This is a genomic window from Elioraea rosea (assembly GCF_007644105.1).
In the GTDB taxonomy this organism is placed as follows: Bacteria; Pseudomonadota; Alphaproteobacteria; order Acetobacterales; family Acetobacteraceae; genus Elioraea_A; species Elioraea_A rosea.
Genome location: NZ_VFAC01000002.1, coordinates 1 through 113,465 on the forward strand (window position 1 = coordinate 1; position 113,465 = coordinate 113,465).

The following is a 113,465-nucleotide window of genomic DNA, read 5'->3' on the forward strand; positions in this document are numbered from 1 at the left end:
TGCCGGCGAAGCGGCCGACGCGGTCGGCGTGCTGCGCCCGCGCCGGGGCGCTCGCGCCTGCAGCGAGCGCGGCGCCGAACCCGGCGAGCAGGCCGCGTCGAACGGCGGACACGCCCTCGCCCGGCAGTGGGCGGCTGGGCTGGGCTGGAAGGGGGGCCTTCGTCGTCATCGTTCTCACTCCTGGCTCGCTGACGGCGTCATCGCTGCCGTTGCCGCTGATGTGCCTCAACCCAACCAATGCTTCCAATCTCGTATTTTTCCTGGTCCAGTACCTGAAAGATATCAATTGGATGGCCGCATGGAGCTCCGCCACCTGCGCTACTTCGTCGCCGCCGCGGAGGAGGAGAACTTCGGTCGCGCAGCTCAGCGGCTGAATCTCGCCCAACCGGCGCTCTCCCGGCAGATTCGCGACCTGGAACGGGAGCTCGGCGTGGCACTCTTCGACCGGATCGGCCGCGGCGTGCGGCTCTCGGCCGCTGGCGCCGCCTTCCTTGAGGATGCGCGGCGCGTGCTCGCCGCCACGCGCGGCGCGGCCGAGCATGCACGTGCGGTCGGGCTGGGCGAGGCTGGCACGCTGCGCCTCGGCCTCCTCGATAGCGCTGCCTGGGGCGGCGAGGTGCCGACCGCCCTCGCCCGCTTCCGGCGCGCGCATCCGGCGGTGCGGCTGGAGCTGACAGCGGCGAACTCCGTCTCGCAGACTGCGGCAATCGAGGCCGGGCAACTCGACGCCGGCTTCCTCTACCGGCAAGGCGCGCTGCCGGCGGGCCTGGTAAGGCGACCAGTACGCGAGGACCGGCTGCTTGCCGCCTTGCCGCGCGGGCATCGGCTTGCCGCAGGCCGCGCGACGCTTCGGGCATCCGATCTGGCGGATGAGCCGTTTGTCTGGTTCGCGCGCGCCGTCGCGCCGACCTATTTCGATCGCGCTATGGCGGCCTTCGCCACCGCTGGCCTCGTGCCGCGCGTGGTCCAGGAGGGCGAGAGCGACAGCGTCATGCTTTCGCTGGTATCGGCGGGTGTCGGCGTCAGCCTAGTCAATTCGGTCGCACGCTGGCGCCGTCCGCAAGGCGTCGTCCTGCGCGAAGTCGCAGACCTCGATTTGGCGCTTCGGCTGGACCTGGTCTGGCGCGCACCACCGGCGCCCGCGCTGCAACAGCTTCTGACGCTCCTTTGAGACCGACTCATAACCGCCCTCTTCGCACCGCTCCGAAAATCGCAACTCGATCGACTAACTGTAGAAAACGATAGTCCCACAGGCGCAGTGAAATTCATCGAAGATGCGCCCCCCGCGGCCTACAGACATTCCTTCCAGGCTTCCGACTTCTGCTCCAGATACCCCAACACAACGCGGTTTCCCCGACATATCGGGGCGACAAGGACCTCGGGTTCTTTGGCCTAAGCCAACCTTGCCGATGCGGCGGCCATGCGAACCGCGCCCAGGTTCAGCGCCTCGCGACAGACCCGCCCAGCAACAGCAGCGCCTCCGCCAGAAAGGCCAGCGCAGCGGTCGCCGCAGCGCCCTGGACGATCAGCACCGCGTTCTGATTCTGCAAACCGAGCACGATCGGCGTGCCAAGTGTCGACGCCCCGGCAAGCGCCCCCACGGCCGCCGTCGCCACCGACAACACCAGCGCGACGCGAAGGCCATCCTGCATCACCGGCCAGGCCAAAGGCAGCTCGACCTCGAGCAGGACATCGCGCGGCGGCAGCCCCATCGCTTCGGCCGCCGCGCGCGCGTCAGGCGACACGGCTTCCAGCGCGCCAGTCGTCGCGCGAAGCACGGGCATCATTCCATAGAGCAGCAAGGCCAGGGCCGTCGGCCATAGTCCGAACCCGAAAGCCGGCACGCTCAAGGCGACCACAACGACCGGCGGTACCGCCTGCGAGATGGCGGCGATCGCGTCCACCATCGGCCGCAGCCCGCGCCCCACCGGCCGAGTTACCGCGATACCGAGAACGATGCCCAGCATTGAGGCTGCACCAGCGCCCGCGAGCGCTAGGCCCGAATGGGCAAGCGCAAGCGACAGAAGCCGTTCGGCAGGAAATGGCGCTGCCGTTTCGCCGATCGCCTGGCCAAGCAGGACGGCACCCTGCGGCGACGCAACCAGTGTCAGCAGGAGAGCGAGAAGCAATTGCGGCAGGGCGCGCATCAGGCCTGCCGCAGCACGGCCTCTGCGTGCAGCGAACCGCCAGCGCAGGCGAGCACCGTCGCGCCACTTTCGGCCATCAGCGACAGGGCATCGGCGAGGCTGGCCTCCGCCGGCAGTTCCGGTGCGCCTTGCGGCGGCGCCTCGGGCACCACCGAAGCCGCAGCGGGCAGGAGCGCGAACCGCCGCAGCCCCGGCTGCGTGCCTCCCAGAAGCTGCCGTGCGAAGGCATCGGCGCCAGGCGCGATCAACGAAGCAGCCGGGCCGGCTGCGACGACCCGACCCCCGCGCAGGACCACGAGCTGCGTACCGAGCTCGAGCGCCTCGTCCGGATCATGCGTGACCAGAACGATCGTCTTCCCTGTCGCCTGATGGATGCGCCGCAGCTCCGTCCGCAGCTCGCGGCGGGTGATCGGGTCCACGGCCCCGAAGGGTTCGTCCATCAGCAGGATGTCGGGATCGGCGGCAAGCGCCCGGGCAAGGCCGACCCGCTGGGCCTGCCCGCCGGAGAGGGCGCGCGGCAGGCGGCCCGCGAGACTCCGGTCGAGATGCAGGAGTGCCATCAGCTCCGCCGTGCGGGCGGCGATACGAGGGGCGTTCCAGCCGCGCAGGCGCGGCACCGTCGCGATGTTCTCGGCGACGGTGCGATGCGGGAACAGACCGACCGACTGCATCGCGTAGCCGATCGACTGCCGCAGCTTCGCCGGATCGAGCCGCGCGACATCCTCGCCACGCACGAACACCCTCCCGCGGCTCGGCGCGACCAGGCGGTTGACCAGCCGCAGCAGCGTCGTCTTTCCCGACCCCGAGGGTCCGACGAGGGCGCAGAGTTCACCGGCCTCGATCATCATGGTGATGCCGGAGAGCGCCTCGGCCGTGCCAAACCGGACATGGACGTTCTCGAAGGCGATCATGCCCGCTGCTCGGCCGCGCCGATCGCGGTGTCGGCCGCCAATGCGAGCGCAACGATGGGCAGTGCGCCGAGCAGCATGAGGTCGGTCGCGAACTGGGCGAGGCCCTCGAAAACCAGGGCGCCGAGGCCACCGGCGCCGACAAGCCCGCCAAGCGTCATCAGCCCGATCGACTGAACCACCGCGACGCGCAGCCCGCCTGCGAAAACCGGCATGGCGAGGGGGACACGAATCTCGGCGGTCAGCCGCGCCTCGGTCATGCCGATAGCGCGCGCGGCGGCCACGGCGTCGGGATCGGCCGAGGCAAGCCCGCCCAGCAGGCTGCGGAAGAGAGGGAGTGCGAGGTAGGCGGCGGTCGCCATTACCGCCGGTGCCGGCCCGATCGCTGCCAGCCCCAGTTCTCGCAATGCGGGAAAGCTCGCCAACAACGCCGCAAGAAGGGGGATCAGCAGTGCGAACAGCGCAAGCGCCGGGACCACCTGCACCGTCGCGAACACTGCCCCGATCGGCGCTGCCAGACGTGGCTGGCGGAACGCCGCCCAAGCAAGCGGGACGGCAAGCAGCAGCGCCGCCATCAGCGCAGCGCCCGACAGCACGAGGTGCTGCAGGATCGCCGCCTGCACCGCCTCCGCTCGAACGCGGTACTCGACGAGAAGGGAAAGCGAATGCAGGGCGCCACTGGCAAGGAGCAGCGCGAATGACGCGGCAACGGTCAGCAAGAGGAGCAACCGGCCCAGCGCTCCAAGCGATGCGCCTCTTGCGGCACAGAGGCCAAGCGACCCAACGAGCGCTGCCCAGAAGCCGAAGCCGACCCCCGCGCGCGCCGCAGCGGCCAGCCCCTGGAGCGCCTGCGCTGCGGCCTGTCCCGTCAGCCCCGCCAGGAGCACCGCGGCGGCAAGGGCCGAACAGGCTGCCGCAGGCGCCGGAACGCGTCTCGGCAGCGCCGCCAGGGTGAGCAGTGCAACAACCGGCAGTAGCGCGCCAAGCGTAGCAAGTGCCGAGATCGACGTTCCTGGCAGCAGCCGGTTTGGTGCGACGACCAGCCAGGGCAGCGGAAGCAGCATGCCCGCGAACGCGACCGCCGCCGGCAGCAGGACCGTCGTGCTCACCCGCGGATCGTCGCCAAATGCTCCTGCGCTACCGCCCGTGCAGGCTGCCCCTCGACAACGATCTTGGCATTGAGCCGGCGGAGCACATCCATGTCGAGCGAGGCGAAGACCGGCGCCAAGGCGGAACGGATCGCGGGGAAGCGGTCCAGAACCGCCGCGCGCACGATCGGCGCAGGCTCATAGACGATCTGCGCGCCGCGATCGTCCTCCATCACGACGAGGTCGAGCGCGGCAATGCCGCCATCGGTACCGTACACCATCGCCGAATCAACACCGGAGATGCCTTGAGCCGCCGCACGCATGGTGACCGCCGTCTCGCCACCGGGAAGAACGATGATGCGGTCGCGCGGGAAGGTCGCGCCGTAGGTCTGTTCGAAGGCTGGAAGCGCAGCGGGGCTTTCCACGAACTCCGCCGAAGCAGCGAGGCGAAGCGCGCCGCGTGCGGCGGCGGCGAAGAAGTCTCCCATCGTCGCCAGCTTCTCGCGCGTGGCCACGTCGCGACGCACCGCGATCGCCCAGGTATTGTTGGCCTTCGCTCGGTCGAGCCAGATGATCCCCTGAGCGCGATCGAGTTCTGCCGCCAGGGCGAAGGCGCGCTCCCCGTCACGCCAGGCCGCATCGCCCTCCCGGCGGTGGAAGAACGACGCATTGCCCGTGTACTCGGGATAAAGGTCGATCTCGCCGGACAAGATGGCGGCGCGCACGATGCGCGTCGGGCCAAGCGCAAGACGCGCCTCGGTCGGCACGCCGGCGCGCTCAAGCGAGAGGAGGATCAGGTTGCCAAGGAGCTGCCCCTCGGTATCGAGCTTGGAGGCTACGACCACCCGCGCCTGCCTGCCCTGCCCGCGGGCAGGTCCCACGGCCATCACCACGGCCCCTGCCAACAGCGTGCGTCGTCCCATCATGCGCACCTCCCTCCCGGTCCGAGGACAGCCTAGCCCGCTGGGGGCGCAGAGCGCCAAGCCTTCGAACCGCAGACCTTCGTGATGGGAGCCCGGTTCCACGCCGTCCCGATCAGTGAACTCAATCCCCAGTTGACGTGAGCGCTCGGCCCGTACCCGCCATCCTGTCCGCGGCCACGCACCGGCGACACAAGTAGCGAGGCGGATTGGGAATTCTTTACACCAGCGGCGCGACTTCGTTAGGCTTTCGCGAAGGAGCGGTGAACACGCCGCCCTCTCGCTGCAACGGCGAGGCTAAGCAAAACTGGGGAGAATCGGATGAGAAGGTCTTTTCTTGCGGCAGCAGCCGCCATCGCGCTTGCCATGCCGGGGGCCGCGCTGGCGCAGGAGACGATCAAGATCGGCATCCTCGTTGCACTGGAGGGCGCGTTCAGCGAAGGCGGTCGTGACGGCGTGCGGGGGGTCGAGCTCGCGCTCCGGCAGGTGAACAACACCGCAGGCGGCCGCAGGATCGAGACCATCGTGGCGCCGACCGACACGCGCCCCGATACCGCCGTGCGCCAGGCCCGCAAGCTGATCGAGCAGGACGGCGTCGATTTCGTGATCGGCCCTCTCTCCGGCTCGGAAGGCATCGCGATCCGCGACTATGCCAAGACCGTTCCGGACAAGACCTTCATCAACGGCAGCTCCGGCGCGCTCGAGACCACATGGGTCGATCCGGCGCCCAACTTCTTCCGCTTCCACACCGACGGGGCCCAGTGGGGTGTCGGGCTCGGGCAGTACGTCGTCGAACAGAAGCGCTGGCGGCGCATCGCCACCGTGTCGGCCGACTATTCGTTCGGGTATACGAACTTCCTCGGCTTCGCAGTCGATTTCTGCCGCGCGGGCGGAGACATCGTGCGCCGCTTCTGGGTACCGCTTGGCGCCTCGGATTATGCAGGCGTGATCGCGCAGCTTCCGGACGACGTCGATGCCATCTATCTAGGCCTCGGCGGGACGGACGCGATCAACTTCCTGAACCAGTACGCGCAGGCGGGCGCGCAGATGAACTTCATCGGCGGCACCATCATGGCCGACCAGACGGTGCTGACCTCCCGGGGCCGCGCCAAGGACCTGCTGATCGGCACGCCGACCTCCGGCATGATCTCCGACGAGAACCCGGATGCCGCGTGGACGGCCTACGTGGCCGCCTATCGCGGCGCCTTCCCCGAAGGACAGCGCTTCCCCTCCCCGACCATCTTCGCCACCGGCTACCACATCGCGACGCTCGCGGCGATCAAGGCGCTGAACGATGTCAGCGGTGATCTCTCCGGCGGGCAGCGGCGCTTCCAGCAGGCGCTCGCGACGATGGAGCTCGACACCCCGCTCGGCAAGATCAAGCTCGACCAGAACCGTCAGGCCATCGGGCCGGTGTTCGTCAACGAAGTGACGGCACGGGCAGACGGCTCGCTGTTCAACCGCATGGTCAAGCGCGCCGACAACGTGACGCAGACATTGGGGCTGACGCCGGAGCAGTTCCGCGCGCTCGGCCTGCCCTCGCGCGACAATCCTGACTGCGCGCGCCTCAGGGCCGGGCGCTGACCCGGCGCAACTCCGGCGGCGAGCCCAGCGGTTGCACCGGGCTCGCCGCCGCATGCCGCTCCGCATGACGACAATGCCGAGGAATTTGTGCGGGGCCATGCGTCACGCAGAGAGCGCACCGCGCCCGTGTCACCCCTGGGAAGGGCGGTGATGGCTGCCCTGGCGCGCGCCAATCCCATCGTAGTGCTGCTGGCAGGGCTCCTGGTCGCAGCGCTGCTGTGGCTGATCATCGCGCCCTGGCCGCCAGGGGTCACGGGCGTGATGGGGCCGAAGCGCGTCTTCCTCGCCGCGATCCTGTCCGGCATCACGCTCGGCGCGCTCTACTTCCTGGTGGCAAGCGGGTTCACCCTCATCTTCGGCCTGATGCGCAACGTCAACCTCGCGCACGGCTCGCTCTATCTGCTCGGCGGATACATCGGCTTCGAGGTTGCCGACAGGACGGGCTCCTGGCTGCTCGCCTTCCCCGTCGTGTTCATCATCGTCGCCGCGCTTGGCGTCGTACTGCAGTACGTCGTCTTCCGCCGCATGGAGGGCGAGGAACTGCGGCAGACTCTGGTCACCATCGGGCTCTCGATCGTGATCGCAGACCTGCTGCTGTGGATTTGGGGAGGCAAGTCCTACCAGATCCTGACCCCCGATTTCCTGTCCGGCCCGATGGACCTGCCTCTGATCACTGCCGTAAGGTCGGACGGCGCGGCGGTGTATCTCCGCTATCCGCGCGTCAGGATCTGGATCCTGATCGCGGCGGTGGTGGTGGGTGTGGCGATGTGGCTCGTGATCAACCGCACCAGGATCGGCATGCTGATCCGTGCCGGGGTGGACGACCGCGAGATGCTCGCAGCCTCCGGCCTGCCGATCCAGCTCGTGTTCGTGCTCGTCTTCGCCTTCGGCGCAGGGCTTGCCGGAGTAGGGGGGATCGTCGGCGGAACATTCCAGTCGATCTCTCCAGGGGAGGACACGCGCTTCCTGCTTGCGAGCCTGGTTGTCGTCATCGTTGGCGGCATGGGGTCGATCCCTGGCGCGGCACTCGGGGCGCTGATCATCGGCCTCGCAGAGCAGATCGGCCTCGTCTACGCGCCGACCTATTCGGTCGTGTTCACCTTCCTCATCATGGCCGCAGTGCTTGCCTTCCGGCCGCAGGGTCTCTTGGGAGCGAGGCGCTAGATGGCCGTGGCAGGAGAAGCGCGGCTTCCCGCCGGGTCAGCGAGCGGGGGGTGGCTTGCGCGGGTGCCGCCGGCACTTTGGGTGCTGGCGCTGCTAGCCCTGCTGATGCCCGCCTTCGCCAACAACTTCATCCTGTTCCAGGTCTTCGGCTGGACCTTCATCCTCGGGATGATCGCGCTGTCACTGATGTTCCTTGCCGGCTACGGCGGCATGGTGAGCCTCATACAGATGACGGTCGCGGGGCTTGCCGGCTATCTCGTCGCCATTCTCGGCCCCTCGGGCACCGAACAGGTCAGCCTCGGGCTGCCGTGGTGGATCAACATCCCCGCGGCAGTCCTGATCGCGACCTTCTTCGGAACGCTTGTCGGCGCGCTCGCGGTGCGCACCGAAGGCATCTACACGATCATGATCACGCTCGCGATCGCGGCGGCGTTCTTCTACTTCACGCGGCAGAACTACACGATCTTCAACGGGTACTCCGGCTTCAGCCTGGTCGTGCCGCCGCAGCTTTTCGGCATCGATTGGCGCCAGCCGGTGGCGTTCTACTACCTCACTCTGGGCTGCGCGCTGCTCTCCTACGCGGCAGTCGTGTATGTCGCACGCTCGCCCTTCGGGCTTGCCCTGCAAGGCGTGCGCGACAATGCCCGCAGAATGGCTGCCCTTGGCTACAACGTCGTCTGGCACAGAATCCTCGCCTACGGCTTTGCCGCCGTGATCGCCTCCTTCGGCGGCATCCTCCTCGTCTGGCAGAACGCGCAGATCGCCCCGGGCACGGCCGGGCTGCCGGCCGTCATCGACATCCTCGTCATCGCTGTGGTCGGCGGGCTACGCCACCCGGTGGGGCCGTTCATCGGCGCCTTCATCTACGTGCTTCTGAGCTCCTTTGCCCCCGATATCCTGCAGGCGCTCGGCCTCGCACCGGACCGCTTCAAACTGATCGTCGGCATCGGGTTCCTCGCCGTCGTCTATTTCTCGCCCGATGGCGTGCTCGGCCTCTGGGAGCGCGCGATGGCGCGGCGTCGCAACCGCACCGACCCGCTGACGGGCTTGCCGCGATGATGGAGCAGCTGGGCGATGCTGCGACGCGCCTCGGCTCCGTCAGTTCGGGCAATGCCCTCGAACTGCGCGGCGTGACGCGCATGTTCGGTGCTCTCTCCGCCATCTCCGACGTGACGATGACCATCCGCCCCGGCGAGCGCCGCGCCGTGCTCGGCTCAAACGGGGCGGGCAAGACGACGCTGTTCAACTGCATCACCGGCGATGTGCCGCCGACCTCCGGCACGATCCGCCTCTTCGGCGAGGATGTCACCCGCTTTCCGGCCCATGAGCGTATCCGCCGCGGCCTGAGGCGCACGTATCAGATCTCGCTCCTCTTCAGCGGTCTTTCGGTGGCCGACAACGTCTATCTCGCGTGCCGCGGCGTTTCGCGCTGGCGGTTCTCGCTGCTTCGCCCGCGGAGCGGCGATCCGCTTCTGGGGCGTGCCGATGAGCTGATCGAGGCGGTGCACCTGACGCGGGCGCGCGACAGGCTTGTCTCCGAACTCTCCTACGGCCAGCAGCGCCAGCTCGAGATCGCGCTCGCCCTCGCCGGCGCGCCGCGCTTCATCCTCTTCGACGAGCCTGCCGCCGGCCTTTCGCCGACGGAACGGCGAGACCTCGTCGACATCCTGACAAACCTGCCGCGCCACATCGGCTTCATCATCATCGAGCACGACATGGATGTCGCGCTGCGCGTGGCCGAAAGCGTTTCGATGATGCACAACGGCCGTGTGTTCAAGGAGGGCACGCCGGCCGAGATCGAGAACGATGCCGAGGTGCAGGCCCTCTATCTCGGGGGCAGCCATGGCTAGGGGAACCGGCACGCTCGCGCTCGAGATCCGCGGCCTCAACGTCTTCTACGGCGCGAGCCACGCGCTGCAGGGCGTCGATCTCAGCCTCGAGGGCGGCATCCTCTCCGTCGTCGGCCGCAACGGCATGGGCAAGACGACGCTCTGCAAGGCCATCATGGGGCTCGTTCCCGTTGCGTCCGGGACGATCCGCTTCGCTGGCCAGTCGCTCGTCGGGCTCTCGACATCGGAGATTGCCCAGCTCGGCGTCGGGTACGTTCCCCAGGGCAGGCGGCTGTGGCGGTCCCTCACCGTCGACGAGCACCTCCGCATGGTGGCGCGCCCGGGCGGCGCATGGACCGTCGAGCGGATCTACACGACCTTCCCCCGTCTCGCGGAACGGCGCGGCAATGGCGGAGCCCAGCTCTCCGGCGGCGAGCAGCAGATGCTCGCGATCTCCCGCGCACTGCTCCAGAACCCGCGCCTCCTGGTGATGGACGAGCCGACAGAAGGTCTCGCGCCGGTCATCGTCGAACAGGTCGAGGCACTGATCTACCGCCTCGCCGATGAGGGGGACGTCGAGGTGCTGCTCATCGAGCAGAACATCGGCGTCGCCTGCGCCACGGCAGACCAGGTCGCGGTCATGGTGAACGGACGGGTGAACCGGATCGTCTCCGCGCGGGCGCTCGCGACGGATCTCGAACTGCAGCAGCGCCTTCTCGGTGTCGGTCGCCACGGCCACGAGGATGAGCTTGTGTCGCCCGTGGCCAGCGCCTCCGCCGCTCCTGCCAGCGCCGCAGCGGCGGTGGGCGTGACGAAGGTCTATCTCTCGAACCCCGTCAGACCGACGCGATGGTCCCAGCCCGCGCCCGTCGAACAGATCGAGCGTGCCGCGCGCGTGCTCACCACGGGGCTCCTGCCCGCATCCGCGTCCGCTGCCGCTCAGGCCGAGCTCCGCCCCCTCGCTGCGCCGGGTGAACGCGTCGTCCTCGTGGCCGGAACCTGCGACACGAAGGGCGAGGAGCTTCGGTTCCTTCGCGACATCATCCGCGAAGCTGGCTTGGCGGTACGCCTCGTCGATCTCTCGACGAGCGGCCGGCATTCCGGCGCCGAGATTCCCGCCCACCTCATCGCCGCCTTCCACCCGCGCGGCGCCTCGGCCGTGTTCACCGGGGACCGGGGCATTTCAGTCGCCGCGATGACGGAGGCGTTCTCGCGCTGGATCGCCCGGCAGGACGGCGTTGCCGGCATCATCTCGGCCGGCGGCTCGGGCGGCACGGCGATGGTGGCGCCCGCGATGCGCGCCCTGCCGATCGGCGTACCGAAGCTCATCGTCTCGACCGTCGCCTCGGGCGAGGTGAGCCGCTATGTCGGCCCCTCCGACATCATGATGATGCACTCGGTGGCCGACGTTCAGGGCCTGAACGCCATTACGCGCGAGGTCCTGTCAAATGCCGCTCACGCCATGGCGGGCATGGTGGCAGCGCGGCTTGCGGCGCCGCGCCAGGTGGACACGCGCCCCACAGTCGCCCTCTCGATGTTCGGTGTCACGACGCCCTGCGTGCAACAGACGGTGGCGTTGCTCGGCGAGGGCTATGACTGCCTCGTCTTCCACGCCACAGGCATCGGCGGCCAGTCTATGGAGAAGCTGATCGACAGCGGCAAGGTCAGCGCGGTGATCGACGTCACGACCACCGAGGTGGCCGACCTGCTGATGGGCGGCATCTTTCCCGCCACCGAGGATCGTTTCGGCGCCATCATACGCCGGCGCGTGCCCTATATCGGCTCCGTCGGCGCGCTCGACATGGTGAATTTCGGCCCGCCCGAGACGGTGCCGGAGAAGTATGCGGGCCGCCTCCTTTACCAGCACAACCCGCAGGTGACGCTGATGCGCACCACCGCCGAGGAGAACGCGCGGATGGGCCGCTGGATTGGCGAGCGGCTGAACGCGATGGAAGCGCCTGTGCGGTTCTTCCTGCCCGAGGGCGGCGTCTCGGCGCTCGATGCACCGGGGCAGCCCTTCGATGACCGCACGGCACGAGCGGCACTGTTCACCGCCGTCGAACAGACCGTGCGCCAGAGCCCCACGCGCCAGGTGATCCGCGTTCCACACCATATCAATGCGCCCGAGTTCGCCGCCGCCCTCGTTGCTGCCTTCCGCGCGCTGCATGGCGCAGACCCGGGCCCGCGCCGCGTGGCGCGCAAGGAGAGACCACGATGATGCCGCGCCAGCAGATCCTCGCGCGGCTCCGTGCCAAGCTCGCCCGCGGCGAGGCGATCGTCGGCGGCGGAGCCGGTACCGGGCTTTCTGCCAAGTGCGAGGAGGCGGGAGGCATCGACCTCATCGTCATCTACAACTCCGGGCGCTATCGCATGGCCGGGCGCGGATCCCTCGCAGGGATGCTGGCCTATGGCGACGCCAACGCCATCGTCGTCGAGATGGCGGCCGAGGTGCTTCCGGTCGTGCGGCACACGCCCGTGCTTGCCGGAGTGAACGGCACCGACCCGTTCCGCAGCATGGAGGTGTTCCTCGATGAGATCCGTCGCCTCGGCTTCTCTGGCGTGCAGAACTTTCCGACCGTCGGGCTGATCGACGGCGTGTTCCGCCAGAACCTCGAGGAGACCGGGATGTCCTATGGCCTCGAGGTGGACATGATCGCCAAGGCGCATGCGCGCGATCTGCTGACGACGCCTTATGTGTTCAACGCAAGCGAGGCGGAGGCGATGGCAAAGGCAGGTGCCGACATCATCGTCTGCCATCTTGGGTTGACGACGGGCGGCACGATCGGGGCCGAGACCGCACTGACGCTCGCGGAGTGCCCGGCGCTGGTCGACGCCTGGGGAGAAGCCGCGCTCAAGGTGAACCCGGAGATCCTCATCCTCGTCCATGGCGGGCCGGTGGCCGAGCCGGAGGATGCTGACTACGTGCTGGAGAGAAGCACGCTCTGCCACGGATTCTATGGAGCCTCCTCCATGGAACGGCTGCCGACCGAGCGCGCGCTGACGGAACAGACGCGCGCCTTCACGAGACTGCGCACCACGCCCGGCAAGGTCTGAACCGATGCGGGGAGACAGGAGAGAAGCGTCATGGTGACAGGAGCCTTCATCGGCCAGCTGATCCTATGGATCGTGGTCGCCGTCATCGTCATCGCCGTCGTCTACTGGGTGATGCAGTTTCTCTACCGTCGCTCGACGAAGGAGGTGGCGTTCGTACGCACCGGCTTCCTCGGCCAGAAGGTGGTGATCGACGGCGGTGCGTTCGTCTGGCCGATCATCCACGACATCACCCCCGTCAACATGAACACCCTGCCCTTGCGCGTGATGCGAACCCGGCAGGATGCGCTGATCAGCAAGGACCGGATGCGCATCGACATGGAGGCGGAGTTCTACGTGCGCGTGCGTCCCGAGCCCGAGGCGGTGGCGACCGCGGGGTCCACGCTTGGCCGCCGCACGCTCGAGCCCGAGCGCCTGCATGCCCTGCTCGCCGGCAAGTTCGAGAGCGCGCTCCGCGCCGTCGCGGCCGAGATGACGATGAGCGAGATGCACGAGCAACGCGCGCAGTACGTGGCGCGGGTGCGCGACGTCGCCCAGGAGGATCTAGCCAAGAACGGGCTCGAGCTCGAGAGCGTGGCGATCATGGACATCGACCAGACGCCGCTCGAGTACTTCAACCCGTCCAACCGGTTCGATGCGGAAGGCCTGACCGCGCTGATCCGCGACATCGAGGAGAGGCGGAAGCTCCGCAACGACATCGAGCAGACGGCGATGATCGCGATCCGCACCCGGAACCTCGAGGCCGAGCGCGAAGCGCTGGAGATCGAGCGGCAGAGCGAGGAGGCGAGGCTCTCGCAGGAGCGCGAGGTCGAGTTCCGCCGCGCCCAGCAGCGGGCCGAGCTCGCACGCGAACGGGCGGCGCGCGAGACCGACGCGGAGGAGGCGCAGATCAGCGCCCGCGAAGCCATCGAGAAAGCGCGGATCGCCAATGACCGGGCGGTCGCCGAGGCGCGCATCGCCTCCGAGCGCGAGGTGCGTGCGCGCGAGATCGAGCGGCAGAAGCTGATCGAGGCCGAGGAGATCGCCGCACGCGAAGCCATCGAGAAGGCGCGGATCGCCAACGAGCGCGCGGTCGCCGAGGCACGCATTGCATCCGAGCGCGAGGTGCGCGGCCGCGAGATCGAGCGGGAGAAGCAGCTCGAAGCCGAGGAAATAGCCGCACGCGAAGCGATCGAGCAGGCGAAGATCGCGCAGGAGCGCGCAATTGCCGAAGCCCGGATCGCCAAGGAGGAGGAGATCCGCCGGCGCGAGATCGCACAGCGCAGGGCGGTCGACGCCGAGGAGATCGCCGCACGCGAGGCGACGGAGAAGCTCCGCATCGCCGAAGCCGCCGTCGTCAGCGAGACACGCATCGCGGAGGATCAAAGGATCCGCTCTCTCGAGATCGAACGGACGCGCGCCGTCGAGGCGGCTGAGATCGCGGCGCAGCAGGCAACCGAAGCGGCACGGATCGCACGCGAGAAGGCACTTGCCGCCGCGCGAATCTCTGCCGACGCGATGACGCGGGAGCAGGAGATCGCCCGCGACAAGGCTCTCGACGAGGCTCGCGTGGCGGCGCAGGAGGCCGTGCGCTCGCGCGAGATCGCCCGCGAGCGCGAGCTCGAGGCCGCCGAGATCGCCAAGCGCAAGGCGGTTGAGGAGGCCGAGCAGGCACGCATCGTCGCGCTGGCCGCGGGGCGCGCCGAGGTCACCGCGGCCGAGGCTTCCGTTCGCCAGGCGCAGATCGTCGCCCAGCGCGACGTGGAAACGGCCGAGGTGGAGCGAGACCGAGCCCTCGAGGCGGCTCGCATCGAGCGCAAGCGGTCGCTCGAACAGCTCGAGATCGCGCGGATGCAGGCGCTGCGCGAGGCGGAGATCGAGAGCCGCGAGGACATCGAGCGCGCACGCATCGCTTCCGAACGCGGCCTCGACGAGATCCGCATCGGGCACGAGACCGAGAGGCGACGCCTCGAGGTCGAGCGCGAGCGCATCGTCGAGACGGTGCAGCTCGAGAAGGCGATCGCCCTCGCGCGGAAGTCTCTCGAGGAGAGCGCCGCACGCATCGAGGCGGATCAGGCCCGCGCGCGGGTAGCGGAGGCGGAGGAGAAGATACGCACCGTGCGCGAGACGGAGATGGCCTCGCGCCGGCAGAAGATCGACCTCCTGCTCGCGGAGAAGGCAGCGGCGGAGATCAAGGTCGCCGCTGAAGCGGAGAAGGTACGCCGGGAGGTCGAAGCAGAGGCGCAGCGGCTCCTGAACGAGGCCGAGAACGTCCTGACCGACCCTGCCCGTTCCTCGCTGTTCCGGCGCAAGCTTCTCGAACATGTCGAGGGGATCGTCGCAGCCTCCGTCAAGCCACTGGAGAAGATCCAGGAGATCAAGATCATGCAGCTCGATGGGCTCGGCGGCATGGGCGGCGAGGGCCGCGTCGGGAGCCCGACGGACGAGGTGATCACCTCCGCGCTGCGCTATCGCGTGCAGGCCCCCCTGATCGATGGGCTGCTCTCCGACATCGGTATCGAAGGCGGCAACCTCGCCAAGCAGGGCGGGCTGATGCGCGAGGCCTCGGATATGCAGCGCATCGCCACGGAGGCGCGCAAGAGCGCCGCGAAGCCCGAGGGTGGAGAGGGGAAGAAGTAGGCCATGCCGCGCGTCTACGTCTCCTCCGTCATCGAAGCACCGGCAGCCACCGTGTGGGAGCGGATCCGCGATTTCAACGCCCTGCCCCGCTGGCACCCGCGCATCCGCGACAGCCGGATCGAGAACGGCGAGCCTCCCGACCGCGTCGGCTGCGTACGCGACTTCCACCTGCAGAATGGCGACCGGATTCGCGAACGCCTCCTCGGCCTGTCCGATTTCGACATGTTCTGCACGTACTCGATCCTGGAATCGCCGATGCCGATCACCGACTATGTCGCGACGATCAGACTCACGCCGATCACCGATGGCGACCGCACCTTCGCGGAGTGGACGGCCGAGTTCGAGTGCGCCCCCGAAGCCGCGGCGGATCTCGTCACGGGGATCGGGCAGAACGTGTTCCAGGCCGGGTTCGATGCGCTCAAGCGCCAGATGTCGGGCTGAGCCATGCCGAAGGTGATCCGCAGCACCGTGATCGACTATCCGATCGACGCAGTGTGGGCCGTGCTGCGCGACTTCAACGGACATGACCGCTGGCACCCCGCGGTGGCAGACAGCATCATCGAGCGCGGCCAGACATCCGACCGCGTCGGTTGCGTCCGACGCTTCCATCTGAAGGATGGTTCGGAACTGCGCGAAATGCTTCTGACTCTGTCAGATGCGGATACGGCGTTCTCCTACTGCCTCCTGGAGACGCCGGTGCCGCTTCTCAACTACGTCGCCCATGTGCGGCTCGCACCGGTGACGGATGGAGACAGGACGTTCTGGCATTGGGAGAGCCGCTTCGATACGCCTTCCGGGCGCGAACGGGAGCTTGCCGACATGGTCGGGCGGGAGATCTATGAGGGCGGCTTCGCCGCGATCCGCGCCCACATGGCGGCGGGGGGCACGGCATGACGCCGGCGGTGGAAACCTATGCCACCCTCGCGGAGGCAGCCCGCGCCATGGCGTCGGGAGACGGCGTCTATCTCGCGGGCGGAACACTCCTAATGCGCGCCGTCAATGCCGGAGAGGTGCCACGGCGGATCATCCGAACGACGGACCGAACGTTGCGCGAGATCGCCCCCGTGGGGGATGCCGTACGCATCGGCGCCGGCGTGACGATGGTCGAACTGCTCCAGAACCGTGAGCTGGCCTTTCTCCACGCCGCGGCGCGCCAGGTTGGCGGGCCGCAGATCCGCGCGATGGGAACGGTGGGCGGGAACCTGTTCGCGCCGCACCCCTATGGCGACCTCGCCGTGGCTCTGCTCGCGCTCGGTGCAAGGGTGGTGATGGCGGGACAGGCGGGTGCCCGTCCGCTTGCCGACCTTCTGCGCGACAGGGCGAGGACTGGGCTGGTTGCGGCAATCGAATGCCCACGCCCGCGCGATGCGCGTAGCTTCGGCTTCCTCAAGGTCTCCCGCGTGCACCCGCGCGGCGCGTCGGTGGTGTCAATCGGCGCCCACTTGCCGCGCGAGGGCGGGCGCATTCGTGGCGCTCGCATCGCATTCGGGGCCATGGGTGCAGCACCGCTCCAGGCTTCCGCGGCCGAGCGGGCGCTCGAGGGCCAGGCGCTCGATGCTGCGGCAATCGCGCGCGCCGGCGCCGTAGCCGCACAGGGCATCGATCCGCCGAGCGACTCCCTGGCCTCGTCCTGGTACCGGCGGGAGGTGTCGGGCGTGCATCTCCGCCGGCTCCTCGAGAGCATGGAGCGCGGCTGATGGCAAAGAAGCCGGTCACCTTCACCCTCAATGGGACCGAACGCGCCGCCTTCGCCGATCCTGGCCAGAACCTGCTTGACCTGTTGCGGCGCGGCGTGGGTGACCTGACGCCCAAGTATGGCTGCGCGCAAGGCGGTTGCGGCGCCTGCACGGTGCTGATCGACGGCGCGCCACACCTCTCCTGCCTGGTCCTCGGCGAGACGGTGGAGGGGCGCGCGGTGGAGACGGCGGCCGGCCTTTCTGGCGCGGCCCTGCACCCGTTGCAGGAAGCGTTCATGGTGCATTTCGCGGCGCAGTGCGGCTACTGCACACCCGGAATGCTGATGGCGGCGAAAGCCCTGCTCGACCAGACGCCGAAGCCGACGCGCGAGGAGGTCGAGGAAGCGATCTCGGGCAATCTCTGCCGCTGCACCGGCTATGAGCCGATCATCGCGGCGATCCTTTCCGTCGCGAACGGGAGCGTGCGCGCATGAGCGATGGCATGATCGAGTTCCGCAAGGAGTTCTTCGCCGATGAGCGTGACGACACGCTGAACGAGATCGGCAAGCCCACGCGGCGGCAGGACATCCTCGGCCACGTCACCGGGCGATCGCCCTTCTATGACGATCACCTGTTCCAGGGGCTGCTGCACATGCGCTGCGCCCGGTCGCCGCACCATGCTGCGCGTATCCGCCGCATCGATACGTCCGAAGCCGAGCGGACCCCGGGCGTCGTCCGCGTGCTGATCGGGCGTGACGTACCGCTGAACCTCAACACGCTTCTGTCGCTTCTGGATTTCGGCATCGATGACGAGCCCGTGCTCGCGACCGACCGCGTGCGCTACCGCGGCGAACCCGTGGCGGCGGTGGTCGCAGACAGCGAGGCGACGGCCCGGGCCGCAGCGGCGAAAGTGCGCGTGGAGTGGGAGGTCCTGCCGCACGTGCTCGACGTCGAGGAGGCCATCCGCCCCGGCGCGCCTGTGGTGCTCGACATCTACCCCGGCAACCGCTTCATCTACCATGGGAAGTACGACCACCAGAAACTGCGCTACGGCGATGTCGAGGCGGCGTTGCGGGCGGCCGATCATGTCGTCGAAGGTCGCTACCAGATGTCGCCGATCGAGCAGGCGCCGATCGAGACCTGCGGCGCCATCGCCGCGCCGGAGACGAATGACCGCTTCGTCTGCTACTCCTCCACACAGGCGCTGTTCTTCTCGCTCGCCACCTCGTCGAAGCTCCTGCGCCTGCCCTCGAGCAGGCTGCATTTCATCGGCGGAACGGTAGGCGGAGGGTTCGGCGGCAAGGTCGATTCCATCCACGAGCCGCTCGCCATCCTCGGCGCGATGCTGACCGGACGCCCCTGCAAATACATGTGGGACCGCGAGGAGGAGATGCAGGTCGGCGCACCGCGGGGGGCGGAGCGCTGGTACATCAGCGACGGCGTGATGCGCGACGGCAGGATCGTTGCGCGGAAATTCGTCGGCTACTTCGATTCGGGCGCGTACACGCGGCTTTCGTCCTACGCGATCATCAAGGCGGTCGGCCACCTGCCCGGGCCCTATACGATCCCGAACGTTTCGGCCGACGTCTCCTGCGTCTACACCAACCGCACGCCGGCAACAGCGATGCGCGGCTTCGGCATCACGGGCGTGGATTTCGCGATTGAGGCGCACATGGACAAGGTTGCAGAGGTCGTCGGGATGAACCCGATCGACTTCCGCATCCTCAACGCGTATCGCGACGGCGACATGAAGGCGCATCGTCGGTCGGCGAAGAACTGCGCGCTCATCGAGTGCTGCCAGGTGGTTGCGGAGAAGGCGGGGGTTCAACTCTCCAACGCCGCCCGCACGGCCTCCTCGCGCCAGGGTGGCGGCGGCGACCGCGGCCGCCTGCCGGCACATACGGCACTGGACCAGTCAGGCCGCGTCGAGGGGTTCGACACGGGCAGCTACGCGCGCAAGGCGGGGCAACGGCCGGCGACGCAGCATCAGGTGCCGGCACCTGTCGCAGCGCGGGCGAGCCCCGCAACCCAGGCTGCGTCAGTCCAGTCGAGGCCGCGGGTCGAAGAGACCCGCGTGGCGCCGTCGGCATCGCAGACGACACAGCAGCCAGCGCCACCGCAGCAGCACCCCGCGCCGCCATCGGCCCCGCCCCGTTCTGGCCCGATCCGCTTCTCCTCCCTCTCCGGCTTCAGGAGGCGGTGATGACGCTGCACCGCGGCCGCGGCTTCGCTGCGATCAACTACCCCATCGGCATGAACCTCGGAGGCGATCCCTCGCAGGCGCTCGTTCACTCGAACCCCGATGGCAAGTTCACCGTCACCCTCTCCTCGATCGATCTAGGGCAGGGGATGAAGTCGGTCACCCGACAGATCGCTGCCGAAACGCTCGGCATCCCCGTCGAGGATGTCTACGTCGATACGGCCGACAGCGACACGGGCCCGCACTGCATGGGGAGCTTCGCCTCGCGCGGCACGCACCGCGTCGGCAATGCCGTGATCCAGGCAGCGCAGGAGGCGCGCGCCGTGATGCTCGATGCAGCCGCAGAGGAGCTCGAGGTCGATCCGGCGGATCTGGTGACGGACGGTCAGGGCAACATCCATGTGCGCGGCGCACCATCCCGGTCGATCACTACGATGGCCGCCTGCCAGGCCGCGCAGTTCCGCCAGGGCAAGACCGTCTCTGGACGGGGAATTTTCCTTATCCCCCTTTCGGAAGTCGACCCCGATACGGGCGAGATGACGCCGGTCTCCTGCTTCGCGCACGCAGCGATGATCGTGGAGGTCGAGGTCGATGACGAGACGGGGGAGGTTTCCGTCACCGACATGAAATCTGCCTACGAGGTGGGGCGCGCGCTGAACCCGAAGCTCGTGGAGCAGCAGCTTCGCGGCGGCGCGTGGATGGGGATGAGCCATGCCGCCTGGGAGACGACCGAGCCCTACTATCCGGATCGCGCGCACGGCCCGGTCGATTTCTCCGGCTACCTGATGCCTGGGCCGGGCGATCTCGCCCCGCACCATATCTCGATTCTCGAACGACCCGCACCCGATGGGCCCTTCGGCGGCAAGGGGCCGGGGGAGATGTGCGCCAACCCCGTGCTCCCGGCCGTGGTGAACGCGATCTACGATGCCGTCGGCGTGCGCATCGACGACCTTCCGGTCACCCCGGAGAAAGTGCTGCGCGGCCTGCGCGCCCAGGGCGGCGCCAAGCCGCGCCGGCGCCTTTGAGGCATGGCGATCAGGCGCAGCATCGCTGGCCTGGGCGACCCGGGCGCCGTGGCGCGCGCGATGCGGGATGCGCAGTACATCGCCGACGAAGGTCTTGCCACCACTGCCTACCTCGCACTCGCGCTCGGCAAGCCTTTGCTGCTCGAGGGCGCGCCGGGCGTGGGCAAGACCGAGGCCTCCAAGGCGCTCGCCTCGGTGCTCGGGCGGGAACTGATCCGCCTTCAGTGCTACGAGGGCATCGATGCCGCGCACGCGCTCTACGAGTGGAACTTCCCTCGCCAGATGCTCGCGATCCGCCAGGCGGGGGATGCCTATGTGAACCTCTATGCAGACGAATACCTGATCGCGCGGCCGCTTCTGCTGGCGCTGCAGGCGCCGCGCCAGCGGCTTCTGCTCATCGACGAGATCGACAGGGCCGACCATGAGTTCGAGGCCTTCCTGCTGGAGTTCCTCTCCGACTTCACGATCTCCATCCCAGAGCGCGGCACGATCCGTGCGGCGGAACCGCCGGTGGTCGTGCTGACGTCGAACCGCACGCGCGAGCTGCACGAGGCGCTTCGCCGGCGCTGCGTGTATCACTGGATCGGCTATCCCGAGCCTGCGCTCGAGACGGATATCGTGATGATGCGCGCCTCCACGGTGGCGCGCGACACGGCCGAGCGCGTCGTCGCCGCGGTGAACCGGCTGCGCGCGGAGCCGCTCGCCAAGCCGCCGGGTGTTGCGGAAACGGTGGAATGGGCCGAGGCAGCGACCCTGCTTGCCGCGCAGGGGGCGGCCTGGCCGCGCGCCTTCGCCCGCGCGATCGGGGTCGCGCTGAAGGACCAGGACGATATCGCGTTTCTCGGGCCACGCCTCGATGCACTGCTATCGGAGGTGGCGTCATGACGGCTCCCCGCGCGCTCGCCCCGTTCCTCGCGTTTCCGCGCGCGCTGCGCGAGGCCGGCTTTCCGGCTGCGCCTGAACAGACGCAGGACTTCATCGCGGCCGTCGGCCTCCTCGGGCCACGATCGCTCCGTGACGTGCGTCTTGCCGCACATGCTGTGTTCGGCCCGTCGCCTGATCGGCGCACGGCATTCGACGAGGTGTTCGACCGCGTGTTTCTTGGCCGCGACATCGCAGCACCCATGCCCGGCGAGGTGGAGGATCTCCCCGCTGCCTTCGACGAGGCCGGCTTCGAGATCCTTCCCGAGGCAGAGTACACGGAGGAGGCCGGAGCGGAGGCAACGCAGGCGGAACGTCTTTCCCGCCGCGACTTATCCGAGATCGAGGCTGACGAGGCCGCACGCCGACTGAGGCGCCGCGCCGCCGCCTCCCTGCCGCGCCGCCGCAGCCGCAGGCTGAGCGCGGGCTCCGGCCGTCTCGCCGATCCGCGCCGCGCGTTCCGCGAGATGCTCCGCCGCGACGGCGAACTCACCGTCCTGCCGACCCGTCAGCGGCGGATGCGCCAGCGCCGCGTGCTTCTGCTGATCGATGTCTCCGGATCGATGAAGGCGGCGACGGCCGGCACGCTTCGCCTCGCCCACGCGCTCGTCCAGGCTGGGGAACGTGTCGAGGCCTTCACGATCGGCACGAGGCTCACGCGCATCACGCGCGCGCTGGCCCATCGCGAACCCTCTGCCGCTCTCACCCGCGCCTCCGGCCTGGTGGCGGACTGGGATGGCGGCACCAGGCTCGGCGAGGCGCTCGCGGTGTTCCTCTCCGTGCCGCGTTTCGCTTCGTTCGCGCGCGGCGCACTGGTCATCATTGTCTCGGATGGGCTCGAGCGCGGCGGGCCGGAGGCGCTGTCCTCCGCCATGGCGCGGCTGCGCGGGCTGGCCTGGGGCCTTCTCTGGCTCTCGCCGCTCGCGGCGGATCCGGCCTACAGGCCCGAGACGGGCGCAATGCGCGCGATCCTGCCACTCCTCGACAGGCTGGGCGATGGAGGCAGCGGGGCTGCGATCGCGGAGGAGGTGCTCGGCTTCGGCAGGCGGGCGGGGAGCCGATGACTGTCGATTCCCATTTTCATATCTGGCGGCGCGACGATCTCCCCTGGCTCTCGGGACCGATGCAGCCGCGCATTTTCGGGCCCTACGAACCCATCCGGCGTGACTATCCGATCGAGGAGTACCTTCTCGATCTCGCCGGCCAGGGCGTCACGGCCGCCGTGTACATCCAGGCGAACTGGCCAACCCCGCGTGCCGAGGACGAGGTCGCCTGGGTTTCGGCCGAGGCCGACCGGACCGGCTGGCCGCAGGCCATCGTCGGCTACGCCGACCTGACACGTCGAGACGCGATGGCAGCGGTCGACCGGCTTCTCCGCTTCCCCCGCGTGCGCGGCATACGCCAGCAGCTGCACTGGCACGAGAACATGCTGTACCGGTTCGCTGCGCGCGACGATCTCTGCCTCGATCCGGTGCTCCAGCAGAACATCGCCTCGCTTGGCCGCCACAGCCTCGTGTTCGAGCTTCAGGTCTTTGCCGCGCAGATGGCCGGGGCAGCGATGCTGGCCGATGCGGCGCCTCAGACGACACTCGTTTTGCAGCATGCCGGCATGCTCGAGGACCCCAGCGATGACGGCGTTGCTCTCTGGCGCCGCGGCATGGCGGAGCTTGCGCGGCGGCCGAACGTGGTCGCGAAGCTCTCGGGTCTCGGCACGTTCCTGCGTCGGCTGGATGCGCCACATGTGGCGATGATCACGGCAGAGACGCTCAGGCTGTTCGGGCCGGAGCGCTGCCACTTCGGCTCGAACTTTCCCATCGAGAAGCTCTGGACTGACTACGCCGCCCTTCTCGCGGCGCATCGCGAGGCCGTCGCACCGTTCGGCGAGGCCGCCGCGCGGGCGGTCTTCAACGACACGGCACGCCGGGTCTACCGGCTCTGAGGGAGGAAGACGAATGCCGCTCGAGATCAAGGTCCTCGACTATGGCGACATCGAACTCGAATCCAGCTTCCTCGTGCTCGGGCGCGACTGCGGGCGGACGAGGCGCGTGTACACCTACGGGTTCCTGATCCTCGGCGGCCAATACCCGATCGTTGTCGACACCGGGTTTCGCGACAACGCGATCATGGGCTCGCTCGGCATGCGGGGGCTGCAGTCGCACGAGAACATGCTGGAGCGCCAGCTTGCGCGGCACGGGGTGAAGGTGGGCGATGTTCGCTTCGTCGTGCACACCCACCTGCACATCGACCATGCCGGCAAGGACGACCATTTCCCGATGAACACCACGGTGGTGGTGAACCGACGGGAAATGGAATGTTCGGTGTCGGGCCTGATGCATCCGCAGTATCCCAAGCCCGACGTGATGCACCTCGTCGAGCGCCTGCATACGCCGCAGGCGCTGAGGTTCGAGGATCTCGAACTGTCGGGGCCGATCGAGCTCATGCCAGGCGTGGTGCTCGAGGCGGCGAATGCGCACACCGAGGGCTCGCTCAACGTGCACGTCGAGACGGCGGAAGGTCGCGCGACGATCTGTGGCGACGTGATCTACGACATCCAGGATCAAATCGTCGAACCGTTCCGGCTGCATTTCGCCCAGGAAGTGCAGGTGACCGGCAACCACGCCGGCTCCAAGCGCGCGGAGAAAGCGGCGATCAAGAAGCTTCTCAATGGCTCCGCCTTCCTTCTTCCGGTGCACGACAAGCCGGCAAAGGTGGTTCAGGGGCAGATCGTGGGGCGCCTCGGAATGGAAGTGCCCGGACCCGTCACGCAGACCGTCTATCGACGCGACTGGTTTCCCGCCTGAGCCCTGGAAGGCGAACGATGGCCCATACCGCGCATGATCCGAGCTTCCTCCGCCTGATCGACGAGCACGCCCCGGTGCGGCAGATCGGCAGCGGCTTCACCTTCACCGAGGGCCCTGTGTGGCATCCGGTCGAGCAGGCGCTCTACTTTTCCGATATGCCCGGAGACGTGCGCCGCCGCTGGGACCGTACCGGCATCCGCGAGGTGATGCGGCCTTCGAACAAGGCAAACGGGCTCTCCTTCGATGCAGAGCTTAACCTTCTCGCCTGCGAGCATGCGACATCCTCGCTCGCGCGCTTTCGCCCGGATGGCCGGCGCGAGGTCCTCGCATCCCACTCAGAGGGGCGCGAGCTGAACAGCCCGAACGATGTCTGTGTTCACTCGAGCGGGGCGATCTATTTTTCCGACCCGTGGTACGGGCGGATGCCGCATTACGGCGTCGAGCGGCCACGCCAGCTCGGCTTCCAGGGCGTCTATCGGCTCGCTCCGAACCATGTCCCCGGCGGCGAGCCGCAGCTTATGGTCGAGCGCTACCTGTTCACCCAGCCGAACGGCCTCTGCTTCTCCCCCTGCGAGCGCCTGCTCTACGTCAACGACACGGAGCAGGCGAACATCCGCGTGTTCGACGTGGCCGAGGACGGTGCGCTGCGGAACGGACGGATCTTCGCCTCCAGCATCCGCGAGAACCTGAATCCCGGTGTTCCCGACGGGATGAAGTGCGATGCGGAGGGCAATGTCTGGGTCACCGGCCCGGGCGGGCTGTGGGTGTTCGCGCCCGATGGTCGGCACCTCGGCCGCGTGGCAATCCCCGAGCCCGCAGCCAACCTGGCCTGGGGCGGGGCGGAGTGGCGCACGCTGTTCGTCACGGCCGCCACCTCGGTCTATGCGATCGACGTCAAAGTCGGCCCACGCAACGAGCCGTTCATGCGTGCGGCGTCGCAGCGCGCACCCCGGGCAAGCGGCGAACCGCTCCGGCTCGATGCACGGCGTTGCGCGCTCATCATCCAGGACATGCAGAACGACGTGGTGATGGAGGGCGGCGCCTTTGCAGCGTCCGGGTCACCGCGGCATTGCCGCGAGCAGAACGCGGTTGCCAACATCGCACGGCTGGCCGATCGCTGCCGCGCGCTCGGCGTGCCCGTGATCCATGTCTGGTTCGTCGTTCCGCCGGGCGCGAAGGGGCTCACCCTGAACGCACCGCTCTTCGAGGGCGTGATCGACAACAACGCCATGGTACGAGGCACCTGGGGGGCCGCACCGGTGCCGGGGCTCGAGCCGCGGCAGGGAGATCATGTCGTCGAGAAGATGCGCATGTCGGCCTGGGAGGGAACGGCTCTCGAGACGATCCTGAAGGCGGAGGGACGCGACATCGTGATCGCAACGGGTGCCTGGACGAATATGTCGATCGAGCACACCGCGCGGACGGGTGCCGACAAGGGATACGTCATGGTCATCCCCGAGGATGGGTGCTCGACGATGAATGCGGATTGGCACCGCGCCTCGATCAACTACGCCATGCAGAACGTTGCGCTGGTAACGACGACCGATGCCGTCATGGCGGCGCTCGGCTAGCGAGCCTGCCTCAAGGCGCATCTGCAGGATGCCCGGGTCAGGACGCGCGATGGCGCGGCGGCAGTGGCACGCGCGTGCGCCGTCACCGATCGACCGATGGCCGGGTCTTGGCTCGATGTGCACCTGCCTCAGTCATGCGGGCAGCGCCTCGGCTCTCTCCATCCATTGTTGATTCGGAACGCTCGACGGTCGCGCTGCGATGCGCTCATGAGCGAGCGCGAGGGCGACATCGCGATAGCCCGCGCGGATCGCCGCCTCGATCGATGTCCACGCGACCACGTCCCGCTGCGCGTGGCTTCCACCCATGCGCCAAAGCTCGCGCTGCGCCCGAAGAAGGTGATCGACGGCGGGGCCATAGGCCTCGCTGCGGAACGCGGCGAAGCCCTCGACGGCGGGTAGGCCGACCCGGGCATACGCCTCGGAGACCTCGCTCCCGCGTCCAGCGGTCGTGCGCATCGCCTCGACGCGCCGTGCCACAGCAGAGTGGTCGCCAGTGGCGAGTTCCGCCATCGCCGCGTGGATGTCGGTGAAGACGAGGGATCGTCCGTCTGCGTGACCCTGCCACAGCGCTGCCAGCTCGGCCCAACGGTTCCCGACATCGCACCCAAGCGCATCGAGCCGCCAGAGCAAGGAGGGCGCGTTGGTCAGGTGCGTGCCGACCGGCCGCTGCGTTGCGCGCACCGGTCCGTCGTAGAGTTCGAGCGCGGCATCGTACTTGCCGAGCTCGATGTGGAAGAGCGCGCGATGCCACCAGATGTGAAGCTGGAACACATGGCCCGGAGAGGCCCAGAACGCTTCCCGCTCCGCCATCCAAGCAAGCCCGTCGCGCGGACGGGCGGTCTCCTCCATGACGTGCGAGACGGTATGGTGCGGCCAGAAGCTGCACGGCTCCAGTTCGGCGGCCTCGCGCGACGCATCCTCCGCCCGCCGGTATTCCCCCATCTCCTCCAGGCCGAAGCCACGATAGGCGAGAATGGTTCCATAGCCAGGCTGGTTCCTCGACCAGAACGGCATCGCCCGCGCTGGCCGGGCACTCATCAGGTCCGGTCGTCCCGCCCAGAGATCCAGTGCCATCGCGGCCTGGTGGGCGACGAGGTCAAGCGGCGCGCCCCTCAGATGACGATCAAGGATCGCAGCCGCGGACGTGCGAGCACCGCCGACAGCATGGCTCAGGGCGGCGAAATGCGCCTGCTCGCGCTCGTTGCGCTCGAGCGGCCGTGCGGCCTCGACGGTTGCCTTGGCGAGAGCGAGTGTCCCTGGGTCGTTCGCCAGGAGAAGCGCCCAGGCCTTGGCAAGATAGGCCATCGAGAACTGGGGCGAAGCAGCGATCGCCGCGTCGAAGCGGGCGAGCGCGTCGCCATACACAAGGACGAACGCCCTTGCGCCTTCCTCATAGGCGGACGCGGCCTCGCCCGTCGCACCGGACAATGGGTGGCCTTGGGCATCGCGCATCGTCGCCTCCTCCGCCCCTGCCGTCTGCGGGATGATTGGCTCTTCGTACCGATCGGTGTACGCTGCCGTGGGGCCGGGCCGGCAGGCGGCGACGGCCAGAACCAAGGCTTCCGTGCCATGCCCGATGCGATGGGCTTCCCGCGGCGGCCCTTGCGCGTCGCGATCCTCGTTCTGCCGGAGCTTTCCTCCGCCTCCGTGACGTACGGCATGTACGACGTGCTCTCCGGCGTCGGCCGACGCTACGAGATGCTGACGGGAGGCACTCCGCCGGCTGACGGGCCGCTTATCGATGCCCGCCTCGTCTCGCCGGACGGGGGTGATGTACCGGTATCGTTCGGCGTGGTCGTCGGCGGCACCCGTGCCCTATCCGACGATGCATCGGCCGGTGCCGATGCCGATCTCGTCTGTGTTCCATCCGTCTCCGCCCGGCCCGACCGCCCCCTCGAGCCACCGAAGGTGGCGCTCGACTGGCTTCGGGCGCGGCACGCCGCGGGCTCGGTGATCGCCACCGCCTGCTCGGGCGCGGTGGTCCTTGCCGAGGCAGGGCTGCTCGATGGCGGCGTTGCGACGACGCACTGGGCCTTCGCTGCGGGCCTTCGCCAGCGACACCCGTCGGTGCGCGTGTGCGCGGACCGCGTGCTCGTTCCCAGCGGGCCGGACGAGCGCATCATCACGTCGTCCGGGTACAGTTCCTGGCAGGACCTGATGCTCCACCTCGTCGGGCGCTTCTTCGGGCCAGAGCGTGTGCGCCAGATGGCAAAGGTGCACCTGTTCCAATGGCACGTCTCGGGCCAGCTCCCCTTCACGGCATTGGCCGGAACAGCGCAGCATGGCGACCGTGCGGTTCGCGAAGCCCAGGCATGGCTCGCTGAGAACTATCGCGCACCTCGCCCTGTCGTAGGCATGGCGGCGCGCGCCGGCCTGCCGGAACGCACCTTCAAGCGCCGCTTCCGCATCGCGACCGGCCTCGCCCCGCTCGACTACGTCCATGCGCTGCGGATGGAGGAAGCGAAGCAGATGCTCGAGATGAGCGACCTGCCCGTGGACGCGGTCGCCGAGGAGGTCGGCTAAGAGGACCCGGCCTTCTTTCGCCAGCTCTTCCGCCGCCACGTCGCGATGACGCCCGCAGCCTATCGCCGCGCTTTCGCCCGCCCCCCGAAAGCCATTGCTGCTCGGACGCAATCCGACACGCGATCAGGCTGAGTGCGAGGCTGGGCTTAGCGATCCGGTGTCGTCATATCGATACCGCAACTCGTGATGGAGCATGGCACGCAGCCGGGGTAATCCCCGTCTCGACCTGGCCTGGCTGAGTGCGGGCGAGTGCCGGGGACCTTCTCGCCGCGCCACTCGTGATCGGGCTAGTCGCACTGTTGGTATGGGCTGGCACGCAGACCACACTGCCGTCCCTGCTCGGCGAGGCGATCCCAATCTCACGCAAACCGGCCGTTTTGCCCGCGCGGTTCCCGGAAGTCGTTCAACTGCATGGCAGCGCTCGCCATGGCGCGGTACGTTCGGGGGTACGAGTCGCCCGGCAGTGAGCGCGATGACAAACGTCTTCCTCGGATTGGTCCTGATCGGCCTTGCCGTACCCGCTGCAGCGCAGGACGGACAGCCGGAGCGCGGGAGGGCGTTCGCGGAATCCAACTGCGCCTCCTGCCACGCGATCGGGCCTACCGGCGCAAGCCGGCTTGCCGCGGCGCCGCCGTTCCGTACGCTGCACCAGCGCTATCCGGTCGAGCAGCTTGCCGAGGCGCTCGCGGAAGGGATCACGACGGGGCACGACGCCATGCCGGAATTCCGGCTCGACCCGCCGCAGATCGACGATTTCCTCGCCTACCTTCGGACGTTGCAGCCCTGAACGGGTCGGTGCCGGCGTAGCGATCGGCCTCCGGCCAGGCACCCCGATCGCTCGGGGAGCGCCGCCGGGCTTCCCACGACACCCTCCGCCGCATACCAGGCACCGCAATGGTGCCAAGCAATCGGCTTGACGCAATCTTCCGATCCTCGCCATAAGACGCCCGCGGGAGAGATCGCCCAGGCCAGTGGTCGGGGCGGCGCCGAAGGAGCAACCGCCCCGGAAACTCTCAGGCTCACGTACCGCACCTGACTTGGAACTCTGGAAAGTGGAGCAGCCGCTCCCGCCGACGGTGTAAGTCTCCGCCCCGCGAGGGGGCGACGACGAAGCTCTCAGGCCAATGACAGAGGGGGCATTCGAACCTGCGCAGGGCGCGCGGGAGGAGAATGCGAATGTCCCGTACCGAGCGCGACACCGTCGCCGTCATTGGCGCCGGCATCACCGGCATCACCACCGCCTACAAGCTTGCCCGGAACGGCCACGCCGTCACGGTCTTCGAGCGGCATCCCTATGCGGCGATGGAGACCTCCTTCGCCAATGGCGGGCAGCTCTCTGCCTCGAACGCCGAAGTCTGGAACAGCTGGGCAACGGTGCTGAAGGGCCTGAAGTGGATGGTCTCCCCCGGCGCACCGCTGCTCGTGAGCCCGAGGCCCTCCTGGCACAAGCTGTCCTGGATGGCAGAGTTCCTCGCCGCCATTCCGCAGTACGAGGAGAACACGATCACGACGGCGCGCCTCGCTATCGAGGCGCGGCAGCATCTGCGCGAGATGGCCGAGGCGGAAGGCATCGACTTCGACGCCCAGGACCGTGGAATCCTGCACTTCTACAAGACGAAGGCGGAGTTCGATGCGGCAACGCGCGTGACGGAGCTGCTCGCCAAGGGCGGGGTTGAGCGGCGCGCCGTCACACGCTCCGAGATCCGCTCGATCGAGCCGGCGTTGCAGGGCGAGCTCTACGGTGGCTACTACACGCCCTCCGACTTCACCGGCGACATCCACAAATTCACCACCGGGCTCGCGCTTGCCTGCGAGCGGCTCGGCGTCGCCATGCGTTTCTCGACCGACGTGGTCTCGGCACAGGCGGACGAAGGCGGGGTGACGCTGGTCGGCCGCTGCACAGAGCCGACGCGCGACGGCACGGAGCATGCGGCGGAAACGTTCCGCTTTACCAAGGTGGTGGTCTGCGGCGGCGTCATGTCGCGCCGGCTCGGCACGTCGTTTGGCGACCGCATCAACGTCTATCCCGTCAAGGGGTACTCGATCACGGTCGACCTCGCCGATCCGGCTGACCAGCAGGCCGCTCCATGGGTGAGCCTGCTCGATGACAAGGCCAAGATCGTCACCAGCCGCCTCGGCAAGGACCGCTTCCGCGTCGCTGGCACCGCCGAGTTCAACGGCTACAATCGCGACATCCGTGCCGAGCGGATCGCGCCGCTGGTCGCCTGGTTCCGGGCGCATTTCCCCGGCATGAGCACCCGCCACGCCGTGCCGTGGACAGGGCTTCGCCCGATGATGCCCGATATGCTTCCGCGCGTGATGCGCGGCCGGAGCACACGGGTGTTCTACAACACCGGCCACGGGCATCTCGGCTGGACGCTTTCGGCGGCCACGGCCGATGCCGTCGCCGCCCTGGTGAGCGTGCGCCCCAACACGTAGGGCGGGCTGGCGGCGCGCCGCGCGAAACGTCACTCTGCGGCGCGGGACGCTCACGGCTCCTCGGTACTGTCGCGGGCGGTCGGCAACAGATAGTCGACCGCCTCGAGCACCGTGATGACGCGCTTCAGGATCGCCATGGGCGCCGCCAGGGCATCGGCCCGGGTTTCCGTGCGGTAGAGTGCCGCCACGCGGGGCGCGGCGAGCGGCGGCACCGAGGCGAGAACCGCCAGGCGTCCCGCGGCCACGTCGGCCGCGATCATTCGCCGCGGCAGGAGCCCGACGGCCACGCCGGCCGCCACCAGATGGGCAATGACCGACACGCTGCTGCAGACGCCGAGCTGCGCGGGCTCGATGCCTGCCGAGGCGAACCAATCGATGATCTGCCGATGCATGGGAGAGCCCGGCGGCGTCGCGATGATCGGCCGCGGCTGGAGGTCCTGCGGGCACACCTCCGCGGGGAGAGCGAGGGAGGGGGCGGCCGCCCATACCGCCTCCTGGAAGCCGAGCGGGACGATCGTGAGCCGCAGATCGGGCGTGGGGTTGGACACGAACGCGATGTCGATTGCGCCCGCGAGCAGCGCCGCCTGAAGATCCGCGCTCGTGTCGATGACGAGCTCCGGTCGGAGTGCCGGATAGGTCTCTGAGAGGTCACGCAACAGGGGTGGAAGGCAGACCATGGCGAAGGTCTCCTGCATCCCGATGCGGACGCGGCCGGCCACCTGCCCTTGTCCGCCGAGGCGCTCCTCGAGCAATGCGACCTCGCCGAGGATGCGCGTCGCATGTTCGAGAAGCGCCGCACCGTCCGGCCCCAGCCTCAGTCCCCGGCCTTCACGCTCGAACAACACCCGCCCGAGCGCGAGTTGAAGGTCACGCAGCCTCAGGCTCACCGTGGGCTGGGAGAGGTTGAGCTGGCGTGCGGCAGCCCGAACGGAACCGAGCCTGGCGGTCCAGAGGAACGCGGCGAGCTGGGCCAGGGTGACGCGCATTGATTGTAATTCTCTATCCTATTCCCCCAGAAAATCAAAATTGATTGCCAATCATCCTGTTCGTAGCGTGATCGCAGCGAGTGTCGTGCGAGGCACCGACCGCCCGCGCCAACGGAGGAGACCGACCGATGCGCCGTATCCTGACCGCTACGTGCCTCGCCGTGGCGCTTTCCAGTGCTCCGCCGATCGCCCAGCAGGCCACCGCCCAGCAGGCATCCACACAGGGCCTGCCACCGATCAACCTCAAGGTGTCAGGCGGCAACCGCACCCAGAACCTGTTCCGCTACGTCTACGGCCCCTTCTTCACGCAGGAACTGACGCAGCGCTCGAACGGCGCCATCACCACCACCTTCGGGTCGATCGAGGAACTCGGCATCCGCGGGCCTGAGGTGCTCCGCCTGCTCCGGCTGGGCATGTTCGACATCTCCGAGGGAACGCTCAGCTACATGGCGGGGGAGGACCCGCACTTCGATGCGCTCGACCTTCCGGGCGTCACGCTCGATATCGATGCGCAGCAGCGCGCAACGGATGCCTACCGCCCGGTGATCGCGCGGCAGATGGCGCAGAAATTCGGCGTGAAGCTGCTCAGCATGAGCCCGGTCGCGCTCCAGGTGTTCTACTGCAAGGGGCGCATCGAGGGCTTGGCATCGCTCTCAGGCAAGAAGGTGCGGACCTTCAACCGCGCGATGTCGGACCTGGTCGAAGCCGCGGGTGGATCGACCGTCAACCTACCCTTCGCCGAGGTGATCCCCGCGATGCAGCGCGGGGTGGCGGATTGCGCCGTCACCGGAACATCTGCCGGCAACACCGCACGGTGGTGGGAGGTGACCGACCACCTCTACCTGCTTCCCATGGGCTGGTCGATGACCTTCTTCGGCGCGAACCTGCGCGCCTGGGAAAGGCTCGATCCGCGGACGCGCGCCTTCCTCGAGGCGGAGTTCGCAGCGCTTGAAACACGGATGTGGGCGCAGGCCAAAGCCGATGTCGAGGATGGCATCGCCTGCAACACGGCGCGCGGCCAGTGCCGCGACGGCATCGTCGCTTCTCCGCCGATGACTCCCGTCGCCGTGTCGGAAGATGATCGCTCCCGGGCCCAGGCACTCCTGCGCGATCGGGTGCTGACCGATTGGGCACGGCGCTGCGGCGCGGCCTGCGTTCGCGAATGGAACAGCACGGTGGGCGCCGTGGTCGGAGTGGAGGCGCGGATGCCCTGAGCAGTCAGCCCCGGCGCGGCGCAATGATCGTTGGCGCATCGCGCCTGCTCGCGCGCCTGGGTGGCGCACTGCTGCTCGCCTCGGCCCTGCTGATCAGCGGCGAGATCATCGCGCGCAAGCTCCTGGGATCGTCCTGGAATGTCGCGACAGAACTGTCCGGCTATGCGCTCGCGATCGGATCGAGCTTCGCCTTCGCCGATGCCCTGCTCGCGCGCGCGCACATCCGCGTCGATGTGCTGTATCGAACGGTTCCACGCCCGGTGCGCGCGGCCCTCGATTTCCTGAGCATGGCGAGCCTGGCTCTGCTCGGCCTCGTTCTTGCCTGGCGCATCTTCGATGTGGTTGCTGAATCGTACCGGCTCGGTGCACGCGAGAACACGACGCTTGCGACGCAGCTCGTCATCCCGCAGGGGCTCTGGTTGCTTGGGGTCGCCTGGTTCGCGGTCGTCGCGATCTGGCTTTCGGTCCGAACGGCCGCCGCCTTGGTGCGGCGCGACGTTGCGAGCGCCCAGCGGATTGCCGGGCCCGCGGGCATCGAGGAGGAACTGGCCGAGGCAATGGCCGATGCAAGCGCGCGGTTGACGCGGTCGAGGCACGGGTGATCGGCACTGCCCTCGGGTTACTGCTGGCGCTGCTTGGCCTTTCCTTGCCGGTCGCGGCAGCGCTTGCCCTTCTCGGATTCTCGCTCGGTTCGCTGTTCACGCCGATCCCACTCCATCTGGCGCTCGGGGAGATCGCGTGGTCCGCGAGCACGAATGCGCTCCTCGTCAGCGTGCCACTGTTCATCCTGCTCGGAGAGATCCTCCTGCGCTCCGGCATCGCCGACAGGCTGTACGGCGCGATGGCCGCCTGGCTGTCGTGGCTGCCGGGCGGGCTGATGCACGCCAATATCGGGTCCTGCATGGCGTTCGCCGCCACATCGGGTTCTTCCGTCGCGACGGCGGCGACGATCGGCACTGTCGCGATGCCCCAGATACGCCGTTTCGGCTATGGCGAACCGCTGTTCCTGGGCTCGCTCGCGGCGGGCGGAACGCTGGGCATTCTCATTCCGCCATCGATCAATCTTATCATCTATGGCTGGCTGACGCAGACATCGGTCCCGCAGCTCTATCTGGCCGGATTCCTGCCCGGGATCGTGCTCGGCCTCGCCTTCATGACGACGATCCTGATCTGCTGCCTGGTCAGGCCGTCGCTCTCGGGCGCCGCTCCCGCATCCGACTGGGCCAGCAGGATCGCGAGCCTTCCCGGCTTGTTGCCGCCGCTGGCGATCTTTCTCGTTGTCCTCGGGAGCATCTACACGGGGTGGGCGACGGCCACGGAATCGGCCGCGCTCGGCGTTGTCGCGGCGCTCGTGCTGGCGGCCTGCTACCGCCAGTGCACGGTCTCGATGCTGCTGCAGGCGATCGACGGCACGATGCGTACCACCGGCATGATCATGCTGATCGTGGCCGCGGCCTGGTTCCTGAACTTCGTTCTGTCGGCCATCGGGCTGGTCAACGCCCTCAATGCCTTCATCACCGAACTGGGTCTCGCGCCTGGACAGATGCTCTTCGCAATCATCGCGTTCTACATCGTGCTCGGCTGCTTCATGGAGCCGCTTCCGATGATGATCGTGACCGTGCCCGTCATCACCCCGGTGATCGTGAGCGCTGGCTACGATCCCATCTGGTTCGGCATCATGGTCGTTCTCCTGTGCGAGACGGCGATGATCACCCCTCCTGTCGGCGTCAATCTCTTCGTCGTCCAGGGCGTGCGGGGACGCGGCTCGATCAACGACGTCATCATCGGTGTGTTGCCCTTCATCGGCAGCCTCCTGTTCATGATCGGCCTCATCGTTGCGTTTCCCGATATCGTCCTCTGGTTGCCGAGGACGTTGACGGCACGCTGAGTTCACATCACCCCGGAGGAAACACCATGCCTGCCGCGCGTATGGTCACGCTGAACAACAAGACGATCACCATCGATGACGGGATGCGTGCACGCATCCTCGACGAGATGCCCGAGATCCGCTGGATCGCAGATGCAGCGTTGCGCGACGGCGTGACGGATGCATGGGCCGCCGCGGTCGCGAGCTCGAGCCTGTCGCGCATCGGCGACATGAAGCCGTCCGGCAATTACGATTCCCGTCCCCTCCGAAGCGGATCGCAGGCGGACCACATCCGCAGCGTCACGCGCATGGCGGTGAAGATCGCCGAGGAGTTCGCGCAGCTCTTTCCCGGCTTCACGGTTGACCGCGACATCCTGATCGCAGGGTCGCTCTGCCACGACATCGGCAAGGTGTGGGAGTTCGATCCCGAGAACGTCCGCAGATGGAAGGCAGCGCCGCGCAAGGTTGGCGTGCCATCCCTGCGCCATCCCGGCTATGGCATCCACATCTGCCTGACGATGGGGCTGCCAGAGGCGGTGGCACACATGGCCGCCGCCCATTCAGGGGAGGGAGAGCTGCTCACGCGCAGCCTGGAGAACACGATCCTCCATTGGGCCGATTACACGTTCTGGCGCGTCGTCGAGGCTGGCGACCTGTTTGCCGACACGGATCGCTGGCTTGAGCAGCCCAACTGAGAGACAGCGCGGCCCAGCCTGTCACAGGCTTGGTGAAACCTACGGATAGTCGCAGCGCTCCGCGGTCACGTTCACGAAGCCGCGCAGGTCAGCCTCCGTCACCAGGAACCGGTGCTCGTTGGCACCGCGGACGACCGAGAAGGTCAGCGGCAGCTGACCGGCGGTCTCGGTCCGGCCGCCGCCCGGTTGAATCGCGACGATGGTCACGGGGAGGGCCGGGTCGTACCAGGCCTGCGGTGCACCGTCCGGCGCGCGGGCGGACTGGCCCTCCCCGGTCACGACGATGGCGCCAGCGAACGAGACCGAGGTCTGGCCGGTTCGCGCCAGCGGCGTAGCAAGCAGGAACCGACGTGTCTCCTGGGTCGCGTCGCATTTCGTGCCGTTCGTCGCGTTGCGAAGCACGAGCTTGAGCCTGTCCGGTGCCAGGCCCTCCGTCAGTCGTTCCTGCACCTGCAGGAAGAGCTCGCGCGCCGTTCCTGTGGGCACGTCTCGGCCATAGCGAGCCTCCCACTCGCGCACCCGAGCCTCGGCCTGCTGGCGCAGAGCCTCGGTCTGGCCGAGTTGCTGCTGGAGCGCCGCGATCGTCCGCCGCTGCTGGTCGAGATCGCGTCTCAGCGCATCGGTCTCGACCTGGGCAAGCCGGCTGCCGGATTCGTAGGCGAATGCGCCCAGCAGCACGAGGCCGCCGAGGATCGCGAAGAAGGTGACAATGCGCGCTCGTCTGCGCCTCCGCTCGGCGCGGCGAGCATCGCGCAACCCAAGACTCATCGGTTCCCGTCTTCCTCTCGTCTCTTCCGCCGGATGGGTTTCTAGCACCCGTCCGCGACGATGGGCACCGTGAGGCCGCTTCTGCAACGGCCGGGCGCCAGGAGCCTTCGGTTCGCTGCGATTCGAGCGGCCTGCCCGCTCTTCCGGCAGCAACTTCCGGCGCGGTCGTGTCGTTAGGGCTGGGGCGGGGCCGGAGGAGAGCGATGCTACGACGGCATCTGATGATTGGAGGAGCAGCGGCGGTTGGTGTGGCGCTCGCGCCGGGAGCAGGCATGGCCTCTTCGAACACGCTCGTCGCGCAGGAAGGTACGCCATTCAACCCCGAGGGTGTGCTGCGGGCAGCGCAGACCCTTGCCACCCAGCCCTTCTCGCGCGGCGACGCGAACCTTCCGAGCGCCTTGAACGACCTGTCCTACGATCAGTACAGGATGATCCGCTTCGACAGGGCGCAGGCGCTCTGGCGCGGCGGCGACCTGGGCTTCGAGCTCCAGCCGGCGCACAGGGGCTTTCTGTTCCGCGAGCGCGTGGCCTTGCATGAGGTGGGCGATGGCGTGGCCCGCCCCCTCACCTTCGGGCGCGAGCAATTCACCTATGGTGAGGCGCCCACGCCGCCTGAGGGCGAGGACATCGGCTTCGCTGGCGCGCGGCTCCTCGCGCCGCTCAACCGCCCCGGTCATTTCGACGAGGTGGTCAGCTTCCTGGGTGCGAGCTACTTCCGCGCCCTCGGCAGGGGGCACGTCTACGGCATCTCCGCGCGCGGCCTCGCCATCGCGACGGCCGATCCGAAGGGCGAGGAGTTCCCGGCCTTCCGAGCCTTCTGGTTCGAACGCCCCGCGCAAGGCGCCCGGCAGGCCACGGTACACGCGCTGCTCGACAGCGAGAGCCTTGCGGGCGCGTACACCTTCGTCGTTCGCCCCGGCGAAACCACAACGATGGATGTCGATGCACACATTTTCCCACGGCGCGATGTTCCGCTCGTCGGGATCGCTCCGTTGACGAGCATGTACCTGCACGGGCCGAACGATCGCGGCCGCATCGACGACTATCGCCCAGCCGTGCACGACTCCGATGGCCTGTTGATGCTGAAGGCCAATGGCGAGCGGGTGTGGCGGCCGCTCACCAATCCGCGCACGCTCCAGGTCAGCGCGTTTGCCGATGAGTCGCCGTCCGGCTTCGGCCTGATGCAACGGCGGCGCGAATACGCCGACTTCCATGATCTCGAGGCGCTCTACCATCGCAGGCCGAGCCTGTGGGTCGAGCCTCTGGATCGCTGGGGCCCAGGCAAGCTGCATCTCGTCGAGATCCCGACCGACGGCGAGATCCACGATAACATCGCCGCGTTCTGGCGGCCGGACGATGTTCCGAAGAAGGGCCAGCCGCTGCGCCTGCGCTACCGGTTGCACTGGTGCTCCCGCGCGCCCATCGACACCACGCTCGCCTCCTTCGACAGCACACGCGTCGGCCAGGGCAGTGGGACGGGCATGCGCCGCTTCGTGCTCGACGCGCTCGGCCCTGCCCTCGCCGAGCTCGCCTCCGACACCGACCTGAAGCTTGAGGTCAGGGCCTCGAGAGGCAGCCTTCATCATGGCGCGGTGCATCGCAATGCGGTGACCGGGGGGCTCCGTGTCGCCTTCGAACTCCGGCTCGAGGGTGCGAATCTGGTCGAACTCGGCGCGCGCGTGCTCTCGGGCGAGACCGCGATCACCGAAACCTGGCTGTATCGGTGGACCGCATGAGCACGCGTGGGCCTCTGGCAGGTTCGGCTGCATCGGGGCCAGGCACGCGCATCGGCGCCATGCCGCCTCCGTCGCCGATGCCGATGCCGATCCAGCTTCTCGACGCCGCGCCCGAGCCGCTGTGTCGCAAGCCCGACTCGGCGCCGCCCGGGTTGATGCTGCGCCGCGTGCTCGTGCTTGGCACCGCGGCCTGCCTGGCACTCTTCGGCACGCACGAGATGGCCGAGGTGTTGGATGGCCCCCTGCTGAACGTTCCGGCGATCGCGCTTCTCGTCCTGTTCGCGCTGCTTTTCGCCTGGATCGCGCTTGCGTTCGTGAGCGGCGTCGTCGGCTTCATCGTGCTCGTGCGCAGCGGCGGGGAACGCCTCCTGGCACGAGGCAGCGCTGAGGACCTCAAGAGTCGCACGGCCTTGCTGATGCCGATCCATAATGAACAACCTGCAGCCGTGTTTGGCGCGATCTCCGCGATGCGCGAATCGCTCAGGAAGGCGGGAGCGGCTGCCAGCTTCGACATCTTCGTGCTGAGCGACACGACCGACCCCGATGCCTGGGTCGCCGAGGAGGCGCATTACCTGGCGATAAGCCGGACCGGCCAGGGTGGGCCGGACCTGTTCTACCGGCGCAGGCGTGACAACGCCGGGCGCAAGGTTGGCAACATCGCCGAATGGGTGACGCGGCATGGCGGCGCCTACGAGAACTTCGTAGTGCTCGACGCAGACAGCATCATGACGGCCGAGGCGCTGATCACGCTCGCCGCGACCATGGACCGGCAGCCAGGCGTCGGCCTGATCCAGACGCTTCCCGTCAGCGTCGGGGGACGCACGGTCCTGGCACGGCTGCAGCAATTCGCTGGCCGCGTCCACGGCGCGCTCGTCGCCACGGGTGCCGATTGGTGGCAGGGCTCCGAAGGGAACTACTACGGCCACAACGCAATCATCCGGACGCGCGCCTTCGCCGAAGCCGCTGGATTGCCGCGGTTGCCCGGCCGCAAACCCTTCGGCGGCGACATCCTCAGCCACGATTTCATCGAGGCGGCCATGCTGCGCCGCGCCGACTGGGCCGTGCACATGGTGCCGGGCCTCGCGGGAAGCTACGAGGAGGGACCGCCGACCCTCATCGACAGCGCGATCCGCGATCGCCGCTGGTGTCAGGGCAATATCCAGCACACGGCCCTCCTCACGACGGCCGGGTTCCACCCGATCAGCCGGCTGCACCTTCTGACGGGGATCGGCGCCTACCTGACGGCGCCCCTCTGGCTCGCCTTCCTCGTTGGCGGCATCATCCTCGCCGTCCAGGCCCATCTCAGCACGCCGAGCTATTTTCCGAGTGGCCACGTGCTGTTTCCGGAATGGCCGGTCGTCGACCCCGTCCGCGCGAAGTGGATGTTCCTCGGCACGATGCTGATGCTGATCGTGCCGAAGCTCCTCGCGGCAATCGCGTTCCTGGTCAATGCGCATGATCGGCAGCGTTCCGGAGGTGGGGCCCGCGTGCTGCTTGGCGTGATGCTTGAGATCGTCATCACCGGCCTGCTTGCACCGGTGACGATGTTGACCCAGGCGCGTCAGGTGGTCAGCATCCTGCTCGGCCGCGACGCGGGATGGAGCGCGCAATCCCGCAGCAGTGACCGCGTGAGCTGGCGGGAGGCGGCCAGTCGCTACTGGGGGCATACGGTAATCGGGGTCGTTCTCGCGTCGGGCTTCCTGGTCGCGCCCGCGCTTGCCCTCTGGATGTCGCCGGTGATCCTCGGCCTCGTCCTGGCGATTCCGCTCGTGGTGCTCACGGGCAGCGCCGCGGCAGGGTACGCTCTCCGCAACGCTCGCCTGATGCTCATCCCCGAGGAAACCGCCCCGCCGCACGAGCTTTCACTCACCGATGCCGCGCGCGCGCGGCTCGCGGCGGAACAACTTGGGCCTGGTGAGGCCATTGCACAGCTCGCAGCAGACGAGGTGCTGCTCGAGCTTCACTGCCACATGTTGCCGAAGCGGCGCGCACGAGGGATTCAGGCGATCGATCTTCCCCTTGCGACAGGCCTTGCCAAGCTCGATGCCGTCGATGAGCTGCCGACCCTGCTCGCGCTGCTCGATCGACGCGAGAAGGCAGCCCTGCTCGCGGATGGACGCTCGGTGCTTCGCCTTGTCCGTCTCGCACGCGGCCGGAGGCCGGAGGCAGCCGACGCTGACGCGGGCCTCGCCTGCCTGGTCAAGGAGCTGCAGCCGGCCTGATGCGTGTATTCGGTTGCGACTTGCCTTGATCACACAGCGCGGATGAGGGCGTCGATATCGGGTGCACGGTCGAGTGCTTCGACGGCGCATGCGAGGGGCGAGAGGTCGGAGCGCGGTGTGCGCGCCGCCGCTAGACACGCCGCAGCCTTTGCCATTCGTGCCGCAACCGAGAGAGGATTGGCCGGACTGCCGATCGTGTCAGACACAGTCACGCGCAGTGTCGAGGTTTGCTCCACTTCGACGGTTTGCGGAACGATGGCATTCGGGTCGGAGTTGTCGTCCTGGATCAGCCGAACGCGACCAGCGAGCGCAAGCGTCTTGGGATCAGCAAGGCACGGGGCATTGAAGTCAGCGAGGGTCACGGTGCCGAAGCGCAGTGTCGTCGCCGCAACGTAGGGCAGGCAGAGCCGCGCGTAATTCGGCGTCAGGTCGTCGCGCAGAGGCCGCCCGACGAGGCGCATCGCAAGCGGCGGCAGGTGGAGTCGTACTTCGCGCACCGCCGTAGCGTCGATCGCCTCCTGCGCGAGGAGGCGCTGCAGACCATCGATCACCGGATGGGTGAGCCGACCTGACGGAAACGGCTTGTGGGACAGGGCCTCGACCTGCCAACGCTGCCCAAGCGCAGCAAGACCAGGAGCAAGATCGTGCTCCGGCTCGGTCATTGCCAGAAAACCGGAGCGGCCGGTGAGCCAGGCGGCAGGCCCGCGCGCGCCAGCCTCGGCAAGATCGGCGGCGCGGATGCCGGCAGCGGCAGCGAAGCCCATCTGGACCGCGAGCGCCATGCCCCCTTCGTGATGCGCCTGCATCGTTCCGGGGATCTGGCCAAGCAACAGCCCCGCACCGCCCGCGCCCGTGGCGAGATCGAAAGCGCGCAGCCGCGCCACCGCCCCGTAGGCGCCGAACATTCCCGCCGTCGCGGGCCGGAAGAACCGCATCTGGCCACGCGCGGCGGCACCGATGGTGCAGGCGAGGTCAAGCCCGAACACGACGGCGGAGAGGAGCCGTCCGCCGGTCACCCCGCCGAGCCGTTCCGCTTCGGCGAGCGCGGCGGCAAGCGTGGGCGTCACGGCGTGAGCCACCGCGGCCTCGTGGATCGCGTCGAACTCGAGCACATGCGCCTGGAAGGCATTGACGAACGCCGCCTGTGCAGCGGGCAGGCGCACCGCCTCGCCCCATACCTTCGCCGCATCACCATCGCCCCACCGGCGGACCGCGGAGAGCACGCCTGGCTGGTCCGCATGGGCGGTCCCAGCGATGCCGACGGCAAGCGTGTCGAGCACGAACACGCGGGCGGCTTCGCGCGCGGCTGCTGGAACTGCCGCCTCGGGCGCGTCGAGCACATGCCGCAGCAGCGCGGCTTCCGCATCAGGCATCATCGGCCGATGCTGCTGGCGCAGCGCAGCCTGGTCAATCCGCCCCCGTCTTGCGGCCAGCGGCCCGAGCGCCGACAATCGATGTGACACTGCACAAGAGGGCCGCGCACGCCATGACAGCAAGCCACGATCCGATCGCGTTCGAGCTGTTCAGGAACGCGATCTTCTCGATCGCCGACGAAATGGCGTTGACGGTGTTCCGCACGACCTATTCGGGCGTGCTGAAGGACAACATGGACTACTCCACCGCCTTCGCCGACGCGAACGGGCGTCTCGTCGCGCAGGGGCTGACGCTGCCAGGTCATCTCGGCTCGATCCCAACCGCGCTCGACAGCATCATGCGCCATTTCGGCGACGCGATGAACGAGGGCGACATCTACGTCCTCAACGACCCTTTCGATGGCGGCATGCACCTGCCGGACATCTTCGTCTTCAAGCCGCTCTATCATGAAGGCCGGCGGCTCGCCTTCGCGGCCACCGTCTGCCACCACACCGACGTCGGTGGGCGCGTGGCGGGCTCCAATGCCTCCGACTCGACCGAGATCTACGCCGAAGGCCTGCGCATCCCTCCGCTCAAGCTGTATGACCGCGGCGTCCGCAACGAGACGCTGATGTCGATCATCGAGCGCAACGTGCGCCTGCCTGTCCGGCTGTTCGGCGATCTGCGTGCCCAGCTCGCTGCCTGCCACATCGCCGAGGCACAGTTCCGGGAGCTGGTAAGCCGCTACGGCGCGGCCACCGTGTCGACCTACATGGAAGAGGTCATCGACTATGCCGAGCGGCTGACACGCGCAGCGCTCGCCGACCTGCCGGACGGGGAATGGTCCTTCGAGGACTGGATCGACGATGACGGCGTGGACGTCGGCAAACCGATCCGGCTCTTCGTCACGCTCAGGAAGCGCGGCGGGCACATGGTCGTGGATTGGACGGGCACGAACCCGCAGGTGAAGGGCGCGATCAACAACACGCTCTCGTTCACGAAGGCGGCGTCCTACACCGCCGTCCGCTCCGTGCTCCCCGCCGGCATCCCGAACAACGAGGGCGTGTTCCGGGCGATCGAGGTGATCTGCCCTCCCGGCACCGTCGGCAACGGCGTGCTGCCCGCCGCCTGCGCCGCGCGCGGGCTCACCGGGTTCCGCATGACCGACTGCATGTTCGGCGCGCTCGCCATGATGCTTCCGGACCGCGTGTTCGCGGCAGGCGACGGGGGCAACACGGGCATCTCGATCGGCGGCTGGGATGCAGCCCGCCAGCCCTTCATCTACGTCGACTTCACCTGTGGTGCCTGGGGCGCACGGCCCTGGGCGGACGGGTTGGATGGGAACAGCCACATGTTCGCCAACATGGCGTCCCATTCCGTCGAGGTGACGGAAGCTGAGCAGCCGATCCAGCTCCTAGCCTACGAGTTCGTTCCGGACAAGGCGGGGGCAGGCAAGTTCCGCGGCGGCGTGCCATTCCGCCGCGACTACCGCTTCCTCGAGGAGGAGGGCACGTTGCAGGTCCGCTCCGACAGGCGGGTGCACCGGCCCTTCGGCCTCTATGGCGGCAGCCCGGGCGCCCCCTCCGCGAATGTGCTGAACCCCGACACCGACAACCGGCCCCTTCCCTCGAAGGTCACCATGACCATCCGTCGCGGCGAGGTGTTCCGCCATGTGCTCGCCGGCGGCGGCGGCTGGGGTGACCCGCTCGAGCGTGACACGGCACTGGTTCTGCGCGACGTCCGCAACGAGCTGCTGTCGATCGCGAAGGCTGCTGCCGACTACGGCGTCGTCATCGCGGACGGGAGGATCGACGAGGCGGCCACCGCACGCCTGCGGGCCGAACGCCGAAAGCAGAGGGGCTGGCAGGAACCGCCCAAGGTGCTCCGCGACGATCCATTGCCCCAGGCCGCGGAGTGATGCGCATGGCGATGACCTGGCGCGTCGGTGTCGATATCGGCGGTACCTTCACGGATATCGTCATGCTCGGCTCCGACGGAACGGTGCACACGAAGAAGATCTCCTCGAGCGTGGACGACTATGCCCGCGCGATCGTCGAAGGCTTGACCCAGCTCTTCGCGGAAACGGGCATCGGCGCCGGAGATATCGAGGAGATCCGCCACGGCACCACCGTTGCCTCCAACGCGATCCTCGAGCACAAGGGTGCCCGGACGGGGCTGATCACCACCGCGGGCTTCCGTGATGTCCTGGAAATCCGCACGCTCCGGATGCCGCGGCTCTACGACATGGCCTGGGAGAAGCCGCCGCCGCTCGTGGAACGCCGCCTTCGCCGCGTGGTGGACGAGCGCATCGACGCACGCGGGCAGATCGAACGAGCGCTCGATCCTGCGCAGGCAGAGGCGGTCGTCCGCGCCCTCATCGAGGAAGGCGTCGAGGCCATCGCCGTCTGCCTGCTGCACTCCTATGCGAACCCGGCCCATGAGCAGGCGATTGCCGGGATCGTGCGCCGGCTCGCGCCGGATCTGCCGCTCTCCGTGTCCTCAGAGGTTCAACCGGAGATCAAGGAGTACGAGCGCACCTCGACGACGGTGATCAACGCCTACGTGATGCCGATCGTCGCGCGCTACCTGCGTGCGCTGCGCACGGGCCTCGACGGCGCGGGCGTCACGGCGCGGCTTCTGCTGATGCAGTCCAATGGCGGGTTGATGGCGTCGGAGGCGGCCGCTGCGAAGCCGATGCACATCATCGAATCCGGCCCAGCCGGCGGCGTGATCGGTGCGCAGGCACTTGCTCGTGCGAAGGACTTGGCCGATGTCATCACCTTCGACATGGGCGGCACCACCGCGAAGGCCGCGACCGTGGAAGCCGGGCATGTCGCGCGCGCGGCGGAATACTCGGTTGGCGCAGGCATCATGGTCGGCTCACGCCTGCTGACCGGGGCGGGATACCTGCTGAAGGTTCCCGCGATCGATCTCGCAGAGGTCGGCGCCGGTGGCGGCTCGCTGGTGCGGGTCAACGCAGCGGGCGGCGTCCAGGTCGGCCCGGAGAGCGCAGGCGCGGTGCCGGGGCCTGTCTGCTACGACCAGGGCGGCTCCGAACCGACGATCACGGATGCGAACGTCATCCTCGGCTACATCAATCCGCACCACCTCGTTGGCGGTGCGGTGACGCTGAATGCCGCCCGCGCGGCAGAGGTGTTCGAGCAGAAGGTCGCACAGCCGCTTGGGCTCGAGCTCGCGCGCGCGGCGCATGGCGCGCATCTGATCGCAGCGTCGAACATGATCCGCGCGATCCGTGCCGTCTCGACAGAACGCGGGCGTGATCCGCGCCGCTTTGCGCTGTTCGCCTTCGGCGGCAACGGCCCCTTGTTCGCCTGCGGCATGGCGGAGTCCCTCGGCATGCGACGTGTCGTGGTGCCGCCTTCGCCGGGGCTCTTCTCTTCCTTCGGCCTTCTCTACGCCGACACCGAGCACCATTACGCGCGCAGCTTCCGCCGGCTGACGCGCACGGTGGACCTCGCAGAGCTCAATGAAGCCTGGAACGCCCTCGCCGAACAGGCACTTGGGCAGCTTGCGGCGGAGGGGTTCTCCGGGTCCTCGGCTAAGGTGACGCGTGCGGCAGCGCTGCACTACCACGGCCAGAGCTTCGACCTGACCGTCCCCGTACCCGACGGGCCGCTCGACGCCGCGGCACTTCGCGCCGTCGACGAGGCGTTCGGCGTCGAACACGAGCGGACCTACGGCCACCGCGCCGGTACCGACGAGCCGGTCGAGCTGGTGTCGATACAGGTCGTCGGACGCGGGCTGAAAGCGAACGGCGCGCTGCCGGAGCACACGAGCCCGGCTCGCTCGGAGGCGACAATCCCTCCGCGGCGTGCCTATTTTGGCCCGACAGCGGGCTGGATCGAGACGCCCGTCCTGCGGCGGGCCGATCTCGCCACGCAGCGGGTTGGGCCGGTGATCATCGAGGAGTACGACGCAACCTGCCTCGTTCTACCGGGCTGGCATGCACGTCTCGATGACGGCGGGAACATCGTGATCGAACGCTGACGCTACCCGCGAGCGGTGCGCGGCAGCCACAGAGCGATGTCGGGCCAGACGACCAGAAGCGCGATCATGCCGATCAGCGTCAGCACAAATGGGGCAGTTCCGATGATCACGTCGTCGATCCGCCCACGCTTGCGCAGGCCTTGTACGACATAAAGGTTGATGCCGACCGGCGGCGTGATCATCGCCGTTTCCATCAGCAACACGATCAGCACGCCGAGCCAGACGGGATCGTACCCAGCGCGGATCAGCACCGGCACGATGATCGGCACGGTCGCCACCATCATCGACAGCGTCTCCATGAACATGCCGAGAACGAGATAGAACCCGATCACGACAAGCAGGAGCTCGAACGGCGCGAGGCCGAGGCCGGTGATGTAGCGGTTGACCATGCCGGTCAACCCGATCGAGGTGATCACGAAATTCAGGAAGTACGCTGCCACGAGGATCGCCATGATCATCGCCGTCGTGCGCATCGTGCCTTCGAGCGATTCGCGCAGCACATCCCATGTCAGCCGCCGCTTCCACGCGGCGACAACGAGCGCGGCGATCACGCCCAAGGCGGCGGATTCCGTTGCCGTGGCGAGCCCGGCATAGATCGACCCGACGACGGCAATGAAGATGAACAGCGGCGGCAAAAGGTCAGGCAGCGATCGCAAGCGGCCTTCCCAGTCCGTGGGAATGCGCTCGCCATCGAGCCCAGGCCGCACGAGGCAGACGATCATGACCGTCAGGCTGAACAGGCCAGCGAGGACGACGCCGGGAATGAGCCCTGCGAGATAGAGCGATGGGATCGAGGTTTCCGTCAGCACGCCATAGACGATCATGTTGATCGAGGGCGGGATGAGAATGCCGAGCGTGCCGCCCGCCGCGATCGTGCCGAGGAAGAGCCGCTCGCTGTAGCCGCGCCGCTCGACCTCGCCCATCGCAACCGTGCCGATCGTCGCCGCGGTGGCAACGCTCGAGCCGGATGTGGCGGCGAACAGCGCGCAGGCGGCGATGTTCGAATGCATCAGCCCCCCGGGCAGCCAGGGGAGCCACTGCACCAGCGCGGCGTACATCCTCTCCGCAGTGCCCGAGCGGAGCAGGATCTCGCCTAGCAGCACGAAGAACGGAACAGCGACGAGAAGGAACGAGTTCGAGGTCGACCACGCGAGCTCGCCCATCGCGAGATGAAGAGGGAAGCGCCCATAGATCTCGCCCAGGGTGAGGCCGAGCACGCCAAGAGCCGCGGCAACGGGTATCCCCGCGCCGAGAAGTCCGAGCAGGATCAGGATGGTGGTCTGGATCATCGACGACGCTCGGCGGCGCGGACCTCTTCGGCGACATCCTCGGCCGCCGAGCGCGTCCCAACCAGTTCCGCCACGCCTGCCCGATCTCCCCGCAGCAACCGCGCCAGCGCCGTAAGGAAGAGCACCGCGCCGACAAGGATGAACATCGCAAGCCCGAGAAGCCAGATGGCCTGCGGCACGATCAGCGGTGTCTCCAGCGCGGACTGGCTGCGCGAGTGAGACGTCCAGGACTGCTCGAAGACGCCGAGCCCGTGCCAGAACACGAGGCCGAAGAACCCGACAAGCAGCACGAGCCCGACCAAGTCGAGTAGGATCCGAATGGCGGATGGAAAGAGCATGTAGAGGGAGTCGATTCGGATATGCGCTCGGTCGAGCAGTGTCGCCGCCAGGGCCCAGGCCGTGCCGATCGCGAGCGCATAGCCGGCGAGCTCGTCCCCTCCGCCGATCGACACGACGAACACCTTCCGCAGGAATACGTCGATGCCGATCAGGATTGCGGCGAGAAGGATCAGCACTCCACCGAACCAGAGGCCCGACCGAGCCAGCTTCGCCAGCGCGCCCATCACTCCTCCCACGAGTCGGGGACGTTTCGGCGGGAGAGCAGCCCGGTCCGGCGCAGCTGGGCCGGACCGGACTCGGCGACGATCAAGGAACCGGCGCGGTCAGGCCAAGTGCCTTGCCGACCGTGTCGTTCCACTCGCGCGTGCACTCTGCGCCGCAGCGGCGGGCCCAGTTCGCGAGCACCGCGCCCTCGACCAGGCGCTTGTGCGTCTCGGTCTCCTCCGGCTTCACCGGTACCAGCGTCATGTTCGCCGTCCGACCCATCGTGCACTGGCCACGGCCAAAATTGCAGTTGTCGGCCTGCGCGTCGGCCTCCTTCAACGTCTTCCACATCTTGTCCTCGTAGGTCTTCACCTGGTCGAGGAAGAACTGCTGCACGCGTGCGTCGAGGCGGTTCCACGTGTTCAGGTTCACCGCGAGCACATTGATGCTCCAGCCGAGAGACATCGGATAGAGCGACTTCGTCACCTCCGGCCAGCGTGCTGTGTTGCCCGAGAGGCTGCCGGTGACAGCGCAGTCGACAACGCCACTGTTCAACGCCGGAACCACCTCCGCGAAGGCCATGCTGACGGCGGTTGCGCCGATGCCCTGGAGGAAGTCGCGCATGGTGTTGTTGAAGACGCGAACTTTCTTGCCGCGAAGGCCGTCAAGTCCGCTGATCACGTCACGGCACCAGAAAACCTGAGGCGGGTTGCCGCCGAAGGCGAGCAGCTTCGCGTTCCAGTTGCGCTGCATCTGGCGATCGATGATTGGACGCCACGCATCGCAGGCTGCCCGCGCCTTGTCAGCGTCGAGCGTGAGGCCTGCAAGGTCGCAGCCCTCGAACCGCGCATCGTCACCGGCCATCTTGGAGATGTCCATGCCGGCGAAGTCCATCACGCCGAGGCGCAGAAGGCGCATCATCGTGCGGTCGTCGATGCCCATCTGGTCGAGCGGCGTGATGTCGACGGTTATGCGGCCGTTCGACGCGCGCGGAATGGTCTCGCGCCAGAACGGCACCTCGTCGACGATTGAGGCGACGGTCGGGCTGTTCAGCCCGATCGCCTTGAACTGGAGCTGCGGCAGCTCCTGCCCGCGCACAGCGCCGAAGGGTTGGAGACAGAGCACGGCCAAGGCCGCGCCCAACACGTTGCGCATCTTCATGCCAGCCTCCCGTTCCAGACCATCGGTCGCGACGCCCGCCTGACCGAGCGCACTCGGCAGAAACCCTGTTGCGGTGATCGTTGCACTGCTCGGGCGCTTTCGGCAAGGCGTCCAATCGAAGAGCGCGGGTTTTCAATCCCGCTCTCCCGTCGCAGACTGAAGCCCCACCGTCATCGTGGACAACGCCCTTGTCATCGTTCGATCCCGCCTTCCGTCCGATCCGCGTTGCGGTTGATATCGGCGGCACGTTCACCGACCTGCAGATCTTCGACGCGCGAAGCACCCAGGTTCACGCGTGGAAGACGCCGACCACGCCGGCCGATCCCTCCATCGGCCTGATGAAGGGGCTTGGCGAGGCGGCCCAGCGGTTCGGGTTCACGCTTGCCGATATCGGCCTGCTCCTTCACGGCACCACCATCGCCACCAATGCGGTGCTGGAACGGCGCCTTGCCCGTGGTGTGCTCGTCACCACCGCCGGGTTCGAGGATGTGCTGGAGATCAACCGCCACGTTCGGCGCGACATCTACGGTCTTGCACCCGACCCGCTGCCGACGCTGATCCCGCGCGACCGTCGCCTCGGCGTCCTTGAGCGGATGCGCGCCGACGGGTCCGTTGAGACACCGCTCGACCAAGTCGCGCTGCAGGGGCTTGTCGAGCGGATCGCGGCGCTCGATGGCGAGGCCGTTGCGGTCACGCTGCTCAACAGCCACGCCAATCCGGCACACGAGCGGCTGCTCGCAGCGCACATCGGCGACGCGCTGCCTGGCCTGCCGGTATCGATCTCCGCAGATGTGTCGCCGGAGATCCGCGAGTACGAGCGCAGCTCGACGACCGTGCTCAACGCCCTGCTCGTGCCGGTGGTACGCGCGTATCTCGACCGGCTGGAACGGCGCATCGGCGAGGACGGATTCAGCCCCTCGATCTTCCTGGTGCAGTCGAACGGCGGCGTGTGCAGCCTCCGCGTGGCTGCCGAGCAGCCGGCTCGCCTGCTGCTCTCGGGGCCGTCGGGGGGCGTGCTTGCCGCCGCCCGGATCGCCAGAATGCTCGGGCGGGGCGATCTCGTCGCCGTCGACATGGGCGGGACGAGTTTCGACGTCTCCGTGATCCGTGACGGCCGCGGATCGATCATCACCCAGGGCGAGATCGACAGGCTGCCGGTGCGCCTGCCCATGGTCGAGATGCGCACGATCGGCGCGGGCGGCGGCTCCATCGCCTCCGTCGACGCGAGCGGGCGGCTGACCGTCGGCCCACGCAGCGCGGGCGCTACGCCAGGTCCGGTTGCGTATGGTCGCGGCGGCAAAGAGCCCACGGTGACCGACACCAATCTCGCACTCGGCCGGATCGATCCCGACTACTTCCTGGGCGGCACGATGCAGCTCGACATGCCCGCAGCGCGCGCCGCGATCGCCGACCGCGTGGGCGCGCACCTGGGGCTCGGCCTCGAGCAGGCAGCAGAGGGCATCCTCGCCGTCACGAATGCCGGGCTCGGTGCCGCCATCCGATTGTCGCTGTTCGAGAAGGGGCTCGATCCGCGTGATTTCGCGCTCCTTTCCTTCGGCGGTGCCGGCGGACTGCATGCGACGGACGTGGCGGCAGAGCTCGGCATCAGAGAGGTCGTGTTTCCGCGCGACCCCGGCACCCTCTCGGCCTACGGCATCCTGTTCGCCGATCTCGCACAGGATCTCGCCCGCTCGCGGCTTCTGCGCGTCGAATCCGGGCAGCTTGCCGCGATCGCCGAGGCGGTCGCTGCCCTGCGAGAGGAGGCCGATGCCCGGCTCGCGCGCGACGGCGTCGCTCCGTCCGACAGGAGGATCGAGATCGCGGCCGACATGCGCTATCACGGCCAGGCGTTCGAGCTTCTGATCCCCTGGGGCGAGATCGCTGCTCCGGATGAGGCGGCGCTTGCGCGCCTCGCTGCAGACTTCCACGCGACGCATCGCCAGCGCTTCAGCTACGCCAACCCAGACGAACCGGTGGAGATCGTCACGTTGCGGGCAACGGCGATAGGCCGACTGCAGAAACCAGAGCCGGGCGTCGCCTCTCCGGCACCTCGCCCCGCGCGCAAGGGCACACGCCGCGCCTACGAGGGCGGTGCCTGGCGGGAGCTTCCGGTGTGGGACCGCGACGCGCTGACGGCTGGGAGCACCATCGAAGGCCCCGCGATCGTCGAGGAAGCCTTCGCCACACACTGGATCGGACGCGGCTGGAGCGCGCGGCTCGGCGAGGCTGGCGCCCTGATCGCCACGCGTGACAGCAACGGAGAAGCGCCGTGAAGACCCTCGGGCCCATCGAGATCGAGGTCATCCGCAACGCGCTGACCGCTGCGGCAGCCGAGATGGACGTGACCATCTGGCGCACGAGCCGCAGCACGATCGTGCGCGAGCTGCTCGACTATTCGACCGCCGTGTTCGACGCGGACGGCAACAACGTCGCGCAGTCCGCGCGCATTCCCCAGCACCTGAACTCCATGGGCGCGGCGCTGCGCACGCTTCTGGACGAGTTCGTCGACCCGGAAACCTGGGGGCCGGACGATGTGATCGCGACGAACGATCCCTACTGCGGCGCGCAGCACCTCAACGACGTCCTGGTGTTCAAGCCAGTTTTCCATGAAGGAAGGCGCGTCGGGTATGTCGGCGCGCTCTGCCATCACATCGACATGGGCGGCCTCGCGCCCGGAAGCTACGCGGCGACGGCCACGGAGATCTTCCAGGAAGGGCTGCGCATTCCCCCGATCAAGCTGATCGAGGGCGGCACGCTGAACCGTGCGGTCTGGGCGATGATCGGTCAGAACGTACGCAAGCCGGCGCTGATGCTCGGAGACCTGCAGAGCGAGCTCGCCAGCCTCGAGGTAGGTGCAGCGGCGATCCATCGCCTCGCCGCGCGCTATGGTGCCGACACGCTCATCGAGGCCTGCCGGCGCATCCTCGACATGAGCGAGGCGGCGATGCGCGCGGCCATCCGCGCCATGCCCGACGGAACCTATGCCTTCGAGGACTTCCTCGACGATGACGGCATCAGCGGCGAACCGGTTCGCCTGCACGCGGCGGTGACCATCGCGGGGGACGAGATCACCGTCGATCTCTCGGGCTGCGCTGACCAGCAGTCGGGTCCGGTGAACTGCACGCCCGCGATGTCGCACTGCGCCGTCTACTATGCCGTGATCGCAGCGACCGATGGCTCGGTGATGGCCAATGCCGGCTGCTACCGGCCGGTGCGGATCGTCTCGCGACCCGGCAGCGTGGTGAACTGCCGTGCGCCCGCCTCCGTCGCGCATCGCGTCGCCACCACGCACCGCCTCGCCAACGTGCTGTTCGGTGCCCTGCATCAGGCCCTGGCCGATCGCATCCCTGCGGCGTATTACGGCGGATCCTATGTGGCGACCTTCCAGACGGTCGCCGAGGACGAAAGTCGCGAGGTTCTGGTCGAGATCGAGATCGGCGGCACCGGCGCGCATCCGCGGAAGGATGGAGTCAACGCCTGGTCGTTTGGAATGCACAACAACTCCAACATCCCGATCGAGATGATCGAAGCGACGATGCCGCTCTCGATCACGCGCTATGGCCTCTTGCCGGATTCGGGCGGCGCCGGGCAGTTCCGCGGCGGGCTTGGCCTGGTGCGCGAGTGGCGCGTCGAGAGCCGCGCCTGCGTGTTCACCGCGAACATGGATCGCTTCCGGTTCCCGCCCTACGGGCTCGCGGGCGGCAAGCCCGGCAGCCTCGGCCGGCTGACGCGCGTTCGTGACGGCGTCGAGACGCCGATCGCGCCCAAAAGCGATAGCGTCGCGCTACGGAGGGGCGACATCGTCCGGCTCGAGACGTCAGGCGGCGGCGGCTTCGGCCATCCCGCCGGCCGCGACCCGAAAGCTGCCGAGCGCGATCGGACGCTCGGCTATGTCACAGGCTGACGATCAGGCGATCTCCCGCTCCTCGCGCAGCGCGCGTATGGCGCCCCGGAACGCATCGACGGTGCGGCTGAGATCGTCCTCCGTGTGCGCGGCCGAAGCTGGTCCCCCGGGCCAGGGCGCGAAATCCACGCCGCGGGTGCGCATGGCGAGAAGCAGCTTCGTTACGGTCTGGTTGCCGCGCGGAATCTTCAATTCGGCATAGTTCATCGACAGCGGGTCGAAGCTGCCTGGGCTGACCTCGAGACCCTTCGGGTTGACGAACACGTGGATGCCCGTGTGCGCGCCATAAGCCGCCCAGTTCAGCCCTTCCTCAACCAGCACGTCGTTCAGCGCGGCACGCAGCCTCGCGGCATAGTCATGGGTGCGCGCAACCGCGTCGGTGTCGCGGATGATCTGGAGCGTGGCGATCCCTGCTGCCGCCGAAAGCGGGTTTGCGTTGTACGTGCCCTGATGCGGAACCTTCTCCACGCCCCGCGCGGCCGCCCGCTCGGGGTCGAGCAACTCGAGCAGGTCGCGCCTGCCGACGACCGCGCCGCCTGGCAGTCCGCCCGCGAGGATCTTCGCAAGCGTCGTGAGGTCGGGGCGGATGCCGAGCGCCTCCTGCGCCCCGCCCCGCGAGACCCGGAAGCCCGTGACGACCTCGTCAAATACCAGAACGATGCCGCGCCGTTCGGTTTCCTCACGAAGCAGTCGCACGAAGGCTGGGCGAAGGGGCATCTGGCCGTAGGTCGCCCCCGTCGGCTCGAGGATCGCCGCCGCGATGTCGCTTCCCTCCGCATCGAGCAGCCCGAGCAGCCCCGCGTCGTCATTCGGGTCGACGAACACGACGTTCTCGGCGAGCGCACCGAGCACGCCGGGCGTAGGCGTACCGTCAAAGTGATTGGTGACGCCGAACGCCATATGGTCATGCCAGCCATGGAAATGGCCGCGCAGCCGAAGCAGCTTGGCCCGCCCCGTCGCCGCACGGGCGAGGCGCAAGGCCATCAGCGTCGCCTCCGTGCCTGAGCTGGTGAAGCGCACCATCTCAGCACTCGGCATCAGTTCCTGGATCAGTTCGGCCCAGCGGTTCTCGAGGGCATGGTTGGCACCATAATGCGTGCCGCGCGCCAACTGCTCGGAGACGCGTGCCATCACGGCGGGATGTGCGTGGCCGAGGATCAGTGCACCATGGCCGCCTGCGTAGTCAACATACTCGTTGCCGTCGACGTCCCGTTTGCGTGCGCCCTCGGCTCGGACGATCGCGAGCGGATGCGGCCGCACGTAGCGCGAATCATGCGTCACCCCGCCGGGAAACAGGCGCTGCGCTGTCGCGTAGTTCTCGGCGCTGCCTGGCGTCCGCGCAATGAAGGCTGAGACGATCGGCGAGTTGGTCGGCGGCATGGCGTTCATGGCGGCACTCCGAAGGTGTTTGGCCAGCGTGGCGCGACGCCGTTCGCTTGTCCACCGGCGGTGCCGACCGCCGACGCATCAAGGTCGTGCCGGCCGATGTTTCTGCCGCTCACTCCCGCCGGATCACGACCTCGCCGCGCAACACCTCGCGCAGCAGCGGATTGGGAAATCGGCGCGCGATCGTCACGGCATGGAAGGGCTGGACGAGCCCCGGCAGGCGCTCGGCCTCCTCGAGCTCGCCCGAGGCAAGCTCATCGCGCACGACGATGGGCGGCAGCACGGCGAGGCCGATGCCCTCGCGCGCGAGCAGGCGCATCATCGCCATGTCGTCCACCTCCGCAGCGATCTGCAGCGTGACGCCGAGCCGCTCGCGCAAGGCCTCGAACCCGGCACGCAGGCCGCTCTCCGGCGTCGGAAGGATCAGTGGAGCGGCTGCAAGCCGTGTCGCCAAGGTTGCGTGACCGGCAAGCAGCGCCGGGCGGCCAATCAGGCTGACCGGTTCTTCCGCGAGGCGATGGGCGACGAAGGGACCTCCGGCGGCGGAGCCCGGCGGCTCGCTGGTCAGCACGACGTCGAGGCTGAGCGCTTCCAGCGCGCGTAGCAGCTCCGCCATGCCCCCAGAGCGGAGGATCACCTCGACATCGAGTTGGCCCAGCACCGGGCGCAGGAAGGCCAGCTGGAAGTTGCGCGACAGAGTGGCGAGCGCACCGACGCGCAGGATGCGCTGCGTCCGTCGCTTCTCCCGCAACGTGGCGAGCAGTTCTTCTCCCGCTGCGGCAATGTCATCCGCATGCGCGAGCGCGATGCGTCCGGCTTCGGTGAGCAGAAGGCGCCGCCCGCTCCGTTCGAACAGAGCATGGCCGAGCCGATCCTCGAGCGCGCGGATCTGCGCAGAGAGCGCAGAGGGCGCGAGATTCAGCGCGTCAGCGGCGCGGGTGAGGTTCCCCTCATGCGCGACGGCCCGGAAGTAGCGCAGGTGGTGGTAGTTAAGGTCAGCCACGTTGTTCTGTTTATCTTAACGATTTAGTCTAAACAATATCATTTATTGCAATCAACGTGGTTGGTATGCGGCTGTCCGTCCCAACGCGACGGAGCGCCCGACGCCGATGCCAACCCATTTCCTGCCTCTTCTCGCCCCGCTTGCCCTTGCTGCCGCTGCGTTCGTCGCCTTCCGCGGACGCGGCCTGCGCCCGACCGCCAGCCTGCGAGCAGCCGGGCTCGCCGCACTTGCGGCGGTCGCCGTCGCGGCGGCAAGCCTCTTGGTCCTGCTGCTCGCAGGGCCAGGCGGCGCGCCATTGGCGTTGGTTCGGCTCGATGCCGTGTCGGTCGCGATGCTTCTGCTTGTATCGTTCGTCGGATGCGTCGTGGTGCGGTTCTCGGCGACCTATCTCGACGGCGAGGCGCGGCAGGGCGAGTTCACCGGCTGGCTCTGCCTGACGCTCGCGGCCGCGCTGCTTCTGGTGCAGGCGGGCAGTCTCGTCGTCCTCGTCCTCGCGTGGGTCGCTGCCGGGTTTGGGCTGCAACGGCTGCTGCTCTTCTACGCGCACCGGACAGCGGCGCGGCGCGCGGCGCGCAAGAAGGCCATCTTCGCGCGGACCGGCGACGTGATGCTTGCAGCCGCAGCGTTGCTGCTCGGCTTCGCTTTCGGCACGGCCGACATCGGCACGATCCTGGAAACCGCCCGCGCGGGCGAGGCGCAGGTTGCTGCCGTCGGCGCGGCCGCACTGCTTGCCTTTGCTGCGCTGCTCAAATCGGCACAGTTCCCCGTGCATGGGTGGCTGACGGAGGTGATGGAGACGCCAACGCCGGTCTCCGCCCTGCTTCATGCCGGGCTGATAAACGCCGGCGGCTTCCTGCTGATCCGCTTCGCCGACGTGCTTCTGGCTGCCCCCGGGGTGCTCGCGGCGCTGGCGATGATCGGCGGCTTCACCGCGCTGTTCGCCGGCCTCGTGATGCTGACGCAGCCGGCGGTTAAGACAGCGCTCGCCTGGTCCACCATCGCGCAGATGGGCTTCATGATCCTGCAATGCGGTCTGGCGCTGTTCCCGCTCGCGCTGCTGCACATCATCGCCCACTCGCTCTACAAGGCACACGCCTTCCTCGCTGCTGGCAGGGCGGTAGCGACGGTCGCGGCGATCCCGCGCCCCGGCCCCGTCGCGGTGCCGAGCGTGCGGGCAGTCGGGCGGGCCTTCCTCGCTGCGCTCGCCCTGTATGGGCTGATCGGCGCCGCATTCAGTTTCGACGGCAAGTCGCCAGCCGCGATCGCGCTCGGCGCCATCCTTGTCCTCGGTGTCGCCTACCTTCTGGCCCAGGGCTTCGCCGACGCGGCGCCAGGGCCGCTCACGCTCCGCACCTCAGCCGCCGCGGCGGTCGCGGCCACCGGCTACTTCGCTCTGCAGCGCGCGGCCGAGGCGCTCACCGCCGGCGTGCTGCCGCCGCCCCCCGAGCCCGATGCGCTCGAATGGGTACTGATCGTGCTTGCGGTGCTGAGCTTCGCCCTTGCAGCCTTCGCGCAGGCAACCTTCCCGCTCTGGGCGCAGCACCCGGCCGCAGCCGGCCTCCGCGTCCATCTCGCCAACGGTCTCTACGTCAACGCCCTGACCGACCGGTTCCTGAACGGCTGGTCGACGCGCAACGCCGCCTGCGGAGGCTGACGATGCCCTTCGACCCGCACGCCACACCGACGCTCGCCAACGCGCTGGATCAGGCGCAGCGCGCGATCCCTCCGGCCTGGCCGCTCGCCGCGACCGTCGCGGTCAATCCGTTCCTCGGCCAGGCGGAGGAGGACCTTGCCATGGCGGCTGCGCGGCTTCGGCGCGTTGGTGGCGTACGGGCCACCATGCCGCGGTCCTGGTATTCCGGGCGCATCGCCGCCAGCACGATCACCGAAAGCGACCTGGAAGCAGCCTTCGCCGACGCACCGCAGACGCATCGCCCCGCCAGTGTTGCCGCGCTGAAGGCGGCGCTCGCCAGGCCGGAACCCACGCCTGACGCCCTGCCGACCGTCGCCGACCTCGTGGCCGAAACAACGGGAACCGACTGGCCCGGCATCATCGCCGAACGCATCGGCGCCTTCGCGGGCGGCTGGTTCGATGCAGGCCAGGCGCTCTGGCCCGTGCCGCGGCGCGGCTCGCTCTACACCTCATGGCGAGCTGCGGCACTGCGCGACCTGACGCCAGAGATCCTCGGCCTGCCCGGCTTCTGCGCCCATGTCGCCTCGGCGCCGGGGGAGGCCGGGGCGGCGACCGAAAGGGCCCTGGCGACGCTCGGAGTTCCGGGTCCGGCGCTCGGTACGTTTCTGCACCGGCTTCTGATGACGCTCGGCGGCTGGGCACAGCTCGCCAGGCAGCGGGGATTCGAGGCGGACCTCGCCGGCGGAACCGATGGCACGATGGCCGGGCTGCTCGCCATGCGGCTGGTTTGGGAGGAAGCACTTTACGCCCGCCATGCGCCGGCGATCGAGGCGCGCTGGCGCGAGGCGATCGCAGCGCACGCAGAGCCAGTGGTCCCGTCAGCGGATGACGCCATCGACGCAATCCTACAGGCAGCGGCGGAGCGTGCGGCGCAGCGGGAGCTGCTCGCTTCGATCACGACCGCGCCACCGCTAGCCGAAACGGCACGGCTGGCCTTGCAGGCGGCCTTCTGCATCGACGTCCGCTCGGAGGTGTTCCGGAGGGCACTCGAATCGGTCGACCCCGGCATTCGCACCCACGGCTTCGCGGGCTTCTTTGGCCTTCCCGTGGCGCACAGGCCGTTCGCGTCAGACGTCGTCGAGAACCGGCTGCCCGTGCTCCTCCGGCCAAGCCTCAGGACATGCGAGGCAGTGCCGGCCGACGATGCAGCAGAGCGCGCGCGGATCACTGCCCGGACGAAGCGCGCATGGGGGCGGTTCAGCCAAGCTGCGGTCTCCTCCTTCGCGTTCGTGGAATCGGCCGGGCTGCTGCATGCCTGGACATTGCTGCGCGATAGCTTCGGGCTTACCCGCCGCGTGCGCGCCGAGCGGCCGCCACAGCTGGGCGAAGCGCTCCCCATTGAGCAGCGCGTCGCGATCGCCGAGGGCGTGTTGCGCGGCATGTCGCTGACCAGCGGGTTCGCGCCGATCGTCCTGCTTGTCGGCCACGGCGCGGAGGTGGCAAATAACCCGCATGCGAGCGCGCTCCAGTGCGGCGCTTGTGGCGGACACCAGGGCGATGTCAGCGCGCGGCTTCTCGCTGCGCTGCTGAACGACCGCGCGGTGCGCCAGGGCCTCGCCGGCTGCGGCATCACGATGCCCGACGACACGCTCTTCCTCGCTGGTCTGCACGACACCACAACCGACGAGGTTCGGCTGTTCGCTGAGGATCATCCTCCCGCCCGACCCGCCGGGGCGCTTGCGCGGGTGAGAGGATGGCTCGCCAGCGCCGCGGCGCTCGCACGGACGGAACGCGCAGTCCGCCTGCCGCGCGCAACGTCCGGTGAAGCGGTGATCCGCCGCGGCAGGGACTGGGCCGAGACGCGTCCGGAATGGGGCCTCGCCGGCTGCCACGCGTTCATCGCAGCGCCGCGCAGCATCACGGCGGGGCGTGACCTCGGCGGCCGGGCATTTCTGCATGACTATGACTGGCGATCGGATGATGGATTCCGCGTGCTCGAGCTGATCCTCACCGCGCCTGTCGTCGTGGCGACCTGGATCAGCCTGCAATACTACGGATCGGTCGTCGCTCCGGACGCGTTCGGCGGCGGCAACAAGCTGCTGCACAACGTCACCGGCGGCATCGGCGTTCTCGAAGGCAATGGCGGCGTGCTGCGCACCGGCCTGCCGTGGCAGTCGGTGCACGATGGCGAGGCCCTGGTGCACGAGCCGCTGCGGCTCACCGTCCTTGTCATGGCGCCGCACGAGGCGATCGACACGATCCTGCAACGGCATCCATCGGTACGTGCCCTGTTCGAGAACCGGTGGCTTCACCTCCTCGCCATCGCGGCTGACGGCACCGTCACCCGCTACGGCGGGGCCGGCGTCTGGTCGGCGGAGAGCCGCGTGGCCTGACGAGCAGAGGGGCGCAGCTAGCCGCTGCGCAGCCTCCGCGTCCCGTCCACGTCGGGCGTGCCATCGGGTGCAAGCGCGACACGGAATGTCTCCCGTGCGGCATCGCTCGACATAAGCCCATCGGCCACGTCAGCCGCGACTGCTGCCGGGTCGCGCTCCACGGGAGAGCCGTAGCCGCCACCGGCAGGGCCCTCGCACACGAAGGTGTCACCGGCCTTCACCGCCATATGCGGGACCTTTGACGGAAGCGCCTGCGCAGAACCGTCGGCGCGCAGGATCTCGAGCCTGGCCGGCACGCCATCCTCGCCCCCATCGAAGCCCCATGGCCGGAACCGATGCCCCTCGCCTTCAACGGACGCGCCGCCATCGGTCAGGAACCGGAAGGACCGGATCGACCCGAGGCCGCCCCGGAACCGGCCCGCGCCGACCTTGCCCTCGCGCAGTTCATATCGCTCGACGCGGAGCGGCAGATGCGTCTCGATATCCTCGATCGGGTTGTTGCGGGTGTTGGCGTAGAGGGTATCGACCGCGTCCATCCCGTCGGCGTCGGCACGGCCGCCATAGCTGCCCTCGAAGATCTCCATGTGCACCCAGTGCTTCTCGCCTTGCAGCCCGGAGAAGGCGATGACCTTGAGGTTGCCGATGCCGGCCGAGACCTGGCCCGGCACCGCCTGGGCGAGAGCCTTCATCACCGTATCGGCGAGCTGGTTGCCCGGGCAGAATCGGGCGATCGTCGGTGCAGGGTAGATCGGGTTCGCGAGGCATCCCTTCGGCGCGACGATGGTGATTGGCCGCGTGAGCCCCTCGTTCACCGGTACGTGCCCGACGATCGCCGTATCGAGCAGCACTGACCGGATGGTCAGCCAGATCGCGACATCGACCGTTCCGGTCAGCGGCATGTTGATCGGCCGATCCGGCACCTGCGGGGCGGTGCCGGTAAGGTCGACGATCAGTCCGTCGCCCTGTTTCGTCACGGTCGCGACCAGAGGAAGCTCGCGGCGCGACGGGTCGGGGTCGTCGAGATAGCCGTCGATGAACGTCTCGGCCCGCCACGACCCTTCAGGGAGCTTCGCAATGGCCCGGCGCATCAGCCGCTCTGCATGATCCATCAGCGCGGCGCAGGCGGCGCGGAACGCGGGCAGGCCGACACGCGCGACCAGTGCGGCCATGCGCTCGGCGCCGATGCGGCTCGCCGCCACCTGCGCCTCCATGTCACCCACCACGAGGTCCGAGGCACGGATGTTGTCGCGCAGGATCTGCCACACGGCATCGTTCCGCACGCCCCTGTCGTAGACCTTGATGGCGCGGAACTGCAGCCCTTCCGCATAGGCATCGATCGCGTCGACGATGCCGCAGGAGCCTGGGGTGAGCGCGCCGATGTCGAGATGATGCGCCGTGGTGCCGGAGAAGCCGACGAGCTCGCCTTGGTGGAACACCGGCACGATGAAGGCAACATCCGGGCCATGGCTCGCCCCACCATACGGGTCATTGTGCATGATGACGTCGCCGGGCCGAACGGTGTCTCCGCGCGCGGCGAGTATGCGCAGCATGTGCTTCACGTAGCCAGGGATCGGCCCCGACTGAAGCGGGGTCGACTGCGCGCTCTCGGCAAGCCCGCGCCCCTCGGCATCTACTAGGGCCGCGCCGAAATCCTCCGATTCCCGGATGATCGAGGAGTAGGACATGCGCATCAGCTTGTAGCCGACCTCGACGGCAATGTTCTCGAGCGCGCCCTGCACCACCGACGTGGTGATGGGGTCGACCGTGATGGATCCGTGCGCGTCCATACGCAGTGTCCTCAGAGCGTGATGATCAGGTTGCCGCCCGCATCGGCGACGAATGTCGCGCCGGGCGGCACCACAGTGGTCGTGTCGGTCTGGATCACGATGGCGGGACCGGAGATCCGCTCCCCGAGCGGCAGCGCCTCGCGTGCAAGGACGGACGTCGCGAGACGCTGCGGAGCACCGTCAACGGCGAACACCACTTCCGCGGTCCGAACCGTCGCCGCCGCGAGAGGCTGCCCGCCCCGTGGCGAGGGGTTCGCGGGCTTCGGGCGCACGCCGATGCCGGTGACGCGAAGGTTGACGATCTCCACCGTCGCATCCGGGAAGGCATGGCCATACTCGGCACGGTGTGCGGCGTGGAACCGCGCGATCGCTCGGGCAACCAGCGCAGCATCAACCGGGCCGCCATCGAACGGAACGCGAAGCTCGTAGCCCTGACCGGCGTAGCGCATGTCGGCCGCGCGGGCCGTGCGCGTCGCCGCAGGTTCGATGCCGTCGGCGGCGAAGCGGGCGCCGATCTCGGCCTCCATCGCCGCGAAATCAGCCGCGATGCGCGGAAGGTCAAGTGCCGTCGAAGCCTGGAACGCCGTCCTCAGGGCATCGACCTTGATGTCGGAGGTCAGCAGGCCCATCGCCGAGGTGATGCCCGGGTGAGGCGGGACGATCACCTCGCCGATGCCGAGCTCGCGCGCGACTTCGGCACCATGCAGCGGGCCAGCCCCACCGAACGCAACGAGCGCATAGCCGCGCGGGTCGATCCCCTTCTGCACGGTCCGGCTTCGGATGGCGTTCGCCATGCTGGCGTTGATGATCGTCAGCACCCCGAGCGCCGCTTCCTCGCGGCCGAGACCGAGCCGAGCGGCGAGCCCATCGATCACCTGCTCGGAAGCAGGGACGTCGAGCGACATGGCGCCGCCGAGGAAGTTCGCCGGAACCAGGCGCCCGAGAACGACATGCGCATCCGTCACCGTCGGTTCGGTGCCGCCCCGGCCATAGGCTGCCGGGCCGGGCCGCGCGCCGGCCGAATGCGGGCCAACTCGGAACGCCCCGCCCTCATCGACCCGTGCGATCGAGCCGCCCCCCGCGCCGATCGTATGAATGTCGATCATCGGTACCAGCAGCGGGAAGCCCGCGATCCAGGTATCGCGCGCAGTTGCCTCGGAGAAGGTTCCATCGGTGACGATGCCGATATCGGCCGAGGTCCCGCCGACATCGAAGGTGATGAGGTTTCGATGCCCGGAAAGCGCGCCCGCCCAGGCCCCGCCGAGAACACCCGCCGCAGGGCCGGACAGCATGGTGAAGACCGGCAGTTCTGCCACCGTCGCCGGCGTAACTACCCCCCCGTTCGAGGCCATGATGTGCAGGTCCGACCGAAGCCCCGTCTCGCCAAGTCGTCGGTCGAGGCGCGCGACGTACTCGCGCACCTTGATGCCAACGAAGGCGTTCATCGCGGCGGTCGTGAAGCGTTCGAACTCGCGGAACTGGGGCGCGACGTCCGACGAGATCGTCACGAACGCATCAGGATGCTCCTCGAGCACGAGCTCCCGCGCGCGCCTCTCATGCGCCGGGTTGAGATACGAGAACAGGAAGCCGATGGCGATCGAGACGATGCCCGCCTCGCGCAGGGCTTGCGCGGCTTGGCGGACCTCCTCCTCGGCAAGCGGGATGAGAACCTCGCCCTTCGGAGGCACGAGCCGCTCCGTCACCACATGGCGGTGCCGCCGCTTCACGAGCGGCGTCGCCTGCCACGGGATCGCCTGCCTGATCGAGTAGTGCTGCGGCCGCTGGTGCCGGCCGATATGCAGGATGTCGCGGTAGCCGCGCGTGGTGATCAGCCCGCACTCCGCGCCGCGATGCTCGAGCGCGGCATTGGTCGCGATCGTCGTGCCGTGCAGGACATGATCGACCGACTGGCGCGGAACACCGGCAAGATCGCAGAGCCCGCCCACCCCCTCGGCCACGCCGACCGACGGATCATCCGGCGTCGTCGAGACCTTGTGGATGGTGACCGCGCCGGTCTCGGTATCGGCAAGGATGAGATCGGTGAACGTGCCGCCGACATCGACGCCAACGAGCCTCATCGCGCGCGCTTCCCCTTCCCCGGCTTCGCTGCCTTCGGCGGCTTCGCTCCCTTCCTCGGGAAACGCCTCCGGAAATCCTCCGCCATCTCCTCGAGGGTAACGAAGCGAACGCCAGGCTGCGCCATCATGTGCGAGATGAGCCGCTCAAGCATGAGCAGCACCTGCGGCCGCCCCGACACGTCAGGGTGGATCGTCATCGGCACCACCGCGTAGTCGTTCTCGCGATAGACGAAGTCGAAATGGTCGCGCCAGATCTCCTCGAGCGCCCGCGGTGAGACGTATCCGTGCGAGTTCGGGAACTTCTTGATGAACATCATCGGCGGCAGGTCATCGAGGTACCAGGAGGCCGGGATCTCCACGAGGCCGGTCTCTCGCCCCTTGGTGAAGGGCTTCATCCAGGTCTCTGCCGGCTTCGAGTAGTCGATGGGCGTCCAGCCGTCGCCGGTGCGCACGTAGTAGGGCGTCGTGTCCCGGTGCATCAGTGAGTGGTCGTAGAGGATGCCGCGCTCGACCAGGATCTCGATCGAGGTCGCGCTGACCTCCCACCAGGGCGCGACGTAGCCGACAGGCCGGCGCCCCCAATGCTTCTCGATCAGGCCGATGCACTTGTCGAAGATCGCCTCCTCCTGGGTGCGGGTCAGCGCAAGCGGATTCTCGTGGCTGTAGCCGTGCAGCCCAATCTCGTGCCCGGCGTTCGCCACTGCATCCGTCATCTCGGGGAAGCTCTCGATCGTGTGGCCCGGGATGAAGAAGGACTGCTTCATGCCGAAGCGCTCGAACAGCGTCAGGATGCGCGGCATGCCCACCTCGGCGGCGAACACGCCTCGGCTGATGTCACCGGGGCTGTCCTCCCCGATATAGCTGCCGAGCCAGCCGGCAACCGCGTCGCAGTGCACGCTGAAGGCGCAGAGGATTTCCTTGGGCATCGTTCGCTGTTCTCCCTGTGTCGCTCAGGCGCGGTCGTTCCGCCGCGCAACGGTGTCGAGCCTGGCAAGCACCGCTTTGGACTGGATGGCGTCGGACTCGCCGATTGCTGCCCGTGCACGGCGCACGGAATGGCCAAGCTCAGCGCAGATATCCCCCATCGCTCCCCACCCGGCTCATCGGCCCGCTTCCGGCACGAGGCTTGCAAACATCGTGCCCACGGCAGGAACGCCGAAGCAATCCCGGGGAGGACCATGGCCTACCGCATCTCCGTCGACACGGGTGGAACCTTCACCGACGTGGTGGTGCTCGATCGCGCTGGGCACATGCACATCGGAAAGGCACTGACAACCCATGAGCGCATCTTCGACGGCATGGCGGCAGCGATCGCGGTGGTCGCAGCCGATCTCGGCATCACCGCGGAGGCGCTGCTTGCGGAGGCGGCAACCCTCGTCTACGGAACCACGCGGGCGACCAACGCGGTGGTGACGAAACGGACCGCGCGTACCGCATTCCTGACCACGCGGGGCTTCCGAGACACGCTCACCCTGAAGGAGGGCGGCAAGCACGGCCCGCACGATTATTCGGTCGACTACCCCGCCCCCTACATCCCCCGCCGCCGCACCTTCGAGATTGCCGAACGGATCGGCGCCGATGGCGAGGTCGTCCTGCCGCTCGACATAGCACAGGCACGCGGCGTGATTGGGGCGCTTAGCGAGCGTGGGTTCGAGGCCGTGGCGGTGTCGCTTCTGTGGTCCATCGCAAACCCCGCGCATGAGCTGGCGCTCGCCAGCCTGCTCGATGAGCACTTGCCTGGCGTTCCCTACACGCTCTCCCACCGGCTCGTTCCGATCCTGCGCGAGTACAGGCGCGCCTCGGCCACGGCGATCGACGCCTCGCTGAAGCCGCTGATGCAGGCGCACCTGACGGGCATGGAGGCCGACCTCCGCGCGGCCGGTTTCCGCGGCGACCTGCTCGTCTCCACCTCGGCCGGCGGCTGCCAGCATGTGGAGGAGCTGGTTGCGCGGCCGATCCACACCCTGAAGTCCGGGCCCGCCATGGCCCCGGTCGCCGGCCGCTCCGCCTCCGTGGCCGAGGGCATGGGCGGCAACGTGATCGTGTGCGACACAGGCGGAACGACCTTCGATGTCGGCCTCGTGCGCGATGGCGGCCTCGTCTACACGCGCGACTCCTGGCTCGGGCCGCGCTGGCTCGGCGACATCATCGGCACCTCCACCGTCGATGTCCGGTCGATCGGCGCGGGCGGCGGATCGATTGCGTGGCGCGATGCCGGGGGGTTGCTGCGCGTCGGCCCCCAGTCGGCCGGCTCGAACCCCGGCCCTGCATGCTACGGCCGCGGCGGCGACACGCCGACCGTGACCGATGCGGCCATGGTGCTCGGCTATATCGACCCGGACTTCTTCAACGGCGGCCGGCTCGCGCTCGACGCAGCAGCGTCGCACCGCGTCATCGGCCGGCTCGCCGCCGAGTTCGGCCAGACGCCAGACCAGACGGCCGCAGCGATCATGACCATCGCAAACGAGCTGATGATCAAGGCGATCGGCGAGATCACGGTGAACGAGGGGCTCAACCCCCGCGAGAGCGTGATCGTCGCAGGAGGGGGGGCGGCAGGGTTCAACATCATGCCCATCGCGCGCGAGCTCGGTTGCGACACCGTCATCCTGCCACGGCTCGCCTCGGCGCTTTCGGCCTGTGGCATGCAGGTGAGCGATATCGTGTTCGAGGCGACGCGAAGCCGCTTCACCGACACCACTGGCTTCGATATCGACGGCGTGAACGAGGCACTCGCCGCGATCGAGGGGGAGCTTGAATCCTTCCGCTGCAGCATCGAGGGCGCGCAGGGTGCCCTCGTGCGCACCGAGCTCCTGGTCGAGGCACGCTACCGCTCGCAGGTGTGGGAGCTCGACACCCGCATTCCGGCATCGCGCATCGGCGGGCCGAAGGACGTCGGCGTGCTCGCCGAGGCGTTCCACCAGGCGCACGAGCGCGTCTATGCGGTGCGCGACGAGGGCAGCCCCGTGGAGTTCGTGAACTGGAAAGGGCGGATCGCCATCACCGTGTTCGAACCCCCGCCCCCGCCGGATCGGACTGCCGCCACGCACCGTCCCGAGCCGCATGAGCGACGGTCCTGCTTCTTCAGCGAAACCGGCCGGCTCGAAACCGCGATCTTCAAGGGCGCAGGCCTCGCCCCAGGTGCGACAATTGCAGGCCCCGCGATCATCGAGGAGCCGACCACGACGATCGTGGTACCGCCCGGCCTGTCGGCAACACTGTCTGCGGCAGGCAACTACATCCTTCGCTGCGCACCGTGAGGAGGGACGCGATGGGCACGCTCGACCCAATTCTGATGTCGGTGATGGCCAACAGGCTCGATGGCATCGTGCGGGAGATGACGAACACGCTGCTGCGGGCTGCGCGCTCGGCTGTGATCTCCTCGGCGCGGGACTTCTCCTGCTGCCTCGTGACGGGGGACGACCAGCTCCTCGCCCCCGCCGAGGGCCTCCCCGTTCACATCTTCGGCTGCCATATCCAGACAGCGAACATGCGCCGCTATCACGCAGGCGACATACGCCGCGGCGATGCCTATCTCGACAACGACCCCTATGGCGGCAACACACACCCTGCCGACCATACGTTCATGGTGCCGGTGTTCCACCAGGGCGAGCACCTCTTCACCTCGGTGGCGAAGTGCCACATGGCCGATATCGGCAACTCCATCCCGTCGAGCTACTTCGTACTGGCAAAGGACGTGTACCACGAGGGCGCGCTGGTTTTCCCCGGCGTGCGCATCCAGCGCGACTTCAAGAACATCGAGGACATCGTGCGCATGTGTCGCGCGCGCATCCGCGTGCCGGACCAGTGGTACGGCGACTACCTCGCCGGCCTCGGTTCGGCGCGCGTGGCCGAGCGGCGCCTCGAGGAATTCTGCGCGAAGTACGGCACGGCGACCGTGAAGCGCTTCATCTCCGACTGGTTCGACTATTCCGAACGTCGCATGATCGACAACATCCGTCGCCTGCCGAAGGCGACACTCGTGAACAAGGGCCGTTCCGACCCCCTCGAAGGCATCCTTCCCGGCGGGCTCGAGCTCACCGTCAGGATCGAGATCGACCCGGAGGAGGCGACGATCCATGTCGATATCTCCGACAACCCGCCCTGCGTCGATGTCGGGCTAAACACCTCGCTCGGTGCCGCCACCTCTGCCGTAGTCGGCGCCATCTTCAACGCGCTCGAGAAGGACATCCCGCGCAACGCCGGCAGCTTCCGCAGGCTTCGCTTCACCTACGCCGAGGAAAGCGTCGTTGCCGCGCCCAGGTTCCCCCACTCCTGCTCGATGGGCACGACGAACGTGTCCGAGCGCCTCGTCAACATCACCCAATCCGCCTTCGCGCAGCTCGGCGACGGGCACGGGCTTGCCGAAGGTGGCACCGGCCTCGGCGCGGGCATGGCCGTGATCTCGGGCAAGGATGCGCGGCGCGGCGGCGCCCCCTTCGTCAATCGCATGATGCTGTCAACCAATGGCGGCCCGGCGAGCCCAGTGGCGGATGGGTGGGTGAACTACGCCATCCCCGTGATCGCGGGGCTGATGTATCGCGACAGCGTGGAGGTCGACGAGCTCAAGCACCCGCTCAGGGTGAACGCGATCTCGATCGTGGGCGACAGCGCCGGTGCCGGCCGGCGCCGCGGCGCCCCTGCCCAGACGATCGACCTGACGCCCACCGGCAACGACGTCATCGCCGTCATCTCCTGCGACGGGCAGCACGCGCCGCCGCGAGGCGTCGCTGGCGGGCATGACGGCACGGCCGGAATGACCTGGCGGATCGGCGCGAACGGAGACGGGACGCGGCTTCCCAACGTCATCCAGGTCACCCTGCGCAAGGGCGAGGTTCTCCGTGGACGCGACAGTGCCGGCGGCGGCTACGGCGATCCGCTTGAGCGCGAGCCGGAGCGCGTGCTGCACGACGTGCTCGAAGGCTGGGAGAGCCGCGCCAAGGCAGAGCGTGTCTACGGCGTTCTCTTCACCGGCGAGATCGAGGACGAGACACTCGCCGTCGACGAGGCGGCAACCGCGGCGGCGCGCGCCGCCCTTAAGGCGACAAGGAAGAGCACCCATGCTTCGTGACGTTCCTGTCATCGACATCGCCCCGTTCCGCACGCGCGACGCTGCGGCGAAGCAACGCGTCGCCGCGAAGGTCGGCCGCGCCGTGGATGGCATCGGGTTCCTCGTCATCACCGGCCACGGCATCGATCGCGCGCTCGTGGACCAGGTTCGAGACGTCTCCAACGCGTTCTTCGACCTCCCCGAGGCGGAGAAGATGCGCGTCGCTCGCCCGGGGCCCGACATCGCGCGCGGCTACATTCCGCTCGAGGCGGAAAGCGTCGGCCGCAGCCGGGGCGTCGATGTGCCAGGAGACCTGAACGAAAGCCTGATGGTCGGGCCGGTGGACGTCGGGGCGGGCGACTACTTCCACGGCCCGGCCGCGGGCAGGCACTTCCACCCGAACCTCTGGCCGCAGCGGCCGGCCGAGCTCAAGCCGCTCTACGAGGCCTATTTTCGCGCCATGGGTACGCTCGCCTCCGAGCTGATGGCGATGTTCGCGCTCGCACTCGACCTGCCTGAGGACTTCTTCGCTGCGAAGATCGACCGCCACATCAGCCGCTTCCGCGTGCGGAACTATCCCGCCCCGCTGGTGCCGCCGAAGCCCGGCCAGCTTCGCGCCGGAGCGCATTGCGACTACGGATCGCTCACCATCCTGCGGACTGAGGACAAGCCTGGCGGACTTCAGGTGATGAACGTCGACGGGGAATGGCGCGACGTTCCGATCGTGCCCGACTGCTTCATCGTCAACATCGGCGAGCTGATGGCGCGATGGACCAACGATACCTGGCGCGCCACGCTTCACCGGGTGGTCAACCCGCCGGAGGAGAAGGCCGCTGGCAGCCGCCGGCTGTCGCTGGTGTTCTTCCATAACCCGAACTACGACGCGCCTGTCGCCGCGCTGCCCGGAACGGTGAAGCCCGGCGAGACGCCACGCTACGCCCCGACCACCTCGGGCGAGCATCTCCGCGCGCAGTTCACGCGCACCCAGGTCGCTCCGGCCATGTGAGCTCCGGCCATGTGAGCTCCGGCGGTCGCCGCGGACCGCCGCTCAGGCGGCGCCGCGGCGGCCGAGATAGGCGTCGAGAACCCGGGGGTCGACCGCCACGTCTGTCGACGCACCCTCGAGGATGACGCGCCCATTCTCCATCACGTACGTCCGCTCCGTGACCGCGAGCGCGTAGGAGGCCATCTGCTCGACGAGCAGGATGGAGAGCCCATCCCGGTTCAGCGCGGTGAGAACAGGGAAGAGAAGATCGAGGATCTTCGGCGCAAGGCCGAGGGAAAGCTCATCGATCACCAGAAGCTTCGGACGCGACAGCAGCCCCCGCGCGATCGCAAGCATCTGCTGCTCGCCGCCCGAAAGCGTGCCGGCGACCTGGTCGATCCGCTCGGCAAGGCGCGGGAAAAGGCCCAGGACCTTCTCGAGGTCGTCGGCAACGCCCGCATCGTCGCGGCCGATGCGCGTATAGGCGCCAAGCATCAGGTTGTCGCGGACGCTCTGGTCGGAGAACACCATGCGGCCTTCCGGAACCATCGCCAGGCCACGAGCGACCATCTCATGCGACTTCCGGCCCGTCACGTCCTCGCCGTCGAAGGTGATGGTTCCGCCAGCGGGTCGGACGACGCCGGAAATCGCCCGCATCAGGGAGGTCTTTCCCGCACCGTTCGAACCAATGATGCCGACGAAGGCACCACGACCGACGGCGAGATCGACGCCGCGCACCGCCTCGATCCGCCCATAGGCGACACGCACGGCGGACAGCGAGAGGATGGGTTGGCTCATGCCTCCACCTTCTGCGCAGGAAGGGTCGCATGGCCGAAATACGCCTCGATCACCCGCGGGTCGGCCTGGATCGTCGCGGGCGGGCCATCGGCGATCACCTCGCCGTAGTCGAGAACCGTCACCCGGTCCGACACCGCCATGATCATGTCGACATGGTGCTCGACGAGGACGATCGTCATGCCACGATCGGCCAGGCCACGGATCAGCGCCACCAGATCCTCGATCTCGCCATGGGTCAGGCCTGCCGCGGGTTCATCGAGCAGCAGCAGCTTGGGCCGCAGCGCGAGCGCGCGCGCGATCTCGAGCCGGCGCTGGTGGCCGAACGGAAGGTTTCGCGCCTCGTCGTCGGCGAAGGCGGAGAGGCCGACGAACTGGAGAAGCCGCCTTGCCTCGGCCATCGCCTCCCTCTCCTCGCGTCGGAAGCGCGGCAGTCGCAGAACCGTCTCGAGGAAGCTTGCGCGGAAATGCGGATGCTGGCCGACCAGGACGTTCTCGAGGACCGTCATCTGGCCGAACAGCTCCGTGTTCTGGAAGGTTCGGGCAATCCCGCGGCGCGCAAGCACATAGGGGGGCAGGCCGCCCGCCGTCTCGCCAAACACGGTCACCGTCCCCAACGTGGCCGGGTAGAAGCCCGACACGACGTTGAGAAGGCTCGACTTGCCCGCACCGTTCGGCCCGATCAGCGCATGGACCGTACCGGCGCGCACCTCCATCGTGACGTCGTTGACCGCGGTCAGCCCGCCGAAGCGAAGGGTGAGCCCGCGTACGGCAAGCGTCGCCTGGCCGGCATCGTCATGCCGTGCGGTCACGGGCTCGAGCCCATCAACCCAGTTCGGCCACGCGCCGGTCGCCCGCGAGGTTTCCCCGCTACCGCCGCGGCGCATCAGCGACCCCACGATGCCGCGCGGCAGGATGAACAGCACGAGCGCGAGCAGCACGCCGTAGCCGAATGTCTGCCACTCGCCGAGGCCCTGGAGGAACTGCGTCGAGGAGAACAGCACCGTCGTGCCGACGAGCGGCCCCGCGAGCGTTCCCGATCCGCCCAGGATAACCATCAGGAGAAGCTCGATCGACGTGGTGAAGGTGAACGTCTCGTAGTTCACGAAGAGAGCAAGATTGGCGAAGAGGCCGCCGCCGAGGCCAGCGAAGCCGGCCGAGATGGCGAAGGCAAGCGTGCGGATTGCGACGACGTTGATGCCCAGCGCGCGGGCTGCGTTCTCGCTCTGCGCTGCCGCCCGCATTGCCCGCCCGTAGCGCGAGCGGACGAGCGCTGCCTGGACGGCCACGGAGGCAAGCAGGAACAGCATGATCAGGTAGTAGTAGTTGAACGACATCGACCGTGTCGCGCCGAGCCGCTCGCCGAGGATCGTCGGGCGCGGGATGCCGACGAGGCCGGACGCCCCGCCCGTGAAGCTCACCCATTCGCGAAGGATGTTCACGAAGACGAGCCCGAAGGCGATGGTGATGACGGCGAGATAGACGCCCCTCACGCGCACCGTCGGGAAGGCGAGCATCGCCCCCACCGCAGCCGGAATGAGCACGGACAGGACGAGCGCCGGCACGAAGGGGAACCCGGCCTTCAGAGCGAGCAGCGCCGCGACATGCGCGCCGAGCCCATAGAGTGCCGCCTGCCCGAGCGAGACGAGCCCCGCATAGCCGACGAGGATGTTCAGCCCGATCGCGACGATGCCGAGGATCATCGCACGCATCACGAGGCGAAGCTCGTAGCTCGTAGGAAAGCGTTCGCCGATCAGGTCTCCCACCCAGGGGAAGACGGCAAGGGCGGCGGCGAGACCGGCAAGCAGGAGAAATCCAATGCGTGCGCTCATACCTTGCGCACCTCGGCGCGGCCGAATAGGCCCTGCGGGAACAGAAGGAGCAGGAGGATCATCAGCGTGAACCCGATGGCATCCCGCGCCGCAGTCGAGAGGAAGCCCTCGATCAATTTCTCGGCGATGCCGTAGAGGATGCCGACGACGACGACGCCGCGCGCGTTCGCGATGCCGGCAATGATGGCGACCATGAAGCCCTTCAGGCCCACGATCACGCCCATCGACGCGGAAGCCTGGATCACAGGCGCGACGAGGAACCCGGCCAGAGCGCCCAGGGCGCCGGCCATCGCGAAAGCAAGCAGTGTGATGCGGTCGGCGTCGATTCCCACGAGGCCGGCGGCGACGCGGTTGAAGGACACGGCCCGCATCGCACGGCCGAGCACCGTGCGACGGTAGAAGAACTCGAGCGCGAGCGTGATGAGGATCGCCGCGACGGGAAGCAGCAATTCCTGCGGGTAGATGCCCGAGCCGCCGATGCGCAGCGGTTCCTCGGCGAGCGGGCTCGGCAGCGGCCGGCCGAGTGGACCATAGGTCGCGGTGGTCGAGGCCTCGATCATGATGCCAACGGCGATCGTGGTCAGCATCCAGCCGATCGCGTTGCTTTCCTGGTTGAACGGCCGGACGAAGACGCGTTCGATCACCGCCCCGGCGAGTGCGGCTGCCGCGATCGCCGTCAAAGCCGCGACGGGAAGCGGCAGGCCGAGTTCCATCAGCACGACGGTTAGCACGCCGCCGAGCATGAACATCTCGCCATAGGTGAAGTTCACCGCCTTCGCCGCGCTCCACATCACGTAGAAGCCAAGCGCGATAAGCCCATAGACGCTGCCGGCCGACAGGCCGGTCAACAGGTACTGGATGACCGCTTCCACCATTCCCTCACACGCGTATCCGGGGCGGGCCTGGGCCCGCCCCGGCCTCGTTCACCGCACTCAGCGCGCGGCCTGGCGGAACGGCGTCTGCTCTACGGGAAGCATCGCGCCGTTATGGAAGGCGAACAGCTTGTAGGCGGCAGGGAGGATGGCATCGTGCCGCTCCTGCCGGGGCTCGAAGGCAGGCGCGTAGTTCGCGACGATGCCCTCGTAGTTCACCTTGTAGAGCGCCTGGCGGAAGGCATCCCGATCGAACCGGCCGGCGAGCTTGATCGCTTCTGCGATGACGTAGGTCGCGTCATAGGCGTTGGCGGTGCCCGACGGCAGCGGGATGTCGGCCGGCGAGGCGATCTGCGGGAACTTCGCCTGCATGCGCTGCAGCACGCCGGCCGAACGCGGAGGCAGTTCGCCCATCCACGTATAGGTGCCGGCGACAAGCACGCCTTCGGCGAGCGGCCCGGCCGTGCGCGCGAACTGCACGCCGATGCCCCAGGCGGAGATGATCGTCGGCTTCCAGCCAATGCGGTCCATCGAGCGGACCATGTTCGTCGCCTCGCGGTCCACGCCGTAGAAGAGGATCGTGTCGACGCCGGCATCGCGCAGACGGATCATCTGCGCCGACATGTCCTGGTCGCCGATGTTGTAGGTTTCCTTACCGAGAAGCGGCAGGTTGGCAGCGGCCATCGCACGCTCGACATCCGGCACCGCTCCCTGGCCCCAGGCCGTGCCCTCGTACACCAGCGCGATCTTGCCCGACGCGCTGCGGGACTTGGCGGCATCAACGAGGAAGGGGGCGACCCAGCGGTCCTTCATCGAGACGCGGAACATCCACTTGTTGGCATTGTTCGGGTGCTCGATGACGGCGGTGCCAGCCGAGATCACGCCCATCCAGGGGAGTTCCATCTCGGCGAGGGGATCGCGCAACGCGATCGCATTTGGCGTGCGGAATCCGCCCATCATGACGATGCAGTTGTCGCGCTCGCCAATGCGACGGGCGTTGTCGACCGCCCGGGCGGGCTCGCCGACGTCGTCGTACGCGACGAGTCGAAGGCGCTGGCCGAGTACGCCGCCTGCAGCATTGATCTCGTCGAGTGCCGTCTCGACCGCAATACGGATCGACAGCCCGGTATGCGACAGCGCGCCGGTCAGCTCCCAAGAGGCACCGATGCAGGGCTCAGCCCGCTGCGCCGTCGCCGGCAGCGCGGCCGTCGCAAGCGCAATGGTGGAAGCGAGGCCGAGCAGCAGGCGGCGGCCGCCCGCGGAGAAGCCTTGGTTTTGCATCGCAACATCTCCCCGTTCTCGGCACGGCAGGGCCGGCCGGTTTTCCCGTGTTCGGGTGTTGCAACGCACGTGCCATGCAGAAGGGGAGCGCGCAGCGCATGGCCGATATGCATTCGCGCATGAATCGGGCAGGCTAATCGGACCATTGCCCTTCTTGTGTGCAACGAGGGGTCGGCACGGCCTGCGCCAAGCATCGAGTGCGAATGGCACCGTTCTTGCGGCGAAACTCCAAGCACACCGGAGAGAGGGAGCGGGAATGAGCGACAAGGGCATCGGCGCGTCCGTACGGCGAAAGGAGGACCAGCGCTTCGTTCGTGGCCGCGGCAGCTATGTGGCCGACATGGTGCGCCCAGCCATGGCGTTCGGCGCATTCCTGCGCTCACCCCATGCGCATGCGACGATCACGGCGGTCGACACGGCACGCGCGACTGCGATGCCGGGAGTGATCCTCGTGCTGACTGGCGCCGACCTCGCCGCGGCGGGTGTCGGTGGCCTGCCCTGCGGTTGGGGCATCAAGGGTACCGACGGCGCGCCGATGAAGGAGCCTGCCCACCCAGCGCTCGCGCAAGGCAAGGTGCGCTACGTCGGTGATGCGGTGGCCTTCGTCGTCGCCGAGACCGCGGCTGCGGCCCGCGATGCGGCCGAGGCCATTGCCGTCAGCTACGAGGTGCTGTCTGCGGTGATCGACCTCGAGGCAGCCATCGCGCCAGGCGCGCCGCTGCTGTTCGATGACGTAGCGGACAATCTCTGCTGCGACTGGTCGATCGGCGACAAGGCCGCGACGGAGGCAGCCTTCGCCCGGGCAGCGCATGTCGCGCGCGTGCGTCTCGTGAACAATCGTCTCGTCGGCAACCCGATGGAGCCGCGCGCTGCCATCGCCGAACACGACGCCGCGACGGGTCGGACGACGCTTTGGACGACGAGCCAGTTCCCCCATGTCGTTCGGCTGCTGATGGGCCTGTTCGTTCTCAACATCCCGCAGCAGAACCTGCGCGTGGTCGCCCCCGATGTCGGCGGCGGGTTCGGCGTGAAGCAGTTCCACTATGCGGAGGAGGCGGTCGTCACCTTCGCGGCGATGCGCCTCGGCCGCGCGGTGAAATGGGTGTGCGAGCGATCGGAGGGGTTCATCTCCGATGCGCATGGGCGCGATCATGTGACGGAGGCTGCCCTTGCGCTCGACGCGGACGGAAAGTTCCTCGGCCTCAGCGTCGAGACCATCGGCAATCTCGGTGGCTACATCTCCACCTTCGGCCCGAACATTCCGACGAACCTGTATGGGCCGCTGCTGTCAGGCGTCTACACGATCCCTGCCATCCATTGCGGCGTGAAGGTCGTGTTCACCAACACCGTTCCGGTCGATGCCTATCGCGGCGCGGGGCGGCCGGAGGCGACCTTCGTGGTCGAGCGCCTGGTCGAGATCGCCGCGGCGGAGATGGGGATCGACAAGGTGGAGATCCGCCGCCGCAACATGATCCCGAAGGAGGCGTTTCCATACCAGACGCCGGTGATGATGCGCTACGACAGTGGCGACCCGGCAGGCTGCATGGAGCGCGCTCTTGCTGCGGCGGATCACACCGGGTTTCCCGCACGCAAGGCGGCCGCCGCGGCGAAGGGCAAGCTGCGTGGCCTCGGCCTGTCCACCTATATCGAGGCGTGCGGCCTCGCGCCGTCGCGCATTGCCGGCTCTCTCGGCGCGCGCGGCGGGCTCTATGAGAGTGCCACCGTTCGCGTGCACCCGACTGGCCAGGTGACGGTTCTCATCGGCACGCACAACCACGGCCAGGGTCATGAAACGACCTTCGCGCAGATCGCGGCGGAGAAGCTCGGCGTTGCCTTCGAGGACATAGATGTGGTGTTCGGCGATACCGACAGGGTGCAGTTCGGCATGGGCACCTACGGCTCACGCTCGCTCGTCGTCGGCGGGGCGGCACTCGCCAAGGCGTCCGACCGTGTGATTGCCAAGGGAAAGAAGATCGCCGCGCACCTTCTCGAAGCGTCGGCCGATGACGTCGAGTTCTCGGGCGGCACGTTCCGCGTGGCCGGAACCGACAGGGCGAAATCCTTCGCCGAGATCGCGCTTGCCGCGTATGTACCGCACGACTACCCGCTCGAAGCCCTCGACCCGGGCCTCGAAGAGCAGGCCTTCCATGACCCGGCGAACTTCTCCTTTCCCTCCGGCGCGCATGTCTGCGAGGTCGAGATCGACCCGGAAACAGGCAAGGTCGAGCTCGTCGGCTACACAGCGGTCGACGACGTCGGCACGGTGATCAACCCGATGATCGTTGCCGGCCAGCTGCATGGCGGCATCACCCAGGGCGTCGGCCAGGCGCTGCTCGAGCATTGCGTCTATGACCGCGCGACGGGGCAGATCCTCTCCGGCTCGTTCCAGGACTACGCGATGCCGAGGGCCGATGACCTTCCCGCCTATGCGGTCAGCACCCATCCCACCCCCTCGACCGACACGCCGATGGGCGTGAAGGGCTGCGGCGAAGTCGGCACGATCGGCTCGCCAGCGGCGGTGATGAACGCGGTGGTCGATGCACTTTCCGGCTATGGCGTGAAACACATGGACATGCCGGCGAGCCCGTCGCGGGTATGGGCAGCGATCGCCACCGCGCGCGGGTGACGCGGTCGCCGCGGCACGTCGGCGCCGATCAACGCGGCCGGGGCGCTGTCCTCCTATCCTTCATGGCCGAAGGGTGGGGCAAATGCGGTGTCGTTCGTTGCTCTCGCAGATCGTGGGAGGTTGACCGGCCGCTGCGCTCGTGATCGGGGTAGTAGGGTGCGCCGCCCGGCCCCAGGCTCAGGACCTTCTGCGCCATACTCCACCGGGACTCCCGCTGCGCAGAATGCGCCGCAGCCGACCGCCCCCCCCCGACGGCGGAGAGCGAGTGCAACTATCGCAACGGCAAGCTGCTTCCGGGAACCGATCCTCGCGTTCGAATCGCGGCACATGGCTAGGAGGTTTCCGTTATCCTGCCTGTGCCGAGTGGTGAGAACTTCGGCCGATCCGTGGACACCTCAGCAGCAACGCCGGTTGGTGGACGCGACACACCCCCCGAACCGATTGCCAGTTCTCGCTTCAAGAGCGCTGGTTCTCTCCGCCTCCCGGTACGGATAGGGGGCGACCGGAAAGGTGATCAAACACAATGGGCGGTCATCGACCCAGAGGCGCCGGCGCGGTGGGCAGCCTTCGGACCAGGACCGACCCAATGTTCGCATCCATCCGCATCGGCCCAGCGCCATGACGACGGCTTCCTTCTTCCCATTCGCACGCGCCGACAGCGTATCGAGGGATCCGCATCCGTAGTCGGGCATCGCGTCGGGCAAATCCGTCACAGCGTCAAGGTGCATGCGAGCTCATTCCTCGGTGGAACGTGCACCACACGGCTCGGGGCCACACGCGCCGTCCGCTGCGACGGAAGGCCCCGGCTGCGTCGCTTACTCGGGCCGCAGCGACCGGAAGAATGCCTTGCCGATCGCGTGCGCGCTTGCGGCTCGTTCCTCGGCGCGGGGGTCTGACTCAAGCCAACGCTCCATCATGCCGAGGACGACCGTCCTCCCTCCCCCCGCGAGGCAGTAGCGGAACTCGTTTCGGAACAGCCCGACGTCGTGCACGAGGAGAAACGAGGCATCCCTAGACTCGTGTTCGGTGCGAAGTGGGATGCACCGCGTTCCCGGCAGATCAGGACCGAGCTCGATCGACCGCAGCGTTCCATGCCTGCTGCCGACGTGTGGCGCATAGGTAGTGCTCTCGCCACGATGATCGCGTTCGACGATGGCGCTCAGGATGCGGCGAAGCGCGGGCAGCTCATCCCGGTGTAGCCTGTCGCCATCCCATCCATCGGGCCGGACGTCAAACGCAAGCAGGTTCAGGAGATAGAAATCATCGGCAAGCGAGCGAGACATCTCCCCCCCCCGCGCGGCGATCGAGCTCGGTCAGATCCTTCACGAAGATTCTGCCCGAAGAGTTGGGACCGCTCGCGATCTCACACCAACCGGTCCCAGGCACGGTCATCGCGTAGCGCGACATGCGAAGCTCAGGCACCGGCCCGGCGTGATGATGGCCGTTGTAACGGAGCCTGCACTGCAGTTCGTGCATGCGCACCAACGCGTCGGCCTGGTCTCCGGCTGCGCGACCACCACCCTCTCGCGGTGAAACGAGGCGGCTCGAGCCGAAGAATCCCGCGAAGATCGCCTGGGCGCGCGCGCTGCGCCGGGTTGCGCCGGGGTCATCGGGAGAGAAGATCTCGAGCGCGTTGAACTCGGCCGTCTCGCCCGGAGGCCCGGTGCAAAAACGCTCCTCGACGCGCTGCTCGGCGACGGTGCCCTGAGGAAAGGCAGGATGGAAGCTGAACGCACTCCGCGTCCTTACGGGCACGCAGCCGGTTTCCACGATGTCTGCGCCAATCTCCGCGTCGAGCAGCCTGACCAGCTTGCTCTGGCCGACGCGCAGGAGTTGCCCGCGCAGTTCGCCGGTACCGCCGCGCGATACTGCGCCGAGCACATCCCGCTCGAGGAGACTTCGAAGCTCCGCGACATTCGTATAGATCGGGCCATAGGTCGTCTGGAAGCCAGGTACCCAGGCAAGGTTCGCGAAATGCGGCAGCGCGCGCGCCTCCGCATGGCCCAACTCGATACGGAACACGGTCGTTTGGCCGAGATGAAGCATGCAACCAGGCACAGCGGGGAGGATGGCCGTATAGGAACGCCCAATCCGGATCGTCCGTTCGGCGGGGACGCCGTAGGTCCCGCCGGCACGCACGCACTCCTCGACGAGCGACCCTGATAGCGGCAGTGATGCTTCCCCCGCGCATCCGGGACTCCAGAGGAACAGCAGCGCGAGCAGGCACCGGCCCACCCCCTTTTCGCTTGCCGGAGACTGGCGGCAGGACGCCCTAAAGCGATAACCGATCTGATAAGGCAACGGCATCAGCGACCCCCAAAAAGGCTAAGGTTAGCCCGCACGCACGGCAGCAACGTTGACCTACGTCACGGCGCCATGTTGGACAGCGCCCGTCCCCAGGCTCGGAAGCTGATCCTCGCGATCAGTCCCTGATCGTGTCGCGCGACAACCGCCGAGAGCTGCGGTGGATCAATGCCGTGTCGTCGCCCGGCCGCTAGCCTTCCTTATCGTTTGCAGCACGCGATGGAGCGCGCGCTCCAAGGATTGGTCGTTGCAGGAAGCGACAGGCGGGTCGCGATCGGTGGCGAAATCCGCCAGGTCTCAGCGATCCTGCCTGGTGAGGGATGGTGCGAGGTGACTGGCGTTCTTGGAAGCAGCATCCGCCAGTTCGTGCACATGCCGCCGCGGGTGGAGTGGCAGCGGGCGAACCGGGATGCTTCGTCGTTCGACATGCATTTCGAGATAGTCGAACTTGCTTTCCTGCCACCTCCAGCCGGCAGTGCGACCTATCTTCCGATTGAGCCCGTGCGCGCGCGCTTCGCCGATGCGCTTCACGGAGGCGGCGGGCCAGGGACAGGCCTGGGATCGGGCCTGACAGCACCGGTCCGCAGAGGGGCGAAGGCCGACGTCGGTCTCGTCGACCCGGCGACCGGGTGCTTGCCCGTGAGCATGGATGGCGACATGCCCGTTCCGAACGAGACGCCCCGCCGGTTCGAGATGCGCTCCCGCGTCTGCGTCACACAGGCTGGGGTCGACGCTGCGGCAACTCTTCAACTGCTTCAGGAGTGGACGCCGTGCTCGCCGGGCAAGTCCGAGCGCGTGCAGGCATATCGCGGCACGGCCGAGCGGCTGTTCGCATCCATGCGCCTGGGCGGTGCGCCATGACCGACAAGGCGGGAGCACCCCGCCGCGCCGTGCGCCGCGCGGGGCTCGCCCTCATGCTGCTGCTCGCAGCCTGCGCCGCGGACAGCGGCGCGGTCGACCCGCAGTGCATCGCCGCCCGCGAGCGGTTCGAGCAGATGTGGCCGATGATCGCAAACGCCTTCGGGATATCCGGCGTTCCGCCCGGCAATGCGCGGCCTGAGATCGTCGGTGGCTCCTTCGGTTCAGCGATGAGCAGCATCCCTGATCGTGGCACGAGGCGACGCTGCTATGACTCGACGATGAGTGCGTTCGGCTTCTTCTCCTATCCGCCCTTCGAGCAGGTGGATGCGCTCCGCCGCTGAGTCCGCCTCACCCCGTCAGAGAGACGATCCCGCTTTGGCCGCCGCTGCGCTACTTTCAGCCCCTCCCGACGCCAGATCCGCTCCGCCGGCTTGGCGTTCGCCAGCCGCGGCGGCTTGCGCTGGGTCGAGCAGTGCTGCCCGAGCACCGCGCAGGCCCGACGACCGAGCACGCCAAGCGCCGCGACGCCCTCGATGCGGGCCCCGCGGCGGGCGGGGCTCAATGGTCTCCCGAAGTCGCCTCGTTCAGGATCAGCTTGTGCAGCGTCAGCGCGGTCACCGCCTCGCGCAGCTTGCCTTTGATCTTCCCGGCACTGTGCTGCTTCCTCGCCATGTCGCCCTCCTCGCTCCGTCGAAACGAACATACGTCCCCGAGCGCTCAGACGGGGGAGGGTCAGTCATCACCACCCTCTCCTGCGGCGTGTTTGCCATCTTCTGCGCCACACCCGTGATCCCCTCGAGGCCGCCGGACTACACGACTGGCGGACCGCTCCGAGGGCCCAAGTCAGGATGCCGACCGCGGAACGATACGTTTCAATTTTTGTTGCTGCGAAGAAGCGAAGCTGCCAAATTTCAACTTCTGTGAACGACGGCACAACTGGCGCGCATGCTCCGGATCAACGTCCTGGGCGCGGGCCGTGCCGGTCGGAATGTGCTGCTGCCCTGCGCCGACGGTCTGTCATGAAGCCTGCGAAGACACGATGGCCGCAAGGCCGTCTCTACCTCTCGGGCGGTTTCCTTCTGCTCGTCCTGTCAGGCTGCACGACGGGCGACGCAGGCGTCGCCACAGGGTCGCCAACCTCAAGCTATTGTCGGGCAGCTCCAGCTAGCATCAGCACCGTGTTGACGGTCTCGCGACCGAGCATGTCACCGGAGGAGCACGCCGCCGCCAGCGGGGACCTGGCGGCGGTGCAGCGCTGGCGCGCCAGCAGTTTGCCCGAGCCCATCGGCAGCAGCGGCACCACGCTGCTCCAATGGGCTGCGCTCGGTGGCCAGACACCGGTTGCCGTGTTCCTCCTGGACTCGGGGGCCGACCCGAATGCCAGGGATGCGTTCGGCGACACGGCGCTGCATTCCGCGACCGTCGCGTGTCGTACCGACGTAATGCGCCTGCTGCTGTCGCGTGGCGCCAATCCCGAGCTGCGCAACCGGCGGGGAGACCGCGCCCTGGACATGGCTAGTCGTGCCGGCGCCCCGGACCTTGTCCGCGTGCTGCAGCCCTGAGGCGGCCCAGCGGCCGGCCCGGGATCGGGCATGACGGCGCTGATCCGCGGAGGGGCGAAGGCCGAGGTCGGGGCCGTCGACCGGGCAACGGGGTGCTTCCCCGTGAGCATGGACGGCGACATGCCGGCCCCGAACAACAGGCCCCGCCATTTCGAGATGCGATCGCGCGTCTGTGTCACGACGGCAGGTCCGGGCGCTGCGGCGCGCCTCCAGCTTCTGCAGGAGTGGACGCCGGGCGCGCCGGATGTGCCCGAGCGCGCGCAGGCGTATCGCGGCTCGGCCGAGCGTCTCTTCGCCTCCATGCGCCTGGGATGTGCCCCATGATCGCAAAGGCTGGAGCACCGTGGTGGCGGACGGCGCGCGGTGCAGTCGTCGCCCTGATGCTGCTGCTCGGCGCCTGCGCTGCGGACAGCGCGGCCGACTCGCAATGCATCGCCGCGCGCGAGCGGTTCCAGCAGATGTGGCCGGGCGCCGCAAGATTGACGGCTCCTGAATACGCGGGCGTTCAGCCCTCCGATGCGCCAGCTGAGATGGTCAGCGGCGTGTTCGGCTCGGCTTTACAGTTCAACTGGATCCCTGACCGCGGCGCGAGGCAACGCTGCTACGACTCGACGATGCGCTCGTTTGGTTTTCGCTCCTACGTTCCCTTCGAGGTGATCGATAGCTGGCTCACCCCACCAGGGAGACGACCGCGCGGGTGAGCACACCGTCGGCGCGCACCAGCTCGTCGAGGATCGAGAAATGGTTCGCTCCCGGAACCGGCGGCGCCTCCGCCGCGTTGCCCGCCGCGACCCAGGCCGCGGCATAGTCGGCCGACTGGCGGCGGAGCTCGGGCAGCTCGTCGCCGCCCCAGGTGACGGTGAAGCGAACGCGGCTCGGTGCGATGTGGCGCATGGGGCTCAGCCGCTCCGCTTCCGCCGGGTCCATGCGCAGCGCATCGTTCAGCCCGCCTGCCTGGACGGGGGCGAGGTCGTACACGCCGCTGATCAGCAGCGCGGCATCCACCGCCGGGTTGGTGGCGCAGGAAGCGGCAAGATGCCCGCCGGCAGACCACCCGGACAGCACGAGCGTGCGCATCCCGAAGCCCAGGCCGCGCGCATTCGCAACCAGCCAGGCCACTGCAGCCTGGGCCTCGGCAACCACCTCTGTCATCGTCGCGTCCGGGCACAGCGTGTACCCGGCAAGCGCAACATCGATGCCGTGCGCAAGGGGCCCATCGGCCATGCAGGCGAAACCCTCCTTGGCGTTCCGCTGCCAGTAGCCGCCATGGAAGAACAGCATCAGCGGGGCGTCCTTCGCACCGCTCGGGAACAGGTCGATCCGGTTCCGCTCGCGCGGGCCATAGGCCTGGTCGAGCACCGCCCCCGGCATCGCACGCCGCGTGGCACCGAGCTCGCGCCAGCCGGCGAGCCATTGCTGACTGTCGGCGACGGCGCCGGCATTGTTGTAGGCTCTGTCGAGCGTCTCGCGGTCCATCTCGCGCCAGGTCACGGCCCCATCCCTTTCTTGGTTCGGCGGACTCGATGCAAGCAGGCGGCATGCCAAATGCCGAATGGCGGGCCGAGATCGCCCGGTTCAAGCCAGGCCCGCCTCAGAGAAGCTCGACCCGCGCCTGATGCCGCCCGAACCTGCGCTCGAGCCGCCCCGCGACCAGCGACAATGGCCAGCACACAGCGAAGTAGAGCATCGCGACGACAGGATAGACGGTCATCGGCTGGAACGTGACATTGACGATAAGCTGCCCTGCCCGCGTCAGCTCGATGAAGCCGATGATCGAGGCGACCGACGTTCCCTTGATCAACTGGATCAGGAAACCCGACGTGGGGGGAATGGCGATGCGAAGGGCCTGCGGCAGCACGATCCATCGCAGGATCCTGCCGCGAGGCAGCGCAAGCGCCGCACCCGCCTCCCACTGCGCCTGGGGAACGGCCTCGATCGCGCCGCGCCAGATCTCGGCAAGGAAGGCCGTGGCGTAGAGCGTGAAGGCAAGCGCGACGGCTGGCCACGGGTCGAGCCGCACGCCTGTCAGGACAGCGAGGCCGAAATAGGCAAGGAACAGCTGCATCAGAAGCGGCGTGCCCTGCACCAGGCCAATATAACCCGCGGCGCACCACCTCAGCACCGGCAGGCGCGAAACCCGTGCGAGAGCGACAATAAACCCACCCACGAATCCGCCGGCGAACGCGACCGCGGAGAGCGCGATCGTCCAGCGCAGGGCTGCGATGAGAAAAAGCAGCTCCGGCAGCTCGAAGTCTCTGCTCATGCGCGCCTTCCTGACGACGGCGCACGGCCGCGCACGAGCAGCGTCCAGTACACCCCGTCGAGCAGGAGCCGCGCGGCGAGCGCCATCGCGAGATACAATGCGGTCGCGACGAAATAGAACTCGAACGACCGGAAGGTCGTCGACTGCAGCGTGTTGGTGACCGCCGTAAGCTCCTGCGCCGAGATGGCCGAGACGATGGAGGAGCCAAGCAGAAGCAGGATGAACTGGCTCGCCAGCGCGGGGTAGGCGACAGTCAAGGCCTGCACCAGGACGATGTGGCGGAAGATCCGGTACCATGAGAGGCCCAGCGCGCGGCCGGCCTCGAGCTGCCCCCGTGAGACCGCCTCGATGCCGGATCGGATGATCTCCGTCGCATAGCCGCCGAAGTTGAGAGCGAGCCCAACCAGCGCCGCCTCGCCGGCATCCATCCTCAGCCCGAGCGCAGGCAGGGAAAAGTAGATGACGAAGAGCTGTACGAGCAGAGGCGTGTTTCGGATCACCTCCACGTAGGCTGACACAGCGAGCCGGACGGCGCGCGGCCCGAGGCTGCGGCCCGCGGCGCACGCGACGGCAATGACGAAGCCAAGCATGAAGGCGCCGGTCGACAGCGTGATCGTCAGCCAGGCGCCCGCCAGAAGGTCCGGCAGATGCTCCCAGACGACGCCGAACTGGAACACATAGCTCATGTTGCGCGGAGCGGGTTGCGCGGCGGTCCGTGTCGTCGGCCCGCCGCGCCGACACTCAGATCGTCGGTAGAGCCACGAGCTCGACGCCTGTATAGCGCTCGTAGATTTCCGCGAGCACGCCATTCTGCTTCGACAACATGATCCAGGTGTTGATCCAATGCCTGAGCTCATGGTCGGCTGGCCGCACAGCCGGGGCGTAGAAGGCGGTCGTCACGGTGTACTTGTTCTGAAGTCCCGCGCGGGGATTGCGGTCGGCCACCGACTTTGCAGCGAAAGCCGACATACCGGCAGCGTCGACCTGCCCCGAGAGAAGAGCCTGGATCGTTGCGGCAATGTCGTCGAAGAAGACGATGTTGGCACCCTGCGGTGCGCTCCTCGGTACGGTTGCCTCCTCGAGCGTCGCCCGGGTGATGCCGATCCGTTTGCCCGCGAGATCGGCCGCGTTCCTAATGGTTACGCGCTCGGGCGCGGTGATGACGATGGAAAGTGCGCCATGCGGATTGGCGAAAGCGACCGTCTTGGCGCGCTCGAGCGTGATGGACAGCGAAGAGATCGCGACATCCGCGCGGCCCGAGAGCAGGGCGGGAATGCGCTGCGGCCCCGTTACCTGGACGAGGTCGAGCTCCACGCCAAGATCCTGCGCAAGCCGCCGCGCCGTCGCGATCTCGGAGCCGTCGGGCTGATTGTTCCGGTCGAGGATCCCGAAGGGCGGAGATGTCACCTCTGCGGTGATGCGGATCTTCTTCTCGCGGATAATACGGTCGAGCACGGAGGGGCCCGAAGAGGCAGGCGCCTGTGCGGCGCTCGGCGTTGCAGCAAGGGCGAGGCCGGCTGCGCCAATCAGCGCACCGCCTGCGAACATGTCACGTCGTTCCATGATTCAGCTTCCTTCCCGTTGTCGTTATCGTTGTCGTTGTTTCGCGCCGGGTTCGTCCGAGCGCGTTGCGGATCGGGCCTCGGCATCAGCCGCCGCCCCCTCCTGGCTGCCGCGCTGCGGCAAGTTCGGCCGCGAGCGCGCTTCTGAGAACGGCCACCTCATGGCCGATGCACAGGCATCGAAACCCGCGCGAGAGGGCGTGCCTTGCTGCTGCGGCATCGGCTGCGACCCAGCCGAGTGGTTTTCCTGCCGCTGCTGCAGCGGCGATCAGCCGCTCCTCCGCCTCCACGTAGCGGGGATGAGAGAACTGTCCCGCAATGCCGAGGCTGTCGGACAGGTCGAAATGGCCGAGCCAGCCGATGTCGATGCCCTTCACACCGAGGATCTCGTGCGCATTAGCTACACCCCGTTCGCTCTCGATGAGCGCGATGGTGAGCACACTCTCGTTAGCAGCCCGCATCGTCTCGGCCGCGTCCCTTCCGCGCCAGTCATCGTGGCCGACGCCGAAGCCGAGGCCGCGCCTGCCCTGCGGGCGGTATCTGCACCAGGAGACGAAGGCCTCTGCCTCCTGCCGCGTCTCGGTCATCGGCAGCATGATCCCCATCGCCCCGGCGTCGAGTACGGGCGCGACCTGCGCGTAGCCATGGCCGGGAACGCGTACCATCGGAACGATCCCGGCTGCCTTCGCGAAGGCAACCTGGGCCTTCACGGTCTCGATGCTGATGCCGGAATGCTCCATGTCCAGAATGACGAAATCGGCCCCAGCGGCCGCCAGAACGAACGGCAACCCTGGCGTGAAGAACTCGAACGCCATGACACCCCACGCCGTTCCGCCCGAGAGCAACGCGGTGCGCACGGGATTCGTCCGCGCGGTGTCATTGCGCATCACGGCATGCTCTCTGGGCAAAGTGCGGAATGGAGACGCCGAGTGACGACGCGGCCTCGGCAAGTTGCAGGCAGGTCTCGCGATCGAGCGGAATGCCATCCCGGCTCCGGGCCCCGCGCGTTTCGCGCTCGATATCTCCCGGCAGCAGCGGGCGTGTGCCTGCCTGCTTCGGCCGCGCGCTGCCGACCCACTCGACGAGCCGCGCGACATCGGCTGCGAACGCCTCCGTCGTGCCCAGTCGCGCAGGGTCGACCGCGAGGGTGAGCATGTTGTTGACGAGGCGCCATGCCGTCGCGTTTTCAGGGTGGCTCGCGTTGCCACCGGTCAGGCTTCCGGCGAGGATCTCGCAGAATACCGAGAGGCCGGAGCCCTTGTGTCCGCCAAACGGAAGGATCGCGCCGGGAGGGTCACGATAGAACGCGGCGGGATCCGTGATGTCGTTGCCGGCACCGTCGATGATCAGCCCAGGCGGCAGAGTGTCACCCTTGTTGCGAGCGACCTGGATCTTGCCCTCCGCCGTTGCCGAGGTCGCGATGTCGAGCACCAGCGGCCCGTTCGGGCCCGGCGCTCCGGCCGCGATCGGGTTGGCTGACAGGCGACGCTCGGCCGATCCATGCGGCGCGACGAGAATCCCGTAGCCTGATGTGTTGACGAAGTGGACAGAGACGATGCCCGACAGTGCCAGCGCCTCCGCCCAAGCGCCGATGCGCCCAAGGTGGCCGCTGTTGCGGATGCCGAGCAGACACAGCCCGTGTTGCCGCACGCTCTCGGTCGCGATCTCCATGCCTTCCGCGCCGATCACCTGGCCGTAGCCGAACCCGCCATCGACCACGACGAGAGGGCCCGCATCGACAACGCGTGTCGCATGCCGGTTCGGCAGCAGCTCGCCGGCCTTGACCCAGGCAACGTATTTCGGTGCGCGGATCGCCCCATGGCTGTCATGCCCGACGAGATTGGCCTCGACGAGATGCGCCGCGACACAGGAAGCCTCGGCAGGTTCCGAACCCGCAGCCTGGAAGAGGCAGCGCAGGAGCCCGTCAAGCTCCTCGGCGGCGACCGTCGTCATGGTCGGGCGCCGGCGAGCGCGGCGGCGAGCTCGATCGCCTCGATCATGCTCTGCTCGTTGGCAATCCCACGGCCGGCGATGTCGAACGCCGTGCCATGGTCGACCGAGGTGCGGATGATGGGCAGGCCCAAGGTCACGTTCACGCCGCTCAGCCCGGTCCAGGCACCCGTAGCCGGGTCGATCCTGAAACCGAGCAGCTTGATCGGGATGTGTCCTTGGTCGTGATACATCGCGACGACGGCATCGAACTGGCCGGCGGCTGCCTTGACGAACACCGTGTCACCTGGAACAGGGCCTTCGACGTCGTGGCCGCGCGCGCGCCAGGCGCGTACGACCGGCACGGTCACGTCGTCGTCCTCCTTTCCGAACAAGCCGCCCTCACCGGCATGCGGGTTCAGCGCGGCGACCGCAATGCGCGGCCTGGCAATGCCAAGCCTCGTCAGCGCATCGAGGGTGAGCGTGAGCGTGCGCTCGAGCCGCGCCGGCGTAAGAAGCGAGGGAACACGCGAAAGCGGGACGTGCGTCGTCACATGCGTCACCCGCAGCGGGCCGTGTGCGAGCATCATGCAGCTGTCGCCTGCGCCCGTGAGATCGGCCAGCATGTCGGTGTGGCCAGCGTAGTGATGCCCACCGAGATTGAGCGCTTCCTTGTTCAGCGGGGCGGTCGCAATCGCGCCGACATCCCCCGCCATCGCGAGGCGGACGGCCGTCGCAACAGCTTCGTAGGCGAGGTGCCCCGCGGCGGGCGAAACCTGGCCGAACGCGATCGGTGCCGGGGCGGGACCGGTCTCGACCACCGCGACCTCGGGCCACACCGCTCCAGCTTCACCGGGAAAGACGGCTGGGCGGAACCGCGCCCCGAGTTCCAGCGCATCGTTCGCGCGCTGCAGCTCCTCCATCGCACCAACGATCGCAGCGCCGATGGCACCATCCCCTTCGCGGGACGCCAGGGCACGGAGCGCCTTCAGCGCGATCTCCGGCCCGACGCCGGCCGGGTCTCCCATCGTCACCGCGATCAGTCGAGAAACCATGTCATGACCCTGTGGTTGTTGCCGCGAGTGCGCCGGCGATGGTGCCTCCGTCGTCGAACGCGCCGGACCGGCTGAGAAGCTGCGTGCCGGCCCATACCCCATCGACCAGTCCGGCAAGCGGGAGGCCAGGCGCGATCTCTCCTCTGACAGAGAGGAGGGAGCAGCCGAGCGCGGCAAGCAGGGAGGCGAGCGTGTCGCCCCCGATCACGGCGAGGAGGTCCGGCTTCGGCGCGGCGCGAAGCTCGGCGAAGCATCGGCTCATGCGCGAGGCGGCAGCATCGGTCGTGCTCGCCGGCGCGGCATCGAGGACGACGGACTCGCCCGACGCGAGTTGCGCCGTGGCGCGCTGGCCGAGTACGCGCGGATCCGTATCGCCGTCATCGTGCAGCACGCGCTCCGGGTTCTCACAACGCAATGCGGCGATCTGCGCCTGCGCAACAGGGTGGCGGCTTGCCGTCACCACCAGAATGCGCTCGGCGCGAGGCATCGGAAGCGTTGGAGTATCTCCGGCCAGAGCCCGCGCGAGACCAGACGATCCAGCCCACAGCACGGCGCGATCCCCGCGATGGGCCTCGACGAGGGCTTCAAGAGCGGCATCGTCTGCGGCGTCGCACACCGTGAGGCCCGTAGCGGCTCCAGCGCCCTGCAGCATTCTGGAAAGATCCGGCCCCTCCTCCTCGTCACCCGATGCCGTGCGCACGATCAGGCGCCCGCCACGCACGAGGCGCCCCTGCGCCGGAAAGGCCGGGCAGACGACGGTGCGCTCGAACCTGCCAAAACGATGCGCCGCGACGATCTCGGCCGCGGTGTTGCCGCGGAGAAGGCTATCGATCTTCTTGAAGGCGGGGCTCCCATCGGCGAGCCATTGCGAGAGGTGCTGGACGCGCGCTACCGCCGCAGCGTGCGGCAGGTCACGCGACGCGCTTGAGAGCGCGGCATGAGCTGCAATTTCTGGGGAAAGGGAAGGCCAAGGCCCATCCTCCTCCATCGCCTGGAACAACCAGGCCACGGTGATCGGTGCCCGCCCTGCCGCGAAGGGAGCCGAAGCGTCGAGCGCTCCAGTCAGATCATCGGCGAGAAGCCGCAGGCCGGTCACCGCCCCGCCTCCCCGGCACCCGTCACAACGCTGACGCCGGCTTCCTCCAGCGCACCGCGCGAGTCGGCGCCCAGGTCAGGATCGCTGATGACGAGATGGCCAGGTCCGAGCGTGAGAACGCGGCAGAACGCCACGGTGCCGAACTTCGTGGAATCGGCCAGGACCGCGACGCGACGCGCGCCGCCCGCCATTGCCTGTTTGATCGTCGCGATCTCGATCGAGGTCTCGCTCACCTCCGTACCAGAGACGGCGTGCGCGCCGAGAAACGCGATGTCCGCCGCGAGCCCACGGGCGAAGGACACGCCCGGCTCTCCCATCAGCGTGTAGGAACCTGTTCGCAGGCTACCTCCCGGAACGATGAGGCGGACACGCGGTTGTTCGGCCAGAACGGCGGCGATGCGCAGATCATTGGTGATGGCGGTAATCGCCACGCCGCGCGATACGGTGGCGCGCGCGGCCTCGAGCACGGTCGAGGAGCTGTCGAACACGACCGACTGCCCATCGTCGAGAAGCGCGGCGCCGGCGTGCCCGATGGCTCGCTTTGCGTCCGCATGCTGGTGCTGGGCAATCGCGGGAGCAGGTTCAAACGTCGTCTGCGCTATGGTCAGCGCTACGGCGCCACCATGCGTCCGGCGCAGCAATCCCTGCGCCGCCAGGTCTCCGAGATCGCGCCTGACGGTCGAAAGCGAAACACCGATCACCTCTGCAAGCTCGGCAATCGCGGCAATCCCGCGCGCGCGGACATGATCAAGGATGAGCGCGTGACGCGCGGCCGGGATCAACTGGGACGTGTCTTCGAGCTGCATCCGCGCGGCTGACATCGCGGTCTAGTCCGGCAGATCCCGGATATGGCCGCGGGAGAGTCGCGCAACGATCTCCGGCAACACCGGCATGAACCGCTCGCCATGTCCTTGCGCAAGCGCCATCTGCCACACCTGGCTGCAGGCCTGCGCGACGAAGGACGGCGCAGGTGCCGCCTCGGCCATCCGGCAATAGGTGCGCATGTCCTTCGCGGCGATCCTGATCGGCCCTTTGAGGCGGCTGTCATCGCCTTCGAGAACCCACGGCATCATCATCTGGAACATGGCGCTGTTGGCGCCACCGGCAGAGACGACCTCATACAGCTTCCTCAGGTCGACACCGAGGCGGCTTGCCGTTGCCACCGCCTCGGAGATCACGGCCGATGTCCCGATCGAAATGAAGTTGTTGACGAGCTTCAGGGTGTGCCCCGCCCCGAGTGGCCCCGCCTCGATGATCGTATCGGCATAGCTGGCGATGATCGGCTTCACGCGAGCGACGGCATCGGGCGAGCCGCCAAGGAACGTCGAGAGCTTGCCCTCCTCTGCCTCACGCGGCGTGCGGCCGACCGGCGCATCGACCATCTCCACGCCGCGTTCGGCGAGGATCGTGCCGAGCCGTCGCGTCAGGGCGGGATCTGACGAGGTGCTGTCGACCAGCGTGGCGCCGGACGAGAAGCCTTCGAGAAGCCCTGCCGGCCCGAGCACCGTTGCTTCAACCTCCGCTGCCGAGGGCAAGCAGAGGAAGACGATGTCACTCGTTCGCGCCATTTCGGAAGGCGTATGCGCCTCGGTGGCGCCCCGCGTCAGCAGGTCGTCGACGGGGGCGCGGTTTCGATGCCCAAGGATCGTCAGGGGGTAGCCGTTCCGAAGGATGTGCTTTGCCGCTCCGTGGCCCATCAGCCCGACGCCGATATAGCCAACCCGCGGCTTGGTGCTCATCCCCGTCCCTCCTTGAGCCCGCTCGTGCCGGGCTATCTTGAGTCGAAACCGTTATCACGTCTGCGCGCTTTCGGCAATTGTTGCGCATTTCTGCGCAAAACTGCGCAGCGCTGCTGCGGTGGACACGGCACGCCGTCGACCGCTGAGCGCGTCGACGCTGGGACCATGTTCGCCTGGCTGCTTGATCGATCGCATTCGTCCTGAAGAAGGTCGACGCTGACGATGACGTTCCCGGCGGTCGGCCAGTTCTGTGAGGGCGAGCCAGAGCGCACGCCGTCCGCAGCGCATGCCGCACCGGTGTCAGCGCGATCTGACAGGGGCGGTTGCTGGACTTGTTGTCGGCAACCTCGCAGCAGCAGCTGATAACTGGTCATCGATTCGATCGGCGCCATCGTTTGGATGGCGTCGCGCAACGATCTCCACGCCCTTGACATCGTGGATCTACCGAAAGTGACCTCGATGTTTCCTATCCTGAGCTGGGAGCCTCGTCGAAACCGTCCCACAGGCGAGCGCGCACATGCGTAGCGGTTTTGGTGACGAGAAGCGCGGCATCACTGCGCCTGCGCCGGACCACTGTGCCGCCCGGTGCGCGCACTTCACCTGCCATGGGTCCCCTTGACACCTTCGAAGGCAGAGGTTCTTGTTCTTGCAAGAATGAAACACAACTAAGGGAGGTCGTTGCGTGATCGAACTTCAGTCCGTACGTCGTTTCATGGCGGTGACGTGCCTTGGGGCAATGGCCTTAGCCGTGGCACCGCTTGGCGAAGCCGAGGCGCAACAGCGGCTACGCTGGCAGATGGCAAGCGGCTATCCCGGGAGCCTCGTCCATCTGGGAACGATGGGCAAACGGATCGAAACGCAGATCGCGGCGGTGTCAGGCGGAACGTTCGAGATCCGCTTCATGGAGCCGGGCGCCCTCGTCCCGGCGCTGCAGGTGCTTGACGGCGTATCCAACGGCTCGATCGAAGCCGGTTGGGTTTCGGCCGGCCAGTACACCGGCCGCAACACCGCGCTGGCGCTGTTCTCGGCCGTTCCCTTCGGCCCGGAGGCCGGCGAGTTCCTCGCCTGGATGCGTTACGGCGGCGGCCAGGCGCTGATGGACGAGGTGCATGCCAAGTTCAACATCAAGGCGCTGGTTTGCGGCATCACGCCGCCCGAGGCATCTGGCTGGTTCCGCACCGAGATCAAGTCGGTGTCGGATCTGCGCGGCATGAGGATGCGCTTCTTTGGCCTCGGCGCGCGCGTCGTGAGCAAGCTCGGCGTCCAGACCACCAACCAGCCGGCTGGAGAACTCTTCCAGGCGCTGCAGCTTGGCACGATCGACGCCACGGAGTTCGGTCAGCCGGCGCTCGATTTGGGCATGGGCCTGCATCAGGTCGCCAAGCACTACTACTTCCCCGGCTGGCATCAGCCCGCATCGCTCTATCACATCTACATCCACAAGCCGCTGTGGGACGGGCTGTCGGCTCAGCGCAAGGCGATGTTGGAGAACGTGTGCGACGCCAACGTGATGTTCGGCCTTGCCGATGGCGAAGCCCTTCAGTTCGCGGCGATGCAGGAGCTGCAGCGCCGTGGCGTAACCTTCCATACCTGGGGGCCTGAATTCATCGAGGCGTTCCGGAAGGGTTGGGACGAGGTGGTCGCAGAAGAGTCCTCATCCAACCCCGACTTCAAGAAGGTCTGGGAGTCGCTGTCGGCGTTCCGGGCCAACTACAAGGTATGGGGCGACGTCGGTTACCTGAGGAACTGAGGCTTTCCATAACGACGGGCGGGCCGCAGCCAGCATGGGCCGGCCCGCTCGCTCCCTCCCATAGTCACGGATCCACAGCGGCGGAGTGGCTTTTGGCGAAGCCAGGCGATCATGAACGCTGACACCTCCCGGATGCTGCTTCGGATTGCAGGTTGGCTTGAGGTGTTGCCGCGCCGATGCCTCCAGCTCGTCGCATGGATGATGGTTCTGATGGTCCTTGCCATCGTCTTCGAGGTCATCACGCGCCGGATGCGCGTAGAAGTTCCCATCATCACCTCGGTGCGGCTGCTCGAGCTGCAGTGGCATTTCCACGTCACGCTGTTCATGCTGTCACTCGCCTACGCCTATCTGCGCAACGTGCATGTGCGGATCGACATGGCTGTCAGTGGCCTGTCCGCACGCACGCGTGCATGGATCGAACTCGTCGGCCTTCTTCTCCTCTTCCTTCCCTTCGTCGTAATGCTCGCCCGTTGGGGCTACGTGTTCTGGGAAGCGTCATGGCGGATGGACGAGGCATCGGATAATCCGATGGGTCTTCCGCACAGGTGGCTGATCAAGCCCGTCATCCCCTTCGGCGCGGGGCTGCTGATCCTCGCTGGCCTCTGCAACATGATGAGGCTCGTCGTGTTCCTGTTCGGGCCACCGGCGGAAGCAGAACGGGCAGACCCGGTCATCGCACGATGAGCGCGGCCAGGTCGCGCACGGAGCATCCCCGGTGACCGACTTCCTGTTCGACTACCTGCCCATCGTGATGTTCGTTACCCTGCTGGTGCTTCTGTTCAGCGGACTTCCTGTTGCCTATGTGCTCGGCGGCGTGGGGCTCATGGCCGGGTGGATCGGCATCGAACTCGGCGTTCTGCGGGCAGCGCAGTTCCTTTCCATCATGCCCCGGATCTGGGGAGGCATCGCGGCAGATGTCGTCCTCGTCGCCGTCCCTCTCTTCATCCTGATGGGATCGATCCTCGAGAAAAGCGGAATCGCCGAAGACCTGCTCGAGTGCCTGAAGGTCATCCTTGCGCGCATCCCGGGTTCCATGGCGCTCGCCACGGTGCTGATGGGCACGATCATGGCCGCGACGACAGGCATCGTTGGCGCTTCGATCGTGGTTCTTTCATTGATCGCACTGCCGACGATGCTCGCCAACAACTACTCAAAGCAGCTCTCGACGGGCGCCATCGCCGCCGCGGGCTGCCTCGGCGTGCTGATTCCACCGAGCATCATGCTCGTGGTCATGGCGGAGATCATGAGCATCCCCGTCGGCCCACTCTTCGCGGCTGCGCTCGTTCCGGGGGTGCTGCTCTCCGTTCTCTATCTCGGCTATATCGTGATTGCCTGCCGCATCTGGCCGGAACTCGCCCCGCGCGCCACGGTGGCCGAGATGCCGAACGATGCGATGGCCTACCTGGCCTTGATCGCCCGCGGCTTCATCCCGGTCCTCACCCTGATCGGCTTCGTCCTTGGCTCGATCTACACCGGCTGGGCGACGCCGACGGAAGCAGCCGGTGTCGGCTGCGTCGGCGCGACAGCGCTTGCCGCGATGAAGGGAAGGCTGTCGGTCGGGATGGTGCGCCAGGTGCTCGAGCAGTCTGCCCTGACCAACGCTATGGTTTTCATGATCTTCATTGGCGCCACGGTGTTCAGCTACGTGTTCCGCATCACCGGAGGCGACGACCTGATCATCGGCGTCTTCCAGGGTTTGGGGCTCGACTCCTGGGGCATCCTGCTTGTCCTGATGCTGCTGATATTCGTGCTTGGCATCCCCTTCGAGTGGCCGGAGATCACGCTCATCGTCTTGCCGGTGTTCTATCCCGTCGTGTCCAACCTGGATTTCGGCGACCATCTGCAGTCTGCCGCCGAGGTCCTGCCCTGGTTCACCATGCTCTGCGCCGTAAACCTGCAGACTAGCTTCCTGACGCCGCCCTACGGGTTCGCGCTCTTCTATCTCAAGGGAACAGTTCCGCCCTCGGTGACGATGTCGCACATCTACCGCGGCGTCTGGCCGTTCGTGGGGCTGCAACTCGTCTGCCTCGCCCTATGCATCATCTTCCCCGGCATCGTGCTCGCTCTGCCGAGAGCGGCCGGAATGCTCTAGCCCCGCGAGAGGATCCATGAAGGCAATCGTCCTGCGCGCCTATGGAGGACCGGAACAACTCCACATCGATGACGCGCCTGATCCAAAGGCAGGCGTGGGCGAGGTCATTCTCCGCATACGCACGACAGGTCTCAACCACTGCGACACGGACGTGCGCCGCGGTGTGTTCGGCGTGGCACAAAGCTTTCCGCACGTCATGGGGGTGGATGGCGCAGGAGAGGTGGAGAGCGTCGGCCCAGGCGTAACCGGTTTCAAGCCGGGCGACCGTGTCATGCCGCATTTCATGCTGGCCTGCGGGGTCTGCCGCAACTGCCAGAGAGGGCAGGAGAATATTTGCCTCGATGCAGGCGTGCTCGGCGTAACAACCTGGGGGACCTATGCCGAGCGCGTGAAGGTGCGGCACAACAACCTCGTGCGCATCCCCGATGCCCTCTCGTTCGATGACGCCGTCGCCTCGGCCGTGCCTTTCGCCACCGCCTGGGAAGGTCTGATCGTGATGGCAGGGTTGCGGGCGGGAGAAACGGTGCTTGTCAACGCCGCAGGAAGCGGTGTCGGCTCAGCGGCGATCCAGATCGCTAAGCTCGCCGGTGCGCGGGTGATCGCCACCACCGGCACGAAAGCCAAGTTCGCCCAGGCACGCGCCCTCGGGGCCGATGAGGTGCTCGACTACACGACGGATGCGATCCCAGACGCGGTGGCGGCGCTCACCGGCGGCTATGGCGCCGATGTCTGCTTCGATATGGTCGGCGGAGACCGGCTCATCGACTGCATCGGTGCCGTTGCGCAAGGCGGACGCATCGCCTCTGTCGGTGCGCATGGCGGAGAAAAAATCGAGATCGACTTCATCGAGCTGTTCCGCAAGCACATCACGCTGCATGGCTGCGGCCGTTCCACCAAGGCCATCTATGCCGATGTGCTCGGGCTCGTGGCAGCGGGGAAGCTGAAGCCGGTCATCCATCGCACGTTCGATCTAGCCTCAGCCGGCGAGGCGCACGCGCTCATGGAAAGCCGCGCGTTCTTCGGCCGCATGTTGCTTCACCCATGATCGGTCGGCGCGCCGCATGATGACCGGACTTCCACCGATCAGGAGCCTCCTGTTCGCGCCCGCGAACGAGCCGCGCAAGGTCGCAAAGCTCGATGGCATCGGTGCGGATGCCGTGGTGCTCGATCTCGAGGATGCTGTCGCGCGCGAGCACAAGATTGCCGCCCGCGCGATGGCACGCGATGCCCTCGCGGCGATTGTCCGCCCTGTCCGCTGCATCCGCGTCAACGCCTGGGATACCGGGCTGACACCGGGCGACGTGGCGGCGATCGTCTGCCCGATGCTCGACGTGATCGTACTGCCGAAGGTCGAGACGCCGCGTGACCTGCACCGCCTCGACAGCGCGATTACGGCGGCCCTGGCGGGAAGCGACCACCCCGGCCCCCGCGTGCTCGCCCTCATCGAGACTTGTGCGGGCGTCCTCGCGGCGAGCGAGATCGCCCGTGCGTCGCCGCGGCTCGCCGGCCTTATCTTCGGTGCCGGCGATCTCGGCAAGGATCTTGGCCTGCCGACGCTCCGAGGCGACATCTCCGCCGCGCTCGCATGGGGTCGAGCAAAGATCGTGTATGACGCGCGCGCGGCCGGTCTCCCTGGCCCGATCGACGGTCCCTGCCTCGCCGTGCGCGATCAGGTGGCGATGGAGCTGGAGGCACGCGCCGCCCTCGCGCTCGGACACCGTGGCAAGGTTTGCATCCATCCCGACCAGGTTGCCGTCGCCAATCGCGTGTTCTCGCCCGATGCCGACGAGGTGGCCTTCGCCAAGCGCCTGATCTCCGCCTTCGCGGAGGCCGAGATGCGCGGCAGCGCTTCGATCACCGTCGAAGGCGTGTTCGTCGACTATCCCATCGTCGAGAAGGCGCAGGCCCTCGTGCGGCTCGCCGAGCGTTCGGGCTCGCCCGGATTAGACACGGCATAATCAAGATCAGGAAAGCAAGAGAGATGAACGAGGCGAGCCCTGGAAGCCGAAGCGAGGCGGGCATGCTGCCGATGCAGGGGGTGCGCGTGCTCGACTGCGCGACCTTCATTGCAGGCCCCACCTGCGCGACGATGCTCGGCGAGTTCGGGGCTGATGTGATCAAGGTCGAGCTTCCGGGCATCGGCTGCCCGTTACGGAAATTCGGCACCATCTCCCCATCGGGCGACAGCCTGCTCTGGCTTTCCGAAGGTCGGAACAAGAAAAGCTTCACGCTGGACCTGCGCAAGCCCGAAGGCGTGGCGGTCATGAAGGACCTCGTGGCGAAGTCCGACATCGTCGTCGAGAACTTCCAGCCAGGGACCCTGGAGCGCTGGGGCGTCGGTTACGATGCCCTGTCGGCCGTCAATCCGAAGCTGGTCATGGTCCGCATTTCCGCGTACGGCCAGACGGGACCGTATCGCGACAGGCCAGGCTTCGGACGAATTGCCAACGCCTTCGGTGGAATCTCGTTTCTCGCCGGCTACCCTGACCGCCCTCCGGTCACCCCCGGGAGTGCGACACTGCCGGACTACCTTTCCGGTCTGTACGGCGCGCTCGGTGCGCTTCTGGCGCTCCGCGTCGCAGAGCGGACGGGCAAGGGACAGGTCGTCGATATTGGACTCTATGAATCCATCTTCCGCATCCTCGACGAGCTGGCGCCCGCCTATGCGCTGAAGGGCTATGTTCGCCAGCGCATGGGCCCGGGCACGGTGAATGTCGTGCCCCACAGCCACTATCCGACGAAGGATGGACGATGGATTGCGATCGCCTGCACCAACGACAAGATCTTCGAACGTCTTGCGGTTCTGATGGGCCGCGCAGACGTCGCCGGCGACGGGAAGTGGGGAACCATCGCACGCCGCGAGGCGGAGCGGGCGGAGGTCGATGATTTCGTGACGGCGTGGACAACGCAGCACGACCGGGAGGCGCTGCTGCGCATGTGTGAGGACGGCCAGGTGCCGTGCGGGCCCGTCTATGCGATCGACGAGATCTTCGAAGACCCGCACTACGCTGCACGCGGCAACATCGCAACGGTCGCGCACCCCGAGGCCGGAGCGATGCGTATTCCGAACGTCGTGCCACGGCTGACGGAAACGCCGGGGCGTATCGGCTCGCTCGGCCCTGCGCTCGGCGAACACACCGAGGAGATCCTGCGCGAGCTGCTGGGCCGCAGTGCGGACGAGATTGCGGCGCTTCGTGCCGCGAAGGCGATATAGCAGGGAGCAGCAGCAGTGAGCACGAGCTGGGACGACTATTTGACGGAAGAGGATCGTGCCGTGCTGGAGCGCGGCAAGTGGGCGATGAAGGCTGGGGCCGGTGTTCGCCCAGCGCTGCTGTTGATCGACTGCCAGTACTACATGACGGGCATTCGTGGTGCGCCCGACAACGCCGAGAAGTACCCGCTCGCCTGCCCCACCGGCTTTGCCGCGACGGACCAGATGAAGCTGCTGCTAGAGGCATCCCGGGAAGCCGGAATTCCGGTCATCTTCACGCGCTTCGTCGTGGACCCGGTGATCGACGACGTCGGCATGTTCCATCGGAAGATCGGCGCAGGCGTCGGCCGTGGAGAGAACCTCTATTTCAAGGGAACGCACGGAGCGGAGATCGTCGACGACCTGAGGCCGCTGCCCACCGAGATCGTCCTCGACAAGAAGAAGAAGTCCGCCTTCTTCGGCACCCCCCTTCTCTCGCTGCTGATCGACCGGCGCGTCGACACGTGCATCGTCGTTGGCGGCTCGACCTCCAACTGCGTGCGCGCAACGGTGGTCGACTGCGAGCAGCACAACTTCTTCTGCATCGTGCCTGAGGAGGCCGTCTACGATCGGGTGCAGATCACCCACAAGATCAATCTCTTCGACATGAACCGAAGCTATGCCGACGTGATGCCGGTCGCCGACGTGCTGGCATACATCAAGCGCATCGGCAACGCCCGCAACGCCACCTAAAACCGCCAGAACGATAGGGAGGAGAGCGATGACCTACCAACCGATGCGCGACATCGACGTACCCGGTCCCAAGCGCGACTTCAGCGGCTACGGCCGGAATGTGCCCCGCATCCGCTGGCCAGGCGATGCGCGCATCGCGGTCTCGATCGTGCTGAACTACGAGGAGGGCTCGGAGTACTCGCACCCCGCAGGCGATAAGCGCAATGACGGGCTTCAGGAAGTAATCTACGCGATGGACCCGCAGTATCGGGACCTCGCGGTCGAGAGCGTGTTCGAATATGGCAGCCGCGCCGGCGTGTGGCGCCTCGAACGCCTGCTGACCGAGTATCGCATCCCCATCACCTTCTACGCCTGCGCGGTCGCGCTCGAGCGCAACAGGGAAGTGGCCGCCTGGCTGAAGGAGGCCAGCCACGAGCCGTGCTGCCATGGCTGGCGGTGGGAGGAGGTTTGGCGTCTCTCGCGCGAAGAGGAGATGGACCATATCCGCATGGCCATCGAATCGATGAAGCAAACGACAGGAATGCGCCCCGAGGGATGGTACTGCCGCTACGGGCCCAGCGTGAACACGCGCGAACTTCTCGTCGAGGAGGGAGGCTTCGTCTACGACAGCGACGCCTATAATGACGACCTCCCCTACTATGTGGACGTGCGGGGCAAGCAGCATCTCGTCGTGCCGTATTCCTTCACCTACAACGACGGAAAATTCGGCCTGCTGCCCGGCTACGCCTCGCCGTCAGACTTCGTCGATACGCTCAAGCGCGGGTTTGACCAGCTCTATGCCGAAGGCGCGACGCACCCGAGGATGATGTCGATCGGCCTGCACCCGCGGCTGATCGGCCAGGCCACGCGAATCTCCGCGCTGCGGGAATTCATCGAGTACGCGCTCGGCAAGGAGAAGGTGTGGTTCGCCCGACGGATCGACATTGCGAACTGGTGGAATGCCAATCACGCGAGCTGGACGAAGTAGGCCAGCGACAATGCCTGCCTCCCCTGCATCCCTCCCCGAGATTGCGGAGCGTGATGCGGGGGAGGACATCATGCCACTTTACCGCGACATACGCGGTCGGCTCTCCGCGCGAACCGTGCCACTTCTCTACCGTGTACTCGCCGCCGAGCCGGGTTGCCTCGCCTGGGCATGGAACATCCTCGCGCCCTGCGCCAGCAGCGGCATTCTCTGTCAGATCGGCCAGTCGGCACGGCGTGCGATCGGCGCGCCTCCGCGCATGCCTCTCCGTGCCGCCTGCCGTCTTGTCGGTCTCGATGATGCCGGAGCCGATGCCGCTCTCGCCATCGTTGCAGCGTTCAATCATGCCAATCCGAAGAATTTCGCGGCACTCGCAGTACTGATCAAAGCCGCCGAGACCGGGCTCGCCCCGCGCGCCGATGTCACGGCAGCTCCGCCTGCCCCTGATCCATTGCCGGTTCTCACGCTGGCAGACATGACCGACGATGCTCGTTCGACGATTGCATTCCTCGCATCATGCGGCGGCCGCCATGCCGCGCCTGCGATCCCGACGCTGTGGAGCGTGCTTGCAGCCTACCCGCCTGCCCTCTCCCTCGCCGCCGCTTCTCTGGCTTCCGACTTCGCTGCCAGCGCCATCGATACCGAGGCTGCTGCAATCAGGGCAGCTGCGGTGCAGGAGCTTGACTCACTCCGTTCCGAGCCCGTGCGCCTTCCCGCGCCGAGCCATGCCGCCCATCTCGCGGCGATTGCACCGTTCTTCGTCGACATGATCCCGCGGATGATCGCGATCGGTGCGAGACTGCATCCGCTCTTCCAGAAGGACGCAGCCCCATGAGCGTGCCTGACCGCAACCTCGAGCGCGTCGAGGCCTATCTTGCACGACGCGAGGCGGATGACCGCCTCATCCGCAGCATCGTCACCCCGACGCCGGAGCTTGCCCGCGCGGCGGCGGCAAAAGCGGATGAGGCTGCGGCTGAAGGCCGGTCGCTTGGGTTGCTGCATGGCATGGCCGTTGCGGTGAAGGACAATATCGATACGGCTGGTATTCGAACCGCCTGCGGGTCTGCACTGTTCGCCGATCACATTCCAGAGGCGGACGCACCCGTTGTCATCCGCCTGAACGAGGCCGGTGCTGCGATCATCGGCAAGGCTGCGATGATGGAGCTCGCCTTCGGCGTGCGCTCGCTCGATGCCATCGGCGGGCAGGTGCGCAATCCGTGGAACCCTGCGCATGTTCCGGGCGGCTCGTCCGGGGGCTCTGCCGCGGCGGTCGCCGCCGGACTTTGCGATGCAGCGCTTGGCACCGATACGGGCGGGTCGGTGCGCGTTCCTGCCGCATTCTGCGGCGTCTCCGGCCTTCGCCCCACCTTCGGCCGCGTACCGAACCGGGGCTGCCTGCCGGTAAGCGAGACGTTCGACACGATCGGCCCGATCGCGCGCCATGTGGGCGACCTCGGCCGCATCCTCGCAGTCATTGCAGGCCACGACCCGACAGATCCGTCGAGCCGGGATATGGCCGGCGATCTCGCCTGGCTCCGACCCGAGAAGGACATTCATGGACTTCGCATCGGACTCCTGGGCGGGTTCTACACGCATGACGTCGATGAGGATGTCGCCCACGCGATTGCGGAAGCCGGCGTCGTGCTCTCGAGGCTTGGCGCCGAGATCGTACCCGTCATGCTCGAGGATGCAGCCCGCGCGCAGGAAGCCGCCACGACCCTGATCTACGCCGATGCCTGCGCGCTGCATGCCGAGGCGCTCGATACCAGGCGACAGCTGATCTCGCCGGCCGTTTACGACCGGATGATCAAGGGCCGCGCTCTCGATGCGCCCGGCTACGCGCGTGCGCTGCGCTTTCGCGAGCGCTGGCAACGCGATCTGCGCGACCTGTTCCGGACCGTGGATGTCATCATGCTGCTTGCAAGTCCGGAAACGGCGCCTCCGATCGAGGCAACGGGAGGCGACCTGCACGCCTCCACGCGCAACGCCACGCGCTTCACCTATGGGGGCGGGCTTGCCGGCATTCCGGGGCTGGCGCTGCCGTGCGGTTTCGGCCGGAACAGCCTTCCCATCGGCGTCCTATTCGAAGCGGCCTGGGGCAACGAGGCGACCCTCCTGCGGCTCGGGCGCGCGTGGCAGGCGGAAACGGACTGGCACCTTCGGAAACCGCCGCCCGTCAGCTAGTCCGGGCGACGCGCCTTCATCTCTCGAGCCGGTCGATCGTGGCATTCGCGGCACGGACCTGGACGCCGAGCTGCCGAGCCAGCGTGGTCATCAGGTACCACGCCACCTGTGGCGCATCGCTGCGCAGGCGCTCGACGGCGATGGCATCGAGGCGCAGACACCAAACCGCGGAGCGCGCCGACGGGAGCCGCACGATCTCTCCGCCGCCCGTGCAGCAGATCATCGCACTGCGCATCGGGGCCCGGCGCGAGGCGGTGTCGCGCGAATTCGGCCGCCAGCTGCGCGCCGGCATGCTCGCCCCCTCCCGCAGCGCGCTTGTGATCCGCTCGCCCGGCGTGCTCGAGGCCGCGATTGCCGCCGAGCTCGCTGACTGACGGCGCGCGGCCGTCAGTGCGGTTGCGATGCCGCCTCCGTCTCGGCGGCGGCTGACGCAGCGGCAAGGGCGCCGATGTCGGCCATCGGCCTGCCCATCACGGCGTCGCCGGCGAAATGCCGCTCGAACGCCAGCGCGACGTCGAGGGTGAACCCATCCGCCCCGCGTGGCCCGACGATCTGCAGCCCGAAGGGCATGCCTGCCTCGTCTCGTCCGCAAGGGATGCAGATGGCGGGATGGCCGGTCATGGAGATGGCATAGGTGACGCCGGAGGTGTCGAAATAGCCGCTGAGGGGAATGCCTTCCATCTCCGTCGGGAAGGGAAGCATCTTCGGAAAGGGCGTTAGCGCCTGGCAGGGCAGCAGAAGCACGTCGTATCGTTCCAGGAAGGACTGGAAGGCGCGGTAGACCCGCGTCTGCTCGGCATTCGCGGCGGCAAGATCCGCGAGGCTGTAGCCAAGCCCCTCCTCGTAGTTGCTGCGCGTGTTGCGGCCGAGCAAGGAGGGATCGCGCTCGTAGTACTGCCGGAACGAGGCCAGGAAGTTCGTGCAGCGGATCACGCGATAGGCGCGATCGATCCCTGCCATGTCCGGATCCTCCGGAGCACAGATGGCCACATCGTGCGCGATCGCTGCCATCCGGCTCTCGAACACGCGGCGGATGCTCGGGGCGACAGGCGCGAAGCCGAGATCGACCGACCAGGCGACGCGAAGCGAGGACAGATCGATCGGCCGGCGCGCGCTGATCGACCCGCGGGCCTCGCCGAGCAGGGGGTTGGCCATCGGGTCACGGCTGTCGCTGCCCATCATCGCGCCTAAGAGAAGGGCGGTGTCGGCCACGTCCCTGCCCATCGGCCCCTGGACGGACAGGACCGACCATCCCTGCCTGCGCCGTTCGGACGGCACGAGGCCTGGCGTCGGGCGGAAACCAACGACGCCGGACCAGGCTGCAGGCTTACGCAAGGACCCGCCCGTGTCGGAGCCCGTACAGAGCGGCAGCATCGATGTCGCGAGCGCGACGCCGGATCCGCCACTCGAGCCGGCGCAGGACAGCGCAGGATCGAAGGCGTTGCCCGTCGCGCCGTAGACATCGTTGATCGTGTTGCCGCCGGTTCCGAACTCCGGCGTATTGGTCTTGGCGACGACGATCGCCCCAGCTTCCTTCAGCGCGGCGACGACGCGTTCGTCCACCTTGGGTACGTGGTCGCGGAACATCGGCGAGCCATAGGTGGTGCGGAGGCCTTCCGTCTCGTTGAGGTCCTTGATCCCGACGGGAAGCCCATGCAGCGGGCCGAGCGGATCGCCGCGCATCACCTTCGCTTCCGCTTCCCGCGCCAGAGCGAGGCCGCGCTCGAAATCAGTCGCAACGACGGCATTCAGGGCCGGGTTCACCGCTTCGATCCGGGCGATGCAGTCCTTCAGGAGCTCGACCGGCGAGGCACGCCGCGTGCCGATGAGGCGGCGCAGCTCGACGGCGGGAAGGTCGCAGAGCGCGGTCACCTCGCGGCCCTGACGGCCATGGCGAGCGTCGCCTGGTTGGCCTGCGGCGTGTAGACGAGGTCGGGCCTCGTTGCCCATGTCGACACCCAGAACACGAGGGGAATGATCGCCTTGTCGTTGACGACCGTCATCATGATGTCCTGCAGGATCGCGAGTCGCTTGGCATCGTCGACCGTTCGAAGCGCCGTCTTGATCGCCTCGTCGACCTCGGGATTAGAGTAGCGGCCGCGGTTCGAGCCACCGAAGGCCCCCCCGCGCGTATGGACGATGCCGACGAATGTGCCGAGCGCCTCACCCGTCCCGGCGCCCCAGCTGTGCAGCATGTGGGAGAGCTCGTTCCGCGCCGTTCTGCCGCTGTAGACGGTGTGCGGCATCGTCTCGATCTGCGTCTGGATGCCGATGCGCCCCCACATCTGCGCAATGACCTGGACGGTACGTACCGCGTTGATGATCCGATCGTTCGATGTGTGCAGGACAAGGCGGAACCCGTCGGGGTAGCCGGCCTCGGCAAGCAGCCTGCGCGCCGCGGCAGGGTCGGGCCGCTCCGGCTGAATGGCCGGGTTGTAGCCGAAAAAGGTTTCGGGAACGAGCTGGTTGGCCCGGATGGCCTCGCCTTCGTTGACGCGGTCGACGATCACGTCACGATCGATCGCAAGCGACAGGGCCTGGCGCACGCGGATGTCGCGCATGGGGTTGCGCGGCAACGGGTTGCCGTTCCTGTCGGAGATGTTGCCTGCCATCGGCACCTCGTTGTGCACGTCGACCGACAGGAACGTCATGCGGTTCGACACGCCCGACCAGAGCTTGACGTCGCTGCGCTGCCGGAGGCGGCCGACATCGGTCGTCGGCACGTCGGAGATGACGTCGGCATCGCCCGCGAGCAGCGCGGCAACGCGGGAGGGGCCGAGATTGACGATGCGGAAGGTCACCTTTCCCCAGGGCTCGACGCCGCCCCAGTAGCTCTCGTTCCTTGCATAGACCATCCGGTCGTTCGGGATGTGCTCGATGAGCCGGTAGGGGCCCGTGCCGATCATCGACTTGCCGCTCTGATAATCGCTCGTCGTCGCGCCTTCGCCGTGCTTGCGCGAAACGATCATCACCGAGCTCAGGTCGATCGCGAGCAGCGGTGCCGGCCCATCGGTGTGGAGGCGGATCGTGTGCGGGTCGACCACCGTGGTGGACCTGATCTGCTTCGTGAACGTCCCGAAGGAGCTCGGGCTGTTCGGCACGTTCGGAGCCCGCTGCAGCGAGAAGGCGACGTCGTCGGCCGTGAAGGCGCTGCCGTCGTGGAATGTCACGTTCCGGCGAAGCTTGAACTCCCAGGTCGTGTCGTCGATCGTCCGCCAGGACTCGGCAAGGCCCGGCCGGATCTGCTGGTTGCCATCCTGCGCGGTCAGGGATTCGAAGACGTGGCGCGCCTGGGCATTGTTGACGCCGTTGTTGTGGAAGTGCGGGTCGAGCGAGGTCGGCGCGGCGGCGAGAGCGATACGCAGCTCCGCCGCAGCAGCCGGGGCTGCCGCGGCGAATGCGGCGAGGAAGGCGGCGATCGCGAAACGACGACGGATCATGAGACCCTCCCTTGCGTGGCCCCGCCGGCGGCACCGGCGGCAGCCATGTCCTGCAGCGACATCCCGAGCATGCGAGCGAGTGCGGCGTTGAAGGCAGGCGCTACCTCGTAGCTTACCCAATGTCCGGCATCGGGAATGACGACGAACTCGGCGCGCGGATCGGCCTCGCGCAGCACATCGCGTCGGCTGTCGAGCATGCCGCGGGCGATGTTGTCGTCCTCCCCCCAGATTCCGCCGATGCGCCCCGTTATGGCGGGGAGGACGCGACGCAGCGTATCGGTCCTGCTGATCACCGGACTGCGGACACGCCCCTTCTCCGCGTTGCGCTTCTGCAAGTGCAGCGCGACCGGATCGATCCGGATGGCATCGCCGAACATCAGGATGGCGAGGTTGTCGCGGTGGACCGTCTCGCGGGCGGCGGGGTCGTCGATCGATCGCCACGATCTCAGCGGCGCCATCTCCGCGCGCGGCAGCCCCATCCCGCCGGAGCCTACGATGACGAAGCGGCGCAACCGCGCACCAAGACCGGCGGCGACATGCCCGCCGATGACGCCGCCGAAGGAGAAGCCGACGAGATCGATCGGCTCTGCACGGTCGATGAGCCTGTCGAGACCCTCGATCAGGATAGCGGCGAGCCCTTCCGGAGTATGCGGTTCCGGCGCGTTCGCCGAATCGCCGAGGCCAGGCAGGTCGGCCGCGATGACGCGGCGCGTGTCGGCGAAAGGCAGGATGTTTCGCAGCCAGTGCGTCCAGGAGCCGTAACCGCCATGCAGGAGAACGAGCGGCTCACCCTGGCCCCAGCTCCGCCACACCATCTCGCCGCTGCCACACGGCGTGCGCGTGAGCGTGGCCCGGGCCTCGATCGCCGCGACGATCGCCTCGGGCGTGAAGCCTAGCGACATGAGGTCGGGCGGGATCGGGGCGGGTGCCAGCATCCGCGGCTACCTTCCTCGGAACACAGGCTTGCGCTTCTCGGCAAAGGCGCGTCGCCCCTCGGCGTAATCCTCGCTGTCGAAGCACCGCGCCACGTGCGCGCGCATCATCGCCGCATCCTGCTCGCTCTCTGGCTTGCAGAGCTCGTTGACGATCGCCTTCGAGGCGCGCTGCGACAGCGGCGCCTTCTCCGCGAGCAGCGCCGCGTAGCGCTCGACCTCCTGCTCGAGCGCATCCGGCGCAAAGACGCGGGAGATGAGGCCGACGCGAAGCGCCTCACCGGCATCGAGACGTCGGGCCGAGAACAGCATGTCCTTCGCCACGGCCGGGCCGACGAGGGTGACGAGGCGGCGGAGATTGTCCGCCGAATAGCTCTGGCCGAGATTGGCCGCAGGAATGCCGAAGCTCGCATCCTCGGAGGCGAAGCGAAGGTCGGCCACCATCGCGATGCCGAGTCCGCCGCCGAGGCAATAGCCGCGGATCATCGCGATCATCGGCTTGGGGAACGCGATGAGGCTCGCCCGCCCCGTGTCGGTCGTGGCGGCATAGTTGGCCGCCGCCTCGGCATTGCCGCGATTGGCGTCGAACTGGGAGATGTCTGCGCCCGAGACGAACGCCTTCTCGCCCGCGCCGCGGATCACCACCGCCCGGATGGCATCGTCGGCTGCGAAATCGTCGAGGATCGACGTCACCTGCGCCCACATCTCGAGTGACATGGCGTTGCGCTTGTCGGGGTTGCTGAAAGTCATCCAGCCGACAGCGCCGCGCTTCTCGGCGAGCATCGTTCCGGTCATCGGCGCCCCTTCCCTTTTGCGGGCCCGGCCATCGCCCCGCGCGCCTAGATCACGTTGCGCGCGCGGAGGGCAGCGATCGCCTCCGCAGCGAAGCCGAGGGAAGCGAGGATCTCGTCGTTATGCTCGCCGCGCCCAGGCGTCGGCATCCGAAGCCGCTCGGGCTGCTCGGCGCCGGACATCATGATCGGCTGGCCGACGACGCCGATTGGCCCGCGCTCCTTGTGCAGAACCTCGGCGGCGATGCCGAGGTGCCGCACCTGCGGGTCGGCGAACGTCTCGTCGATGCGGTAGATCGGCCCGCAGGGAACGCCCGCCTTCGTCAGCATCTCCGTCAGCCCCGCGCTGGTCTGCGTCTTCGTATAGTCGGCAAGGATCGCGTTGAGCGCGTCGCGATTGCGCGTGCGCAGCGTCGTGTCGGCGAAATCGGGATGGCTGATCAGGTCGGCACGGCCGATCGCTTCGCAGAGGCGGCGGTAGAGCCTATCGCCGGCGGCAGCGATGTTCACGGCGCCGTCCGATGTGGGGAACACACCGGTTGGCGTGCTGGTCGGGTGGTTGTTGCCCGCCTGCCCGGGCACCTCGCCATCCATCAGCCAGCGGGCCGCCTGGAAGTCGAGCATCGCGATCTGCGCCTGCAGGAGAGACGTGTGGACCCATTGCCCCACGCCGGTCACCTCCCGGTCGAGCAGAGCGATGAGCACGCCCTGGGCCAGGAAATGCCCCGAGGTGAGATCGGCGATGGGGATTCCCACGCGAGTCGGCCCTTGGCCCGGATGGCCGGTGATCGACATGAGCCCGCCCATCCCCTGCGCGATCTGGTCGACGCCGGGCCTCGTCGCATAAGGACCATCCTGGCCGAAGCCGGAGATGCTGCCGTAGACGATGCGCGGATTGACCTTGCGCACGGCCTCGTAGTCGATGCCGAGGCGGCGTTTTACGTCCGAACGGTAGTTCTCGAGCACGACGTCGGCCGTTTCGACCAGGCGAAAGAACACCGCGCGCCCCTCCTCCTGCTTGAGGTCGAGGGTGAGGCCGCGCTTGTTGCGGTGCAGGTTCTGGAAGTCCGAGCCGTCGCGCTTGCCGACGACACCGCCGCCGGCCTCGTCGTCGAGCGCCGCGGGAGGCTCGATCTTGATCACGTCCGCGCCCCAGTCGGCGAGCTGGCGCGCCGTCGTCGGCCCCGCGCGATGCGCGGTCAGGTCAAGCACCCGGAACCTCGACAAGGGCAGACGCTTCTCGGTCACTCGCTCCCCCGACACTGTTATTGGCGACACGGTTGTGGGCTCCGCCCCGCCAGGACGTTCGCTTCGAAGCGATGAACGCTACCGAGTGCAGGCGAGAGCCGGCAAGCACGCTTTGGTGGCAGGAATTCCGCCACGCGGAATGAACCGATCAGATCGCCGAGGTTCGCCGCTGTGGCGGTGGCTGGAAGCCCAGCATGCGCGAGAGCTGTCCGGCGCGCGACATGAGCAGCTCCGCAAAGCGGGCCTCGTCGGAACGGGAGAAGCGCTCCTTCGGAACGGTCATGCAGAGATCCGCGACGATGCGCCTGTCCGCCCCGAACACGGGCGCGGCGATGCCGACGGCACCGATCGTCTGTTCGCCGAAAGTGATCGCGTAGCCGCGCTCGCGGATCCGGGCGAGGCGATCGCCCAGCACCCGCAGCGTGGGCCCGGGCGCGTCGGAGACCGGCGAGCGCTCACGCCGGTTCAGCACGCGCGCGATCTCCGCCTCGCCGAGCCAGGCGAGCAGGCAGAGACCGGTCGCGCCCCAGAGCAGGGACCGGTTGCGGTGCATGCCGATGGGGTAGTGGATGGCGTGGCCGCGTTGGCCTTGTCGACGAAGATCATCGTCAGCGTCTGCGGCAGGAGCACGCCGAGCAGCGCCGTCTCGCCCGTCATGTCGCTGACGTGGCGGAGCGTCGGCTCGGCGAGGCGGAGCACGCCGGCGCGCCGGGCAGCGAGCGCGCCGATGCGCGAGAACTCCCCGCTGACGCGATAGCGGCGATGCGGCGCGCGCTCGACCATCTCCGCCGCGGCCAGGTGATCGAGCAGCCTGTGGACGGTGGACGGTGCTAGGCCGACGCGGCCAGCGAGATCCTTGATCGAGGCCGAGCCTTCCGTCTCGGCGACGGCACGAAGGACGGCCACCACGCGCGCGACCACGCTGCCCGCCGTACCCGGCTCAGCGTCCGCCTCACCCGTGCTGCGACCGGGCGCCCGCAGATCCTGCGCCATTGCCACTCCCACCAGCGGATGGCTGGCCCAGGCTAAGCGCCGGCTCAAGAAATTCCGCGTCGCGGAACGCTTCGCCGGCGATCGCCTGCTCCTGCCTCTGCTGAAAATGCTAGCGGTGGCGAGACGAAGCGTCCACGCGACAGGAATGGGGACAGGCGATGCGGCACGATGGCGAGCTCTCGGGCAAGGTGGCGCTGATCACCGGCGCGGCGCGGCGGAACGGACGCGCGACGGCGCTTGCGCTCGCAAGTGCGGGAGCCGCCGTCGTCGTCAACACACGCGCCTCGATCGACGAGGCAGAGGCGGTCTCGGCGGAGATCCGCGGCGCAGGCGGGCGCTCGATCGCCCTGCTCGCGGACGTGACGGACGAGGCGCAGGTCGCCTCCCTCGTCGCGCGCACTGTCGGCGAGTTCGGCCGGCTCGACATCCTCGTCAACAACGCCGCCGACCGGGCGATCGCGCCGTTCCTCGAGATGCAGCTCGCGGAATGGCGGCGGGTGACCGGCATCATCCTCGATGGCGCGTTCCTCTGCGCCCGCGCCGCCCTGCCGCACATGATCGCCGCGGGCGGGGGGACGATCATCAACATGGGCGGCGCGACGGCCCATATCGGCGCCTACCAACGCGCGCATGTGAGCGCCGCGAAGGCAGGCGTCGTGGGGTTGACGAAGGCCCTGGCTGTCGAGTTCGCCGAACACGGCGTGACGGTGAACTGCGTCGTGCCAGGCAAAATCGGCGGGCCCCGCAGCGCCACCTCGGGCGTGGTACCGTCACGCCCTGGTGGAGATGCGCAGCCCCTTCTCGCAGGCGAAGGCACGGTCGAGCAGGTGGCGGCGATGATCCTGCATCTTTGCCTTCCCGCGAGCCGGTTCATCACCGGCCAGTCGATCCACATCAGCGGCGGCGTCTACCTCCCCTGAGGCGACGCCGCCGCAATGCGCGCGACGGGCTATTCCGGGTTCACGCCGGCGGCGCGAAGGATGCCGCTGTACTGCTCGACACCCTGGCGGACGAGCGCCATCACCTGATCGGAGGTCTCGTACCCGGCCCGGGGCGTCACCCCGGCAAGCTCGTTGAGCCTCGCCGCACTCTGCTCGATCGCCGTGCGGAACGCGGCACCGAGCGACGCCACGACGGGCGCGGGCGTGCCTGCGGGAGCGAGGATGGGGAAGAACTCCTCGAAGATCACCTTCGGGATGCCGGCCTCCGTCGCGCTCGGAACGTCGGGGAGCGCGGCGGCGCGCTGCTCGGCCATCACGGCCAGGGCACGGATATTGCCGCCGCGAACCTGCCCGATCGAGGAGGCCATGGTCGGCGTGCCGAACTGCGCCTCGCCGGCTACGAGTGCCGCGACACTGGGCCCGCCGCCGCGGTAATGGACGATCTCTGCCTGGACCTCCGTAATCGAACGGAACAGCTCGGCCGCGACGTGAACGCCGCTGCCGATGCCGGCGGAGGCGAGGTTGTAGCGGCCCGGGTTCGCCTTCAGAAGCGCGACCAGCTCCTGCACCGTGCGCGCCGGCAGCTGCGGGTTGACGACGATGACATGCGGCGAGAAGCCGGCCACCGCGACGCCCACGAAGTCGGTCACCGAGTTGTACGGCACACGCGCGACGATGGCCGGCACGGTGGCATGGGCGCTGTTGATCAGCACGGTGTAGCCATCAGCCGCCGCCCGCGCGACATGCTCGGCGCCGATCATGCTGCCAGCGCCGGCACGGTTCTCGATGACGATGGGCTGGCCGAGAATCTGGCTCGCCGGTTCGGCGATGATCCTGCCGACGATGTCGTTCGACCCGCCGGGTGCGAAGGGAACGATCAGCCGGATCGGCCGCGTGGGCCGCCAGGCTTGTGCCGGCTGGGCGCCGGCGGCGGTGGGCAGGGCCCCCGCGGCAACGGCCATCGACAGAATCGTCCGGCGTTGAATCATCGAGCGTACCTCCCTGGCTTCGGCACCGCCGCATCCGCACCGGCGTCATGCCGTGTTGTTGCCGTAAGCTTGCAGGGATCAGCCGCTCGGCGCCAGATCAGAATGACCTGAGCCTGGTTCCCGCATTGCGTGCCCCCGTCCGGGCGTGGCCGCAGGGCCAAGGCCGGTCAGCGCTCGGCGCCGTCCTTCGGCAGGGGGCGGGCGGGGATCGGCGGCACGTCGGGGCTGCCCTCCCGCCTGTCCCGATAGAGGGAGGCGCGGGTGAGAAGCATCAGCGTCACCGGCGTCGTCAGCACCATGAACGCGGTGATGAGGACCTCGTGCAGTACGGGCCGGGTCTGCAGGACCGTGAAGAAAAGCATCGACGCGAGCAGCACGCAGCCGATGCCAAGCGTCGTCGCCAGCGTTGGGGCATGGACCCGCGCATAGAAGTCACGCAGCCGCAGCAGCCCGATCGAGCCCACGAGCGTCAGGAACGCTCCGAGCAGCAGCAGGCAAGCGACGACGATCGCTGCCCAGAGGGGGAGCTCGACGGCGTGCGTCATTCGATCACCTCGCCGCGCAGGAGGAACTTTGCCAGCGCCGCGGTGGCGACGAAGCCGAGCAGGCTGATGAGCAGGGCCGCCTCGAAGTAGAGGGGGCTGCCCGTGCGGATGCCGAACACCAGGAGCAGGATCGCCGCGTTGACGTAGAGCGTGTCGAGCGCAAGCACCCGGTCCTGCGCGCGCGGGCCCTGGAGAAGCCGCACCACGGCGCAGCACATCGCGGCCGCGAGCAGAAGTTGCGCGACAAGCACCGCCCAGAACAGGATCGCAGCACTCATTCGAAGATCTCCATGAGCCGACGCTCCCAATTGTCCTTCACGATGCGCATCCACTGCTCCTCATCGATCAGGTCGAGCACGTGGAGGAGCATCGTTCCGTCCTCCGCGTCGTAATCGACCCAGACCGTTCCGGGCGTTGCGGTGAGGATGCAGGCCAGCGCGGCGAGGCCATAGGGGCTCCGCATCGCCAGCGGGATCAGCACGAAGCCCGACCGCCCGGCCTGGGACCTCGGCCCGCGCAGGATCAGCGTCGCCACCGCGTTGTTGGAGCGGATGATCTCGATGAGCACGTCCCAGAGCAGGCGCGCGATGGCAAGGACACGCCGCGGCCGGCCCGCGGGCGGGGCGAGCAGCCACAAGGCGCCGCCGCCGACCAGCGCGAGGACCGACCCGAGCAGGATCGCTCCGGGCGAGACGCTCTCGTTCAACAGCAGCCACAGGATGAGAAGGCCGAGCGTGACCAGCGGGAAGGGAAGAAGACGCGTCATGGCGCGCGCCTCGGCTCCGGGTCCGGCACGCCCATCACACCTTGGACGTAGTCTTGCGGCGCATGCAGACTTCGCGCCGCCGCATCGAGATAGGTCATCGCCGGGCCGGCCGCCGCCGTAAGCGCAATGCACAGCGCGAGCAGCATGGCGATCGGCGCGAACTCGATCAGGCCGACGCGCGGCGGCGCGCTGTGTGGCGTCGTCCAGAACACGTCGATGCCGGAGCGAACCAGCGCGATCACCGTTGCGAGGCCGGAGAGGATGAGCGCGGCCATGAGCGCCCAGCTCATGGGCGTGACGGCAGCGCCTGCGGAAAAGAGCGGCGCAAGGATCGCGAATTTCGCGAGGAAGCCGGAGAGCGGCGGCAGGCCGGCGAGCAGCAGCGCGCATGTCATGAAGCTGAGCCCGAGAATGGCGACCGTGCCGGGGATCGCCACGCCGACCTCGTCCGGCGCGTCGATGTCCTCCTCCTCCTCGCCTGTCCCGAAGGCCTCGCGGGTCACCGCAAGCACGTCGGCCCCGACTTCCCTGCCCCGCTCGACCAGCTCGATCAGCAGGAAGAAGGCGCCGATCGCGAGCACGGAGCTCGCCAGATAGAACAGCGCGCCGCCGGTCACGCGCACCTGGCCGGAGCCGATCGCTGCGAGCAGCGTCCCGGACGAGACGAGAACGCTTGCGCCAGCCATCCGTGACAGGTTCTGCGAGGCAAGGACCGCGATCGACCCGAAAGCAACCGTCAGCAGCCCGCCGATCACGAGCCAGGGCCCGGCAAAGCCGACGGATGCGCCCGCATCGTCACCGAACAGCAACAGCCAGAGCCGCAGCACCGCATAGATACCGACCTTGCTGAGCAGGGACAGGATCGCCGCCGCAGGCGCTGAGGCGGCGGAATAGGTGCCCGTGAGCCAGAACCCGAGCGGCCACATCGCGGCTTTGACCAGGAAGGCGATGCCGAGCACGGCAAGCCCCGCCTCCAGCACCGCGCGGTCCTCTGACGCGATGCCACGCATGCGCTGAGCGAGGTCGGCCATGTTGAGCGTTCCGGCGATGCCGTAGACCAAGCTCACGCCGACGAGGAAGAGAAGCGAGGCGACCAGGTTCACGACGATGTAGTGCAACCCAGCGCGGACCCGCGCGGTGCCGGAGCCGTGCAGCGCCAGCCCGTAGGACGCGGCCAGCATCACCTCGAAGAAGACGAAGAGGTTGAAGAGGTCTCCTGTCAGGAACGCGCCGTTGAGGCCGAGCATCTGGAACTGCAGCAGCGGGTGGAAATGCACCCCCGCACGCTGCCAGCGGGCGAGCGAGAACACGAATGCGGCGAGGCCGAGCACGCTCGCCAGCGCAAGCATCAGCGCGGACAGCCTGTCGAGCGCGAGCACGATGCCGAACTCCGCCGGCCAGTTGCCCAGGCGGTAGATCCGGACCGCCGGCTGGTCGGCTGCGGCAAGCAGCAGCATCGCGAGCACCACCTGCGCCAGCATCGAGGCCAGGCCCAGCGGAACGGGAGACCAGCGCCACCGGTCGCTCGCCAGCACCATCACGGCGCCGGCGAGCATCGGCACGACGACGGGCGCGATCAGAAGATG

At 67.9% G+C, this 113,465-nt stretch carries 100 protein-coding genes, 1 pseudogene and 1 riboswitch (1 of these 102 running past the window's edge); of the genes and pseudogenes, 55 read left to right on the forward strand and 46 right to left on the reverse strand.

The genetic code is table 11. The features are described from left to right. Positions 1–1,171: LysR substrate-binding domain-containing protein (locus FIF60_RS01740; RefSeq protein WP_144183218.1), on the forward strand; the 1,171-nt coding region annotated here is incomplete at its 5' end. 268 nt (positions 1,172–1,439) lie between these two features. On the opposite strand, the gene FIF60_RS01745 is transcribed toward FIF60_RS01740, so the two are convergent. From FIF60_RS01745 to FIF60_RS01760, 4 genes are read right to left on the reverse strand one after another with little or no spacing between them, the layout of a single operon-like run. Beyond that, positions 1,440–2,147, reverse strand: coding sequence for an ABC transporter permease (locus tag FIF60_RS01745; protein ID WP_144183220.1), 708 nt, complete (start codon positions 2,145–2,147; stop codon positions 1,440–1,442). After that, positions 2,147–3,058: an ATP-binding cassette domain-containing protein gene (locus FIF60_RS01750; RefSeq protein WP_144183223.1), complete on the reverse strand. Its 912-nt coding sequence runs from the start codon at positions 3,056–3,058 to the stop codon at positions 2,147–2,149. Before FIF60_RS01750 ends, FIF60_RS01745 begins: the two co-directional genes overlap by 1 nt. Further along, on the reverse strand, positions 3,055–4,164 hold the full coding sequence (locus FIF60_RS01755) for an ABC transporter permease subunit (protein WP_144183225.1): 1,110 nt from the start codon (positions 4,162–4,164) through the stop codon (positions 3,055–3,057). The genes FIF60_RS01750 and FIF60_RS01755 overlap by 4 nt, the downstream gene beginning before the upstream one ends. Next, positions 4,161–5,069 (reverse strand): glycine betaine ABC transporter substrate-binding protein, encoded by a 909-nt coding sequence (locus FIF60_RS01760; RefSeq protein ID WP_239451451.1) that lies wholly within the window; start codon positions 5,067–5,069, stop codon positions 4,161–4,163. The genes FIF60_RS01755 and FIF60_RS01760 overlap by 4 nt, the downstream gene beginning before the upstream one ends. A 315-nt stretch (positions 5,070–5,384) precedes the next feature. Here FIF60_RS01760 and FIF60_RS01765 point away from each other — a divergent pair, with 315 nt between their 5' ends. From FIF60_RS01765 to FIF60_RS01850, 18 genes are all read left to right on the forward strand, one after another. Continuing rightward, positions 5,385–6,647 carry an ABC transporter substrate-binding protein gene (locus tag FIF60_RS01765; RefSeq protein WP_144183228.1) on the forward strand — a complete coding sequence of 421 codons (1,263 nt, stop codon included), beginning with the start codon at positions 5,385–5,387 and terminating at the stop codon, positions 6,645–6,647. A gap of 150 nt (positions 6,648–6,797) precedes the next feature. Next, a complete protein-coding gene (locus FIF60_RS01770) occupies positions 6,798–7,811 on the forward strand; it encodes a branched-chain amino acid ABC transporter permease (protein WP_144183230.1) in 1,014 nt (337 codons plus the stop codon). Positions 7,812–7,874: 63 nt separating this feature from the next. After that, on the forward strand, positions 7,875–8,870 hold the full coding sequence (locus FIF60_RS01775) for a branched-chain amino acid ABC transporter permease (protein ID WP_204251057.1): 996 nt from the start codon (positions 7,875–7,877) through the stop codon (positions 8,868–8,870). Then, positions 8,867–9,661 carry an ABC transporter ATP-binding protein gene (locus FIF60_RS01780; RefSeq protein ID WP_239451452.1) on the forward strand — a complete coding sequence of 265 codons (795 nt, stop codon included), beginning with the start codon at positions 8,867–8,869 and terminating at the stop codon, positions 9,659–9,661. Before FIF60_RS01775 ends, FIF60_RS01780 begins: the two co-directional genes overlap by 4 nt. Then, positions 9,654–11,858 (forward strand): ABC transporter permease, encoded by a 2,205-nt coding sequence (locus FIF60_RS01785; protein ID WP_144183234.1) that lies wholly within the window; start codon positions 9,654–9,656, stop codon positions 11,856–11,858. The genes FIF60_RS01780 and FIF60_RS01785 overlap by 8 nt, the downstream gene beginning before the upstream one ends. Then, a complete protein-coding gene (locus FIF60_RS01790) occupies positions 11,858–12,694 on the forward strand; it encodes a phosphoenolpyruvate hydrolase family protein (RefSeq protein ID WP_144183727.1) in 837 nt (278 codons plus the stop codon). The genes FIF60_RS01785 and FIF60_RS01790 overlap by 1 nt, the downstream gene beginning before the upstream one ends. Positions 12,695–12,724: 30 nt before the next feature. Continuing rightward, positions 12,725–15,310, forward strand: a complete 2,586-nt coding sequence (locus FIF60_RS01795; RefSeq protein WP_204251058.1) for a flotillin family protein — start codon at positions 12,725–12,727, stop codon at positions 15,308–15,310. 3 nt (positions 15,311–15,313) lie between these two features. Beyond that, positions 15,314–15,751 (forward strand): SRPBCC family protein, encoded by a 438-nt coding sequence (locus tag FIF60_RS01800; protein ID WP_144183236.1) that lies wholly within the window; start codon positions 15,314–15,316, stop codon positions 15,749–15,751. 3 nt (positions 15,752–15,754) lie between these two features. Beyond that, positions 15,755–16,204, forward strand: coding sequence for an SRPBCC family protein (locus tag FIF60_RS01805; protein WP_144183238.1), 450 nt, complete (start codon positions 15,755–15,757; stop codon positions 16,202–16,204). Continuing rightward, positions 16,201–17,007, forward strand: coding sequence for an FAD binding domain-containing protein (locus tag FIF60_RS01810; RefSeq protein WP_144183240.1), 807 nt, complete (start codon positions 16,201–16,203; stop codon positions 17,005–17,007). Before FIF60_RS01805 ends, FIF60_RS01810 begins: the two co-directional genes overlap by 4 nt. Further along, on the forward strand, positions 17,007–17,480 hold the full coding sequence (locus FIF60_RS01815) for a (2Fe-2S)-binding protein (protein WP_144183242.1): 474 nt from the start codon (positions 17,007–17,009) through the stop codon (positions 17,478–17,480). The genes FIF60_RS01810 and FIF60_RS01815 overlap by 1 nt, the downstream gene beginning before the upstream one ends. Next, the gene (locus FIF60_RS01820) at positions 17,477–19,189 is read left to right on the forward strand and encodes a xanthine dehydrogenase family protein molybdopterin-binding subunit (RefSeq protein ID WP_204251059.1); all 1,713 of its coding nucleotides are present in this window, start codon (positions 17,477–17,479) and stop codon (positions 19,187–19,189) included. Before FIF60_RS01815 ends, FIF60_RS01820 begins: the two co-directional genes overlap by 4 nt. Further along, positions 19,189–20,211, forward strand: a complete 1,023-nt coding sequence (locus FIF60_RS01825) for a xanthine dehydrogenase family protein molybdopterin-binding subunit (RefSeq protein ID WP_144183244.1) — start codon at positions 19,189–19,191, stop codon at positions 20,209–20,211. The genes FIF60_RS01820 and FIF60_RS01825 overlap by 1 nt, the downstream gene beginning before the upstream one ends. Positions 20,212–20,214: 3 nt before the next feature. Then, complete coding sequence (locus FIF60_RS01830) at positions 20,215–21,096, forward strand: AAA family ATPase (RefSeq protein WP_144183247.1); 882 nt, start codon at positions 20,215–20,217, stop codon at positions 21,094–21,096. Continuing rightward, a complete protein-coding gene (locus FIF60_RS01835; RefSeq protein ID WP_144183248.1) occupies positions 21,093–22,196 on the forward strand; it encodes a vWA domain-containing protein in 1,104 nt (367 codons plus the stop codon). Before FIF60_RS01830 ends, FIF60_RS01835 begins: the two co-directional genes overlap by 4 nt. Further along, positions 22,193–23,071, forward strand: a complete 879-nt coding sequence (locus tag FIF60_RS01840; RefSeq protein ID WP_144183250.1) for an amidohydrolase family protein — start codon at positions 22,193–22,195, stop codon at positions 23,069–23,071. The genes FIF60_RS01835 and FIF60_RS01840 overlap by 4 nt, the downstream gene beginning before the upstream one ends. 13 nt (positions 23,072–23,084) lie before the next feature. Next, entirely contained in the window at positions 23,085–23,933 is an 849-nt protein-coding gene (locus tag FIF60_RS01845; RefSeq protein ID WP_144183252.1) for an N-acyl homoserine lactonase family protein, read from the forward strand. A gap of 17 nt (positions 23,934–23,950) precedes the next feature. Then, a complete protein-coding gene (locus FIF60_RS01850; protein WP_144183254.1) occupies positions 23,951–25,504 on the forward strand; it encodes an isochorismatase family protein in 1,554 nt (517 codons plus the stop codon). A gap of 132 nt (positions 25,505–25,636) precedes the next feature. On the opposite strand, the gene FIF60_RS01855 is transcribed toward FIF60_RS01850, so the two are convergent. Next, positions 25,637–26,956 carry a tetratricopeptide repeat protein gene (locus FIF60_RS01855; RefSeq protein WP_144183256.1) on the reverse strand — a complete coding sequence of 440 codons (1,320 nt, stop codon included), beginning with the start codon at positions 26,954–26,956 and terminating at the stop codon, positions 25,637–25,639. Between the two features lie 117 nt (positions 26,957–27,073). Between FIF60_RS01855 and FIF60_RS01860 the strand changes: the two genes are divergently transcribed. The 3 genes from FIF60_RS01860 (at position 27,074) to FIF60_RS01870 (ending at position 30,466) form a co-directional block, all read left to right on the forward strand. After that, positions 27,074–28,027: a GlxA family transcriptional regulator gene (locus tag FIF60_RS01860; protein ID WP_204251060.1), complete on the forward strand. Its 954-nt coding sequence runs from the start codon at positions 27,074–27,076 to the stop codon at positions 28,025–28,027. A 472-nt stretch (positions 28,028–28,499) separates the two neighbouring features. Continuing rightward, positions 28,500–28,814, forward strand: coding sequence for a c-type cytochrome (locus tag FIF60_RS01865; RefSeq protein WP_144183258.1), 315 nt, complete (start codon positions 28,500–28,502; stop codon positions 28,812–28,814). 153 nt (positions 28,815–28,967) lie between these two features. Further along, positions 28,968–29,066: riboswitch (glycine riboswitch) on the forward strand. Between the two features lie 137 nt (positions 29,067–29,203). Further along, positions 29,204–30,466: a D-amino acid dehydrogenase gene (locus tag FIF60_RS01870; RefSeq protein WP_144183261.1), complete on the forward strand. Its 1,263-nt coding sequence runs from the start codon at positions 29,204–29,206 to the stop codon at positions 30,464–30,466. A 50-nt stretch (positions 30,467–30,516) separates the two neighbouring features. On the opposite strand, the gene FIF60_RS01875 is transcribed toward FIF60_RS01870, so the two are convergent. Continuing rightward, positions 30,517–31,452, reverse strand: a complete 936-nt coding sequence (locus FIF60_RS01875) for a LysR family transcriptional regulator (RefSeq protein ID WP_144183263.1) — start codon at positions 31,450–31,452, stop codon at positions 30,517–30,519. A gap of 128 nt (positions 31,453–31,580) precedes the next feature. Here FIF60_RS01875 and FIF60_RS01880 point away from each other — a divergent pair, with 128 nt between their 5' ends. From FIF60_RS01880 to FIF60_RS01895, 4 genes are read left to right on the forward strand one after another with little or no spacing between them, the layout of a single operon-like run. Continuing rightward, positions 31,581–32,666 carry a TRAP transporter substrate-binding protein gene (locus tag FIF60_RS01880; RefSeq protein WP_144183265.1) on the forward strand — a complete coding sequence of 362 codons (1,086 nt, stop codon included), beginning with the start codon at positions 31,581–31,583 and terminating at the stop codon, positions 32,664–32,666. Then, positions 32,579–33,268 (forward strand): TRAP transporter small permease subunit, encoded by a 690-nt coding sequence (locus FIF60_RS01885; RefSeq protein WP_144183268.1) that lies wholly within the window; start codon positions 32,579–32,581, stop codon positions 33,266–33,268. The genes FIF60_RS01880 and FIF60_RS01885 overlap by 88 nt, the downstream gene beginning before the upstream one ends. Then, positions 33,265–34,554 (forward strand): TRAP transporter large permease, encoded by a 1,290-nt coding sequence (locus FIF60_RS01890; protein WP_144183270.1) that lies wholly within the window; start codon positions 33,265–33,267, stop codon positions 34,552–34,554. The genes FIF60_RS01885 and FIF60_RS01890 overlap by 4 nt, the downstream gene beginning before the upstream one ends. Before the next feature lie 41 nt (positions 34,555–34,595). Further along, complete coding sequence (locus FIF60_RS01895) at positions 34,596–35,228, forward strand: HD domain-containing protein (RefSeq protein ID WP_239451453.1); 633 nt, start codon at positions 34,596–34,598, stop codon at positions 35,226–35,228. 39 nt (positions 35,229–35,267) lie between these two features. Here FIF60_RS01895 and FIF60_RS01900 read toward each other — a convergent pair whose 3' ends face one another. Continuing rightward, entirely contained in the window at positions 35,268–35,996 is a 729-nt protein-coding gene (locus FIF60_RS01900) for a keratin (protein ID WP_144183274.1), read from the reverse strand. A 248-nt stretch (positions 35,997–36,244) separates the two neighbouring features. Here FIF60_RS01900 and FIF60_RS01905 point away from each other — a divergent pair, with 248 nt between their 5' ends. Continuing rightward, a complete protein-coding gene (locus tag FIF60_RS01905; protein WP_158639018.1) occupies positions 36,245–37,732 on the forward strand; it encodes a glucan biosynthesis protein in 1,488 nt (495 codons plus the stop codon). Positions 37,733–37,791: 59 nt separating this feature from the next. Continuing rightward, the gene (gene mdoH, locus FIF60_RS01910) at positions 37,792–39,954 is read left to right on the forward strand and encodes a glucans biosynthesis glucosyltransferase MdoH (RefSeq protein ID WP_239451454.1); all 2,163 of its coding nucleotides are present in this window, start codon (positions 37,792–37,794) and stop codon (positions 39,952–39,954) included. A gap of 29 nt (positions 39,955–39,983) precedes the next feature. On the opposite strand, the gene FIF60_RS01915 is transcribed toward mdoH, so the two are convergent. Then, positions 39,984–41,330 carry an MmgE/PrpD family protein gene (locus FIF60_RS01915; protein WP_144183280.1) on the reverse strand — a complete coding sequence of 449 codons (1,347 nt, stop codon included), beginning with the start codon at positions 41,328–41,330 and terminating at the stop codon, positions 39,984–39,986. A gap of 110 nt (positions 41,331–41,440) precedes the next feature. Between FIF60_RS01915 and FIF60_RS01920 the strand changes: the two genes are divergently transcribed. Continuing rightward, a complete protein-coding gene (locus tag FIF60_RS01920) occupies positions 41,441–43,225 on the forward strand; it encodes a hydantoinase B/oxoprolinase family protein (RefSeq protein ID WP_144183282.1) in 1,785 nt (594 codons plus the stop codon). A 5-nt stretch (positions 43,226–43,230) separates the two neighbouring features. Further along, on the forward strand, positions 43,231–45,315 hold the full coding sequence (locus FIF60_RS01925) for a hydantoinase/oxoprolinase family protein (RefSeq protein ID WP_204251063.1): 2,085 nt from the start codon (positions 43,231–43,233) through the stop codon (positions 45,313–45,315). A gap of 2 nt (positions 45,316–45,317) precedes the next feature. On the opposite strand, the gene FIF60_RS01930 is transcribed toward FIF60_RS01925, so the two are convergent. From FIF60_RS01930 to FIF60_RS01940, 3 genes are all read right to left on the reverse strand, one after another. After that, positions 45,318–46,604, reverse strand: a complete 1,287-nt coding sequence (locus FIF60_RS01930; RefSeq protein WP_144183284.1) for a TRAP transporter large permease — start codon at positions 46,602–46,604, stop codon at positions 45,318–45,320. Next, positions 46,601–47,167 carry a TRAP transporter small permease subunit gene (locus FIF60_RS01935; protein ID WP_144183295.1) on the reverse strand — a complete coding sequence of 189 codons (567 nt, stop codon included), beginning with the start codon at positions 47,165–47,167 and terminating at the stop codon, positions 46,601–46,603. Before FIF60_RS01935 ends, FIF60_RS01930 begins: the two co-directional genes overlap by 4 nt. An 82-nt stretch (positions 47,168–47,249) precedes the next feature. Next, positions 47,250–48,308, reverse strand: a complete 1,059-nt coding sequence (locus tag FIF60_RS01940; RefSeq protein ID WP_144183297.1) for a TRAP transporter substrate-binding protein — start codon at positions 48,306–48,308, stop codon at positions 47,250–47,252. A 188-nt stretch (positions 48,309–48,496) separates the two neighbouring features. Here FIF60_RS01940 and FIF60_RS01945 point away from each other — a divergent pair, with 188 nt between their 5' ends. Both FIF60_RS01945 and FIF60_RS01950 read left to right on the forward strand, forming a co-directional pair. Further along, positions 48,497–50,581: a hydantoinase/oxoprolinase family protein gene (locus FIF60_RS01945; protein WP_144183299.1), complete on the forward strand. Its 2,085-nt coding sequence runs from the start codon at positions 48,497–48,499 to the stop codon at positions 50,579–50,581. After that, positions 50,578–52,212 (forward strand): hydantoinase B/oxoprolinase family protein, encoded by a 1,635-nt coding sequence (locus tag FIF60_RS01950; RefSeq protein WP_144183301.1) that lies wholly within the window; start codon positions 50,578–50,580, stop codon positions 52,210–52,212. The genes FIF60_RS01945 and FIF60_RS01950 overlap by 4 nt, the downstream gene beginning before the upstream one ends. 3 nt (positions 52,213–52,215) lie before the next feature. Here the strand turns inward: FIF60_RS01950 and FIF60_RS01955 are convergent, their stop codons facing one another. Both FIF60_RS01955 and FIF60_RS01960 read right to left on the reverse strand, forming a co-directional pair. Then, on the reverse strand, positions 52,216–53,601 hold the full coding sequence (locus tag FIF60_RS01955) for an aspartate aminotransferase family protein (RefSeq protein WP_144183303.1): 1,386 nt from the start codon (positions 53,599–53,601) through the stop codon (positions 52,216–52,218). 109 nt (positions 53,602–53,710) lie between these two features. Beyond that, positions 53,711–54,601: a LysR family transcriptional regulator gene (locus FIF60_RS01960; RefSeq protein ID WP_144183305.1), complete on the reverse strand. Its 891-nt coding sequence runs from the start codon at positions 54,599–54,601 to the stop codon at positions 53,711–53,713. Positions 54,602–54,707: 106 nt separating this feature from the next. On the opposite strand from FIF60_RS01960, the gene FIF60_RS01965 reads away from it, so the two are divergent. Beyond that, entirely contained in the window at positions 54,708–56,255 is a 1,548-nt protein-coding gene (locus FIF60_RS01965; RefSeq protein WP_144183307.1) for a proton-conducting transporter transmembrane domain-containing protein, read from the forward strand. 2 nt (positions 56,256–56,257) lie between these two features. Next, entirely contained in the window at positions 56,258–58,627 is a 2,370-nt protein-coding gene (locus tag FIF60_RS01970; protein WP_144183309.1) for a YbcC family protein, read from the forward strand. Positions 58,628–58,644: 17 nt separating this feature from the next. Here FIF60_RS01970 and FIF60_RS01975 read toward each other — a convergent pair whose 3' ends face one another. The 3 genes from FIF60_RS01975 to FIF60_RS01985 are packed head-to-tail and all read right to left on the reverse strand — an operon-like array spanning position 58,645 to position 63,418. Then, complete coding sequence (locus tag FIF60_RS01975; protein ID WP_144183311.1) at positions 58,645–60,414, reverse strand: hydantoinase B/oxoprolinase family protein; 1,770 nt, start codon at positions 60,412–60,414, stop codon at positions 58,645–58,647. Positions 60,415–60,425: 11 nt separating this feature from the next. Further along, on the reverse strand, positions 60,426–62,492 hold the full coding sequence (locus FIF60_RS01980) for a hydantoinase/oxoprolinase family protein (protein ID WP_144183313.1): 2,067 nt from the start codon (positions 62,490–62,492) through the stop codon (positions 60,426–60,428). Continuing rightward, a complete protein-coding gene (locus FIF60_RS01985; protein WP_144183315.1) occupies positions 62,489–63,418 on the reverse strand; it encodes a polysaccharide deacetylase family protein in 930 nt (309 codons plus the stop codon). The genes FIF60_RS01980 and FIF60_RS01985 overlap by 4 nt, the downstream gene beginning before the upstream one ends. Positions 63,419–63,670: 252 nt before the next feature. On the opposite strand from FIF60_RS01985, the gene FIF60_RS01990 reads away from it, so the two are divergent. From FIF60_RS01990 to FIF60_RS02000, 3 genes are read left to right on the forward strand one after another with little or no spacing between them, the layout of a single operon-like run. Then, positions 63,671–65,749, forward strand: a complete 2,079-nt coding sequence (locus FIF60_RS01990; protein WP_144183317.1) for a hydantoinase/oxoprolinase family protein — start codon at positions 63,671–63,673, stop codon at positions 65,747–65,749. 11 nt (positions 65,750–65,760) lie between these two features. Beyond that, entirely contained in the window at positions 65,761–67,560 is a 1,800-nt protein-coding gene (locus tag FIF60_RS01995) for a hydantoinase B/oxoprolinase family protein (protein ID WP_144183319.1), read from the forward strand. Continuing rightward, positions 67,550–68,545 (forward strand): isopenicillin N synthase family dioxygenase, encoded by a 996-nt coding sequence (locus tag FIF60_RS02000; RefSeq protein WP_144183321.1) that lies wholly within the window; start codon positions 67,550–67,552, stop codon positions 68,543–68,545. Before FIF60_RS01995 ends, FIF60_RS02000 begins: the two co-directional genes overlap by 11 nt. A gap of 42 nt (positions 68,546–68,587) precedes the next feature. Here the strand turns inward: FIF60_RS02000 and FIF60_RS02005 are convergent, their stop codons facing one another. Genes FIF60_RS02005 through FIF60_RS02020 form a run of 4 tightly spaced genes read right to left on the reverse strand, consistent with a single transcriptional unit; the run spans position 68,588 to position 73,304 of the window. Beyond that, positions 68,588–69,322, reverse strand: a complete 735-nt coding sequence (locus FIF60_RS02005) for an ABC transporter ATP-binding protein (protein WP_144183323.1) — start codon at positions 69,320–69,322, stop codon at positions 68,588–68,590. After that, positions 69,319–71,151, reverse strand: coding sequence for a branched-chain amino acid ABC transporter ATP-binding protein/permease (locus FIF60_RS02010; protein WP_144183325.1), 1,833 nt, complete (start codon positions 71,149–71,151; stop codon positions 69,319–69,321). The genes FIF60_RS02005 and FIF60_RS02010 overlap by 4 nt, the downstream gene beginning before the upstream one ends. Continuing rightward, positions 71,148–72,026, reverse strand: a complete 879-nt coding sequence (locus FIF60_RS02015; RefSeq protein ID WP_204251064.1) for a branched-chain amino acid ABC transporter permease — start codon at positions 72,024–72,026, stop codon at positions 71,148–71,150. The genes FIF60_RS02010 and FIF60_RS02015 overlap by 4 nt, the downstream gene beginning before the upstream one ends. A gap of 57 nt (positions 72,027–72,083) precedes the next feature. Continuing rightward, on the reverse strand, positions 72,084–73,304 hold the full coding sequence (locus FIF60_RS02020; protein ID WP_144183329.1) for an ABC transporter substrate-binding protein: 1,221 nt from the start codon (positions 73,302–73,304) through the stop codon (positions 72,084–72,086). 256 nt (positions 73,305–73,560) lie between these two features. Between FIF60_RS02020 and FIF60_RS02025 the strand changes: the two genes are divergently transcribed. Further along, positions 73,561–75,930 carry a xanthine dehydrogenase family protein molybdopterin-binding subunit gene (locus FIF60_RS02025; protein WP_144183332.1) on the forward strand — a complete coding sequence of 790 codons (2,370 nt, stop codon included), beginning with the start codon at positions 73,561–73,563 and terminating at the stop codon, positions 75,928–75,930. Positions 75,931–76,745: 815 nt separating this feature from the next. On the opposite strand, the gene FIF60_RS02030 is transcribed toward FIF60_RS02025, so the two are convergent. After that, positions 76,746–77,213 (reverse strand): hypothetical protein, encoded by a 468-nt coding sequence (locus FIF60_RS02030; RefSeq protein ID WP_144183334.1) that lies wholly within the window; start codon positions 77,211–77,213, stop codon positions 76,746–76,748. After that, the gene (locus FIF60_RS02035; RefSeq protein WP_144183336.1) at positions 77,191–78,237 is read right to left on the reverse strand and encodes a hypothetical protein; all 1,047 of its coding nucleotides are present in this window, start codon (positions 78,235–78,237) and stop codon (positions 77,191–77,193) included. The genes FIF60_RS02030 and FIF60_RS02035 overlap by 23 nt, the downstream gene beginning before the upstream one ends. A gap of 216 nt (positions 78,238–78,453) precedes the next feature. Here FIF60_RS02035 and FIF60_RS02040 point away from each other — a divergent pair, with 216 nt between their 5' ends. Continuing rightward, positions 78,454–79,095, forward strand: coding sequence for a hypothetical protein (locus FIF60_RS02040; protein WP_144183338.1), 642 nt, complete (start codon positions 78,454–78,456; stop codon positions 79,093–79,095). Beyond that, a complete protein-coding gene (locus tag FIF60_RS02045; RefSeq protein ID WP_144183340.1) occupies positions 79,092–79,436 on the forward strand; it encodes a hypothetical protein in 345 nt (114 codons plus the stop codon). Before FIF60_RS02040 ends, FIF60_RS02045 begins: the two co-directional genes overlap by 4 nt. Positions 79,437–79,549: 113 nt before the next feature. On the opposite strand, the pseudogene FIF60_RS22355 reads toward FIF60_RS02045, so the two are convergent. Continuing rightward, positions 79,550–79,725: pseudogene (locus FIF60_RS22355) on the reverse strand (IS3 family transposase); the annotation flags it as partial. A 572-nt stretch (positions 79,726–80,297) separates the two neighbouring features. On the opposite strand from FIF60_RS22355, the gene FIF60_RS21460 reads away from it, so the two are divergent. From FIF60_RS21460 to FIF60_RS02060, 3 genes are read left to right on the forward strand one after another with little or no spacing between them, the layout of a single operon-like run. Then, positions 80,298–80,657: an ankyrin repeat domain-containing protein gene (locus FIF60_RS21460; protein ID WP_158639019.1), complete on the forward strand. Its 360-nt coding sequence runs from the start codon at positions 80,298–80,300 to the stop codon at positions 80,655–80,657. Between the two features lie 30 nt (positions 80,658–80,687). Further along, the gene (locus FIF60_RS02055; protein ID WP_144183344.1) at positions 80,688–80,981 is read left to right on the forward strand and encodes a hypothetical protein; all 294 of its coding nucleotides are present in this window, start codon (positions 80,688–80,690) and stop codon (positions 80,979–80,981) included. 56 nt (positions 80,982–81,037) lie between these two features. Then, positions 81,038–81,358, forward strand: a complete 321-nt coding sequence (locus FIF60_RS02060; protein ID WP_144183346.1) for a hypothetical protein — start codon at positions 81,038–81,040, stop codon at positions 81,356–81,358. Here the strand turns inward: FIF60_RS02060 and FIF60_RS02065 are convergent. From FIF60_RS02065 to FIF60_RS02110, 10 genes are all read right to left on the reverse strand, one after another. Next, on the reverse strand, positions 81,327–82,148 hold the full coding sequence (locus FIF60_RS02065; RefSeq protein ID WP_204251065.1) for an alpha/beta hydrolase: 822 nt from the start codon (positions 82,146–82,148) through the stop codon (positions 81,327–81,329). The genes FIF60_RS02060 and FIF60_RS02065 overlap by 32 nt on opposite strands. A 100-nt stretch (positions 82,149–82,248) precedes the next feature. Continuing rightward, on the reverse strand, positions 82,249–82,920 hold the full coding sequence (locus FIF60_RS02070; protein ID WP_144183348.1) for an amino acid ABC transporter permease: 672 nt from the start codon (positions 82,918–82,920) through the stop codon (positions 82,249–82,251). Next, entirely contained in the window at positions 82,917–83,606 is a 690-nt protein-coding gene (locus tag FIF60_RS02075) for an amino acid ABC transporter permease (RefSeq protein WP_144183350.1), read from the reverse strand. Before FIF60_RS02075 ends, FIF60_RS02070 begins: the two co-directional genes overlap by 4 nt. A gap of 55 nt (positions 83,607–83,661) precedes the next feature. Further along, on the reverse strand, positions 83,662–84,483 hold the full coding sequence (locus tag FIF60_RS02080) for a transporter substrate-binding domain-containing protein (protein ID WP_144183352.1): 822 nt from the start codon (positions 84,481–84,483) through the stop codon (positions 83,662–83,664). Between the two features lie 85 nt (positions 84,484–84,568). Continuing rightward, positions 84,569–85,369 carry an HpcH/HpaI aldolase family protein gene (locus FIF60_RS02085; protein WP_158639020.1) on the reverse strand — a complete coding sequence of 267 codons (801 nt, stop codon included), beginning with the start codon at positions 85,367–85,369 and terminating at the stop codon, positions 84,569–84,571. Next, entirely contained in the window at positions 85,359–86,435 is a 1,077-nt protein-coding gene (locus tag FIF60_RS02090) for a malate/lactate/ureidoglycolate dehydrogenase (protein WP_144183356.1), read from the reverse strand. Before FIF60_RS02090 ends, FIF60_RS02085 begins: the two co-directional genes overlap by 11 nt. Next, entirely contained in the window at positions 86,432–87,466 is a 1,035-nt protein-coding gene (gene pdxA / locus FIF60_RS02095) for a 4-hydroxythreonine-4-phosphate dehydrogenase PdxA (protein ID WP_144183358.1), read from the reverse strand. The genes FIF60_RS02090 and pdxA overlap by 4 nt, the downstream gene beginning before the upstream one ends. A gap of 1 nt (position 87,467) precedes the next feature. Beyond that, positions 87,468–88,562: a four-carbon acid sugar kinase family protein gene (locus FIF60_RS02100; RefSeq protein WP_144183361.1), complete on the reverse strand. Its 1,095-nt coding sequence runs from the start codon at positions 88,560–88,562 to the stop codon at positions 87,468–87,470. Next, positions 88,559–89,368: a DeoR/GlpR family DNA-binding transcription regulator gene (locus tag FIF60_RS02105; protein WP_158639021.1), complete on the reverse strand. Its 810-nt coding sequence runs from the start codon at positions 89,366–89,368 to the stop codon at positions 88,559–88,561. Before FIF60_RS02105 ends, FIF60_RS02100 begins: the two co-directional genes overlap by 4 nt. 21 nt (positions 89,369–89,389) lie before the next feature. Beyond that, positions 89,390–90,301 carry an NAD(P)-dependent oxidoreductase gene (locus FIF60_RS02110; protein WP_144183366.1) on the reverse strand — a complete coding sequence of 304 codons (912 nt, stop codon included), beginning with the start codon at positions 90,299–90,301 and terminating at the stop codon, positions 89,390–89,392. Between the two features lie 682 nt (positions 90,302–90,983). Between FIF60_RS02110 and FIF60_RS02115 the strand changes: the two genes are divergently transcribed. The 10 genes from FIF60_RS02115 to FIF60_RS02160 all read left to right on the forward strand — a co-directional run bounded on the left by FIF60_RS02115 (position 90,984) and on the right by FIF60_RS02160 (position 101,234). Beyond that, on the forward strand, positions 90,984–92,051 hold the full coding sequence (locus FIF60_RS02115) for a TRAP transporter substrate-binding protein (RefSeq protein WP_239451455.1): 1,068 nt from the start codon (positions 90,984–90,986) through the stop codon (positions 92,049–92,051). Positions 92,052–92,261: 210 nt separating this feature from the next. Beyond that, entirely contained in the window at positions 92,262–92,735 is a 474-nt protein-coding gene (locus FIF60_RS02120; RefSeq protein WP_158639022.1) for a TRAP transporter small permease subunit, read from the forward strand. A gap of 31 nt (positions 92,736–92,766) precedes the next feature. Beyond that, positions 92,767–94,143, forward strand: a complete 1,377-nt coding sequence (locus FIF60_RS02125) for a TRAP transporter large permease (protein ID WP_239451456.1) — start codon at positions 92,767–92,769, stop codon at positions 94,141–94,143. Positions 94,144–94,159: 16 nt separating this feature from the next. Beyond that, complete coding sequence (locus FIF60_RS02130) at positions 94,160–95,188, forward strand: zinc-binding dehydrogenase (protein ID WP_144183372.1); 1,029 nt, start codon at positions 94,160–94,162, stop codon at positions 95,186–95,188. Positions 95,189–95,204: 16 nt separating this feature from the next. Next, positions 95,205–96,101, forward strand: coding sequence for an HpcH/HpaI aldolase/citrate lyase family protein (locus FIF60_RS02135; protein ID WP_144183374.1), 897 nt, complete (start codon positions 95,205–95,207; stop codon positions 96,099–96,101). A 23-nt stretch (positions 96,102–96,124) separates the two neighbouring features. Then, positions 96,125–97,357 carry a CaiB/BaiF CoA transferase family protein gene (locus tag FIF60_RS02140; protein WP_144183376.1) on the forward strand — a complete coding sequence of 411 codons (1,233 nt, stop codon included), beginning with the start codon at positions 96,125–96,127 and terminating at the stop codon, positions 97,355–97,357. A 15-nt stretch (positions 97,358–97,372) separates the two neighbouring features. Continuing rightward, positions 97,373–98,086 carry an isochorismatase family protein gene (locus FIF60_RS02145; RefSeq protein WP_144183378.1) on the forward strand — a complete coding sequence of 238 codons (714 nt, stop codon included), beginning with the start codon at positions 97,373–97,375 and terminating at the stop codon, positions 98,084–98,086. Positions 98,087–98,114: 28 nt separating this feature from the next. Continuing rightward, complete coding sequence (locus FIF60_RS02150; RefSeq protein WP_144183380.1) at positions 98,115–99,053, forward strand: polysaccharide deacetylase family protein; 939 nt, start codon at positions 98,115–98,117, stop codon at positions 99,051–99,053. A 70-nt stretch (positions 99,054–99,123) separates the two neighbouring features. Further along, on the forward strand, positions 99,124–99,885 hold the full coding sequence (locus tag FIF60_RS02155) for a hypothetical protein (RefSeq protein ID WP_144183382.1): 762 nt from the start codon (positions 99,124–99,126) through the stop codon (positions 99,883–99,885). Then, positions 99,882–101,234 carry an amidase gene (locus FIF60_RS02160; RefSeq protein ID WP_144183384.1) on the forward strand — a complete coding sequence of 451 codons (1,353 nt, stop codon included), beginning with the start codon at positions 99,882–99,884 and terminating at the stop codon, positions 101,232–101,234. Before FIF60_RS02155 ends, FIF60_RS02160 begins: the two co-directional genes overlap by 4 nt. Before the next feature lie 16 nt (positions 101,235–101,250). On the opposite strand, the gene FIF60_RS21465 is transcribed toward FIF60_RS02160, so the two are convergent. Continuing rightward, a complete protein-coding gene (locus FIF60_RS21465) occupies positions 101,251–101,427 on the reverse strand; it encodes a hypothetical protein (RefSeq protein WP_158639023.1) in 177 nt (58 codons plus the stop codon). Between the two features lie 16 nt (positions 101,428–101,443). Between FIF60_RS21465 and FIF60_RS21470 the strand changes: the two genes are divergently transcribed. After that, positions 101,444–101,608 carry a hypothetical protein gene (locus tag FIF60_RS21470; protein ID WP_158639024.1) on the forward strand — a complete coding sequence of 55 codons (165 nt, stop codon included), beginning with the start codon at positions 101,444–101,446 and terminating at the stop codon, positions 101,606–101,608. Positions 101,609–101,621: 13 nt separating this feature from the next. Here the strand turns inward: FIF60_RS21470 and FIF60_RS02165 are convergent, their stop codons facing one another. The 7 genes from FIF60_RS02165 to FIF60_RS02195 all read right to left on the reverse strand — a co-directional run bounded on the left by FIF60_RS02165 (position 101,622) and on the right by FIF60_RS02195 (position 108,638). Beyond that, positions 101,622–103,106, reverse strand: a complete 1,485-nt coding sequence (locus FIF60_RS02165) for an amidase (protein ID WP_144183386.1) — start codon at positions 103,104–103,106, stop codon at positions 101,622–101,624. Further along, on the reverse strand, positions 103,103–104,674 hold the full coding sequence (locus FIF60_RS02170; protein WP_144183388.1) for an ABC transporter substrate-binding protein: 1,572 nt from the start codon (positions 104,672–104,674) through the stop codon (positions 103,103–103,105). Before FIF60_RS02170 ends, FIF60_RS02165 begins: the two co-directional genes overlap by 4 nt. Next, positions 104,671–105,609, reverse strand: a complete 939-nt coding sequence (locus tag FIF60_RS02175; protein ID WP_144183390.1) for an alpha/beta fold hydrolase — start codon at positions 105,607–105,609, stop codon at positions 104,671–104,673. Before FIF60_RS02175 ends, FIF60_RS02170 begins: the two co-directional genes overlap by 4 nt. 6 nt (positions 105,610–105,615) lie before the next feature. Continuing rightward, positions 105,616–106,401 (reverse strand): enoyl-CoA hydratase, encoded by a 786-nt coding sequence (locus tag FIF60_RS02180; protein ID WP_204251066.1) that lies wholly within the window; start codon positions 106,399–106,401, stop codon positions 105,616–105,618. Between the two features lie 44 nt (positions 106,402–106,445). Further along, the gene (locus tag FIF60_RS02185; RefSeq protein WP_338032055.1) at positions 106,446–107,675 is read right to left on the reverse strand and encodes a CaiB/BaiF CoA transferase family protein; all 1,230 of its coding nucleotides are present in this window, start codon (positions 107,673–107,675) and stop codon (positions 106,446–106,448) included. Between the two features lie 118 nt (positions 107,676–107,793). After that, positions 107,794–108,198, reverse strand: coding sequence for an IclR family transcriptional regulator domain-containing protein (locus FIF60_RS02190; protein ID WP_144183394.1), 405 nt, complete (start codon positions 108,196–108,198; stop codon positions 107,794–107,796). After that, the gene (locus FIF60_RS02195) at positions 108,111–108,638 is read right to left on the reverse strand and encodes a helix-turn-helix domain-containing protein (RefSeq protein ID WP_144183396.1); all 528 of its coding nucleotides are present in this window, start codon (positions 108,636–108,638) and stop codon (positions 108,111–108,113) included. The genes FIF60_RS02190 and FIF60_RS02195 overlap by 88 nt, the downstream gene beginning before the upstream one ends. Before the next feature lie 158 nt (positions 108,639–108,796). Here FIF60_RS02195 and FIF60_RS02200 point away from each other — a divergent pair, with 158 nt between their 5' ends. After that, positions 108,797–109,558 (forward strand): SDR family NAD(P)-dependent oxidoreductase, encoded by a 762-nt coding sequence (locus tag FIF60_RS02200; RefSeq protein WP_144183398.1) that lies wholly within the window; start codon positions 108,797–108,799, stop codon positions 109,556–109,558. A gap of 29 nt (positions 109,559–109,587) precedes the next feature. Here the strand turns inward: FIF60_RS02200 and FIF60_RS02205 are convergent, their stop codons facing one another. The 5 genes from FIF60_RS02205 to FIF60_RS02225 all read right to left on the reverse strand — a co-directional run. After that, the gene (locus tag FIF60_RS02205) at positions 109,588–110,568 is read right to left on the reverse strand and encodes a Bug family tripartite tricarboxylate transporter substrate binding protein (RefSeq protein WP_144183400.1); all 981 of its coding nucleotides are present in this window, start codon (positions 110,566–110,568) and stop codon (positions 109,588–109,590) included. A gap of 167 nt (positions 110,569–110,735) precedes the next feature. Then, positions 110,736–111,113 (reverse strand): Na+/H+ antiporter subunit G, encoded by a 378-nt coding sequence (locus FIF60_RS02210; protein ID WP_144183402.1) that lies wholly within the window; start codon positions 111,111–111,113, stop codon positions 110,736–110,738. Beyond that, positions 111,110–111,391, reverse strand: coding sequence for a K+/H+ antiporter subunit F (locus FIF60_RS02215; RefSeq protein ID WP_144183404.1), 282 nt, complete (start codon positions 111,389–111,391; stop codon positions 111,110–111,112). The genes FIF60_RS02210 and FIF60_RS02215 overlap by 4 nt, the downstream gene beginning before the upstream one ends. Then, entirely contained in the window at positions 111,388–111,879 is a 492-nt protein-coding gene (locus tag FIF60_RS02220) for a Na+/H+ antiporter subunit E (protein ID WP_144183406.1), read from the reverse strand. The genes FIF60_RS02215 and FIF60_RS02220 overlap by 4 nt, the downstream gene beginning before the upstream one ends. Then, positions 111,876–113,465, reverse strand: the 3' portion of a protein-coding gene (locus FIF60_RS02225; protein WP_144183408.1) for a monovalent cation/H+ antiporter subunit D. It continues 18 nt past the right edge of the window; only the last 1,590 of its 1,608 coding nucleotides appear in the window; its start codon lies off the right edge, out of view — the gene reads right to left on this strand; the stop codon is at positions 111,876–111,878. Before FIF60_RS02225 ends, FIF60_RS02220 begins: the two co-directional genes overlap by 4 nt.

What these genes read in the sequence shown, in the direction of transcription:
- FIF60_RS01840 (WP_144183250.1), top strand. Translation starts at nt 22,193, where the DNA reads ATGACTGTCGATTCCCATTTTCATATCTGGCGGCGCGACGATCTCCCC.
- FIF60_RS02090 (WP_144183356.1), bottom strand. Translation starts at nt 86,435, where the DNA reads ATGACGACGGTCGCCGCCGAGGAGCTTGACGGGCTCCTGCGCTGCCTC.
- FIF60_RS01880 (WP_144183265.1), top strand. Translation starts at nt 31,581, where the DNA reads ATGCGCCGTATCCTGACCGCTACGTGCCTCGCCGTGGCGCTTTCCAGT.
- FIF60_RS02055 (WP_144183344.1), top strand. Translation starts at nt 80,688, where the DNA reads ATGACGGCGCTGATCCGCGGAGGGGCGAAGGCCGAGGTCGGGGCCGTC.
- FIF60_RS02030 (WP_144183334.1), bottom strand. Translation starts at nt 77,213, where the DNA reads ATGTCTCGCTCGCTTGCCGATGATTTCTATCTCCTGAACCTGCTTGCG.
- FIF60_RS02160 (WP_144183384.1), top strand. Translation starts at nt 99,882, where the DNA reads ATGAGCGTGCCTGACCGCAACCTCGAGCGCGTCGAGGCCTATCTTGCA.
- FIF60_RS01920 (WP_144183282.1), top strand. Translation starts at nt 41,441, where the DNA reads ATGACAGCAAGCCACGATCCGATCGCGTTCGAGCTGTTCAGGAACGCG.
- FIF60_RS02200 (WP_144183398.1), top strand. Translation starts at nt 108,797, where the DNA reads ATGCGGCACGATGGCGAGCTCTCGGGCAAGGTGGCGCTGATCACCGGC.
- FIF60_RS02135 (WP_144183374.1), top strand. Translation starts at nt 95,205, where the DNA reads ATGATGACCGGACTTCCACCGATCAGGAGCCTCCTGTTCGCGCCCGCG.
- FIF60_RS01980 (WP_144183313.1), bottom strand. Translation starts at nt 62,492, where the DNA reads ATGAGGCTCGTTGGCGTCGATGTCGGCGGCACGTTCACCGATCTCATC.
- FIF60_RS02020 (WP_144183329.1), bottom strand. Translation starts at nt 73,304, where the DNA reads ATGCAAAACCAAGGCTTCTCCGCGGGCGGCCGCCGCCTGCTGCTCGGC.
- FIF60_RS01810 (WP_144183240.1), top strand. Translation starts at nt 16,201, where the DNA reads ATGACGCCGGCGGTGGAAACCTATGCCACCCTCGCGGAGGCAGCCCGC.
- FIF60_RS01770 (WP_144183230.1), top strand. Translation starts at nt 6,798, where the DNA reads ATGGCTGCCCTGGCGCGCGCCAATCCCATCGTAGTGCTGCTGGCAGGG.
- FIF60_RS01780 (WP_239451452.1), top strand. Translation starts at nt 8,867, where the DNA reads ATGATGGAGCAGCTGGGCGATGCTGCGACGCGCCTCGGCTCCGTCAGT.
- FIF60_RS02000 (WP_144183321.1), top strand. Translation starts at nt 67,550, where the DNA reads ATGCTTCGTGACGTTCCTGTCATCGACATCGCCCCGTTCCGCACGCGC.
- FIF60_RS02085 (WP_158639020.1), bottom strand. Translation starts at nt 85,369, where the DNA reads ATGCGCAATGACACCGCGCGGACGAATCCCGTGCGCACCGCGTTGCTC.
- FIF60_RS01895 (WP_239451453.1), top strand. Translation starts at nt 34,596, where the DNA reads ATGGTCACGCTGAACAACAAGACGATCACCATCGATGACGGGATGCGT.
- FIF60_RS01875 (WP_144183263.1), bottom strand. Translation starts at nt 31,452, where the DNA reads ATGCGCGTCACCCTGGCCCAGCTCGCCGCGTTCCTCTGGACCGCCAGG.
- FIF60_RS01995 (WP_144183319.1), top strand. Translation starts at nt 65,761, where the DNA reads ATGGGCACGCTCGACCCAATTCTGATGTCGGTGATGGCCAACAGGCTC.
- FIF60_RS01820 (WP_204251059.1), top strand. Translation starts at nt 17,477, where the DNA reads ATGAGCGATGGCATGATCGAGTTCCGCAAGGAGTTCTTCGCCGATGAG.
- FIF60_RS02075 (WP_144183350.1), bottom strand. Translation starts at nt 83,606, where the DNA reads ATGAGCTATGTGTTCCAGTTCGGCGTCGTCTGGGAGCATCTGCCGGAC.
- FIF60_RS02045 (WP_144183340.1), top strand. Translation starts at nt 79,092, where the DNA reads ATGACCGACAAGGCGGGAGCACCCCGCCGCGCCGTGCGCCGCGCGGGG.
- FIF60_RS01825 (WP_144183244.1), top strand. Translation starts at nt 19,189, where the DNA reads ATGACGCTGCACCGCGGCCGCGGCTTCGCTGCGATCAACTACCCCATC.
- FIF60_RS02060 (WP_144183346.1), top strand. Translation starts at nt 81,038, where the DNA reads ATGCTGCTGCTCGGCGCCTGCGCTGCGGACAGCGCGGCCGACTCGCAA.
- FIF60_RS02035 (WP_144183336.1), bottom strand. Translation starts at nt 78,237, where the DNA reads ATGCCGTTGCCTTATCAGATCGGTTATCGCTTTAGGGCGTCCTGCCGC.
- FIF60_RS02130 (WP_144183372.1), top strand. Translation starts at nt 94,160, where the DNA reads ATGAAGGCAATCGTCCTGCGCGCCTATGGAGGACCGGAACAACTCCAC.
- FIF60_RS02215 (WP_144183404.1), bottom strand. Translation starts at nt 111,391, where the DNA reads ATGAGTGCTGCGATCCTGTTCTGGGCGGTGCTTGTCGCGCAACTTCTG.
- FIF60_RS02195 (WP_144183396.1), bottom strand. Translation starts at nt 108,638, where the DNA reads ATGGCGCAGGATCTGCGGGCGCCCGGTCGCAGCACGGGTGAGGCGGAC.
- FIF60_RS02010 (WP_144183325.1), bottom strand. Translation starts at nt 71,151, where the DNA reads ATGAGCGCACGCATTGGATTTCTCCTGCTTGCCGGTCTCGCCGCCGCC.
- FIF60_RS02110 (WP_144183366.1), bottom strand. Translation starts at nt 90,301, where the DNA reads ATGAGCACCAAGCCGCGGGTTGGCTATATCGGCGTCGGGCTGATGGGC.
- FIF60_RS01845 (WP_144183252.1), top strand. Translation starts at nt 23,085, where the DNA reads ATGCCGCTCGAGATCAAGGTCCTCGACTATGGCGACATCGAACTCGAA.
- FIF60_RS01915 (WP_144183280.1), bottom strand. Translation starts at nt 41,330, where the DNA reads ATGATGCCTGATGCGGAAGCCGCGCTGCTGCGGCATGTGCTCGACGCG.
- FIF60_RS02190 (WP_144183394.1), bottom strand. Translation starts at nt 108,198, where the DNA reads ATGCACCGCAACCGGTCCCTGCTCTGGGGCGCGACCGGTCTCTGCCTG.
- FIF60_RS01965 (WP_144183307.1), top strand. Translation starts at nt 54,708, where the DNA reads ATGCCAACCCATTTCCTGCCTCTTCTCGCCCCGCTTGCCCTTGCTGCC.
- FIF60_RS02150 (WP_144183380.1), top strand. Translation starts at nt 98,115, where the DNA reads ATGACCTACCAACCGATGCGCGACATCGACGTACCCGGTCCCAAGCGC.
- FIF60_RS01975 (WP_144183311.1), bottom strand. Translation starts at nt 60,414, where the DNA reads ATGGACGCGCACGGATCCATCACGGTCGACCCCATCACCACGTCGGTG.
- FIF60_RS02080 (WP_144183352.1), bottom strand. Translation starts at nt 84,483, where the DNA reads ATGGAACGACGTGACATGTTCGCAGGCGGTGCGCTGATTGGCGCAGCC.
- FIF60_RS02205 (WP_144183400.1), bottom strand. Translation starts at nt 110,568, where the DNA reads ATGATTCAACGCCGGACGATTCTGTCGATGGCCGTTGCCGCGGGGGCC.
- FIF60_RS01795 (WP_204251058.1), top strand. Translation starts at nt 12,725, where the DNA reads ATGGTGACAGGAGCCTTCATCGGCCAGCTGATCCTATGGATCGTGGTC.
- FIF60_RS02210 (WP_144183402.1), bottom strand. Translation starts at nt 111,113, where the DNA reads ATGACGCACGCCGTCGAGCTCCCCCTCTGGGCAGCGATCGTCGTCGCT.
- FIF60_RS01985 (WP_144183315.1), bottom strand. Translation starts at nt 63,418, where the DNA reads ATGCCCAAGGAAATCCTCTGCGCCTTCAGCGTGCACTGCGACGCGGTT.
- FIF60_RS02180 (WP_204251066.1), bottom strand. Translation starts at nt 106,401, where the DNA reads ATGACCGGAACGATGCTCGCCGAGAAGCGCGGCGCTGTCGGCTGGATG.
- FIF60_RS02025 (WP_144183332.1), top strand. Translation starts at nt 73,561, where the DNA reads ATGAGCGACAAGGGCATCGGCGCGTCCGTACGGCGAAAGGAGGACCAG.
- FIF60_RS02040 (WP_144183338.1), top strand. Translation starts at nt 78,454, where the DNA reads ATGGAGCGCGCGCTCCAAGGATTGGTCGTTGCAGGAAGCGACAGGCGG.
- FIF60_RS01800 (WP_144183236.1), top strand. Translation starts at nt 15,314, where the DNA reads ATGCCGCGCGTCTACGTCTCCTCCGTCATCGAAGCACCGGCAGCCACC.
- FIF60_RS01855 (WP_144183256.1), bottom strand. Translation starts at nt 26,956, where the DNA reads ATGCGCGATGCCCAAGGCCACCCATTGTCCGGTGCGACGGGCGAGGCC.
- FIF60_RS01990 (WP_144183317.1), top strand. Translation starts at nt 63,671, where the DNA reads ATGGCCTACCGCATCTCCGTCGACACGGGTGGAACCTTCACCGACGTG.
- FIF60_RS02120 (WP_158639022.1), top strand. Translation starts at nt 92,262, where the DNA reads ATGGTCCTTGCCATCGTCTTCGAGGTCATCACGCGCCGGATGCGCGTA.
- FIF60_RS02015 (WP_204251064.1), bottom strand. Translation starts at nt 72,026, where the DNA reads ATGGTGGAAGCGGTCATCCAGTACCTGTTGACCGGCCTGTCGGCCGGC.
- FIF60_RS01805 (WP_144183238.1), top strand. Translation starts at nt 15,755, where the DNA reads ATGCCGAAGGTGATCCGCAGCACCGTGATCGACTATCCGATCGACGCA.
- FIF60_RS02155 (WP_144183382.1), top strand. Translation starts at nt 99,124, where the DNA reads ATGCCACTTTACCGCGACATACGCGGTCGGCTCTCCGCGCGAACCGTG.
- FIF60_RS01935 (WP_144183295.1), bottom strand. Translation starts at nt 47,167, where the DNA reads ATGGGCGCGCTGGCGAAGCTGGCTCGGTCGGGCCTCTGGTTCGGTGGA.
- FIF60_RS01815 (WP_144183242.1), top strand. Translation starts at nt 17,007, where the DNA reads ATGGCAAAGAAGCCGGTCACCTTCACCCTCAATGGGACCGAACGCGCC.
- FIF60_RS02105 (WP_158639021.1), bottom strand. Translation starts at nt 89,368, where the DNA reads ATGCAGCTCGAAGACACGTCCCAGTTGATCCCGGCCGCGCGTCACGCG.
- FIF60_RS02220 (WP_144183406.1), bottom strand. Translation starts at nt 111,879, where the DNA reads ATGACGCGTCTTCTTCCCTTCCCGCTGGTCACGCTCGGCCTTCTCATC.
- FIF60_RS01870 (WP_144183261.1), top strand. Translation starts at nt 29,204, where the DNA reads ATGTCCCGTACCGAGCGCGACACCGTCGCCGTCATTGGCGCCGGCATC.
- FIF60_RS01790 (WP_144183727.1), top strand. Translation starts at nt 11,858, where the DNA reads ATGCCGCGCCAGCAGATCCTCGCGCGGCTCCGTGCCAAGCTCGCCCGC.
- FIF60_RS01850 (WP_144183254.1), top strand. Translation starts at nt 23,951, where the DNA reads ATGGCCCATACCGCGCATGATCCGAGCTTCCTCCGCCTGATCGACGAG.
- FIF60_RS02170 (WP_144183388.1), bottom strand. Translation starts at nt 104,674, where the DNA reads ATGATCCGTCGTCGTTTCGCGATCGCCGCCTTCCTCGCCGCATTCGCC.
- FIF60_RS01750 (WP_144183223.1), bottom strand. Translation starts at nt 3,058, where the DNA reads ATGATCGCCTTCGAGAACGTCCATGTCCGGTTTGGCACGGCCGAGGCG.
- FIF60_RS01745 (WP_144183220.1), bottom strand. Translation starts at nt 2,147, where the DNA reads ATGCGCGCCCTGCCGCAATTGCTTCTCGCTCTCCTGCTGACACTGGTT.
- FIF60_RS02005 (WP_144183323.1), bottom strand. Translation starts at nt 69,322, where the DNA reads ATGAGCCAACCCATCCTCTCGCTGTCCGCCGTGCGTGTCGCCTATGGG.
- pdxA (WP_144183358.1), bottom strand. Translation starts at nt 87,466, where the DNA reads ATGGTTTCTCGACTGATCGCGGTGACGATGGGAGACCCGGCCGGCGTC.
- FIF60_RS02140 (WP_144183376.1), top strand. Translation starts at nt 96,125, where the DNA reads ATGAACGAGGCGAGCCCTGGAAGCCGAAGCGAGGCGGGCATGCTGCCG.
- FIF60_RS01830 (WP_144183247.1), top strand. Translation starts at nt 20,215, where the DNA reads ATGGCGATCAGGCGCAGCATCGCTGGCCTGGGCGACCCGGGCGCCGTG.
- FIF60_RS01970 (WP_144183309.1), top strand. Translation starts at nt 56,258, where the DNA reads ATGCCCTTCGACCCGCACGCCACACCGACGCTCGCCAACGCGCTGGAT.
- FIF60_RS01925 (WP_204251063.1), top strand. Translation starts at nt 43,231, where the DNA reads ATGGCGATGACCTGGCGCGTCGGTGTCGATATCGGCGGTACCTTCACG.
- FIF60_RS01930 (WP_144183284.1), bottom strand. Translation starts at nt 46,604, where the DNA reads ATGATCCAGACCACCATCCTGATCCTGCTCGGACTTCTCGGCGCGGGG.
- FIF60_RS02175 (WP_144183390.1), bottom strand. Translation starts at nt 105,609, where the DNA reads ATGCTGGCACCCGCCCCGATCCCGCCCGACCTCATGTCGCTAGGCTTC.
- FIF60_RS02070 (WP_144183348.1), bottom strand. Translation starts at nt 82,920, where the DNA reads ATGAGCAGAGACTTCGAGCTGCCGGAGCTGCTTTTTCTCATCGCAGCC.
- FIF60_RS01765 (WP_144183228.1), top strand. Translation starts at nt 5,385, where the DNA reads ATGAGAAGGTCTTTTCTTGCGGCAGCAGCCGCCATCGCGCTTGCCATG.
- FIF60_RS21460 (WP_158639019.1), top strand. Translation starts at nt 80,298, where the DNA reads ATGTCACCGGAGGAGCACGCCGCCGCCAGCGGGGACCTGGCGGCGGTG.
- FIF60_RS01900 (WP_144183274.1), bottom strand. Translation starts at nt 35,996, where the DNA reads ATGAGTCTTGGGTTGCGCGATGCTCGCCGCGCCGAGCGGAGGCGCAGA.
- FIF60_RS01785 (WP_144183234.1), top strand. Translation starts at nt 9,654, where the DNA reads ATGGCTAGGGGAACCGGCACGCTCGCGCTCGAGATCCGCGGCCTCAAC.
- FIF60_RS01760 (WP_239451451.1), bottom strand. Translation starts at nt 5,069, where the DNA reads ATGATGGGACGACGCACGCTGTTGGCAGGGGCCGTGGTGATGGCCGTG.
- FIF60_RS01940 (WP_144183297.1), bottom strand. Translation starts at nt 48,308, where the DNA reads ATGAAGATGCGCAACGTGTTGGGCGCGGCCTTGGCCGTGCTCTGTCTC.
- FIF60_RS01955 (WP_144183303.1), bottom strand. Translation starts at nt 53,601, where the DNA reads ATGAACGCCATGCCGCCGACCAACTCGCCGATCGTCTCAGCCTTCATT.
- FIF60_RS01865 (WP_144183258.1), top strand. Translation starts at nt 28,500, where the DNA reads ATGACAAACGTCTTCCTCGGATTGGTCCTGATCGGCCTTGCCGTACCC.
- FIF60_RS01860 (WP_204251060.1), top strand. Translation starts at nt 27,074, where the DNA reads ATGCCCGATGCGATGGGCTTCCCGCGGCGGCCCTTGCGCGTCGCGATC.
- mdoH (WP_239451454.1), top strand. Translation starts at nt 37,792, where the DNA reads ATGCCGCCTCCGTCGCCGATGCCGATGCCGATCCAGCTTCTCGACGCC.
- FIF60_RS01835 (WP_144183248.1), top strand. Translation starts at nt 21,093, where the DNA reads ATGACGGCTCCCCGCGCGCTCGCCCCGTTCCTCGCGTTTCCGCGCGCG.